General features: G+C 72.5%; 90 protein-coding genes and 5 pseudogenes (2 of these 95 cut by a window edge). 67 read left to right on the forward strand and 28 right to left on the reverse strand.

The window, feature by feature from the left end; all coding sequences use genetic code 11:
- The 16 genes and pseudogenes from ACIBBD_RS24660 to ACIBBD_RS24735 all read left to right on the forward strand — a co-directional run.
- Positions 1-35: the 3' end of an SDR family oxidoreductase gene (locus tag ACIBBD_RS24660; RefSeq protein WP_399421675.1), read on the forward strand. It extends 790 nt beyond the left edge of the window; 35 of the gene's 825 nt are visible here — the last part of the coding sequence; its start codon lies off the left edge, out of view; its stop codon occupies positions 33-35.
- A 26-nt stretch (positions 36-61) separates the two neighbouring features.
- Positions 62-148: pseudogene (locus ACIBBD_RS24665) on the forward strand (sugar phosphate nucleotidyltransferase); the annotation flags it as partial.
- Positions 149-210: 62 nt separating this feature from the next.
- A complete protein-coding gene (locus ACIBBD_RS24670; RefSeq protein WP_399421676.1) occupies positions 211-699 on the forward strand; it encodes a flavin reductase family protein in 489 nt (162 codons plus the stop codon).
- Positions 700-753: 54 nt separating this feature from the next.
- Entirely contained in the window at positions 754-1584 is an 831-nt protein-coding gene (locus tag ACIBBD_RS24675) for an SDR family oxidoreductase (protein ID WP_399421677.1), read from the forward strand.
- Between the two features lie 390 nt (positions 1585-1974).
- A complete protein-coding gene (locus ACIBBD_RS24680; RefSeq protein ID WP_399421678.1) occupies positions 1975-3495 on the forward strand; it encodes an FAD-dependent monooxygenase in 1521 nt (506 codons plus the stop codon).
- Between the two features lie 86 nt (positions 3496-3581).
- Positions 3582-4679 carry a methyltransferase gene (locus ACIBBD_RS24685; protein WP_399421679.1) on the forward strand — a complete coding sequence of 366 codons (1098 nt, stop codon included), beginning with the start codon at positions 3582-3584 and terminating at the stop codon, positions 4677-4679.
- Between the two features lie 459 nt (positions 4680-5138).
- The gene (locus ACIBBD_RS24690; protein WP_399421680.1) at positions 5139-6527 is read left to right on the forward strand and encodes an FAD-binding oxidoreductase; all 1389 of its coding nucleotides are present in this window, start codon (positions 5139-5141) and stop codon (positions 6525-6527) included.
- Positions 6528-6851: 324 nt separating this feature from the next.
- Positions 6852-8090: an acyltransferase family protein gene (locus tag ACIBBD_RS24695; protein WP_399421681.1), complete on the forward strand. Its 1239-nt coding sequence runs from the start codon at positions 6852-6854 to the stop codon at positions 8088-8090.
- Between the two features lie 220 nt (positions 8091-8310).
- Positions 8311-9378: a glucose-1-phosphate thymidylyltransferase gene (locus ACIBBD_RS24700; RefSeq protein ID WP_399421682.1), complete on the forward strand. Its 1068-nt coding sequence runs from the start codon at positions 8311-8313 to the stop codon at positions 9376-9378.
- Positions 9375-10358: a dTDP-glucose 4,6-dehydratase gene (gene rfbB, locus ACIBBD_RS24705; protein ID WP_399421683.1), complete on the forward strand. Its 984-nt coding sequence runs from the start codon at positions 9375-9377 to the stop codon at positions 10356-10358. The genes ACIBBD_RS24700 and rfbB overlap by 4 nt, the downstream gene beginning before the upstream one ends.
- Complete coding sequence (locus tag ACIBBD_RS24710; RefSeq protein WP_399421684.1) at positions 10348-11385, forward strand: NAD-dependent epimerase/dehydratase family protein; 1038 nt, start codon at positions 10348-10350, stop codon at positions 11383-11385. The genes rfbB and ACIBBD_RS24710 overlap by 11 nt, the downstream gene beginning before the upstream one ends.
- Complete coding sequence (rfbH, locus tag ACIBBD_RS24715; RefSeq protein ID WP_399421685.1) at positions 11382-12686, forward strand: lipopolysaccharide biosynthesis protein RfbH; 1305 nt, start codon at positions 11382-11384, stop codon at positions 12684-12686. Before ACIBBD_RS24710 ends, rfbH begins: the two co-directional genes overlap by 4 nt.
- Positions 12687-12937: 251 nt before the next feature.
- Positions 12938-14347 carry an NDP-hexose 2,3-dehydratase family protein gene (locus tag ACIBBD_RS24720; RefSeq protein WP_399421686.1) on the forward strand — a complete coding sequence of 470 codons (1410 nt, stop codon included), beginning with the start codon at positions 12938-12940 and terminating at the stop codon, positions 14345-14347.
- Positions 14344-15303 (forward strand): Gfo/Idh/MocA family protein, encoded by a 960-nt coding sequence (locus ACIBBD_RS24725; protein WP_399421687.1) that lies wholly within the window; start codon positions 14344-14346, stop codon positions 15301-15303. The genes ACIBBD_RS24720 and ACIBBD_RS24725 overlap by 4 nt, the downstream gene beginning before the upstream one ends.
- On the forward strand, positions 15300-16121 hold the full coding sequence (locus ACIBBD_RS24730; protein ID WP_399421688.1) for a 4'-phosphopantetheinyl transferase family protein: 822 nt from the start codon (positions 15300-15302) through the stop codon (positions 16119-16121). The genes ACIBBD_RS24725 and ACIBBD_RS24730 overlap by 4 nt, the downstream gene beginning before the upstream one ends.
- Positions 16118-17710, forward strand: coding sequence for an acyl-CoA carboxylase subunit beta (locus tag ACIBBD_RS24735; protein WP_399421690.1), 1593 nt, complete (start codon positions 16118-16120; stop codon positions 17708-17710). The genes ACIBBD_RS24730 and ACIBBD_RS24735 overlap by 4 nt, the downstream gene beginning before the upstream one ends.
- 421 nt (positions 17711-18131) lie before the next feature.
- Here the strand turns inward: ACIBBD_RS24735 and ACIBBD_RS24740 are convergent, their stop codons facing one another.
- Positions 18132-18896 carry a response regulator transcription factor gene (locus ACIBBD_RS24740; protein WP_399421691.1) on the reverse strand — a complete coding sequence of 255 codons (765 nt, stop codon included), beginning with the start codon at positions 18894-18896 and terminating at the stop codon, positions 18132-18134.
- A gap of 821 nt (positions 18897-19717) precedes the next feature.
- On the opposite strand from ACIBBD_RS24740, the gene ACIBBD_RS24745 reads away from it, so the two are divergent.
- Positions 19718-20632: a HipA family kinase gene (locus tag ACIBBD_RS24745; RefSeq protein WP_399421692.1), complete on the forward strand. Its 915-nt coding sequence runs from the start codon at positions 19718-19720 to the stop codon at positions 20630-20632.
- Entirely contained in the window at positions 20629-20910 is a 282-nt protein-coding gene (locus ACIBBD_RS24750; protein ID WP_399421693.1) for a SelT/SelW/SelH family protein, read from the forward strand. The genes ACIBBD_RS24745 and ACIBBD_RS24750 overlap by 4 nt, the downstream gene beginning before the upstream one ends.
- A 3-nt stretch (positions 20911-20913) precedes the next feature.
- Here ACIBBD_RS24750 and aceB read toward each other — a convergent pair whose 3' ends face one another.
- Positions 20914-22539, reverse strand: a complete 1626-nt coding sequence (gene aceB, locus ACIBBD_RS24755) for a malate synthase A (RefSeq protein WP_399421694.1) — start codon at positions 22537-22539, stop codon at positions 20914-20916.
- Between the two features lie 196 nt (positions 22540-22735).
- Positions 22736-23335: an NTP transferase domain-containing protein gene (locus ACIBBD_RS24760; RefSeq protein WP_399421695.1), complete on the reverse strand. Its 600-nt coding sequence runs from the start codon at positions 23333-23335 to the stop codon at positions 22736-22738.
- A gap of 187 nt (positions 23336-23522) precedes the next feature.
- Here ACIBBD_RS24760 and ACIBBD_RS24765 point away from each other — a divergent pair, with 187 nt between their 5' ends.
- The gene (locus ACIBBD_RS24765; protein ID WP_399421696.1) at positions 23523-23837 is read left to right on the forward strand and encodes a DUF5955 family protein; all 315 of its coding nucleotides are present in this window, start codon (positions 23523-23525) and stop codon (positions 23835-23837) included.
- Between the two features lie 140 nt (positions 23838-23977).
- Here ACIBBD_RS24765 and ACIBBD_RS24770 read toward each other — a convergent pair whose 3' ends face one another.
- On the reverse strand, positions 23978-24778 hold the full coding sequence (locus ACIBBD_RS24770) for an IclR family transcriptional regulator (RefSeq protein WP_399421698.1): 801 nt from the start codon (positions 24776-24778) through the stop codon (positions 23978-23980).
- Between the two features lie 283 nt (positions 24779-25061).
- On the opposite strand from ACIBBD_RS24770, the gene allB reads away from it, so the two are divergent.
- Both allB and alc read left to right on the forward strand, forming a co-directional pair.
- Entirely contained in the window at positions 25062-26399 is a 1338-nt protein-coding gene (gene allB / locus ACIBBD_RS24775) for an allantoinase AllB (RefSeq protein WP_399421699.1), read from the forward strand.
- A gap of 47 nt (positions 26400-26446) precedes the next feature.
- Positions 26447-27562: an allantoicase gene (alc, locus tag ACIBBD_RS24780; protein ID WP_399421700.1), complete on the forward strand. Its 1116-nt coding sequence runs from the start codon at positions 26447-26449 to the stop codon at positions 27560-27562.
- Positions 27563-27743: 181 nt separating this feature from the next.
- On the opposite strand, the gene ACIBBD_RS24785 is transcribed toward alc, so the two are convergent.
- Positions 27744-28490, reverse strand: coding sequence for an SDR family oxidoreductase (locus tag ACIBBD_RS24785; RefSeq protein WP_399421702.1), 747 nt, complete (start codon positions 28488-28490; stop codon positions 27744-27746).
- Between the two features lie 177 nt (positions 28491-28667).
- Between ACIBBD_RS24785 and ACIBBD_RS24790 the strand changes: the two genes are divergently transcribed.
- Both ACIBBD_RS24790 and ACIBBD_RS24795 read left to right on the forward strand, forming a co-directional pair.
- Positions 28668-29297: a dihydrofolate reductase family protein gene (locus tag ACIBBD_RS24790; protein ID WP_399421703.1), complete on the forward strand. Its 630-nt coding sequence runs from the start codon at positions 28668-28670 to the stop codon at positions 29295-29297.
- A 96-nt stretch (positions 29298-29393) separates the two neighbouring features.
- Positions 29394-29789: a ribonuclease domain-containing protein gene (locus ACIBBD_RS24795; RefSeq protein WP_399421704.1), complete on the forward strand. Its 396-nt coding sequence runs from the start codon at positions 29394-29396 to the stop codon at positions 29787-29789.
- A 62-nt stretch (positions 29790-29851) separates the two neighbouring features.
- Here ACIBBD_RS24795 and ACIBBD_RS24800 read toward each other — a convergent pair whose 3' ends face one another.
- Complete coding sequence (locus ACIBBD_RS24800) at positions 29852-30052, reverse strand: hypothetical protein (protein ID WP_399421705.1); 201 nt, start codon at positions 30050-30052, stop codon at positions 29852-29854.
- A 266-nt stretch (positions 30053-30318) separates the two neighbouring features.
- On the opposite strand from ACIBBD_RS24800, the gene ACIBBD_RS24805 reads away from it, so the two are divergent.
- The 3 genes from ACIBBD_RS24805 (at position 30319) to ACIBBD_RS24815 (ending at position 33675) form a co-directional block, all read left to right on the forward strand.
- Entirely contained in the window at positions 30319-31581 is a 1263-nt protein-coding gene (locus tag ACIBBD_RS24805) for a sensor histidine kinase (protein WP_399421706.1), read from the forward strand.
- Positions 31582-31665: 84 nt separating this feature from the next.
- A complete protein-coding gene (locus ACIBBD_RS24810) occupies positions 31666-32412 on the forward strand; it encodes a response regulator (protein ID WP_399421707.1) in 747 nt (248 codons plus the stop codon).
- Positions 32413-32490: 78 nt separating this feature from the next.
- Positions 32491-33675 (forward strand): cytochrome P450, encoded by a 1185-nt coding sequence (locus ACIBBD_RS24815; protein WP_399421708.1) that lies wholly within the window; start codon positions 32491-32493, stop codon positions 33673-33675.
- Positions 33676-33964: 289 nt separating this feature from the next.
- Here the strand turns inward: ACIBBD_RS24815 and ACIBBD_RS24820 are convergent.
- A pseudogene (locus ACIBBD_RS24820) lies at positions 33965-34975 on the reverse strand (Gfo/Idh/MocA family oxidoreductase); the annotation flags it as partial.
- A 130-nt stretch (positions 34976-35105) separates the two neighbouring features.
- Here ACIBBD_RS24820 and ACIBBD_RS24825 point away from each other — a divergent pair.
- From ACIBBD_RS24825 to ACIBBD_RS24860, 8 genes are all read left to right on the forward strand, one after another.
- Positions 35106-35843 (forward strand): GntR family transcriptional regulator, encoded by a 738-nt coding sequence (locus ACIBBD_RS24825; RefSeq protein WP_399421773.1) that lies wholly within the window; start codon positions 35106-35108, stop codon positions 35841-35843.
- A gap of 212 nt (positions 35844-36055) precedes the next feature.
- Positions 36056-37060, forward strand: coding sequence for a sugar ABC transporter substrate-binding protein (locus ACIBBD_RS24830; RefSeq protein WP_399421709.1), 1005 nt, complete (start codon positions 36056-36058; stop codon positions 37058-37060).
- Entirely contained in the window at positions 37057-38142 is a 1086-nt protein-coding gene (locus ACIBBD_RS24835; protein ID WP_399421710.1) for an ABC transporter permease, read from the forward strand. Before ACIBBD_RS24830 ends, ACIBBD_RS24835 begins: the two co-directional genes overlap by 4 nt.
- Positions 38139-38960, forward strand: a complete 822-nt coding sequence (locus tag ACIBBD_RS24840; protein ID WP_399421711.1) for an ATP-binding cassette domain-containing protein — start codon at positions 38139-38141, stop codon at positions 38958-38960. The genes ACIBBD_RS24835 and ACIBBD_RS24840 overlap by 4 nt, the downstream gene beginning before the upstream one ends.
- Before the next feature lie 83 nt (positions 38961-39043).
- Complete coding sequence (locus tag ACIBBD_RS24845; RefSeq protein WP_399421774.1) at positions 39044-40192, forward strand: ROK family glucokinase; 1149 nt, start codon at positions 39044-39046, stop codon at positions 40190-40192.
- The gene (locus ACIBBD_RS24850) at positions 40189-40782 is read left to right on the forward strand and encodes a sugar kinase (RefSeq protein ID WP_399421712.1); all 594 of its coding nucleotides are present in this window, start codon (positions 40189-40191) and stop codon (positions 40780-40782) included. Before ACIBBD_RS24845 ends, ACIBBD_RS24850 begins: the two co-directional genes overlap by 4 nt.
- A 138-nt stretch (positions 40783-40920) precedes the next feature.
- Positions 40921-43752, forward strand: coding sequence for an SNF2-related protein (locus tag ACIBBD_RS24855; protein ID WP_399421713.1), 2832 nt, complete (start codon positions 40921-40923; stop codon positions 43750-43752).
- A complete protein-coding gene (locus ACIBBD_RS24860) occupies positions 43752-46220 on the forward strand; it encodes an SWIM zinc finger family protein (RefSeq protein ID WP_399421714.1) in 2469 nt (822 codons plus the stop codon). Before ACIBBD_RS24855 ends, ACIBBD_RS24860 begins: the two co-directional genes overlap by 1 nt.
- A 73-nt stretch (positions 46221-46293) precedes the next feature.
- Here ACIBBD_RS24860 and ACIBBD_RS24865 read toward each other — a convergent pair whose 3' ends face one another.
- From ACIBBD_RS24865 to ACIBBD_RS24910, 10 genes are all read right to left on the reverse strand, one after another.
- On the reverse strand, positions 46294-46944 hold the full coding sequence (locus ACIBBD_RS24865) for a CoA transferase subunit B (RefSeq protein WP_399421775.1): 651 nt from the start codon (positions 46942-46944) through the stop codon (positions 46294-46296).
- A 5-nt stretch (positions 46945-46949) separates the two neighbouring features.
- Positions 46950-47705, reverse strand: a complete 756-nt coding sequence (locus ACIBBD_RS24870; protein WP_399421715.1) for a CoA transferase subunit A — start codon at positions 47703-47705, stop codon at positions 46950-46952.
- A gap of 14 nt (positions 47706-47719) precedes the next feature.
- The gene (locus tag ACIBBD_RS24875; protein WP_399421716.1) at positions 47720-48499 is read right to left on the reverse strand and encodes an SDR family NAD(P)-dependent oxidoreductase; all 780 of its coding nucleotides are present in this window, start codon (positions 48497-48499) and stop codon (positions 47720-47722) included.
- On the reverse strand, positions 48496-49251 hold the full coding sequence (locus ACIBBD_RS24880; protein WP_399421717.1) for an SDR family NAD(P)-dependent oxidoreductase: 756 nt from the start codon (positions 49249-49251) through the stop codon (positions 48496-48498). The genes ACIBBD_RS24875 and ACIBBD_RS24880 overlap by 4 nt, the downstream gene beginning before the upstream one ends.
- A complete protein-coding gene (locus ACIBBD_RS24885) occupies positions 49248-50219 on the reverse strand; it encodes a fumarylacetoacetate hydrolase family protein (RefSeq protein ID WP_399421718.1) in 972 nt (323 codons plus the stop codon). Before ACIBBD_RS24885 ends, ACIBBD_RS24880 begins: the two co-directional genes overlap by 4 nt.
- A 188-nt stretch (positions 50220-50407) precedes the next feature.
- Positions 50408-51346: a VOC family protein gene (locus tag ACIBBD_RS24890; RefSeq protein WP_399421719.1), complete on the reverse strand. Its 939-nt coding sequence runs from the start codon at positions 51344-51346 to the stop codon at positions 50408-50410.
- Between the two features lie 11 nt (positions 51347-51357).
- On the reverse strand, positions 51358-52413 hold the full coding sequence (locus tag ACIBBD_RS24895; RefSeq protein WP_399421720.1) for an amidohydrolase family protein: 1056 nt from the start codon (positions 52411-52413) through the stop codon (positions 51358-51360).
- Entirely contained in the window at positions 52410-53540 is a 1131-nt protein-coding gene (locus ACIBBD_RS24900; RefSeq protein WP_399421721.1) for an FAD-dependent oxidoreductase, read from the reverse strand. The genes ACIBBD_RS24895 and ACIBBD_RS24900 overlap by 4 nt, the downstream gene beginning before the upstream one ends.
- Positions 53541-53564: 24 nt before the next feature.
- Positions 53565-54527: a cyclase family protein gene (locus ACIBBD_RS24905; RefSeq protein WP_399421722.1), complete on the reverse strand. Its 963-nt coding sequence runs from the start codon at positions 54525-54527 to the stop codon at positions 53565-53567.
- Positions 54524-55522 carry a fumarylacetoacetate hydrolase family protein gene (locus ACIBBD_RS24910; protein WP_399421724.1) on the reverse strand — a complete coding sequence of 333 codons (999 nt, stop codon included), beginning with the start codon at positions 55520-55522 and terminating at the stop codon, positions 54524-54526. Before ACIBBD_RS24910 ends, ACIBBD_RS24905 begins: the two co-directional genes overlap by 4 nt.
- A 127-nt stretch (positions 55523-55649) precedes the next feature.
- Between ACIBBD_RS24910 and ACIBBD_RS24915 the strand changes: the two genes are divergently transcribed.
- Positions 55650-56579 (forward strand): LysR family transcriptional regulator, encoded by a 930-nt coding sequence (locus ACIBBD_RS24915; RefSeq protein ID WP_399421725.1) that lies wholly within the window; start codon positions 55650-55652, stop codon positions 56577-56579.
- Positions 56580-56916: 337 nt separating this feature from the next.
- On the opposite strand, the gene ACIBBD_RS24920 is transcribed toward ACIBBD_RS24915, so the two are convergent.
- Entirely contained in the window at positions 56917-57966 is a 1050-nt protein-coding gene (locus ACIBBD_RS24920; protein WP_399421726.1) for a LacI family DNA-binding transcriptional regulator, read from the reverse strand.
- 256 nt (positions 57967-58222) lie between these two features.
- Between ACIBBD_RS24920 and ACIBBD_RS24925 the strand changes: the two genes are divergently transcribed.
- The 8 genes from ACIBBD_RS24925 to ACIBBD_RS24960 all read left to right on the forward strand — a co-directional run bounded on the left by ACIBBD_RS24925 (position 58223) and on the right by ACIBBD_RS24960 (position 69667).
- Positions 58223-59539, forward strand: a complete 1317-nt coding sequence (locus ACIBBD_RS24925) for an ABC transporter substrate-binding protein (protein ID WP_399421727.1) — start codon at positions 58223-58225, stop codon at positions 59537-59539.
- A gap of 99 nt (positions 59540-59638) precedes the next feature.
- Positions 59639-60523, forward strand: coding sequence for a carbohydrate ABC transporter permease (locus ACIBBD_RS24930; RefSeq protein ID WP_399421728.1), 885 nt, complete (start codon positions 59639-59641; stop codon positions 60521-60523).
- Between the two features lie 6 nt (positions 60524-60529).
- The gene (locus ACIBBD_RS24935; RefSeq protein WP_399421729.1) at positions 60530-61441 is read left to right on the forward strand and encodes a carbohydrate ABC transporter permease; all 912 of its coding nucleotides are present in this window, start codon (positions 60530-60532) and stop codon (positions 61439-61441) included.
- Positions 61442-61511: 70 nt separating this feature from the next.
- Entirely contained in the window at positions 61512-64082 is a 2571-nt protein-coding gene (locus ACIBBD_RS24940; protein WP_399421730.1) for a family 78 glycoside hydrolase catalytic domain, read from the forward strand.
- 165 nt (positions 64083-64247) lie between these two features.
- Complete coding sequence (locus ACIBBD_RS24945) at positions 64248-66725, forward strand: glycoside hydrolase family 3 protein (protein WP_399421731.1); 2478 nt, start codon at positions 64248-64250, stop codon at positions 66723-66725.
- Between the two features lie 128 nt (positions 66726-66853).
- The gene (gene pcaC / locus ACIBBD_RS24950; protein WP_399421732.1) at positions 66854-68173 is read left to right on the forward strand and encodes a 4-carboxymuconolactone decarboxylase; all 1320 of its coding nucleotides are present in this window, start codon (positions 66854-66856) and stop codon (positions 68171-68173) included.
- A gap of 40 nt (positions 68174-68213) precedes the next feature.
- Positions 68214-68849 (forward strand): MBL fold metallo-hydrolase, encoded by a 636-nt coding sequence (locus ACIBBD_RS24955; protein WP_399421776.1) that lies wholly within the window; start codon positions 68214-68216, stop codon positions 68847-68849.
- 38 nt (positions 68850-68887) lie between these two features.
- Positions 68888-69667 (forward strand): exodeoxyribonuclease III, encoded by a 780-nt coding sequence (locus ACIBBD_RS24960; protein WP_399421733.1) that lies wholly within the window; start codon positions 68888-68890, stop codon positions 69665-69667.
- Positions 69668-70013: 346 nt separating this feature from the next.
- Here ACIBBD_RS24960 and ACIBBD_RS24965 read toward each other — a convergent pair.
- A pseudogene (locus ACIBBD_RS24965) lies at positions 70014-70211 on the reverse strand (hypothetical protein); the annotation flags it as partial.
- 58 nt (positions 70212-70269) lie between these two features.
- On the opposite strand from ACIBBD_RS24965, the gene ACIBBD_RS24970 reads away from it, so the two are divergent.
- Positions 70270-70710, forward strand: a complete 441-nt coding sequence (locus tag ACIBBD_RS24970; protein WP_399421734.1) for a DUF6278 family protein — start codon at positions 70270-70272, stop codon at positions 70708-70710.
- Positions 70711-71066: 356 nt separating this feature from the next.
- Here ACIBBD_RS24970 and ACIBBD_RS24975 read toward each other — a convergent pair whose 3' ends face one another.
- The gene (locus ACIBBD_RS24975) at positions 71067-71828 is read right to left on the reverse strand and encodes a hypothetical protein (RefSeq protein ID WP_399421735.1); all 762 of its coding nucleotides are present in this window, start codon (positions 71826-71828) and stop codon (positions 71067-71069) included.
- A gap of 143 nt (positions 71829-71971) precedes the next feature.
- On the opposite strand from ACIBBD_RS24975, the gene ggt reads away from it, so the two are divergent.
- Positions 71972-73771 carry a gamma-glutamyltransferase gene (ggt, locus tag ACIBBD_RS24980; RefSeq protein WP_399421736.1) on the forward strand — a complete coding sequence of 600 codons (1800 nt, stop codon included), beginning with the start codon at positions 71972-71974 and terminating at the stop codon, positions 73769-73771.
- Here the strand turns inward: ggt and ACIBBD_RS24985 are convergent.
- Both ACIBBD_RS24985 and ACIBBD_RS24990 read right to left on the reverse strand, forming a co-directional pair.
- The gene (locus ACIBBD_RS24985) at positions 73766-76309 is read right to left on the reverse strand and encodes an ATP-dependent Clp protease ATP-binding subunit (RefSeq protein ID WP_399421737.1); all 2544 of its coding nucleotides are present in this window, start codon (positions 76307-76309) and stop codon (positions 73766-73768) included. The two genes, ggt and ACIBBD_RS24985, sit on opposite strands and share 6 nt — an antisense overlap.
- 211 nt (positions 76310-76520) lie before the next feature.
- Positions 76521-76924, reverse strand: a pseudogene (locus ACIBBD_RS24990) (M24 family metallopeptidase); the annotation flags it as partial.
- 35 nt (positions 76925-76959) lie between these two features.
- On the opposite strand from ACIBBD_RS24990, the pseudogene ACIBBD_RS24995 reads away from it, so the two are divergent.
- From ACIBBD_RS24995 to ACIBBD_RS25035, 9 genes and pseudogenes are all read left to right on the forward strand, one after another.
- Positions 76960-77201, forward strand: a pseudogene (locus ACIBBD_RS24995) (helix-turn-helix domain-containing protein).
- A 98-nt stretch (positions 77202-77299) separates the two neighbouring features.
- Positions 77300-78856 carry a hypothetical protein gene (locus tag ACIBBD_RS25000; RefSeq protein WP_399421738.1) on the forward strand — a complete coding sequence of 519 codons (1557 nt, stop codon included), beginning with the start codon at positions 77300-77302 and terminating at the stop codon, positions 78854-78856.
- Positions 78857-79026: 170 nt separating this feature from the next.
- Positions 79027-79869 carry a nitrilase-related carbon-nitrogen hydrolase gene (locus tag ACIBBD_RS25005; protein ID WP_399421739.1) on the forward strand — a complete coding sequence of 281 codons (843 nt, stop codon included), beginning with the start codon at positions 79027-79029 and terminating at the stop codon, positions 79867-79869.
- Entirely contained in the window at positions 79866-81152 is a 1287-nt protein-coding gene (locus ACIBBD_RS25010) for an aspartate aminotransferase family protein (protein WP_399421740.1), read from the forward strand. Before ACIBBD_RS25005 ends, ACIBBD_RS25010 begins: the two co-directional genes overlap by 4 nt.
- A 27-nt stretch (positions 81153-81179) precedes the next feature.
- Positions 81180-82763, forward strand: coding sequence for a PucR family transcriptional regulator (locus tag ACIBBD_RS25015; RefSeq protein ID WP_399421741.1), 1584 nt, complete (start codon positions 81180-81182; stop codon positions 82761-82763).
- A 180-nt stretch (positions 82764-82943) separates the two neighbouring features.
- Positions 82944-83786 carry a nitrilase-related carbon-nitrogen hydrolase gene (locus tag ACIBBD_RS25020; protein ID WP_399421742.1) on the forward strand — a complete coding sequence of 281 codons (843 nt, stop codon included), beginning with the start codon at positions 82944-82946 and terminating at the stop codon, positions 83784-83786.
- 115 nt (positions 83787-83901) lie between these two features.
- Positions 83902-85305 (forward strand): dihydropyrimidinase, encoded by a 1404-nt coding sequence (gene hydA, locus ACIBBD_RS25025; RefSeq protein ID WP_399421743.1) that lies wholly within the window; start codon positions 83902-83904, stop codon positions 85303-85305.
- An 11-nt stretch (positions 85306-85316) separates the two neighbouring features.
- Positions 85317-86336, forward strand: coding sequence for a TIGR03842 family LLM class F420-dependent oxidoreductase (locus ACIBBD_RS25030; protein ID WP_399421744.1), 1020 nt, complete (start codon positions 85317-85319; stop codon positions 86334-86336).
- 121 nt (positions 86337-86457) lie between these two features.
- Positions 86458-87984, forward strand: a complete 1527-nt coding sequence (locus ACIBBD_RS25035; protein ID WP_399421745.1) for an NCS1 family nucleobase:cation symporter-1 — start codon at positions 86458-86460, stop codon at positions 87982-87984.
- 82 nt (positions 87985-88066) lie between these two features.
- Here the strand turns inward: ACIBBD_RS25035 and ACIBBD_RS25040 are convergent, their stop codons facing one another.
- Positions 88067-88732, reverse strand: coding sequence for a hypothetical protein (locus ACIBBD_RS25040; protein ID WP_399421746.1), 666 nt, complete (start codon positions 88730-88732; stop codon positions 88067-88069).
- Between the two features lie 586 nt (positions 88733-89318).
- Here ACIBBD_RS25040 and ACIBBD_RS25045 point away from each other — a divergent pair.
- The 9 genes from ACIBBD_RS25045 to chvE all read left to right on the forward strand — a co-directional run bounded on the left by ACIBBD_RS25045 (position 89319) and on the right by chvE (position 106830).
- The gene (locus ACIBBD_RS25045; RefSeq protein WP_399421777.1) at positions 89319-91106 is read left to right on the forward strand and encodes a gamma-glutamyltransferase family protein; all 1788 of its coding nucleotides are present in this window, start codon (positions 89319-89321) and stop codon (positions 91104-91106) included.
- A 200-nt stretch (positions 91107-91306) separates the two neighbouring features.
- On the forward strand, positions 91307-92155 hold the full coding sequence (locus ACIBBD_RS25050) for an inositol monophosphatase family protein (protein WP_399421747.1): 849 nt from the start codon (positions 91307-91309) through the stop codon (positions 92153-92155).
- Between the two features lie 206 nt (positions 92156-92361).
- A complete protein-coding gene (locus tag ACIBBD_RS25055; protein ID WP_399421778.1) occupies positions 92362-93774 on the forward strand; it encodes a phytoene desaturase family protein in 1413 nt (470 codons plus the stop codon).
- An 83-nt stretch (positions 93775-93857) separates the two neighbouring features.
- Positions 93858-94376, forward strand: coding sequence for an O-acetyl-ADP-ribose deacetylase (locus tag ACIBBD_RS25060; protein WP_399421748.1), 519 nt, complete (start codon positions 93858-93860; stop codon positions 94374-94376).
- Between the two features lie 394 nt (positions 94377-94770).
- Positions 94771-98880: a molybdopterin-dependent oxidoreductase gene (locus ACIBBD_RS25065; protein ID WP_399421779.1), complete on the forward strand. Its 4110-nt coding sequence runs from the start codon at positions 94771-94773 to the stop codon at positions 98878-98880.
- Between the two features lie 167 nt (positions 98881-99047).
- Positions 99048-102953, forward strand: a complete 3906-nt coding sequence (locus ACIBBD_RS25070; protein WP_399421749.1) for a glycoside hydrolase family 2 TIM barrel-domain containing protein — start codon at positions 99048-99050, stop codon at positions 102951-102953.
- 192 nt (positions 102954-103145) lie between these two features.
- Complete coding sequence (gene lpdA / locus ACIBBD_RS25075; protein ID WP_399421750.1) at positions 103146-104558, forward strand: dihydrolipoyl dehydrogenase; 1413 nt, start codon at positions 103146-103148, stop codon at positions 104556-104558.
- Between the two features lie 185 nt (positions 104559-104743).
- Positions 104744-105217, forward strand: coding sequence for a hypothetical protein (locus tag ACIBBD_RS25080; RefSeq protein ID WP_399421751.1), 474 nt, complete (start codon positions 104744-104746; stop codon positions 105215-105217).
- A gap of 521 nt (positions 105218-105738) precedes the next feature.
- A complete protein-coding gene (gene chvE / locus ACIBBD_RS25085) occupies positions 105739-106830 on the forward strand; it encodes a multiple monosaccharide ABC transporter substrate-binding protein (RefSeq protein ID WP_399421752.1) in 1092 nt (363 codons plus the stop codon).
- Between the two features lie 303 nt (positions 106831-107133).
- On the opposite strand, the gene ACIBBD_RS25090 is transcribed toward chvE, so the two are convergent.
- Both ACIBBD_RS25090 and ACIBBD_RS25095 read right to left on the reverse strand, forming a co-directional pair.
- Entirely contained in the window at positions 107134-108282 is a 1149-nt protein-coding gene (locus ACIBBD_RS25090) for an MFS transporter (RefSeq protein WP_399421780.1), read from the reverse strand.
- 25 nt (positions 108283-108307) lie between these two features.
- Entirely contained in the window at positions 108308-108664 is a 357-nt protein-coding gene (locus ACIBBD_RS25095) for an ArsR/SmtB family transcription factor (protein WP_399421753.1), read from the reverse strand.
- A gap of 35 nt (positions 108665-108699) precedes the next feature.
- On the opposite strand from ACIBBD_RS25095, the gene ACIBBD_RS25100 reads away from it, so the two are divergent.
- The 3 genes from ACIBBD_RS25100 to ACIBBD_RS25110 all read left to right on the forward strand — a co-directional run bounded on the left by ACIBBD_RS25100 (position 108700) and on the right by ACIBBD_RS25110 (position 112849).
- A complete protein-coding gene (locus tag ACIBBD_RS25100; protein ID WP_399421754.1) occupies positions 108700-110718 on the forward strand; it encodes a heavy metal translocating P-type ATPase in 2019 nt (672 codons plus the stop codon).
- Positions 110719-110797: 79 nt separating this feature from the next.
- Positions 110798-112306, forward strand: a complete 1509-nt coding sequence (locus ACIBBD_RS25105) for an AlkA N-terminal domain-containing protein (protein WP_399421755.1) — start codon at positions 110798-110800, stop codon at positions 112304-112306.
- A gap of 9 nt (positions 112307-112315) precedes the next feature.
- Entirely contained in the window at positions 112316-112849 is a 534-nt protein-coding gene (locus ACIBBD_RS25110) for a methylated-DNA--[protein]-cysteine S-methyltransferase (RefSeq protein WP_399421757.1), read from the forward strand.
- Between the two features lie 88 nt (positions 112850-112937).
- On the opposite strand, the gene ACIBBD_RS25115 is transcribed toward ACIBBD_RS25110, so the two are convergent.
- Positions 112938-113672, reverse strand: coding sequence for an SIR2 family NAD-dependent protein deacylase (locus ACIBBD_RS25115; RefSeq protein WP_399421758.1), 735 nt, complete (start codon positions 113670-113672; stop codon positions 112938-112940).
- A gap of 78 nt (positions 113673-113750) precedes the next feature.
- On the opposite strand from ACIBBD_RS25115, the gene ACIBBD_RS25120 reads away from it, so the two are divergent.
- The gene (locus ACIBBD_RS25120) at positions 113751-113951 is read left to right on the forward strand and encodes a type II toxin-antitoxin system VapB family antitoxin (RefSeq protein ID WP_399421759.1); all 201 of its coding nucleotides are present in this window, start codon (positions 113751-113753) and stop codon (positions 113949-113951) included.
- A 62-nt stretch (positions 113952-114013) separates the two neighbouring features.
- On the opposite strand, the gene ACIBBD_RS25125 is transcribed toward ACIBBD_RS25120, so the two are convergent.
- Both ACIBBD_RS25125 and ACIBBD_RS25130 read right to left on the reverse strand, forming a co-directional pair.
- Positions 114014-114511: an NUDIX domain-containing protein gene (locus ACIBBD_RS25125; RefSeq protein ID WP_399421760.1), complete on the reverse strand. Its 498-nt coding sequence runs from the start codon at positions 114509-114511 to the stop codon at positions 114014-114016.
- A 77-nt stretch (positions 114512-114588) separates the two neighbouring features.
- Positions 114589-115343, reverse strand: partial view of an ADP-ribosylglycohydrolase family protein gene (locus tag ACIBBD_RS25130; RefSeq protein ID WP_399421761.1) — the 3' portion only. The gene runs 322 nt beyond the window's last position; only the last 755 of its 1077 coding nucleotides appear in the window; the start codon falls outside the window, past its right edge; its stop codon occupies positions 114589-114591.

Here is a 115343-nt window from a genome sequence, read left to right on the forward strand (position 1 = left end):
AATGGGCACGCGACAACGCCGGCCTGTTCCGCTGACACCTCGGACAAGGGAAGGGACGCACGTGAAGGCTTGGGTCCTGGCCGGGGCAGCCGGAAGTCGGCTACGGCCGATCACGCACACCTCGGCCCAGCAGGTGGTGCCCGTGGCGGGGGCGACCGAGACCGTCCGTCGGTACGCCGGGCCCGCCACCGGGTGGCAGGGGGCGCGACAGTGCTGACCCAGCGCGGTTTCCGCGACGTACTGGGATGTTTCAGCACCGGAGTGGTGCTGGTGACCGCGGAGTCGGACGGCGGGCCGGTCGGCATGGCGGTGAACTCCTTCACCTCCGTGTCACTGGATCCGCCTCTGATCGCGTTCTGCGCGGCGCTGACCTCGACCACGTGGCCGGCCGTCCGGGCCACGGGCGGTTTCGCCGTGTCGATCCTCAGCGATGCGCAGGAAGAGGTCTGCCGGACCTTCTCGACGCGCGACGCCGAGCGGTTCGCCGGCGGGGACTGGGCCCGGACCGCCGCCGGGCACCCGGTGGCGGCGGACGGACTCGGCTGGCTGGACTGCCGGATCAGGACGGTCCAGGTCGAAGGCGACCACGAATTGGTGATCGCCGAAGCCGTGGACTGGTCCATCGGGGCCGACGCGAGACCGTTGATCTTCCATTCCGGCCGCTACGCCGGCCTCATGGAGCGATCACGTGCGGAATGACGCTACCGAGCACGATCAAGAGGGATCGGCGATGTGGAGGGGTCTGTGTTTCTGGTGACCGGAGCGACCGGGAATGTCGGTCGTCATGTCGTTGATCAACTGCTCGCCGCGGGCGAGACCGTACGCGCGCTGACCCGCAGTCCTGCGGGAGCCCGCCTGCCGGCGGAGGCCGAGGTGGTCGGCGGCGACCTCACCCGGCCGGAGACGGTGGAGCCCGCACTCGAGGGCGTCTCCGCGCTGTTCCTGTTCCCCTCGCCGGGTACGGCGGGACCGGTCCTGCGGGCGGCGCGGGAGCGTGGGGTACGCCGGGTCGTCCTGCTCTCCTCGTCGGCCGTCGAGTTCAGCACCGAAGGCTCCGACAACGCGATCGTGGCCTACCACAAGGAGATCGAGCGCGAGGTCGAGGAGTCCGGGCTCGAGTGGACCTTCGTCCGGCCCGGCGCGTTCGCCGTCAACACCCTGCAGTGGGCACCGCAGATCCGCGCGGACGGCGTGGTGCGCGGGCCCTACGCCGAGGCCGAGATGGCGCTCATCCACGAGCGTGACATCGCGGACGTCGCCACCCGCGTGTTGCTGACGGACGGGCACGCGGGCGCGAAGTACATGCTGACCGGCCCGGAGTCCCTCACCCAGGCCGAGCAGGCCCGGCGGATCGGCGAGGCCGTCGGACGCCCGGTGCGGTACGAGGAGCTGGCGCCGGACGTCGCGCGTGAGCAGATGATCCAGAACCAGGTCCCGGCCGAGTTCGCGGACATGCTCCTCAGCTTCCAGGCGGGTCTCGTCGGTGTCCCGGCGGAGATCTCGGCGACGGTCGAGGAGGTCACCGGCCGCCCGGCACGCACGCTCGACCAGTGGGCCGCCGATCACGTGGCCGACTTCCGGTAGGGACTGGCGGGAGCCGTCGCCGGCCGGCGGCTCCCGCGTGCACTCGCACACCCAGGAGCCAGGCCCCGCTTCGGCAACGAGCAGCGCCGGCGGCCGGCGCGTGCCCGGGGCCTCGCCCCGGCCCGCTGTCGACGGTCGGGCCGAGAAGGCGACGGCGGACAGCAGGCGCCCGGCGCCTTCGCGCACGGCGACCGTCCGCGGACGTTCCCCACGACGGCGAGGACGCGGCGGCCCGCCGTTGCGAAAGCCGAAGACGTGTGCGGATCAGGAACTCCCGACCGCTGCGCGACAAGCATTTCCCGCCGGCCCGTACAGAACATGAGCGGCCCGTACAGAACACAAGCGAACCGCTTGCATGCATTTCTGCGGCGGAATGAGAGAGGTGGCCTCATGGCAGATGTGATAATCGCCGGCAGCGGCCCGACCGGGCTGATGCTCGCCTGCGAGCTGCGGCTCGCCGGAGTGGACGTGCTGGTGCTGGAGCGGCTCGCGGAGCGAAACGACAAGTCACGGGCCGGCGGCCTCCACGCTCGGAGCGTGGAACTGCTCGACCAGCGCGGGATCGTGGACCGGTTCCTCGCGGTCGGCAAGGCCATGCCGCTCGCGCATTTCGCTTTCATGCACCTGGACATCGACGACTTCCCGACGAGGCATCCCTACGCGCTCGCCATGCACCAGACCCGGATCGAGCAACTCCTGGAGGAGCGTGCGATCGAGCTGGGTGTACGGCTGCGCCGGTCCGCCGAGGTCACCGGACTGCGCCAGGACGAGACCGGGGTCGAGGTGCAGATCGCCGGGGATCAGGGCACCGAGCGGCTGCGAGCCGGCTATCTGGTGGGCTGCGACGGCGGCCGCAGCGTCGTACGCAAGCTGACCGGCATCAAGTTCCCCGGCACGCCGGCCACGCTGACCGCGCTGCTGGGCGACGTCGAGCTCACCGACCCACCTTCCGAGGTCATCTTCGGCCCCGAGGGCCGACGGGAGAACGGGTACTTCATGGTCTTCCACTCGGAGTACCCCGGCATGTACCGGGTGATCACCGTGGAGTTCGACAAGGTCACGGACCGAGACGCCCCAGTGACCCTGGAGACGCTCCGCGAGGCATGCGCCAAGATCGCCGGTACGGACTTCGGCATGCACAGCCCGTACCGGCTCGACAGGTTCAGCGACGCCTGCCGGCTGGTCGACACGTACCGCGCTGGACGGGTCCTGCTGGCCGGGGACGCCGCCCACGTCCATTTCCCCTCCAGTGGACAGGGGCTCAACCTGGGGCTCCAGGACGCCGTCAACCTGGGCTGGAAGCTCGCCGCGGTCGTGCGCGGGCAGGCCCCCGAGGACCTGCTGGACAGTTACGACGCCGAACGGCGCCAGGCCACCGAGCGCGTGCTCAACAACGTCCGCGCCCAGACCGCCATCTGGCGCGCGAGCACGCAGGCCGACGCGCTGCGCGAGGTGTTCAGCGACCTCATCGAGTTCGACGACGGCAATCGGTATCTGGGCGGCGTCATCAGCCAGCTCGACACCTACTACCCGGTGGGCGACGGTCATCCGGCCCTGGGACGCCGGATGACCGACCTCGACATCAAGTCGCCCTCCGGGCAGCTGCGCGTCTACGAGCTGCTGCACGCCGCACGACCTGTACTGCTCGACTTCACCGGCCGACCCGATCTGCGTGCCGCCCTCGACGGCTGGACGGACCGGGTGGACCTCGTCGAGGCAGAGCCCCAGGAGGATCACTGGGCGTTCCCGGTGATCGGTGACGTCCCGGCCCCCGCCGCCGTGCTGATCCGCCCCGACGGCCATGTCGCCTGGGCCGCGCCCGTCGCCCCCGGCTCGGCCCTTCCGAAGACCGCCACCGCGGACCTCAGGTCCGCGCTCACCAGGTGGTTCGGCCCCGCCGGCGTCCGCTGAGGACGGATTCCGTCCGGGAGCGGTTCTCACCCTCTGCGCAGATCTCAGTCCATCACCGACCGTGCTTCACGAAAAAGGAGAATCGCTTGTCCACGGACGAACCGACGACCGGCCTGGCGGGGACGCCAGAAGACAGCGGTTCCGGCAGTCCCACCGCCATCGCCGACGCCTCCTCGGGGTTCGCCGCACTGCTGCGGCTCGGTGACCTGGTGACCCCCATGGCGCTGAGGGTGGCCGCGAGCCTGCGGCTGGTCGACCACATGCGGGACGGCGTGCACGACGTCGCATCGCTCGCGAAGGCGACAGACGCGCATGAGGACGCGCTGAGGAGGCTGATCCGGCATTTGGTCGCCGTCGACGTGCTGGCCGAGTCCGCACCGGACCACTACGTGCCCACCGCCATCGGCGCATTGCTGGCCCACGGTCACCCCGCGACCCAGGTGGGGTGGCTGGACCCGGCTCACATGGTCGGGCGGGCGGACCTCGCGCTCGTCCACCTCTTCGAAGCCGTCCGCGACGGAGGCGCCGTCTACCGGCTGCGGTACGGCAAGGACTTCTGGGACGAGGTCTCGGACGATCCGTCCCTCGGCGCCACCTTCTACGACACGATGGCGCACGGCCAGCGGACCGTCTTCCACCAGGTGGCGGAAGAGCACGACTGGACCGGCGTGCGTCACATCCTCGACGTGGGCGGCGCCGACGGCGATCTGCTCACCACCGTGCTGGCGAAGGAGCACGGCATCAGCGCCACCCTGCTGGAGCTCCCCGGCCCGGCGGCCAGGGCGCGGGCGAAGTTCGAGGGCACCGCACTGGCCGGCAGGGTCGGCGTGGTCGACGGCAGCTTCTTCGATCCGCTCCCGGTGAAGGCCGACACGATCACCCTGTCGTTCGTTCTGCACAACTGGTCGGACGAGGACGCCCTGCGGATCCTGCGCCACTGCGCGGACGCCCTCGAACCGGGCGGCTCCGTGCTGCTCATCGAGTGCGCCGACCAGTCACCTTCCGCGCCGGATCCGGCCTTCACCAGCGCCGACCTGCGGATGCTGGCCTTCTTCGGAGGGCGCGAGCGCACCCAGGACCAGTGGCAGGAGCTCGCGGCCGCCGCGGGCATGGGCATCTCCTCGGTGTCCCCTGCCCTCGCCTACGGCGCGCGGGTGATCACCCTCGTGAAGTCGCCCGCCTGACGGACCGTCGGAAGGACGCGGGGCGAGCCCGGTGGCCCGAGGGGCGGATCCCCCCCACGGCAGACATCCCTCGGGCCACCCTTCCCCCGCCGGTTTCGGCGGGAAAGGGTTCCCCCGATCCGTACCGCCTCGAGGCCCGGAAACTTTTCCCGGGCGCCATCCGCGTGTCCGGGAAAACACCAGCGTGAATGTGGGCGGGCGTCCGGTGCAGGAGGGCAATCCGGTCGTCCGAAAGCCGCGCACGAACAGGAGGTAAGCGTCCACATGTCGGCACGCCTAACTCGAAGCCCTGGCCGAATTCGATCGAAAATTCCATCCCGAAGTTGACAGGAAAAAGGCTCGGATGACACGGTCCGAGCGCCTACGAGATCGGGACGACTTCACTCGGCGATCGGTCCCCGGAGCCGCCAGGCGCACTGGCGAACACATTAAGCCGCGTTAATTTTAAGGAGTCACTCTGTGACAGCACCTCACGGCCGCGCCCCCCTACCGATCGGGGAGCTCACCGATGAGCAGTACGGGCAGGTCATCAGGCCTGATGATGCCGAGTACGAAGCAGCGCGCACCGTGTACGCGGGTGACATCGACCGCAGGCCCGCCGTCATCCTGCGGCCCCGGAATGCCCAGCAGGTGGCGCGCGTCGTGGCGCTGGCACAGGAGACCGGGCTCGAGCTGGCCGTCCGCAGCGGTGGACACAGCGGGGCCGGGCACGGTGTCTGTGAAGGCGGCATCGTCCTGGACCTGGCCAACATGCGAGCGCTGGAGATCGACGTCGAGGCCCGTACGGCCTGGGCCGAGACCGGCATTTCCGCCGGGGAGTACACCCAAGCCGCTGCGGAGCACGGGCTCGCGACCGGATTCGGCGACAGCAGCCAGGTCGGGGTCGGGGGCATCACCCTGGGGGGCGGCATCGGTTTCCTGTCCCGCAAGCACGGAATGACCATCGACGATCTGCTGGCCGCGGAGATCGTCACGGCCGACGGCGAACTGCTGTCGGTGGACGAGCACCACCACCCCGACCTGTTCTGGGCCATCCGCGGCGGTGGCGGTAACTTCGGGGTGGCGACCCGCTTCAAGTTGAGGCTGCACGAGGTCGACGGTGTGTACGGCGGAATGCTGGTGCTCCCGGTGACCCCCGAGATCCTCGAGGCCTTCATCGCCGAGGCCGAGGCCGCCCCCGAGGAGCTTTCCACGATCGTGAACGTGTGGACGGCGCCTCCCTTCCCGTTCGTGCCCGCGGAGTACCACGGCAAGCCGATCATTCTCGCGGTGATGTGCTACGCCGGCCCCTCCGAGGCGGGCGAGGAGGTCATCGGCCGGTTCCGGGCGATCGCCCCGCCGCTCGCCGACATGGTGCGGGCCATCCCTTACCCCGGGATGTTCCCCCCGGCGGACCCCACGCAGCGCCCCATCTCCGTGGCGCGCAACATGTTCATCGACCGGGTCGACCGCGCGACCGCCGAGACCATCCTGGAGCGCGTCACCGCCTCGACCGCGATGGTCGCCGGGGCGCAGCTGCGGGTACTGGGCGGGGCCATAGCGCGGGTCCCGTCCGACGCCACGGCCTTCGCCCACCGACAGAGCAAGATCATGGCGCACCTCTCCGCCGTCTACGCCGACCAGGCCGAGGCCGGCCTGCACGCGACCTGGGCCGACGAGTTCATGGCCGCCATCCAGCAGTCCGACTCGGGCTCCTACGCCAACTTCATCGTGGACGCGGGACAGGAGCGGATCCGGGAGGCCGTCTACCCCGGGGCCACCGGTGAGCGACTCGCCCAGATCAAGGCGAAGTACGACCCGACCAACCTGTTCCGCTCCAATCACAACATCCTGCCCGCGACGTCGTGAGAATCCACCGGCTGCGCTCCGGCAGCCGGTCATGACCGGGGGGCCGTCAACCCCCCGGACCCGGTGCTCATCTGCTCGCAGGTGACGTCCCGGGGCGATGCTCCTGGTCTCTGTGAAGGGGACGCCGTTTTCCGGCGTCCCCTTCCTGCGTTCCAGGGTCAGCAGAGCCGACCGGGACCGAAGAGCACGGTCCGGCCCGCGACGCTCGACCGCCGCACGGCGGACCGGCGCCGGCCGAACCCGGCCGCCGACCCTGACGCCCGCCCGCGACACAACCGACCCGCGCGCCGACGGCCGCGGACCGTACTCGCTTGGAGGAAGTCCGTGACACAGGGAATCGACGGCCGTGACGGTCGTGATGTGGAGGACCGAGCGGTGACCGCCCTCGCCGCAGTGGAGACCCGCAAGCGGGCGGCAGCCCCCCGGGAGGGGGCGCCGCCCGCCGGCGTCGGCCCTGCCAGGCTCGACTCGCTGACCGGACTGCGCTTCTTCGCGGCGCTCGCGGTCTTCGTATGCCACTCCTCCTTTCTCCTGATAGGTTCCGCGAGCCTGGTCCTCCCCACCTTCGCCGACCAGGGCGCCAACACTGCCTTCGCGGACGCCACCGGCCAACTGGGCGCCCTGGGAGTGGGCTTCTTCTTCGTCCTCAGCGGCTTCGTCCTCACCTGGTCCGCACGTGCCACCGACCGCATCGGCAGCTTCTACCGCCGCCGGTTCGTCAAGATCCTGCCGCTGTACTACGTGGCCGGCATCGCGGCGACGGTGCTGCTGTGGGACCTGGGTGTCCGGTGGCGGGACCTGCTCGCCTACGCGGGCCTCGTCCAGGTGTGGGTGCCGAACCCGGAGGTCAACTTCAGTGTCCTCACGCCGGGCTGGTCGCTCGCCGTGGAGGCCGCGTTCTACCTGGTCTTCCCCCTCGTCATCCGCTGGTTCCGCGGCCTGGGCACCCGCGCGGCCTGGACGGGCCTGGCCCTCTGCGTCGCCGCGGCCTTCCTCATACCGATCCTCGCGTACGTCCTGCCCGCCGGGACCGGCGAGCTTGTGGGCGCGCCGAACGAAACCGGCTTCGAGACGTGGTTCGCCTACGTCCTCCCGCTCGGCCGCCTCTGCGACTTCTTCGCCGGAGTGTTCGCCGCGCTCCTGGTGACCTCCGGCCGCTTCCCCAGGGTGAGCATGCCGTGGGTGCTGCTCTCGTTCGTGCCCTGCTACGTCGTGGCGATCAACAGCCCATGGCTGTTCGGCCAGCGCGCACCCCTGCTGATCTCCTGCGTGCTGCTCATCGTCGCCGCCGCGCAGCGGGACATCGCACGGCGCCCCACGTTCCTGTCGTCGAGCACGATGGTGCTGCTCGGCAACGTGTCGTTCGCTTTCTACCTCTGCCACCACCTGGTGCTCTACACGCTCAACGTCAAGGTGATGCACGGCCCGTTCGACTCGGTGGCCATGGTGATCGCCTACATGGCATCGGCCCTCGTCGTCTCCGTCGCCCTGGCATGGCTGCTGCACCGGTACGTGGAGATGCCGATCGTCCGGCGCTTCAGTACGGCCAGGAAACGGCGATGACCCCGAAGCGGCCCCGGAGCGCCGGCCACCTGGCCGGCTGCGCCGGTGGGCGCGCTCCACGATCCGCGTGGCCGCCGGACGGCGGGGCGTGCGCACGAACAGCGGCGCCCGCAGCTCGCGCTCAGGGCCCGGTGGCCGGCCCACACAGCAGCGAGGTTGAACGCCGAGCTCAGACCGCTCGAACAGCCGGCATGAACACACGAACCGAGAGGACCTGTCGATGAAGGCTCTGGTGCTTGCAGGCGGATCCGGTACCCGCCTGCGGCCTTTCAGTTACTCGATGCCCAAGCAACTCATCCCCATCGCGAACACGCCCGTCCTGGTGCACGTACTGCAGGGCGTCCGGGAGTTGGGGGTGACCGAGGTCGGCGTCGTCGTCGGCAACCGCGGCCCCGAGATCGAGGCCGTACTCGGAGACGGCTCCCGGTTCGGCCTGCGGATCACCTACATCGCCCAGGACGCGCCACGCGGACTGGCCCACACCGTGTCCATCGCCCGCGACTTCCTCGGCGACGACGACTTCGTGATGTACCTGGGCGACAACATGCTGCCCGACGGCGTCACCGGCATCGCCGAGGAATTCACCACGCACCGCCCGGCCGCCCAGGTCGTCGTCCACAAGGTGTCCGACCCTCGCTCCTTCGGGGTCGCCGAACTCGGACCCGACGGCGAGGTGCTGCGCCTGGTGGAGAAGCCGCCGGAGCCGCGCAGCGACCTGGCGCTGATCGGCGTGTACTTCTTCACGCCCGCCATCCACGAGGCGGTGCGGGCCATCGAGCCCAGCGCCCGCGGCGAGCTGGAGATAACCGACGCCGTCCAGTGGCTGGTCTCCTGCGGGGCTGACGTCCGCGCCAGCCGGTACGACGGCTACTGGAAGGACACCGGCAGGGTCGAGGACGTCCTGGAGTGCAACAGCCATCTCCTCGACGGCCTGAGCCGGCGCGTCGACGGGTACGTCGACGCCCACAGTGTCCTTGTCGGCGAGGTCGTGGTCGAGGTGGGGGCGCGCATCCTGCGGTCCCGGGTCGAGGGCCCGGCGATCATCGGCACCGGCACCGTCGTGGAGGGGAGCCATGTGGGCCCGTACACCTCGATCGGACGCAACTGCCTGGTGACCGACAGCCGGCTGGAGAGCTCCATAGCCCTCGACGAGGCATCGGTCACCGGTGTCCACGGCCTGCGCGACTCGCTGATCGGGCGCGCCGCCTCCGTCGGCACCACCGGCCGGGGCACGGACCATCACTGCCTGGTCGTCGGAGACCACACCCGAGTGGAGGTCGCGGCATGAGGATCCTGGTCACCGGAGCAGCCGGTTTCATCGGCTCCAACTTCGTCCGCAAACTGCTGGACGACGCGTACACCGGCTGGGCGGGCGCCCAGGTCACCGCCCTGGACAAGCTGACCTACGCGGGCAACCGGGACAACCTGCCCGCGTCGCACGAGCGGCTGGTGTTCGTCCGCGGCGACGTCTGCGACCGCGACCTGATGCGCGAACTGGTTCCCGGCCACGACGCCGTGGTCCACTTCGCGGCCGAGTCCCACGTCGACCGCTCCCTGGTGGGGGCACGCGAGTTCTTCCACACGAACGTCATGGGCACCCAGACCCTGCTGGACGCCGTGCTGGAGAGCGGTGTGGAACGGGTCGTGCACATCTCCACGGACGAGGTGTACGGCTCGATGGAGGAGGGCTCCTGGACCGAGGAGTGGCCGCTGGCGCCCAACACGCCCTACGCCGCCTCGAAAGCCGGCTCCGACCTGGTCGCCCAGACGTACTGGCGCACACACGGCGTGGACCTGTCCATCACGCGCTGCTCCAACAACTACGGCCCGTACCAGCACCCCGAGAAGGTCATCCCCCTGTTCGTCACCAACCTGCTGGAGGGCCGCCAGGTCCCGCTGTACGGCGACGGGCGCAACGTCCGCGAATGGCTGCACGTGGACGACCACTGCCGAGGCATCCACCTGGTGCTCAACCACGGGCGGCCCGGCGAGATCTACAACATCGGCGGCGGCAACGAGTACACGAACCTCGCCCTGACCGAGAAGCTGCTCGAACTGACCGGCACGGGCGAGGAGATGATCCGCCGGGTCCCGGACCGCAAGGCGCACGACCTGCGGTACTCGATCGACGAGTCCAAGATCCGTGAGCAGCTCGGCTACGCGCCGCTGACCGGCTTCGAGGAGGGCCTGGCCGAGACGGTCGCCTGGTACCGGGACAACCCCGACTGGTGGAAGGCCGTCAAGTACGAGGCGCACCGTGCGGGCTGACGCCCGTCCGGCCGCCGGGCTCTCGGTCGTCGTCCTGGGCGGCACCGGATTCCTCGGCCGCCACATCGTCGAGGCCTTCGCCGTGCTCGGCGCCCGGGTCCACCCGGTGTCCCGCACCAGTGGGTACGACCCCGCGCGGGGTCGCTCACCCGTACGCCTGGACCTGCTCGCGGCGGCGCCGGAGGAGATCGCCGGGCTGCTCGACTCGACCGGCGCCGACGTGGTGATCAACGCGGCCGGCCGGGCCTGGCGGGCGGACGAGGAACAGATGGCCGCGGGCAACGCCGACCTGGTCGAGCGCCTCGTCGCGGCGCTCGCCGAGCTGTCCGGTCCGCCGGTACGGCTCGTCCAGCTGGGCAGCGTCCACGAGTACGGGGCCGGCGTCCCGGACGCCGCCACCGGCGAGGAACACGAGCCCGCCCCGGTCACCGCGTACGGCCGCACCAAACTCCTGGGCACGCGGGCCGTCCTGCGCGCCGCGTCCGAACGGGGCGTCGACGGCGTGGTGCTCCGGCTCGCCAATGTGATCGGTGCCGGAATGCCTCAGGGCAGTCTCTTCGGCGGGGTCGCGGCCCGTCTCGGCGAGGCAGCGCGCGCCGACGCGCGCGGCGAGAAGGCCCCCGAGCTGCGGCTCCCGCCGCTGCGCGCGGCCCGCGACCTGGTGGACGTGGGCGACGCCGCCGCCGCAGTGCTGGCCGCGGCCACGGCACCGGGCGCGGCCGTCACGGGCCGGGTGATCAATGTGGGCCGCGGCGAGGCGGTCCCGATGCGCGGGCTGATCCACCGGATGGTCTCCCTCAGCGGCCTGGAGGTCCCCGTCGTGGAGGCCCCCGAGGTCCCGCCCTCGCGCACCGACGTCGCGCGGCAGCAGCTGGACATCGCGCGCGCCGAGCGGCTGCTGGGCTGGCGGCCGCGCCGGTGCCTCGACGACTCCCTGCGCGATCTGCTCGCGCCTGTACTGCCGCCGGCGCACCCACCGCTCGGCGTCACGGCCAACGCACCGGACTTGGAAGAGGAATCATCGTGAGCGACCGCAAGGAACTGGTACTAGAAGAGGTCCGCAAGTACCACCAGGAGGTCTCCCCGCAACGCGAGTTCGTCCCCGGTACGACGGAGATCTGGCCGTCCGGCGCGGTGCTGGACGAGGCCGACCGGACGGCCCTGGTGGAGGCCGCGCTGGAGATGCGCATCGCCGCCGGACGCAGCTCCCGCAAGTTCGAGTCGGCCTTCGCCCGACGACTGGGGCTGCGCAAGGCCCACCTCACCAACTCCGGCTCGTCGGCGAACCTGCTGGCCGTCTCGGCGCTCACCTCGCACGTCCTGGAGGACAGGCGGCTGCAGCCGGGCGACGAGGTGATCACCGTCGCGGCGGGCTTCCCGACCACCGTCAACCCGATCCTGCAGAACGGCCTCGTCCCGGTCTTCGTGGACGTGGACCTCACCACCTACAACGCGACAGCCGACCGGGTGGCGGCCGCGATCGGCCCCAGGACACGGGCCATCATCATCGCGCACGCGCTGGGCAACCCGTTCCCCGTCACCGAGATCGCCCAACTCGCCGAGCAGCACGACCTGTTCCTGATCGAGGACAACTGCGACGCGGTCGGTTCGCTGTACGACGGGAAGCTCACCGGCTCCTTCGGCGACATGACCACCGTCAGCTTCTATCCGGCGCACCACCTCACCATGGGTGAGGGCGGCTGCGTACTGACCTCGAACCTGGGCCTCGCCCGGATCGTGGAGTCGCTGCGGGACTGGGGCCGGGACTGCTGGTGCGAGCCCGGCGAGAACGACAAGTGCCTCAAGCGCTTCAAGTACCAGATGGGCACCCTGCCCGCCGGGTACGACCACAAGTACATCTTCTCGCACGTCGGTTACAACCTGAAGGCGACCGACATCCAGGCGGCCCTCGGGCTGACCCAGCTGGCCAAGCTGGACGACTTCATCGACGCCAGGAAGCGCAACTGGCGGCGGCTGCGGGACGGCCTGGACGGCGTACCGGGTCTGCTGCTCCCGGAGGCCACCCCCCGCTCCGACCCGAGCTGGTTCGGCTTCGTGCTCACGGTGGACCCCGAGGCGCCGTTCAGCCGTGCCGAGCTGGTGGCCTTCCTGGAGGACCGGAAGATCGGCACCCGCCGGCTGTTCGGCGGCAACCTGACCCGGCACCCGGCCTACATCGACCAGCCGCACCGTGTCGTGGGCGAGCTGACGAACAGCGACATCATCACCGACCACACCTTCTGGATCGGGGTCTATCCGGCGCTCACCGACGAGATGCTGGACTACGTCACCGCCTCGATCAAGGAGTTCGTGGCCGCGCGCGGCTGAGCCCGCGGGCCACTGTGCTCCCGAGACCGGGACGACGACGTATGGACAGTGCGGGAACCGCTTTCCCCCGCTTTCCCGGCGCGGAAGCCCCGCCCGCCGGCCGGCCGGCCGGCGGGCGGACACCGCGGCCGCGCGGCGGCGTCACCGACCGGTTGCCCGCCCTCGGCCCCCGGGCCCGCTCCGCACACCGGGCCGCCGGTGGTCACCCACCCCATCCCCGCTCCGGCGCACCAGACCCAAGGAGTCCTCTGATGCCTTCGCCGCTCCTTCATACCCCGCTCCAGGCACGTGCGGACGTGCGTGCGCCGTCCCGCATCGCGCTCTCCGCGGCGGCCGCCGAAGGCGTCCAGCTGGACACCGAAGACTTCGCCACCTGGCTGGCCGAGCGCGGCCGGGCCAACGAGTTCCGCGTGGACCGCATACCGTTCGCGGAGCTGGACGGCTGGTCCTTCGACGGCCGCACCGGCAACCTCGCGCACCGCAGCGGCCGCTTCTTCACCGTCGAGGGGCTGCACGTCACGGAGGAGGACGGCCCCTACGGGGACGGTCCGTACGCCGACTGGCACCAGCCCATCATCAAGCAGCCCGAGGTGGGCATCCTGGGCATTCTCGTCAAGGAGTTCGACGGGGTGCTGCACTTTCTGATGCAGGCGAAGATGGAGCCGGGCAACCCGAACCTGCTCCAGCTCTCGCCGACGGTCCAGGCCACCCGCAGCAACTACACGAAGGTCCACAAGGGCGCGGACGTGAAGTACATCGAGTACTTCGCCGGCCCGCGCCGCGGGCGGGTCGTCGCCGATGTGCTGCAGTCCGAACACGGCTCTTGGTTCTACCGGAAGTCCAACCGCAACATGATCGTGGAAGCGACCGGTGACGTGCCGCTCCTCGACGACTTCTGCTGGCTCACCCTCGGCCAGATCAGCGAACTGCTGCACCGGGACAACGTCGTCAACATGGACTCGCGCACCGTGCTGTCCTGCCTGCCGCACCCGGACGCCGCAGCGGGAGCGCTGCTGAGCGACATCGAGCTGTTGTCCTGGATCACCGGGGAACGCGCCCGCCACGCGGTGCGGGCCGAGCGTGTCCCGCTCGCGGGCATTCCCCGGTGGAAGCGCGGCGAGAGCGCCATCGAGCACGAGGACGGCCGCTACTTCCGGGTGGTGGCAGTGTCCGTACGGGCGGGCAACCGCGAGGTCACCGGGTGGACCCAGCCCCTCTTCGAACCGGTGGGCCAGGGTGTCACCGCCTTCCTCATCCGCGAGTTCGACGGCGTGCCCCACGTCCTGGTCCACGCCCGTGTGGAGGGCGGCTTCCTCGACACCATCGAGTTGGGTCCCACCGTGCAGTACACCCCCGAGAACTACGCCCACCTCGACGCGCGGGACCGGCCGCCCTTCCTCGACACGGTGCTGCGCGCCCGCGAGGACCGCGTCCGCTACGAGGCCGTCCACTCGGAGGAGGGCGGGCGCTTCCTCAACGCCGACAGCCGCTACCTGATCGTCGACGCGGATGAGGCCGACGCACCCCAGGACCCGCCACCCGGCTACGCCTGGGTCACCCCGGCACAGCTCACTTCCCTGGTCCGGCACGGCCACTACCTCAACGTCCAGGGGCGCACCCTGCTGGCGTGCCTCAACGCGACGGCAGTGACCGCCCGATGAGCGAACCGGTGCGCGTCGGGGTGATCGGCTGCGCCGACATCGCGGTGCGCCGGATGCTCCCCGGCTTCGCGGCCGACGCGGACGTCGAGATCGTCGCGATCGCCAGCCGCTCCCTGGAGAAGGCGGAACGGGTCGCGGAGCGCTTCGGGGGCCGCGCGGTGCGGGGCTACGCCGAGCTGCTGGACCTCGAGGAGGTGGATGCCGTCTACGTACCGCTGCCCGCTGCGCTGCACGACCGGTGGGCCGAGGCCGCTCTCGACGTCGGCAAGCATGTGCTCGCGGAGAAGCCCCTGACGACGAACGCCACCCGCACCGGGCAACTCCTCGACCTGGCCCGGGACCGCGGGCTGGCGCTGATGGAGAACGTGATGTTCGTCCACCACCCGCGGCACGAAGCGGTACGGCGCATGGTGGCCGACGGCGCGATCGGCGAACTCCGGGCGCTGCACGCGGCCTTCACCGTCCCCACGCTGCCGGACACGGACATCCGCCACCGGCCCGAGCTCGGCGGCGGCGCGCTGGCGGACGTCGGCCTGTACCCGCTGCGCGCGGCCCTGCACTTCCTCGGCCCCGATCTGGAGGTCGTCGGGGCTGAGCTCACCCGGGGGCGCGGCCGTGAGGTCGAGACCTCGGGCGCCGTCCTCCTGCGCACAGGTGAGGGGGGTACGGCACAGATCACCTTCGGTATGGAGCACCAGTACCTCTCCCGGTACGAACTGTGGGGCAGTGCGGGCCGCATCACGGTGGACCGTGCGTTCACCCCGCCGGCGGACTTCGTCCCCGTGATCGAACTCGACGGGGGCGGGGGCCGTGAGGAGATCCGGCTGGCCCCCCACGACCAGGTGGCCGCCACGATCGCCGCCTTCGTCGCCTCGGTGCGCGCCGGTGCCGCTCCGGCCGAGGAGACGCTGCGCCAGGCCTGTCTGCTCGACGACGTACGCAAGTGGGCGGTATGACCGCCTCGTGGTCCCAGCTCGGGGCCGAGCCGCGGCTGCGGCGGGGGCGGCTCGACCTCTGGCTGCTGCCCGCCCCCGAGACGGCCGGCCTGCACGGTCCGCTGGCGGTGCACGAACTGGACGAGGCGGAGCGCGTTCGCGCGGACGCGTTCCGGCGGCCCGCCGACCGTGAGCGGTACGTGGTCGCCCACATCGCGCTGCGGCGCCTGCTGGCCGCGTACCTGGGGACGACGCCGCAGGACATCGCCTTCGCGCGGGCGGACTGTCCTCGGTGCGGTTCTCCGCACGGGCGCCCGGTGCTGGTCGACTCCAGCGCGCACTTCTCGCTGTCGCACAGCCCGGGCGCCGTCCTCGTCGGCGTGGCCTGCTCACCGGTCGGCGTCGACGTGGAGCGGCTCCCGCGACCGGAGCGTGTCGAGGTGTGCGCACCGGCCCTCCACCCGAGCGAGCGGCGCGAGCTGGAGGAACATACGGCCGGCGACCGCCCCGCTGTGTTCGCCCGGCTGTGGACCCGCAAGGAGGCGTACCTGAAGGGGACCGGCATCGGCGTCGGCGGCTGGATGTCGGACGTGTACCTCGGGGACGAAGGGGCGCACTCCCCGTCGCGGCCCGCCGGCTGGACCGTCGTGGACGTCCCCTGCGGCAGCGGCCACGCCGCCGCGGCCGCGATCCAAGGACCCGCGCCCCGGCAGGCCGTGCGCCGGCTGCCGCCCCAGGCGGTGCTCGCCGAGGGACGCGGCCGGGCGCTGCCGAAACAGGCACGACCCAAGAGCCCGGGCCCGACGGCCCGGCACAGTGGTGAGGAGGAGGACCGATGACGGTCTTGGACGACCGCCCGGGGGAGAAGCAGCAACTCCACGAGGCGCGCGGACGGGTGGCCGAGCTGCACGAGATCCGTGCGCAGGCGCTGGCGGGCCCGAGTGAGAAGGCGACCCAGGCGCAGCACGCCAAGGGCAAGCTGACCGCCCGGGAGCGCATCGAGCTGCTCCTGGACCCGGGGTCCTTCCAGGAGGTCGAGCAGCTGCGCCGGCACCGGGCGACCGGGTTCGGCCTGGAGGCCAAGAAGCCGTACACCGACGGTGTCGTCACCGGCTGGGGCACGGTGGAGGGCCGTACGGTCTTCGTCTACGCCCATGACTTCCGCATCTTCGGCGGCGCGCTGGGCGAGGCCCACGCCACGAAGATCCACAAGATCATGGACATGGCCATCGCGGCGGGTGCCCCGCTGGTCTCCCTCAACGACGGCGCCGGCGCCCGGATCCAGGAGGGCGTCTCCGCCCTCGCCGGCTACGGCGGCATCTTCCAGCGCAACACCAGGGCCTCGGGCGTCATCCCCCAGATCTCCGTGATGCTCGGCCCGTGCGCGGGCGGCGCGGCCTACAGCCCCGCCCTGACCGACTTCGTCTTCATGGTCCGCGAGACCTCGCAGATGTTCATCACCGGCCCCGACGTGGTCAAGGCCGTCACCGGTGAGGAGATCACGCAGAACGGGCTGGGCGGCGCCGACGTGCACGCCGAGACGAGCGGCGTGGCCCACTTCGCTTACGACGACGAGGAGACCTGCATCGCCGAAGTGCGCTACCTCCTGTCGATGCTCCCGCAGAACAACCGGGAACTGCCTCCGACGGCCGTCTCGGACGACTCGGCCCACCGCCGGAGCACCGCGCTCCTGGACCTGGTGCCGGCGGACGGCAACCGCCCCTACGACATGGCCAAGGTGATCGAGGAGCTCGTCGACGACGGCGAGTACCTGGAGGTCCACGAGCGCTGGGCGCGCAACATCCTCTGCGCGCTGGCCCGCCTGGGGGGTGAGGTGGTCGGCATCATCGCCAACCAGCCGCAGACCCTTGCGGGAGTCCTGGACATCGAGGCCTCCGAGAAGGCCGCGCGTTTCGTGCAGATGTGTGACGCCTTCAACGTCCCGATCGTCACCATCCTGGACGTCCCTGGCTTCCTGCCCGGCGTCGACCAGGAGCACGGTGGGATCATCCGCCACGGCGCGAAGCTCCTCTACGCCTACTGCAACGCGACCGTGCCCCGGATCTCCCTGATCCTGCGCAAGGCGTACGGAGGTGCCTACATCGTCATGGACAGCCAGTCCATCGGTGCGGATCTCACCTACGCCTGGCCGACGAACGAGATCGCCGTCATGGGCGCCGAAGGCGCCGCCAACGTCATCTTCCGCCGGCAGATCGCCGAGGCCGAGGACCCCGAGGCCATGCGGGCCCGCATGGTCAAGGAGTACAAGTCCGAGCTGATGCACCCGTACTACGCGGCCGAGCGCGGTCTGGTCGACGACGTCATCGACCCGGCCGAGACCCGCGAGGTCCTCATCAGGTCCCTGGCGATGCTCCGCACCAAGCACGCCGACCTGCCCTCCCGCAAGCACGGCAACCCGCCCATGTGACCGCCGGGGTGGACGGAGTCGGGTGGCGGGACAGCGCGTACGCCCGATGGGACAGCTCGCGCGGGCGCTTCCTGGTCAGCGGCCGTGCCTGGCCGGCTGTACCGCCCCGCTTCGGTGTCCGGAAGTCCACGCCCCTTGCCGGCTTCGGTTTGCTCCGGAGCCGGGAGGTGCGGCCGATGGGTGGGCAGCAGCCCAGGCGCCGGCCTCGTATGCGACCGGGAAAGGTCGTCCTGGAGGTGGTGGCATTCATGGAACCGCTTGTGCCGAACCGAAAGCCGATCGCCATTGACCGACGGTTCATGATTCCTCTGTCCCAGAATCAGGAATATGCTGGGATTACCCGGGGATACCCCGGGAAGGAGTTCCTGGCGAGGTATGGAGAGGTTGGGGCAAAAAGTCGTGCGGCTGCCGCCGGAAAAGATCAGCGAGGTGCGAAACGGAAACCGACACCGCGGACCGTGGTGATCCATCGACTGCAGCCGAGTTTACTGCGCAGACTGCTGACGTGTGTATCTATGGTCCGGCCGGGTTGTCCTTTGGGGTCTCTCCAGACCTGGGTCATGATCTGTCTACGCGAAAAAACGCTGCCCGGCCGTGAGGCGAGTAGATAGAGGAGATCGAATTCCTTTCGGGTCACCTCTATGTGCCGGCCGTCGAGGCGGATCTCCCGGGTACGGTGATCGATGCGCAGCGGGCCGACCGCGATGACGTCCTCGGGGACGAAGGGCTGTAGCCGGAACCTGCGCATCACGGCTTCCACTCGTGCAGTCAATTCGGTCAAACTGCACGGCTTGACGGCATAGTCGTCCGCTCCCGCGCGCAGAGTGAGGACCCTGTCGAGTTCCGTGTCGCGGGCGGTGACGACGATGATGGCGACGTCACAGACGGCCCGAATGCTGCGGCACAGTTCCACACCGTCCAGGTCCGGCAGGTCCAGGTCGACGAGGAGCAGGTCGGCCTCACGGTACTGCTCGAGCGCCTCGGCGCCGGTCCGGACCTGCTCCGTCTGGTACCCGTGCCGGCGCAGTCCCAGTACGAGCAGGTCGGCGTCCGGGGAGTCGTTCTCCACGACGAGTACACGTACAACCTTGCGATCCGTCCGCTCCTGCGGCCGAGTGGACGCCGCTTCTCCGGATGATTGGGGAGGGATGCGCGCCGCGACCGTTTTCGTGGACTGGTGTTCCATACCGAGATTGTCTCCACTTTTGTCCGATTGATCGGAGTGCGAGCAGGCATCTCCCCGCACGCACAGCGCGCACGTCGACGTTCTCGGCTGAAGTCCGATGCATGGCAAAAAAGGCCAAGAAAAAATGAATCCGGTATTGCATCGGCATGAGGCAGAAAAGTCGATGTGCGCCGGGGCCGTTGGGCAACTGGCCTACGCGTATCAACTTGTCATGGAAAATACCTCGGTCACGCTGTCCCCCGTTCTTTGTTGGTCGGCCAGTGGCGTCATGACATCGACCATGAAAGCTTCCCCGTCTCATGCAAGTCAAACGTGCACTATCATACCTTCATTTTTTCACAACGCAAACAGTGTACACACAGGGTAGGTACCTTGCCCAGGGGTTTCTGGTTCATCGACCGGAGGTCGGGGGAGAGGTGGTGCAGCCCGTGTAGGGGACATGTGCGTATTCCCGCATCCACCAATCTTTTTCGGCCAGATGGGTGGGAGGCGCTTATCGAGCGGGTGGAAAATGGGTAATCGCGGACGGTTCGCACGTTCCGCAAGCCGGCACGGGGGCTGTCCCCCGCGCCCCCGGACCTGCGACGCTGGCTACTATGCTCACTTCGTGCCGCAGGCCGGAAGCCAGGGGCGCACCGTCCTCGACGGACTGCCGGGGAGACAGGGAGGCGAGCATGCCGGTCGACACTCCTCAGATCCTCACTCCCAGGGCTGATCGGGGAGACCGCCGCCGACTGCACAGGGTGGGAGACCTCCCGCGACGGCACCGGGTGAGAACCGGCCATGGAACGTAAGACGAACGACCGGTGGGGTCAGGGAAGATGTTGAGAGAGGTCGCGGCGACCCGTTATGTCGAGCCCCTGCGCTCCGGCGGCTCCGTCCCCGGCGTGGTCGAGGCCGACGACCTGGGCACGTACGTCGTGAAGTTCACCGGCTCCGCGCAGGGCCACAAGGCGCTGGTCGCCGAGGTGATCGTGGGCGAGCTGGCGCGGGCCCTGGGCCTGCGCTTCCCCGAACTGGTCCTGGTGCACTTCGATCCGGCGATCGCCGACGGCGAGCCCCACCAGGAGGTGCGCGAACTGCACGGCGCCAGCGCGGGCCTCAACCTCGGCATGGACTACCTGCCGGGCGCGAAGGACTTCACCCCGCAGGCGGCCAGGACGTTCCCGGTGGACCCCCTGGAGGCGGGCCGGATCATCTGGCTCGACGCCCTCACGGTGAATGTCGACCGCACGGTGCACAGCTCCAACCTCATGATCTGGCCCACCCTCGGCACGGTCCCGCCGCGCCTGTGGCTCATCGACCACGGCGCCGCCCTCGTCTTCCACCACCGCTGGGACGCCTCCGACCCCGCCAAGGCCTACGACTTCCGCCACCACGCCCTCGGCCACTACGCGCCCGACGTGCGGGCGGCCGACGCCGAGCTGGCGCCGAAGGTGACACGGGAGCTGCTGCGGGACATCGCGGCCGAGGTCCCGGACGCCTGGCTGGCCGGCGAGGAGGGCTTCGCCACGCCGGAGGACATCCGGACGGCGTACGTGGACTACCTCCACGCGCGGGTGGCGGCCTCCGCGGCCTGGCTCCCCACCGACTTCCCCTCGCGGGAGGAACTGGCCGCCGAGGAGGCCCTCCGGGCGGCACGTACCCAGCAGGGCCGTCCGGACTGGCTCAAGCGGGTCCCCGACCTGCACGGCAAGCCGGCGGCGGAACAGGATTGGTCGGTGCACCTGGGATGACGGACACGCAGCGGGTCGAGATCGAGTACTGCACGCAGTGCCGCTGGCTGCCGCGCGCCGCCTGGCTGGCCCAGGAGCTGCTCACGACGTTCGAGGCGGAGCTGACGGAGCTGTCCCTGAAGCCGGGCCGGGGCGGTGTCTTCGTCGTCCGGGTGAACGGCGAGGTCGTCTGGGACCGGCGCGAGCAGGGCTTCCCCGAGCCGACGGCCGTGAAGCGGCTCGTACGCGACCGAGTGGCCCCGGGGAAGTCCCTGGGCCACTCGGACGCGTCCGCGTGAGCGTCAGCCCTTGAGCTGCTCGTACGCCGGCAGGGTGAGGAAGTCCGCGTAGTCCTCGTCGAGGGCGACCTGGAGCAGCAGGTCGTGCGCCTGCTGCCAGTGCCCGTTCGCGAAGGCCTCCTCGCCGATCTCGGCGCGGAGGGTCGCCAGTTCCTGGGCGGCGATCCTGCGGGCGAGTTCGGGCGTGGCCTTCTCGCCGTTCTCGAACTCGACGCCGGCGTTGATCCACTGCCAGATCTGCGAGCGGGAGATCTCGGCGGTGGCCGCGTCCTCCATCAGGTTGAAGATGGCGACCGCGCCGAGCCCGCGCAGCCAGGCCTCGATGTACCGGATGCCGACCTGGACGGCGTTGACGAGACCGTCGTACGTCGGCCTGGCGTCCAGCGAGTCGATCGCGATCAGGTCGGCCGCCTCGACGTGGACGTCCTCGCGCAGCCGGTCCTTCTGGTTCGGCTTGTCGCCGAGGACCTTGTCGAAGGACTCCATGGCGATCGGCACCAGGTCGGGGTGGGCGACCCAGGAGCCGTCGAAGCCGTCGGCCGCCTCACGGTCCTTGTCCGCGCGGACCTTCTCGAAGGCGACCTTGTTGACCTCGGGGTCCCTGCGGGACGGGATGAAGGCCGCCATGCCGCCGATGGCGTGCGCGCCGCGCTTGTGGCAGGTGCGGACGAGGAGTTCGGTGTACGCCCGCATGAACGGGGCGGTCATCGTCACCGCGTTGCGGTCCGGCAGGACGAACCGGGCGCCGCCGTCGCGGAAGTTCTTGACGATGGAGAAGAGGTAGTCCCAGCGGCCCGCGTTCAGCCCGGAGGCGTGGTCGCGGAGTTCGTAGAGGATCTCCTCCATCTCGTACGCCGCCGTGATCGTCTCGATCAGGACGGTGGCGCGGACGGTGCCCTGCGGGATGCCGACGTGGTCCTGCGCGAAGACGAACACGTCGTTCCACAGGCGGGCCTCGAGGTGCGACTCGGTCTTCGGGAGGTAGAAGTACGGGCCCTTGCCGAGGTCGAGGAGGCGCTGGGCGTTGTGGAAGAAGTACAGCCCGAAGTCGACGAGGGCGCCGGGAACCGCACGGCCGTCACCGTCGACGAGGTGCCGCTCGTCGAGGTGCCAGCCGCGCGGCCGCATCACCACGGTGGCGAGTTCCCCGTCCGGGCGCAGGGCGTACGACTTGCCGGACGCCGGGTCGGTGAAGTCGATGTTCCGGGTGTAGGCGTCGATCAGGTTGAGCTGGCCGAGGACCACGTTCTCCCAGGTCGGCGCGGAGGCGTCCTCGAAGTCCGCGAGCCAGACCCGGGCGCCGGAGTTGAGGGCGTTGACGGTCATCTTGCGGTCGGTGGGGCCGGTGATCTCGACCCGGCGGTCCTCGAGGGCCGCGGGGCAGGGGGCCACCCTCCAGGAGTCGTCGGCGCGGACGGCGGCCGTCTCCGGGAGGAAGTCGAGCGTCGAGGTGCGGGCGATCTCGGCGCGGCGCTCCGCGCGGCGGGCGAGGAGTTCGTCACGGCGCGGTGTGAACCGGCGGTGCAGCTCGGCCACGAAGGCGAGGGCCGCGTCGGTGAGGACCTCCTCCTGCCGGGGCAGGGGCTCGGCGTCGACGATGGCCAGCGGGGACGGCGCTGGTGCGGACATGAGCTGTCACTTCCTTCAGCGAGCGTGGCACCGGGTGCCGGAAGACCCGGGGTGGGGCGGAGCCACCCGGAAGCGGCTGAGGGCTGCCGGGTGCTTCTGAGCTGTGGATACTAGTTTCCTCATCGTGGAAGTTCAATGGTTTGTTGATGTCGAGATTCTCCGGGTCGAGGAAAGGTGGCTCTGCGTGCCACCCCGTTCACTCCAGGTGGGTCAGGTCCTCGGCCGTGTCGATGTCGTAGGGCTCGGCCACGTCCCCGCACTCGACGAGCGCGATCGCCTTCTCGTGCGCCTTCAGATAGGCGCGTGCCCCCCGGTCACCGGTGGCAGTCGCCGCGACGCCGGCCCAGTGCGCGGCGCCGAAGAGGACCGGGTGCCCGCGCACCCCGTCGTAGGCGGCGGACGCCAGCGACGAATCGTCCCGGTACGCGGCGAGCACCCGTGCCGCCGCCCGCGCTCCGATGCCCGGCTGGTCGACGAGGCAGACCAGCGCCGCCCGCGCCCCCGTCCCGGCGAGCGAGTCGAGCCCGGCCCGCAGCGAGGAGCCCATTCCGCCCTCCCACTCCGGGTTGGTGACGAGCACGCACCCCTCCAGCCGCGCCCGCTCCCGTACGGCGTCGGCGGCGGCCCCCAGGACCACGTGCACGCGCGCGCACCCGGCCGCGCGCAGCACCTCCACCGCGTACTCCACGAGCGGCCGTCCCCGGTGCGTCAACAGCGCCTTGGGGCGCCCGCCGAGGCGCCGCCCCCCGCCCGCCGCGAGAAGCAGCCCCGCCACCTCGTCTTCCGTCTGCGTCATACGTTCTGCATACCTGACGCGGCGGCGGCCGGGCGGTTTGCCGGGGGCTGAAATTCGGTCCGTGCGGTGGCGCACCGGGCGGCGGTGGCGTTTACTGACCCGCGCGTCCTCCGGCGCCCGACCGACGCCGCGGGGGCCGGGTGGGGGCGAGGTGCTTGCGCACAAGGACGTGCCAGGGGGGAGAGCTGTGTTGCGGAGTTTGGGGCAGAGGCCTGTGACCGGCGGCGGCGAGGATCAGAGGGTGGTGGAACTGCGGACCGCGGTGTCCAGGCTGCGCCGCGAACTCGCCGCGCTCCCGGCGGAGTTCCCCGACCGGGTCATCGCCGAGGACGAACTCGCCGCCCTCGCCGCGATGGCGGCCCACGACGTCCCGGAGATCCCCCGGTTGCGCCGCTCCCTGCTGCTGATCGCCGGCGCGATCGGCTCGGTGAGCGCGCTGAGCCGGGGGTTGTCGGACGTGCGGAGCGCGGTGGAACTGTTCGGGGAGCCGCCGCGGGCTTGACGCCCGGAGGGCGGGGCCGGTCAGGGGGCTGATCGGGCCGCCGTCCCCGCCCGAGCCGGTCGGGCCGCCGTCCCCGCCCGGGCCGGTCGGGCCGCCGTCCCCGCCCGGGCCGGTCGGGCCGCCGTGTCGGCCCGGGCCGGTCAGGCCGCCGTGCCGCCCGAGTTGGTCAGGGCCTCGGACAGCTCCACCGCGACCTGCTGGAGCACCGGCACGATCCTCTCCGTGGCCGTCTCCGTGACGCGGCCCGCCGGGCCGGAGATCGAGATGGCCGCGGCGGTGGGGGAGTCGGGGACCGGGACCGCGAGACAGCGGACGCCGATCTCCTGCTCGTTGTCGTCGATCGCGTAGCCCTGGCTGCGCACGTCATCGAGGGCCGCCAGGAAGCCGTCCGGGGTGGTGATCGTCTTCTCGGTGGCGGCGGGCATGCCCGTGCGGTGCAGCAGGGCACGCACCTCGTCGTCGGGGAAGCCGGCGAGCAGGGCCTTGCCGACACCCGTGGAGTGCGGCAGGACGCGACGGCCGACCTCGGTGAACATGCGCATCGAGTGCTTCGACGGCACCTGAGCCACGTACACGATCTCGTCGCCGTCGAGCAGCGCCATGTTCGCCGTCTCGCCGGTCTCCTCGACCAGGCGGGCCAGGTAGGGGCGGGCCCAGGTGCCCAGCAGCCGGGAGGCGGACTCGCCGAGGCGGATCAGGCGCGGGCCGAGCGCGTACCGGCGGTTGGGCTGCTGGCGTACGTAACCGCAGGCCACCAGGGTGCGCATCAGGCGATGAATGGTCGGAAGGGGGAGCCCGCTGCTCGCCGACAGCTCGCTCAGGCCGACCTCGCCGCCCGCGTCCGCCATCCGCTCGAGCAGGTCGAAGGCGCGCTCGAGGGACTGGACCCCTCCGCCGGCGGACTTGGTGGAGTCGGTGGTGCTGGCGCTGGACGTCGGCACGGCGCGTTCCTTTCGAAACTGGCGGGAGGAGCTGAAGCCTACCCGGCGGTCGGTTGACTCCCCGCTGGTGCGTAGCTACGTTCTGCCAGTCGGAATTATAATTCCGCTTTGTGGAAATGTCCAGACCGGTGCCGGTGGGTGCACTGTGGAGAGGCGGGCCCTTGACGGCGGCGCGGCCGGGAGTGAAGACTCCTTCAACAGAACGTTGAATTCCGTTCCGTGGAAGTGACGCGGGTGTGAAGCCCGTTTCCCGGAAGGGGGACGGCGACAGAGAGGGGTCCGGGTGTCCGACGCTGAACTGGTGCTGCGCTCGACGCGCGTCATCACTCCGGAAGGGACGCGCGCCGCCTCGGTCACGGTCGCCGACGGAACGATCACCGCCGTCCTGCCCTACGACACGGCCGTCCCCGAGGGGGCCCGCCTGGAGGACCTCGGCGACGACGTCCTGCTGCCCGGTCTGGTCGACACCCACGTGCACGTCAACGACCCCGGCCGCACCGAGTGGGAGGGCTTCTGGACCGCCACGCGCGCGGCCGCGGCCGGCGGCATCACCACCCTCGTCGACATGCCGCTCAACTCCCTCCCGCCGACCACCACGGTCGGCCACCTCCGCACCAAGCAGCGGGTGGCCGCCGACAAGGCGCACATCGACGTCGGCTTCTGGGGCGGCGCCCTGCCCGACAACGTCAAGGACCTGCGCCCGCTGCACGACGCCGGCGTCTTCGGCTTCAAGGCCTTCCTCTCGCCGTCGGGCGTCGACGAGTTCCCGCACCTGGACCAGGAAGGGCTGGCCCGGTCCCTCGCCGAGATCGCCGGCTTCGACGGCCTGCTGATCGTGCACGCCGAGGACCCGCACCACCTCGACGCCGCCCCGCAGCAGGGCGGCCCCCGGTACGCCGACTTCCTCGCCAGCCGCCCCCGCGACGCCGAGGACACCGCCATCGCGCACCTGATCGCGCAGGCGAAGCGCCTCCACGCGCGCGTGCACGTCCTGCACCTGTCCTCCAGCGACGCGCTCCCGCTGATCGCCGCCGCCAAGGCGGAGGGCGTGCGCATCACGGTCGAGACCTGTCCGCACTACCTCACCCTCACCGCCGAGGAGGTCCCGGACGGCGCCAGCGAGTTCAAGTGCTGCCCGCCCATCCGCGAGGCCGCCAACCAGGACCTGCTCTGGCAGGCGCTGGCCGACGGCACGATCGACTGCGTGGTCACCGACCACTCCCCGTCCACGGCCGACCTCAAGACCGGCGACTTCGCCACCGCCTGGGGCGGCATCTCGGGCCTGCAACTGAGCCTGTCCGCCGTCTGGACGCAGGCGCGCACGCGCGGCCACGGCCTGGAGGACGTGGTCCGCTGGATGTCGACGCGCACGGCGGCGCTCGTCGGTCTCGACCGCAAGGGCGCCATCGAGGCCGGCCGCGACGCCGACTTCGCCGTCCTCGCGCCCGACGAGACCTTCACCGTGGACCCGGCGGCCCTCCAGCACCGCAACCGGGTCACGGCGTACGCGGGCCGGACCCTGTACGGCGTCGTGAAGTCCACCTGGCTGCGCGGCGAACGCATCGTCGCGGGCGGTGAGTTCACCGAGCCGAAGGGCCGACTGCTCACCCGCGCCCACTGACTGCCCCTCCCGCACCCGCAGCGGCCGACTCCCGAAAGGCACATCCCGTGACGGCGATACCCAGCTTCACCGGCGACGCGAACCCGTACGGCGGCGGCGACCCCTACGCGGACTACCGCACCGCCGCGTTCCCCTTCACCCAGTACGCCAACCTCGCCGACCGGCACCTCGGCGCAGCCGTCATCGCCGCCAACGACGAGTTCTTCGCCCAGCGGGAGAACCTGCTCCTCCCGGGTCCCGCCGCGTTCGACCCCGAGCACTTCGGGCACAAGGGCAAGGTCATGGACGGCTGGGAGACCCGCCGCCGCCGCGGCGCCGCCGCGGACAACCCCTGGCCCGCGGCCGACGACCACGACTGGGCGCTGGTCCGCCTGGGCGCGCCGGGCGTGATCCGGGGCGTCGTCGTCGACACCGCCCACTTCCGCGGCAACTACCCGCAGGCGGTCTCGGTCGAGGGCACATCGGTCGAGGGCTCCCCGTCCCCCGAGGAACTCCTCGCCGACGACGTGAAGTGGACGACGCTCGTCCCCCGCACCCCGGTCGGCGGCCACGCGGCGAACGGTTTCCCCGTGGCGGCGGAGCAGCGCTTCACGCACCTGCGCGTCAACCAGCACCCCGACGGCGGCATCGCCCGCCTGCGCGTGTACGGCGAGGTCGTCCCCGACCCCGCCTGGCTGGCGGTCCTCGGCACCTTCGACGTCGTGGCCCTGGAGAACGGCGGCCGCGCCGAGGACGCCTCCAACCTCTTCTACTCGCCCGCGAGCAACACCATCCAGCCGGGCCGCTCCCGGAAGATGGACGACGGCTGGGAGACCCGCCGCCGCCGCGACCGGGGCCACGACTGGATCCGCTACCGCCTGGCCGCGCAGGCGCAGATCCGCGCCCTGGAGATCGACACCGCCTACCTGAAGGGCAACAGCGCCGGGTGGGCGTCGGTGTCGGTCAAGGACGGCGAGAGCGGCGAGTGGACGCAGATCCTCCCGCGCACCCGCCTCCAGCCCGACACCAACCACCGCTTCGTCCTGCCGGCCCCGGCGGTGGGCACGCACGCGCGCGTGGACATCTTCCCCGACGGCGGCATCTCCCGGCTCCGCCTGTTCGGCTCGCTGACGGAAGAGGGCGCGAGCCGTCTCGCGGCGCGGCACCAGGAACTGGGCGGCTGACGCCGCGGGGGCCCTCGCCCCCGCCGTCCCTTCCCCCGCGGGGGGGGCCTCGTCCCCGCCGCCCCTTCCACTCCTTCCGCCCCTTCAGGGCCGCGGCGGGCGTGCGGGGGCGGCGGCCCCGGAGACGGGACGGCCAGGGGCGGCGGGGCGATGGGGGCGGCGTGGGGACACCCTCACGGCGTCACGCCGCGTGCCCCCCGTCCACCGCGAACTCGGCACCCGTCACGTACGCGGCGCCCGCCAGATGTGCCACCGTCGCCGCCACCTCCTCGGCCGTCCCGAAACGCCCCACCGCGGTCATCGCCGCCTGTCCGGCCGCGTACGGCCCGTCCGCCGGGTTCATGTCCGTGTCGATCGGCCCCGGATGGACGATGTTCGCCGTGATCCCGCGCGGCCCGAGCTCCCGCGCCAGCGCCTTGGTCAGCCCGACCAGCGCCGACTTGCTCATCGCGTAGAGCGTCCCGCCCGGCCCCGGCACCCGCTGGGTCATGCAGGTGCCGATCGTGACGATCCGGCCCCCGTCCCGCAGGTGCCCGGCCGCGGCCTGCGAGGCCAGGAACACCCCGCGCACGTTCACCGCGAGGACCCGGTCCACCTCGGCGAGCGACAGCTCCGGCAGGGGCCCGAGCACTCCGACGCCCACGTTGTTCACCAGGACGTCGAGCCCGCCCAGCGCCTGTGCCGCGCGTTCCACCGCACCCGCCGCCTCCCCGGCGTCCGCCGAGTCCGCGCGCAGGGCCACCGCCCGCCGCCCGAGGGCCTCCACGGCCCGTACGACCTCCTCGGCCGCCTCCTTGCCGTTCACGTACGTCAGAGCCACGTCCGCGCCCTCCCGTGCCAGCCGTACGGCCGTCGCCGCGCCGATGCCGCGGCTGCCGCCGGTCACGAGGGCCGCCTTGCCGTCGAGGGTTCCGTAAGTCGTCGTCATGGGTCCATCCCAGCGTCCGCGTGCCCGGGGCGCTGGCGGCGAACGGACGCCGATGTCACCGGCCGGAACGTCGGCCTCCGCCCGGTGAGGGAAACGCGCCGATGAGTTGCGGGCGCGGGCCGGGTCTGCCCTGATGACAGTGGACCCACCCCGTCACCAGCAAGGAGGGCACCCGCCATGGGCAAGCTCGTCCTCACCGGTTTCGTCACCCTCGACGGCGTCCACCAGGCGCCCGGCGGTCCCCGCGAGGACACCAGGGACGGCTTCGAGCAGGGCGGCTGGAGCGTTCCGTACGGCGACGACGACTTCGGCCGGTTCGTCACCGAGGTCTTCGACGGCGTCGGCGCCTTCCTCCTCGGCCGCCGCACCTACGAGATCTTCGCCTCCTACTGGCCGAAGGTGACCGACCCGGCCGATCCCATCGCCTCCCGGCTGAACTCGATGCCGAAGTACGTGGTCACCTCGACCGCCCTGACCGACCCCGTCTGGTCCGGCGCCACGGCCATCCACGGCGACCTCGCCGCGGAGGTCACCGCCCTCAAGGAACGGACCGACGGCGAGCTCCAGGTCCACGGCAGCGGCGCCCTGGCCCGCGGCCTCCTCGCGCTGGACCTGGTCGACACCGTTCACCTGCTGACGTTCCCGGTCGTCCTGGGCGCCGGCCGCCGGCTGTTCGCCGAGGGCACCCTGCCGACCGCGTTCCGGCACGTCGGCGGCCGCGTCACCGCCGCGGGCGTCTCCATCCAGACGTACGACCTCGACGGCCGCCCACGCTACGGTTCCTACGAACTTCCGGACGACGTCTAGCCGCAGGTTAACTTCCCGAAAACTCACCGGACTTGACGGGAAAATCCTCGAAGTTGTCATTGACATGCCATCGTCTACGCGCGTCATCATGAGGGCATGAGATTCCCCCCACGCATCACCCGCATCGGCGGCGCGGCCGCCCTCCTGTCCGCCCTCCTCGTCGGCGGAACCGTCTCGACCGGACCGGCGAACGCCGCGGCGACGGCGGTCGGCAGCATCTGCTACAGCGACCTGCCCTCCCAGGCGTACGACACGCTGGAGCTGATCGAGCAGGGCGGCCCGTACCCGTACTCGCAGGACGGCTCGGTCTTCCAGAACCGGGAAGGCATCCTCCCGCAGCAGTCCACCGGCTACTACCACGAGTACACGGTCAGGACGCCGGGCTCCTCCACGCGCGGCGCGCGTCGCATCGTCACCGGTCAGCAGTACGAGGAGGACTACTACACCGCTGACCACTACGCGAGCTTCGACCTGGTCGACCACGACTGCTGAGCCGTCCCCCTCCGGCTCCGGTCACCGATAACGGTGCCACCGGCCGGCGGCCCGGCGAGCGCTCAGCCGGGCTTCCGGCTCTCCGCGGCGGCGAACAGGGCGAACGCGAGCACCAGGAGCGCGATGCTCGCGTACACCTCGTAGCCGTCGAGGAGACCGAGCCGTTGTACGAGTCCCCAGTCCCAGTCGGTGAACTCGTGCACCAGGCCGGCGACGCCCTGCACCAGGGCGATGAATCCGAGTACCTCCAGCAGTTGCTTCATGCCCCAGACCCTCGCCCCGCGGATCCCCCACACGCATCGGCCGCGGGGCGAGGCACGTCCGACGGAAGGCTCGTCCGCGCCCGGCCGTCCGCGCCGCAAGTCCGCGCCGGGTCCGGCACTCGGCAGGCCCCGCCCCCTCCTTCGGCGGTCCCCACGCCGACTTCGGTAGGTCCCGCGCCGACTTACGTAGGCAGTCGTCCCGCTTCGGTCGTCGATTACGTCGGAGGGGAGGTGGCGAAGGGGTCGCCTGCGTAGATTCGTCGACCATGAGGGGTGACGACCAGGCGGTGCCGACGGCGCCGGCCTTCCCGGAACGCCGGTGGCTGCTGCCGTCCGCCGTGGCCGCCGAGCCGGACCCGGACGCCGAGCGGTCCGGGCTCCGGCCGCGCCGCACCGTACGCGACTGGATCGTCGACTTCTCCTGCTTCCTCCTGGCCGTCGCCATCGGCCTGATCGTGGCGGACACGCTCCCCGGCGACCAGGACCTGCCGCACGCCGTCCTCGTCGCCGACCAGCTGCTGGGCGCCCTCTCCTGCGCCGCGGTCTGGCTGCGCCGCCGCCGGCCCCTCGCCCTGGCCGCCGTGACGGTCCCGCTCGGCTTCCTCTCGACCACCTCGGCCGGCGCCGGCACGGTCGCCCTCTTCACCCTCGCCGTGCACCGGCCCTTCCGGTACGTCGCCTGGGTCGGCGGCATCCAGCTCGCGCTGATCCCGGCGCTGGTGTGGGTGCGCCCGGACCCCGACCTGGAGTACGGGCCGGCGGTGGTGTTGACCGTGCTGGTCACCGTCACCGTCATCGGCTGGGGCATGTTCGTCCGCTCCAAGCGGCAGCTCATGCTCAGCCTGCGCGACCGGGCCCGGCGCGCGGAGAGGGAGGCGCGGCTGCGGGCCGAGCAGGCGCAGCGGCTGGCCCGCGAGGCCATCGCCCGCGAGATGCACGACGTGCTCGCCCACCGGCTGACCCTGCTCAGCGTGCACGCGGGCGCGCTGGAGTTCCGCCCGGACGCGCCCCGTGCGCAGATCGCGCGGGCGGCCGGCGTCATTCGGGAGAGCGCCCACGAGGCCCTCCAGGACCTGCGGGAGATCATCGGCGTGCTGAGGGCCGGGCAACCCGACGACCCGGGCCGCCCGCAGCCGACCCTGGCCGCCCTCGACGCGCTGGCCGCCGAGTCCCGCGAGGCCGGCATGAAGGTCACCCTGGACCAGCGCGTCACCGACCCGGCCGCGGTCCCCGCCTCCGTCGGCCGCACGGCGTACCGCATCACCCAGGAGTGCCTCACCAACGCCCGCAAGCACGCCCCGGGGACGGAGGTCGCGGTCACCGTCACCGGCGGTCCCGGCGACGGCCTCACCGTGACCGTCCGCAACCCCGCCCCGGAGGTCGACGTACCGCCCGTCCCCGGCTCGGGGCAGGGCCTGATCGGTCTCACCGAACGCGCGACCCTGACCGGCGGCCGCCTGGAGCACGGGCCGCGGGAGGACGGCGGCTTCGAGGTGCGGGCGTGGCTGCCGTGGCCGGCCCGGGCGTAGGCGCGCGATCCGTTCCACTCGGGGCAGCCGGTCCTGCCGCCGCTCCGTCAACTCACCGTCCGTACCCGTGATTACGTAAGGCCCATGACTGCGATCAGACTTCTCCTCGTCGACGACGATCCGCTGGTGCGGGCCGGGTTGTCCTTCATGATGGGCGGCGCCGACGACATCGAGATCGTCGGTGAGGCCGCCGACGGCGGCGAGGTCGGGGCACTCGTCGACCGCACCCGCCCGGACGTGGTCCTGATGGACATCCGGATGCCGTCGGTGGACGGCCTGACCGCCACCGAGCGGCTGCGCGCCCGCGAGGACGCCCCGCAGGTCGTGGTCCTCACCACCTTCCACGCCGACGAACAGGTGCTGCGGGCCCTGCGCGCGGGCGCCGCCGGGTTCGTCCTCAAGGACACCCCGCCCGCCGAGATCCTCGACGCGGTGCGCCGGGTCGCGGCCGGCGACCCCGTCCTGTCGCCCGCCGTCACCCGCCAGCTGATGGACCACGCGGCCGGCTCCGCCGCCGACGTCCGGCGCGCCCGCGCGCGGGCGCGGATCGCCGGCCTGGGCGAGCGGGAACGCGAGGTCGCCGTCGGCGTGGGCCGCGGCCTGTCCAACGCCGAGATCGCCGCCGGCCTGTACATGAGCGTCGCCACCGTCAAGACCCACGTCTCCCGGATCCTGGCCAGGCTCGGCCTCAACAACCGCGTGCAGATCGCGCTGCTGGCGTACGACGCGGGACTGGTCGACGAGAACACGGAGGACGCGCAACAGCGGGGGACGGGCGCTGGCGGAGGATGGGGACCGGTGGGGGACCGGCACCAGCGGGGGACGAGCTAGCAGGTAACGGGCATTGGCGGGGGGCGGGCACTGGCGGGGGCGCTCGTACGTTGTGGCAGTGACGGGAGGGGGAACAAGATGACCGATGTGATCGACCTGGAGGCGTTCGGCGACGCGTTCCGGAGGGACCCGCACGCGGTGTACGCACGGCTGCGCGAGCGCGGCCCGGTGCACCGGGTGCATCCGCCCGGAAGCGACGCGACCTACGCGACCTGGCTCGTGGTCGGATACGAGGAGGCGCGCGCCGCGCTCGCCGACCCACGGCTGGTCAAGGACGGTGAGCGGATCGGAGCGGCCTTCCTCGACGAGCAGGTGATCGGCAAGCACATGCTGGTCACCGACCCGCCGCAGCACACCCGGCTGCGTGGCCTGGTCTCGCGCGCGTTCACCATGCGCCGGGTGGAGGAGCTGCGCCCGCGCGTGCGGCGGATCACCGACGACCTGCTCGACGCGATGCTGCCGCACGGCCGCGCCGACCTGGTGGAGTCGTTCGCCTACCCGCTGCCCATCACCGTCATCTGCGAGCTGCTCGGCGTCCCCGAGATGGACCGCGCGGCGTTCCGCGAGATGTCGACCGAGGTGGTCGCCCCCACCAGCGAGGAGAGCGGCTACGAGGCGTTCGTGCGGCTCGGCGCCTACCTCACCGAGCTGATCGAGGACAAGCGCTGCGCCGGGCCGGGCGGCGATCTGCTCAGCGACCTCATCCGCACCACCGCCGAGGACGGCGACCGGCTCTCCCCGGAGGAGCTGCGCGGCATGGCGTTCCTCCTGCTCATTGCCGGCCACGAGACCACGGTCAACCTCATCACCAACGCCGTCCACGCCCTGCTCACCCACCCCGACCAGCTCGCGGCCCTGCGCGCCGACCCCGACCTCGTCGACGGCGTGATCGAGGAGACCCTGCGCTGGGAGGGGCCGGTGGAGAACGCGACGTACCGGTTCGCCGTCGAGCCCCTGGAGATCGGGGGCGTGGCGATCGAGAAGGGCGACCCGGTGCTGATCGGCCTCGCGTCCGCCGACCGTGACGCGCTGCGCTACGACGACCCCGACGACTACGACGTCCGGCGCGACCCGCGCGGCCACCTGGCCTTCGGCCACGGCATCCACTACTGCCTGGGCGCCCCGCTGGCCCGTCTGGAAGCCCGCACCGCCCTGCGCTCCCTGCTGGAACGGGCTCCCGCCCTGGCCCTGGACGGCCCGCCCGGAGAGTGGCTGCCGGGAATGCTGATACGAGGGGTGCGCAGCCTTCCGGTGCGCTGGTAGGCGTCCTGCCGGGAAGGCGGGGGCGGACTCATCCGGAGGGCGGGACTCCGTACGGCCCCGGAGACGGCTCGGGCACGCCGGGCACGCCGGAGGTGCCCGGCACGCCCGCCGCACCTGCCGTGCCCGGCACGCCCGCCGTGCTCGCCGCACCCGGCGACCCCACCGTCCCCGGCAGGTCCGACGCACCCGGTGACCCCGCCGTATCCGGCATCCCGGACGCACGCGGTGCACCCGGCGTCACCGGCGCAGCCGGTGCACCCGGTGTCCCCGTCGCTCCGGGGCCTCCGGATGCTTCCTGCGCCCCCGGTATCTCCGCCAGCGCCACCGCCCGCCGCTCCCGCCGGGACACCTCGCAGGCCTCCGCGATGCGCAGCGCCTGGAGGGCCTCGCGTCCGTCGCAGGGGTTGGGCAGGCCTCCCCGGACGACCTCCACGAACGTGTTGAGCTCCGCCTCGTACGCGGGAGCGAAGCGTTCCAGGAAGCCGGTCCACGGCTTGTCCGCGGCCGGCGGGCCGGTGGGCTCGGTGGAGGCGATCGGGGTGCGGTCGTCCAGACCCACGACGATCTGGTCGAGCTCGCCGGCCAGTTCCATGCGGACGTCGTAGCCCGCGCCGTTCAGCCGGGTCGCCGTGGCCGTGGCGAGGGTGCCGTCGTCGAGGGTGAGGACGGCGGCCCCGGTGTCCACGTCCCCGGCCGCGCGGAACATCGCGGGCCCGGCGTCCGACCCGGCGGCGTACACCTCGACCACCTCGCGCCCGGTCACCCAGCGCAGCACGTCGAAGTCGTGGATCAGCGCGTCCCGGAACAGCCCCCCGGACACCGGCAGCCACGCGGCCGGGGGCGGCGACCGGTCGGAGGTCACCGCCCGTACGGTGTGCAGCCGCCCCAGCCGGCCCGAGCGCACCGCTTCCCGCGCGCCCGTGTAGCCCGTGTCGAAGCGGCGCTGGAACCCCATCTGAAGGATCGTTCCGGCGGCCTCGACCTCGGCGATCGCCGCCAGCGTTCCCGCCAGGTCCAGGGCGATGGGCTTCTCGCAGAACACCGGCAGCCCGGAGCGGGCGGCACGACCGATCAGTTCGGCGTGGGCCGAGGTCGCCGTGGTGATCACGACGGCGTCCACGCCCCAGCGGAAGATCTCGTCGACCCCGGGGGCGGCCGTCTCGCCGAGCCGGAGCGCCAGTTCCTGCGCCCGCGCGGGCTCCGCGTCCGTCAGGATGAGGGATCCGACCTCGCGGTGACGGCTGAGTGTGTTGGCATGCATGGTGCCGATGCGGCCCGTCCCGATGACCCCGATGCGCATGTGTTCACGGTGGCGTCGGAGCCCTCACCCTGTCAATGCATTTGTCCGGACAACCGGACTACACGACTTCCCGTCAACCGGCCGCGGAGCTACGCTCAGGCCCGTGCCGAAACCAGAAGTGGACCCGACCGTGCAGCTGGAACTCCGTGTGGACCGAAGTTCTCCGGTGCCGTTGTACTTCCAGCTGTCCCAGCAGCTCGAGGCCGCCATCGAGCACGGATCGCTCACCCCCGGCAGCCTGCTCGGCAACGAGATCGAGCTCGCCGCCCGGCTCGGCCTGTCCCGCCCGACCGTGCGCCAGGCGATCCAGTCCCTCGTCGACAAGGGCCTGCTGGTACGGCGCCGGGGCGTCGGTACCCAGGTCGTGCACAGCCAGGTCAAGCGCCCGCTGGAGCTCAGCAGCCTCTACGACGATCTGGAGGCGGCCGGACAGCGCCCCGCGACCGCGGTCCTGGTCAACACCGTCGTCCCGGCCACCGCCGAGGTCGCGGCCGCGCTCGGCGTCGCCGAGGGCAGCGACGTGCAGCGGGTGGAGCGGCTGCGTCTCGCGCACGGCGAGCCGATGGCGTACCTCTGCAACCACCTGCCCCCCAACCTGCTCGACCTGGACACGGCGCAGCTGGAGGCCACGGGCCTGTACCGCCTGATGCGCGCGGCCGGGATCACCCTGCACAGCGCCCGCCAGTCCATCGGTGCCCGCGCCGCCACCGCCGCGGAGGCCGAGCGGCTCGCCGAGGAGGAGGGCGCCCCGCTGCTGACCATGCAGCGCACGACCTTCGACGACACCGGCCGCGCGGTCGAGTTCGGCGACCACATCTACCGCCCGACCCGCTACTCCTTCGAGTTCCAGCTGCTCGTGCGGCCCTGAGCGGGACGGGTCGCCGACCCGCGTTGGTCGCATTGTCCGGACAAAGCGGCCCTCGCCCGACAGGACGACCGCATGTCCGGACAAGGCGGCCGGCTCGCGGTGCCCGGCCGTGAGACGCCTGACCCCTGTGTTCGATAATGGGGCGTTTGCGTCCGGTGAGTGATCACCGGAGGCGTGCGTACGACAGAACACGGCAAGAAGGGCACGGCCTCGTGGCACGGTTTCGGACCTGGGCAGGGATCGCGTTGGCGGGGGTGCTCTGCGCATCCCTCGCCGGGTGCAGCAGCACCGGGGGCAAGCGCGCCGAGGACGCCCGCGAGGCCGCGGCGGCCCAGGGGAGGGCGGCGGTGAACACCCCCCGCTGGACCTTCGCGATGATCACCCACTCGGGAGACGGCGACACCTTCTGGGACATCGTCCAGAGCGGCGCCGAGCAGGCCGCCGTCAAGGACAACATCACCTTCCTCTACTCCCACGACGACGAGGCCCAGCAGCAGGCCCAGCTCGTCGACGCGGCGGTCGACAAGAAGGTCGACGGCATCATCGTCACGCTGGCCAAGCCGGACGCGCTGAAGGCCGCGGTCGCCCGGGCCGTCGCGGCGGGCATCCCCGTGATCACGGTGAACTCCGGATCGGCCGAGTCCGAGGCGTTCGGCGCGCTCGCGCACATCGGCCAGGACGAGACGATCGCCGGCCAGGCCGTCGGCGAGGAGCTGAACGAGCGCGACAGGAAGAAGGCCGTCTGCGTCCTGCACGAGCAGGGCAACGTCGGCCACGAGCAGCGCTGCGACGGCCTCGCGTCCACCTTCACCGGCGAGGTCGACAACCTCTACGTCAACGGCACCAACATGCCCGACGTCCAGTCCGCGATCGAGGCGAAGCTCCAGGCCGACCCGTCGATCGACTCCGTCGTCACCCTCGGCGCCCCGTACGCCGACACCGCCGTGAAGGCCCGGCAGGGGGCCGGCAGCAAGGCCGAGATCGACACCTTCGACCTCAACGCCAAGGTCGCCGCGGGTCTGGAGAACGGCACCCTCGGCTTCGCCGTCGACCAGCAGCCCTACCTCCAGGGCTACCAGGCCGTCGACCTGCTGTGGCTGTACCGGTACAACGGCGACGTCCTCGGCGGCGGCAGGCCGGTGCTGACCGGCCCGCAGATCATCACCGAGGAGCGGGCGGCCGAGCTCGCGCAGTACACCGAGCGGGGCACCCGATGAGCGCGCCGGACACGACCACCGACGTCGCGCCGGACACGACCAGGGAAGCCGCGCCGGGCGCGATCGCCGAAGAAAGGTTTCTGCGGATCTCGCCCCTGCGGAAGCTGCTCGGCCGCCCGGAGCTCGGCTCGGTCGTCGGCGCCGCCGCGGTCTTCCTCTTCTTCGCCCTCGCCGCCGACAGCTTCCTGCGGGCGAGCAGCCTCAGCACGGTCCTGTACGCGTCCTCGACGATCGGCATCATGGCCGTCCCGGTCGCGCTGCTGATGATCGGCGGCGAGTTCGACCTCTCGGCCGGCGTCCTGGTCACGTCCTCGGCGCTGATCTCGTCGATGTTCAGCTACCAGATGACGGCCAACGTGTGGGTCGGCGTCGGCGTCTCACTCCTGGTCACCCTCGCCATCGGCGCCTTCAACGGCTTCCTGCTCACCCGCACCGGCCTGCCCAGCTTCATCATCACGCTGGGCACCTTCCTCATGCTGTCCGGCATGAACCTCGGCTTCACCAAGCTGATCGACGGCACGGTCTCGACCAAGACCATCGCCGACATGGAGGGCTTCCCCACGGCCCACGACGTCTTCGCCTCGACCCTGACGATCGGCGGCATCGACGTCAAGATCACCATCCTGTGGTGGCTCGCCCTGGTCGCGGTGGCCTCCTGGATCCTCCTGCGCACCCGCGCCGGCAACTGGATTTTCGCGGTGGGCGGCAACAAGGACGCGGCCCGCGCGGTCGGCGTCCCCGTGAACCGGACCCGGATCGGCCTCTACACGGGCGTGGCGTTCGGTGCCTGGATCTCCGGCCAGCACCTGCTGTTCAGCTACGACGTCGTCCAGTCCGGCGAAGGCGTCGGCAACGAGCTGACCTACATCATCGCGGCCGTCATCGGCGGCTGCCTGATCACCGGCGGCTACGGCAGCGCCATCGGCTCGGCGGTCGGCGCGTTCCTCTTCGGCATGACGAGCAAGGGCATCGTCTTCGCCGAGTGGAACCCCGACTGGTTCACCTTCTTCCTCGGAGCGATGCTGCTCCTCGCGACTCTGCTCAACGCCTGGGTCCGCAAGCGAGCGGAGGCCACCAAGTGACGGACACGGCAGAACGCACGGCGCTCGTCGAGCTGTCCGGCGTCAGCAAGCGCTACGGCACCGTCCGCGCCCTCGAAGGGGTCTGTCTGGAGGTCCACGCGGGCGAGATCACCTGCGTCCTCGGCGACAACGGCGCGGGCAAGTCGACCCTGATCAAGATCGTCGCGGGACTGCACCGGCACGACGGCGGTGCCCTGCGCCTCGACGGCGAGGAGACGACGCTGTCCTCCCCGCGCGAGGCCCTGGACCGCGGCATCGCCACCGTCCACCAGGACCTGGCCGTCGTCCCGCTGATGCCGGTCTGGCGCAACTTCTTCCTCGGCTCCGAACCCCGCAAGGGCTTCGGCCCCTTCCGGCGCATGGACGTCGACTTCATGCGCCGCACCACCCACGCCGAACTGCTGCGCATGGGCATCGACCTGCGGGACGTGGACCAGCCCATCGGCACCCTGTCGGGCGGCGAACGCCAGTGCGTGGCCATCGCGCGGGCGGTGTACTTCGGCGCGAAGGTCCTGATCCTGGACGAGCCCACGGCCGCACTGGGCGTGAAGCAGTCGGGCATGGTCCTGAAGTACGTGGCCGCGGCACGGGACCGGGGACTGGGTGTCGTTCTGATCACCCACAACCCGCATCACGCGTACCTGGTGGGGGACAGGTTCGTGCTCCTGAAGCGCGGCACGATGGTGGGCAGCCACCCGCGGGACGGGATCACGCTGGAGGAGCTGACACGCCAGATGGCGGGCGGGAACGACCTGGACGACCTGCGACACGAGCTGGAACGCGCCACGGGGCGCGGGGACCTGCGCGACCAGCCATGACACCCGCACCGGCGACGCTCCCGCGGCCCGCTTCGCGCCCCCGTACGGCACCCGGCGTGAGCGTGCGGCAGAATCTGGCGGTGATGAGCACCTACGGCAACTTCACCGCCCCCATCGGCTCCCGCCGTGCCCCAGCGCTCCGCACCGTGGGCACCCGGGAGCGCCGCTCGCACCTGACGGCGCCCCGCGTGCCGACGGTCGGCATCGACATCGGCGGCACCAAGGTGATGGCGGGCGTGGTCGACGCCGACGGCAACATCCTGGAGAAGGTCCGCACCGAGACCCCGGACAAGTCCAAGAGCCCGAAGGTCGTCGAGGACACGATCGTCGAGCTGGTCCTGGACCTGTCCGACCGGCACGACGTGCACGCGGTCGGCATCGGCGCGGCCGGCTGGGTCGACGCCGACCGCAACCGCGTCCTGTTCGCCCCGCACCTGTCCTGGCGCAACGAGCCGCTGCGCGACCGCATCGCCGGCCGCCTCGCGGTGCCCGTCCTCGTCGACAACGACGCCAACACCGCCGCCTGGGCCGAGTGGCGCTTCGGCGCGGGCCGCGGCGAGGACCACCTCGTCATGATCACCCTCGGTACCGGCATCGGCGGCGCGATCCTCGAGGACGGCCAGGTCAAGCGCGGCAAGTACGGCGTGGCCGGCGAGTTCGGGCACATGCAGGTCGTGCCCGGCGGCCACCGCTGCCCGTGCGGCAACCGCGGCTGCTGGGAGCAGTACAGCTCCGGCAACGCCCTGGTCAGGGAGGCCAAGGAGCTGGCCGCCGCCGACTCGCCGGTGGCCTACGGGATCATCGAGCACGTCAAGGGGCAGATCGGTGACATCACCGGCCCGATGATCACCGAGCTGGCCCGTGAGGGCGACGCGATGTGCATCGAGCTGCTCCAGGACATCGGCCAATGGCTCGGCGTCGGCATCGCCAACCTGGCCGCCGCCCTCGACCCGTCCTGCTTCGTGATCGGCGGCGGGGTCTCGGCCGCCGACGACCTGCTGATCGGGCCCGCCCGGGACGCGTTCAAGCGCCACCTGACCGGCCGCGGCTACCGCCCCGAGGCCCGGATCGTGCGCGCCCAGCTCGGCCCCGAGGCCGGCATGGTCGGCGCCGCCGACCTGGCCCGTCTGGTCGCCCGCCGCTTCCGGCGCGCCAATCGCCGCCGCGTGGAGCGCTACGAGCGCTACGAGCGGTTCGCGGAGGCCGCCCGCCGCGCCCGGGACACCGCATGACGGCACCGCCGCCCCCTCGGGGCGCCGCACCGGAAGAGCCGTCCCGTCCGCCGGAGACCCGGGGGCACGTGATCCGCCGCCGGGCGCTGACCCTGCTCATCATCGTGCTGCTCATCGGCGTCCCGGCCGGCTACCTGGTGATCTCCGCGAACCAGAGCCGCGACAGCGGCAAGGACAAGGAGGCCAAGTACGCGGCGACCGGTCTCACCGAGGCCTGGCCGTCGAAGGTCCAGCAGCGCCTGTACCAGGTGCCGATCCCGCACCCGGCCAACCAGGTCGCCTACTACGAGACGAACAACTGGAAGACCAGCCGTCTCTACGTGCAGTTCCAGACCACGCAAGCCGGCCTGGACGCCTTCCTCGCGGAGCTCGGCCTCACCCGGGCCGCCCTGAAGAAGGACAGGATCACCATCAGCGGACGCGACCGGAACGTCACCGGCTGGAAGTTCTCCGGATCCGGCTCCCGCCCCGGCGACGACTTCGGCTTCGTCCGCGCGCAGAAGAACCCCAAGCCGACCCTGGACGTCGTGGTGAACACCGGAAACCCGGTGTACCCCATGGTGTACGTCGTCTCCCGCACCGTTCCCTGACCGTACGGCGGCCGCGCATCAGGCCCGGAGGCGGCCGGGCATCCGGCCCCGGGCCGGCCGCCGGGGCCGATTGTCAGACCCCGCCCGTAGAGTCGAAGACGACTGATCCGACATGCGGGCGGGAGGTGGACACCGCGTATGACCGACACGACCGTGCTCGCCGAGCACACGGCGCGGGAGCTCGGCGTGCGCCTGCCCGCCGTCTTCCTGCCCGCCCCCCTGCCGCGCGACGGCCGGATCGCCTTCTGGGACCCGGACGACGGCCCCCTGCCCGCCCCGGCGGACGCCGACCGCACGGACCTGACGGTCGTACGACGCCATGGCGCCACCGTCCGCCGCCACCAGGCCCCCGCGCTGTCGCTGCCGCTCGACAGGGCGCTCCCGCTCCTGGTGCGCGCCCGCCGCGACCCCGCCGCCCACCCCGCGACGGCCTGCTGGGGCGCCGTCGCGCTGCACGCGCTGCGGCTCGCCGCCCGCGGCCGCCTGCTGCCCGGCCTGACCCCCAGCGGCCACGACGCCTGGCGCGCGGGGCCGCTGGACCCGGAGGACATCGCCCACCTGCGCGCGATCGCCGCGGCCCTGCCGTACGAGGGGCATGCCGTCCCACTGTCCGGGCCCGGCCCGCTCCGCCTGCCCCGGCCGGAAGCCCTGATGCGGTCCTTCCTCGACGCCGTCGCGGACACCCTGCCCCGCACCCCCGCCGCGCCGTACGCGTCCGGGAGGCCCTTCGCGGACCGCCGGCCGCAGCGCCTGCCCGCCGCCCACGACTGGGCGGCGGAGGTCGCCGCCGGGATGGACGCGGGCGTGCGGATCTCCCTTCGGCTGGACCTGTCGGCGTACGACCTGTTCGACGACGGCGAGGGGGCGCGCCGCGCGGGCGTCGCCGTCGTCCAGGTGCACAGCCTCGCCGACCCGACCCTCGTGACCGACGCGGCGGCCCTGTGGGCGGGCGACGCGGACGACGCCTTCGGTCCCCGCGCCCGCGTCGACGCCGCCCTCGCCGTGCGGCGCGCCGCACGCGTCTGGCCGCCGCTCGCCCGGCTCGCCGACCAGGACGCGCCGGACGTCCTCGCCCTGTCCGAGGACGAGCTGAGCGACCTGCTGGGCGTCGCCGCGACCCGCCTCGCCGCGGCCGGGGTCGCCGTGCACTGGCCGAGGGACCTCGCCCAGGACCTCAGCGCCGCCGCCGTCGTACGGCCCGCCCCCGGCTCCGCGACCGACGGCACCGGCTTCTTCGAGAGCGAGGAGCTGCTGCAGTTCCGCTGGCAGCTGGCGCTCGGCGGCGACCCGCTCAGCGAGGCCGAGATGGACGCGCTCGCCGAGGCCCACCGGCCGGTCGTCCGGCTGCGGGACCAGTGGGTCCTCGTCGACCCCGCCCTCGTCCGCAAGGCCCGCAAGCGGGAACTGGGCCTGCTGGACCCGGTGGACGCGCTGTCCGTCGCCCTCACCGGCACCGCCGAGGTCGACGGCGAGACCGTCGAGGCGGTCCCCGTCGGCGCGCTGGCCGCCCTGCGCGACCGCCTCACCACCGGCGTACATCCCGCCGATCCGCCCCCCGGCCTGCACGCCACCCTGCGCGACTACCAGCTGCGGGGTCTGGCCTGGCTCGACCTCATGACCTCCCTCGGTCTCGGCGGCTGCCTCGCCGACGACATGGGCCTCGGCAAGACGATCACCGTCATCGCCCTCCACCTGCAGCGGGCCCGCACCGAAGCCACCCTGGTGGTCTGCCCGGCCTCCCTGCTCGGCAACTGGCAGCGCGAGATCACCCGCTTCGCCCCCGGCGTCCCGGTCCGCCGCTTCCACGGCCCCGACCGCACCCTGGACGACCTGCACGGCGGCTTCGTCCTGACCACGTACGGCACCATGCGCTCGGCGGCCCCGACGCTGGCCGCTCAGCCCTGGGGCATGGTCGTCGCGGACGAGGCCCAGCACGTCAAGAACCCCTACTCGGCGACCGCGAAGGCCCTGCGCACCATCCCGTCCCCCGCACGCGTCGCGCTCACCGGCACCCCCGTCGAGAACAACCTCTCCGAGCTGTGGGCCCTCCTGGACTGGACGACCCCCGGCCTCCTCGGCCCCCTGAAGTCCTTCCGCGCCCGGCACGCGCGCGCGGTGGAGACCGGCGAGGACGAGGAGGCGGTGGAGCGCCTCGCCCGGCTGGTCCGCCCGTTCCTGCTGCGCCGCAAGAAGTCCGACCCCGGCATCGTCCCGGAGCTGCCGCCCAAGACCGAGACCGACCACCCCGTCCCGCTGACCCGCGAACAGGCCGCACTGTACGAGGCGGTGGTGCGCGAGTCGATGCTCGCCATCGAGACGGCGGACGGCATCGCCCGCCGCGGCCTGGTGCTGAAGCTCCTGGGCGCCCTCAAACAGATCTGCGACCACCCCGCGCTGTACCTGAAGGAGGACACCCCCGCCACCGGCGACGCCCTCGCCGCCCGCTCCGGCAAACTCGCCCTGCTGGACGAGCTGCTCGACACCCTGCTGGCCGAGGACGGCTCGGCGCTCGTCTTCACCCAGTACGTGGGCATGGCCCGCCTGATCACCGCCCATCTGGCCGGCCGCGCGGTCCCGGTGGACCTCCTCCACGGCGGCACGGCCGTCCCCGAGCGCGAGCGCATGGTGGACCGTTTCCAGAGCGGCGCGACACCCGTCCTGGTCCTCTCCCTGAAGGCGGCCGGCACGGGCCTCAACCTCACCCGCGCGGGTCACGTCGTCCACTTCGACCGCTGGTGGAACCCGGCCGTGGAGGAACAGGCCACCGACCGCGCCTACCGCATCGGCCAGACCCAGCCCGTCCAGGTCCACCGCCTCATCACCGAGGGCACGGTCGAGGACCGCATCGCCGAGATGCTGGAGTCCAAGCGCGCCCTCGCCGACGCGATCCTCGGCTCCGGCGAGTCGGCCCTCACGGAACTGACCGACCGGGAGCTGTCCGACCTGGTCCGGCTGCGGAGGGAGGCGTGATGGCGGAGAAGGACACCCGCCCGGCCGACGTGGCGCGCCGTGCGCTGCGGGCCGCGCGGGAACAGCGGGCGGAGCATCCCTCGCGGGAGCCGGCGGAGGACCGGCCCGCCGGCGGTCCCCCGAGGCCCGGTGACGCCGCCCGCGCGGCCCTGCGGCGCGCGACGGACGCGGCGGGGGCGGACGCGGGGTCCGAGTCCTCCCGGACGGACGCGGGCGCCTCGACGGACGTGGCGGGGGCGGACGCGGGATCGGACTCCTCCAGGACGGACACGGGCGCCTCGCCGCACGGCCTGACGGGTGCCTCGCCGCACGGCCAGGCGGGGGCCTGGACGGACGCCTCGGCAAAGGTCCCTCCGGTGGCCGACGGGCCGCGCGAGGCGCGCACCGCGACCGGATCGCGTCCCGGCGACATCGCCCGTGAGGCGCTGCGAGCGGCCCGGGCCGAGGCACGCCGCGCCTCGGACGGTCCCGGGGAACCGGAGGACGGGACCGCCCGCCGGCCCCTCCGCCCCGGCGGCGCACGCCCCTCTGCCGCCCGGCGCCCCGGCCGTCCCACCGACGACCGCGCCCGTCACCTGCGGAACTTCCTCGCGGGCGCCTTCCCCATGCCGCCGGAGGAGACGACCGAGCCCGAGGAGACCGAACGGGACGACCCGGCCGCGGATCAGGTCACTTCCCGCGCGCCGACCGCCGACGCCGGCCCGGCGGCGCCTCAGGGGACTCCACCCGCGCCGGCCGCCGGCTCCGGATCCCGCTCCGGGTCCGGCTCCGGCTATGGCTCCGGCTCCGGGTCGGCGGGCGCGCCCGGGCACGCGGGCATCCCTGGACGCCCTGCCTCGTCCGAGCCCACCGTCACGCCCGCGGCCACGGCGTCCGCGGACCTTGCGGCTGCCTCCCGGCCTGCGGCCGGCTCGGGTTTCCCGGTCGCGTCCGGGCCTGCGGTCACCTCTGGACCCGCGGCCGACTCGGGTTTCCCGGCCATGCCCGGTCCTTCGGCGATGACGGGCGCTGAGGGCACTCCCGAGTCCGGGTCTGCTGTCACCTCTGGGTCTGCGGCCGGTTCGGGTTTCCCGGTCGCGTCCGGGCATCCGGTCGTGGAGGGCGCTGAGGGCACTCCCGCGTCCGGGTCCGCGACCGCCCCCGGGTTCCCGGTCACCTCCGCGACCGCGGCCACTCCCGCCCGTGCCCCCCGCTCCATGGCCGCTCCCTCCCGCGACGGTGAGCACCGGCGTACCTTCCCGGCTTTTCCGGCCCGGTCTGCCGGTGAGGGGGGTGGGTTCGCCGCGACGTGGTGGGGCAATGCGTGGGTCGGCGCGCTGGAGGAGGGGGCGCTGGACGCCAAGCGGCTGCTGCGTGGCCGTGGGTACGCCGAGCAGGGGAACGTCGACGCGATCACCGTCACGCCGGGGCTCGTCCTGGCGTACGTGCAGGGCAGCCGTCCCCGTCCGTACCGCGTCCAGGTGCGGCTGCGCACCCTCGGCGACGACGACTGGGAGCGCTTCCTGGACGCGGCCGTCGAGCGCCCCGGGCACATCGCCGCGCTGCTCGACAAGGAGATGCCCGAGTCGCTCGCCGAGTGCGGGGTCCCGTTGCTCCCCGGCCCCGGCGACCTGGAGCCGCACTGCAGTTGCCCCGACCGGGGCCACCCCTGCAAGCACGCCGCCGCGCTCTGCTACCAGACCGCGCGACTGCTCGACGCCGACCCGTTCGTGCTGCTCCTGCTGCGCGGGCGGGGTGAGCGTGAGCTGCTGGACGCGCTGTCCCGTCGTAACGCCACCCGGGCGGCCCGCGCCGCCCAGGAGCAGGGGCCGGAGCCCCTTCCCGGTGTCCGGGCCACGGAGGTCCTCGACCCCGCGCGCCTGCTCCCGCCCCTCCCCGCCCCGCTGCCCGCGCCCCCGCACCCGGGGCAGCCGCCGGCATACCCCGCCGTCCCGGACGGTCCCGACTCGTTCGCACTCGACCAGCTCGCGACCGACGCGGCCGCCCGCGCCCACGTCCTGCTGACCACCGGCCATGACGGGATCGGTGAACTGACCCTCTGGCAGGACGCCGTACGCATCGCCGCCTCTCGTCCCGGCTCCGGCCTCACCGCCGGTACCCGCGCCCTCTACGCCTCGCTCGCCTCGGCGGCCGGCCGCACCCCGGCCGAGCTGGCGCGCGCGGTCGCGGCCTGGCGCCAGGGCGGCCCGGAGGGGCTGGCCGTCCTGGAGGAGCCGTGGGACCCGCCGGCCGGTCGTTTCGACCGGGCCCGTCCCCTCCTCCTCGCCGCCGACCTCCCCGCTTTCCGCCCCTGGCGCAACCAGCTCACGCACCCCCGCGGCCACGTCCAGCTCCGCCTGGGCCGCGACGGACTGTGGTACGCGTACGAGTCTGAGCCGGGCCACGACGACTGGTGGCCGCGCGGCACCCCCGACCCCGACCCGGTCGGCGCGCTCACGGGCCTGGTCGGCCCCGGCGACGACCTCTGACCCCCCTGCCCCCACCCCCCTGCCCCCACCCCGCTGCCCCCGCGTGTCCGCCCGGTGCGGCCGCGCTTCCTCGTCAGCAGGCGGCGGTGAAGTCGTCCAGGCGCAGAGGGGCGTCGGTGCGGGCGGTGATGTCCTCGACGTTGACGCCCGGGGCGGTCTCGACGAGGGCGAGGCCGTCGTCGGTGACGTCGAGGACGCCGAGGTCGGTGATGATCCGGTGCACGCACCGCTCGCCGGTGAGCGGCAGGGTGCACTCCGTGCGGATCTTCGGGGTGCCGTCCTTGGCGGTGTGCTCCATCAGGACGATGACGTGGCGGGCCCCGTGGACGAGGTCCATCGCGCCCCCCATGCCCTTGACCATCTTGCCGGGGATCATCCAGTTCGCCAGGTCGCCGCGCTCCGACACCTGCATGGCGCCGAGGACGGCGGTGTCGATGTGCCCGCCGCGGATCATGCCGAAGGAGAGCGCGGAGTCGAAGAAGCTCGCCCCGGGCAGGACGGTGACCGTCTCCTTCCCGGCGTTGATCAGGTCCGGGTCGACCTCGGCCTCGGTGGGGTACGGGCCGGTGCCGAGGATGCCGTTCTCGGAGTGCAGGACCACGTGGACGCCGGGCGGCAGGTGGCCGGGGATGAGGGTGGGCAGTCCGATGCCCAGGTTGACGTAGGAGCCGTCGGTGAGTTCGGCCGCGGCCCGGGCGGCCATCTGGTCGCGGTTCCAGCCCATGGTGCTCATGCGCGTACGGTCCTCTTCTCGATCTGCTTGTCGGCGGCCTGCTCGGGGGTCAGCACCACGATCCGCTGCACGTAGACGCCGGGCAGGTGCACCTCGTCGGGGCGCAGGTCGCCGGGTTCGACGAGTTCCTCGACCTCGGCGACGGTGACGCGTCCGGCCATGGCGGCCAGCGGGTTGAAGTTGGCGGCGGCACGGCGGAAGACGAGGTTGCCGTGCCGGTCGCCGCGCCAGGCCCGTACGAGGGCGAAATCGGTGGTGATGCCGTGCTCCAGGACGTACGGGCGTCCCGCGAACTCCCGGGTCTCCTTGGCCGGGGAGGCGACGGCGACCGTCCCGTCGGGCGCGTACCGCCAGGGCAGTCCGCCCCGGGCCACCTGGGTGCCGACGCCGGCCGGCGTGTAGAAGGCGGGGATGCCCGCGCCGCCCGCGCGCAGCCGCTCGGCGAGTGTGCCCTGCGGGGTCAGCTCCACCTCCAGCTCGCCGCTGAGGTACTGGCGGGCGAACTCCTTGTTCTCGCCGACGTAGGAGCCGGTGACGCGGGCGATACGACCGGCGGCGAGGAGGACGCCGAGACCGCGGCCGTCCACGCCGCAGTTGTTGGAGACGACGTCCAGGCCGGTCGCGCCCTGCGCGTACACGGCGCCGATGAGCACCTCCGGTATCCCGCTGAGGCCGAAGCCACCGACCGCGAGCGAGGCGCCGTCGGGGATGTCGGCGACCGCCTCGGCGGCGCCGGCGCGGACTTTGTTCACGTGCGGGGTTCCTTTCAGGTGGGGGTGCCGGGCAGGACGGTGGACCAGCCGCCGTCGACGACGAGGTTGGCACCGGTGACGTACGCGGCCTCGTCGGAGGCGAGGAAGACGGCCGCGTCGACCACGTCGTCGGGGGAGCCCACCCGGCCCAGGGGGATGAGGCGGGCGATGTCCCGCATCGGGTGGTCGTCCGCGAGGAGGTTGGCGCGGGAGCCGTCGGTGTCGATCAGCCCGGGGCTGACGCAGTTGGCGCGGATCCCGTGCGGGGCGCCCTCGGCGGCGAGCTGACGGGTCAGCGCGATGACCGCGCCCTTGGACGCCGAGTGCGCGGTGCGCCGATTGGTCAGGGAGCCGGTCAGTCCGGCGGTCGAGCCGACGGTGAGGACACAGCCGCGGCTGCGCACCAGGTGCGGCCAGGCCAGGTGGACGGTCAGCCACACCGAGTCCAGCTCGGCACGCATCGTGAAGGCGAAGTCCTCGTAGGGCTGGCTGTCGATCGCCCCGAAACGGACGGCACCGGCGTTGGCGTAGACGATGTCGACGCCGCCGAACGCGTCGACGGCCTCCTCGATCCAGGACCGCACGGAGTTCTCGTCGGTGACGTCCAGCGGGCCGGGGGTGAGGGCGGTGCCGCCGTCGCGGGCGATGAGCCGCTGCGTCTCGACGGCCTCCTCGTGGCGCAGGTCACCGCCGACGACCAGCGCGCCCTCGGCCGCGAACCGCAGCGCGGCGGCCCGGCCCTGCCCGCGGGCGGTGCCGGAGATCAGGGCCACTCTGCCCTCGAGCCGTCTCATCGCGCCGCCCCGGAGAGCAGGGCGTCGGAGACGGACTTGACACCGCCGTGCGCGGTCAGGCCGCCGTCCACGGGGATCTCGGCACCGGTGATGAACGACGACTCGTCCGACAGCAGGAAGACGACCAGTGGGGCGACCTCGCCGACGGTCCCGGTGCGGCCGAGCGGGGTCTCGCGGATGTTGGCCTCGCGGAAGGCCGGCGCCGCGGAGGCGGTCATCCCGGTCTCGATGTAGCCGGGGTGGATCGTGTTGACCCGGACACCGCGCGGGCCGAGTTCCAGGGCGGCGGTCTTCGACAGGCCGCGCAGCGCCCACTTGCTCGTCGTGTAGGCGACCGGGTAGTGGGCCGTGAGGGCCGCCGAGGAGCCGACGTTGACGACGGAGGAGCCCGGCGGCATCAACGGGGCGAGGTGCTGGATGCCGAGCAGCGGGCCCGTGACGTTGACCGCGTGCACGCGCGCCATGTCCTCGGGACGGACCTCGCCGACGCGGGCGCGCCAGGTGACGCCCGCGTTGTTCACCAGGCCGTGCACCTCGCCGTACGCCTCCCGCAGCTCGGCGGCCAGGTCGGCCCAGTCCCGCTCGCTGCTGACGTCGAGCCGGCGGCAGCCGGGCGCGTCCGTGACGTCGGTGGCGATGACACGGGCACCCTCCCGGGTGAGGGCCTCGGCCTCGGCGGCGCCCTGGCCGCGGGCCGCTCCCGTGACGACGACGACCTTGCCGAGCAGCCTCTTGGGGTACAGGTCGCTCACAGCCGCTCCCTGCGGCGGCGCCGGCCGGCCGGCAGCGGCACGGGCGGCACACCGGGGACGACGGTGTTGGTCAGGGTGCCGATGCCCTCGACGGTGAGGCTGACGGTGTCGCCGGGCCGCAGCGGCGGCGGCGTCTGCTCGCCGCGCACGCCCCACAGCTCGGCGAGACAGCCGCCGTTCCCGCAGGTCCCGGAGCCGAGGACGTCCCCCGGCACGACACGGGTGCCGCGCGAGGCGTAGGCGGTCATCTCCTCGAAGGTCCAGCTCATGTTGGACAGCAGGTCCTTGCCGACCACCTGCCCGTTGACCTCGGCGGTCAGCGCCAGCCGCAGGAAGCCGTCGGTGTCGCGGTACGGCTCCAGCTCGTCGGCGGTGACCAGGCAGGGGCCGAGGGTGGTGGCGGTGTCCTTGCCCTTGCAGGGGCCCAGGCCCACCTTCATCTCCGCCGACTGCAGATCGCGCGCGGACCAGTCGTTGAACACGGTGTAGCCGACGATGTGCGCGCTGGCCCGCTCGGGCGTGAGGTCACGGCCCTCCCGGCCGATCACCGCGCCCACCTCGAGTTCGAAGTCGAGCACGGCCGAGCCGGGCGGCACCGGGATCTCGTCGTGCGGGCCGTAGACCGCGTGCGGGTTGGTGAAGTAGAAGGTCGGCGCCGCGTACCACTGCTCGGGTACGCCCGCGACGCCGTCGACGGCGCGGCGGACGCCCTCGACGTGCTCCTCGAAGGTCACGAAGTCGCGCACGGACGACGGCCGCAGGGGAGGCAGCAGCCGCACCTGGGAGACGTGCGGACCGGGTGGCACATCGAGGGCGGTCGCGCCCGCGGCGAGCAGCCCCGGCAGCCCGTCGGTCTCCCTCAGCAGAGCGGTGAGCGAGGTGACACCGGGCAACGGCAGGAGCGTGCCGTCGTCCTCCACGACGGCTACGCGGCGGCGGTGCTGATGCTCGTACGCGGCGAAACGCATGTGCGGCTCCTGGGGGCGGGAGGGGCGGTGGAGGGGAAGGCGAACCGGGTGGGGACGGCCGGGGGCGGCGTCATGGACGCGGGAGCCGTACGGGTGCCGGGCGGTTCTTCGGCGGGCTCCGGGGACACGGCGGAGGGGGACAGGGCGCGGCCACGACCGCCGAGTCCCCGGGGCCGGGGGCCAGTCGCTCAGACCGGCGGGGCGACGAAGCAGCCGCGGTCGGGGTCGTTGAAGGACTCCTTGGCGACCATCTCGTTCATGGGGTTGGCGGTGCCCCACTGGTCGGTGACCTCGGGCTGGGAGAAGTCGTAGACGTGGGGGTGCCAGGTGTCCTCGTCGAGGAGTTCCAGCTCGGTGGTGTACTCGACGGTGTTGCCGTGCGGGTCCAGGAAGTACGTGAAGGTGTTGTCCCCGGCCATGTGCCGGCCCGGACCCCACAGCTTGCGGAAGCCGGCGCGGATGACCCGCCCGGAGCCGCGCATGTACTCGTCGATGCCGCGCATCTCGAAGGAGATGTGGTGCAGAGCGGTGTGCGGGCCCTTGGCCAGCGCCATGGAGTGGTGCTGGTTGGAGATCCGCATGAAGTGCATGACCTCGCCCATGTGCGGCGAGCTGAGCGTGTCGGAGAGCCGGAAGCCGAGGTGGCGCTCGTACCACGCGCGGGTCCGGTCGAGGTCCGGCGAGTTGAGCACGACGTGCGACAGCTTGACCGGGATCGACTCCTTCTCCTCGATCTTGCGGTGCTGTCGGACCTCGACGTCGGCCGAGACCTCGATGGTGCGGCCGTCGACGTCGAAGAAGCGGAAGCCGTAGCCGCCGCCGGGGGTGTCGACCTTGCCCGGCCGGGAGATCAGCCGCACCCCGCCCGCGAGGAGCCGCTCGGCGAGCGTGTCGACGTCGGCCGGGCTCGCGGCGCCGTAGGAGACGAGGTCGAGGCGCTTCTCCTCGGCCTTGCGCAACCGGACGACGTACTGCTCCGGGGAGCCCTCGGCGGCCAGGAACGAGATGCCCGAGTCCTCGGCGACCTTGGTCAGGCCCCAGACGCCGGCGTAGAAGTCGAGCTGCTTGTCGTAGTCGGGCACGGCGAGGTCGACGTGCCGCAGGTGGGTGAGCAGACGTGCGCTCATGGGGTTCCTCCTCAGGCGAGTGGGAGTCGGAGCAGGGCGGCGGCGTTCCGGCCGCGTACGGCGTCGAGGTCGGCCTCGGGCAGCCGTGCGGCGCGCAGGGCGCCGACCGGGTCCTCGGTGCCCATGTCGAAGGGGAAGTCCGAGCCGAGCAGCACCCGGTCGGCCCCCGCGACGCGGACCAGCTCCCGCAGGACGTGCGGGTCGTGGACCAGGGAGTCGAAGTACAGCCGCTTCAGGTAGCTGCTGGGCAGGTGCGCGCAGCCCGCGCCCGCGTCCGGGCGGGCCGACCAGGCGTGGTCGGAGCGGCCGATGTGGGTGGGCAGGTAACCGCCGCCGTGCGCCGCGACCAGCTTCAGTCCGGGGTGCCGGTCCAGCACGCCGGAGAAGATCAGGTGCGAGAGGGCGACGGCGTTCTCGGTGGGCTGGCCGACGGTGTTGGACAGGTACCACCGGTCCAGCCGCTCGTCGAGGGTGCATCCGAAGGGATGCAGGAAGACGATCGCGCCCGTCTCCTCGGCGCGGGCCCAGAACGGCTCGTACGCCGGGTCGGACAGTTCCCGTCCCGGGGCGTGGCTGGAGATCTCCACACCGGCCAGGCCCTGCTCCAGGGCGTGGCCGAGGGCGCGCACGGTGTGCCGCGGGTGCTGGAGGGGGACGAGTCCGAGCCCGCGCAACCGGTCGGGGGCGGCCGAGCAGTGCGCAGCGGTGGCCTCGTTGGCCAGCCGGTACACCTTCTCGGCCGTCTCCTCGTCGGCCCAGTAGTGGTAGTGCGAGGGCGAGGGACTGACCAGCTGGACGTCCACGCCCTGCGCGTCCATCGCGGCCAGGCGTACGGTCGCGTCGGTCAGCCGCGGGAGGCGTTCACGGACCATGGGGCCGTTGACGGCGAGCGCGTCGGGGCCGTTGCGCCGGGCGTCCAGGGCCTTGGCCTCCGCCAGTCCCCGCAGGCCGGCCACGAGGGCCTCGACCTCGGGCAGCAGGACGTGCGCGTGCACGTCGACGGTGGGGGAGGGGCGCGGGCCGGCGCTCGACGAGGGGCGGTGGCCGGGTGACGGGCGGGCGGTCACGGCAGGTCCCGGAGCATCGTCATGGTGCGGCCCATCAGCCCGGGCACGTCGGCGTCCCGGACCCCGTCGAGCTGCCACTGCCCGATCTGCACGGACGCCTCCACCACCGGCCGCACGCGCCGCACGCGCCGCTCGTAGTACTCCTGGAAGAGCGCGTCGTCCCAGGTGTCGGCATCGGTGAGCAGCTGTGCGAGCACCCAGGCGTCCTCCATGGACAGGGCGGCGCCCTGGGCGAGGGTGGGCGGGCAGCAGTGGGCGGCGTCGCCGATCAGGACCACGCGGCCGCGGTGCCAGGAGCCCTCGACCAGCATCCGGTCGAACCAGGTGTAGTTGACCTTGGCCGGGTCGGTGATGTGCTCGGTGATCTCCGGCCAGAAGCCCCCGTAGGCGGAGGCCAGGCGCCGCATCTCGTCCGCGTAGGACTCCGGCGGGATCGACGCGCGGTCCCGGTTGGCCTCCACGACGTACGCGTACAGGGTGGTGTCGCTGGTCGGGCAGTATCCGGCGATGTAGGCCGGGCCGCCGTAGGCGAGGTCGGTGCGGGTCACCCCGGCCGGGCGCGGGGCGGCCACGCGCCAGATGGCCATGCCGGTCGGCTCGGGCTTGGCGGTGACGCCGATCGCGGCGCGGGTGGTGGAGCCGAGGCCGTCGGCGGCGATCACCAGGTCGTAGCGGCCCGCGGTGCCGTCGCTGAGGCGCACGGTGACGCCGTCGCCGTCCTGGTCCAGGGACGTGGCCCGCACGCCCAGGCGTACGGTGGCTCCGCTCGCGCGAACGGCGTCGATCAGGATGCGCTGGAGCTGCGGGCGCTGCATGCCGACGGTGGCGGGCAGGTCGTCGCCTCCGGTGCGCAGGTCGCGCTGGACGTGCAGGACGGTGCCGTCGGGGGCGGTGATGCCACAGGAGCCGAAACCGAAGCCGGACGCCTCGACCTGCTCCCAGACACCCAGTTCGCGCAGCACCCGCAGGGCGTTGCCCTGAAGGGTGATGCCGGAGCCCGCGGTGGCGTTCCAGTCGTCCTTCGCCTCGATCAGGTCCACGGCCACACCGGCCCGGCGCAGCAGGACGGTGACGGCGTTGCCGGCCGCGCCACCGCCGATCACCAGGACCGTACGGGCTTTGCTCATGGGGGAACTCCCTCGTTCCGCTGGTTACTTGACGGCGACCGGGTTGACCGGCGAGCCGACGGCTCCGGTGATGGGCAGGGGCGCGGCGGTGAGCCAGAACGCGTACACGCCGTCGCTCGCGCAGTCCTCGGCGAGGGCCTCCAGGTCCCACATCTCGCCGATCAGCAGCCCGATGTGGGGGATGGCGACCTGGTGCAGCGGCTGGAAGGCGTGCTCGAACTCGTTCGGGCGGACCTCGAAGCCCCAGGTGTCGGTGGCGATCGCGGCGATCTCGGTGCCGTGCAGCCAGCCGGCGGTGGTGAAGGACAGCCCCGGCGCGGGTCCGCCCGCGTAGTCGCCCCAGCCGTCGCGGCGTACCCGGGCGAGCTGTCCGGTGCGGACGAGCACGATGTCCCCGCGGCCGACGGTCACCCCGTGCGCCTCGGCGGTCGTGGTCAGGTGCTCCTCGGTGATGGCGAACCCGTCGGGCAGCTCTCCGTCGGTGCCGACGGCCCGGCCCACGTCGAGCAGCACGCCGCGGCCCGCGACGTGGGGCGCCATGTGCTCGATGCCGGTGACGAGGTCGCCGTCGGAGGTGACGACCTTCGCGGCGTCGCGCCCGTTCCACGCCCTGCCGTGGTCGAAGATGTGTCCGAGCCCGTCCCACTGGGTGGAGCACTGCAACGGCATCGCGATCACGTCGTCGGCGCCGCCGATGCCGTGCGGGAAGCCCTGGTTGCCGAGGGCCGCGTCGGTGCCGGTGTCGAGCATGGTGTGCACGGGGTTGGTCCGTCGCCGCCAGCCCTTCTGCGGGCCGTTCATGTCGAACCGCTGCGAGAGGGAGAAGCTGACCCCGCGCCGGATCAGGGCCGCGCCTTCGCGGCGCTTGGCCTCGTCCAGGAAGTTGACGGTCCCGAGCACGTCGTCGGCGCCCCAGCGCCCCCAGTTGGAGCACGCCTTCGCGGCCCGGGCGACCGCCCCCTCGGGGTCGGTACGGTCGAGCGTCACGACGCCTCCGCCACACAGCGGGTGCGCTGGACGCCGAGGCCGGTGACCGAGCCCTCCATCACGTCGCCGTCGCGCAGCAGCCGGCCCCAGTGCATGCCGTTGCCGGCCGGGCTGCCGGTCAGCACGAGGTCGCCGGGGAGCAGGTGTGCGGTCCGGGAGGCGTACGCCACCATGCGGGCGACGTCGAAGATCATGTCCTTGGTGGACTCGTCCTGCATGGTCTCGCCGTTCAGCTTCAGCGTCACCCGCAGGTCGTCCGGGTCGGCGATCGACTCGGCGGGCACGATCCACGGACCGAGCGGCGTGAAGCCGGGCGCGTTCTTGCTGCGCAGCCAGTCCGTGCCGATCTGCGGCATGTCCCGGCGGAAGACCGTGGCACGGTCGGTCAGGTCGTTGGCGATCGTGTAGCCGGCGATGTACTCGGGCGCCTCCTCCACCGAGATCCGGTGGGCGGGCCGGCCGATCACGGCCACCAGCTCCAGTTCCCAGTCGGGCTTCTCGGCCCAGGCGGGCAGGACGACGTCGTCGTAGGGGCCGGTGATCGCGCTCGGCAGACCGATGAACACGTACGGCAGGTCCTCGGCCGCCCGCCGGTCCATGATCTCCGCCGCCTCGGCGCGCCGCTCCTCGTCGGGGCGGTCGTCGTCCGGGGCCCGGTGCGCGACGTGCAGGTCGATCACGTGCTGCCGGTAGTTCGCCCCCGACTGGAACACCTGGCGCGGTTCGACGGGCGCGTGCACGCGGAAGCCGGCCAGCGGCTTGCGGTCCGGGCCGTCGTCGCCGGCGAGCGCCCGCAGCCGGGGCAGGGCCGTCTCCCAGCTCTCCAGCAGCGTCCGGTTGGTCAGCCGCTCGTCGCCGAAGGCGGCTCGCAGGTCGAGCACCTGGGCGTCGGCGGTGACCAGGGCGGGGAAGGCCGGCCCGTCCGGGGCCGAGAGCGTGGCGAGGGCGAACGGTCCCGCGAAGAGCGCGGACACGGGTTCAGGTTTCACGGACATGTCCTCCTGATTGCGGTGGCACTAATCTGGACCCGCCACCAGCGATCAGGGAAATAGATTGTGTGGATGAGCTGCATCCACCTGGTCAATTTTTCCTGGTCGGCGTCGTACAGCAAGGGGAAGCCCCGTGAACCTGGCCCGCCTGGACCTCAACCTCGTCGTCGCCCTGCGCGCCCTGCTGGAGGAGCGCAACGTCACCCGGGCCGGGCAGCGCGTCGGGCTCAGCCAGCCCGCCATGAGCGCCGCCCTGGCCCGGCTGCGCCGCCACTTCGACGACGAGCTGCTCGCCCGTGTCGGCGGCCACTACGAGCTCACGGCCCTCGGTCAGGTCCTGCTCGACCGCACCTCCACCGCCTATGACGTCCTCGAGCGCCTCTTCGCCAGCCAGGCCGACTTCGACCCGGCCACCGAGAGCCGTGAGTTCAAGCTGGTCGCCTCCGACTACGCCGTCGCCGTCTTCGGCGCCGAACTGGCCCGGGTCGTGCACGAGGAGGCCCCCGGCATCCGCCTGCGCTTCGCGCAGACCCCGCCCACGGTCGTCGACGACACCGGCACCCTGCTCAGCGCCACCGACGGACTGCTCATGCCGCACGGGGTCATCAGCGACTTCCCGGCCACCCACCTCTACGAGGACCGCTGGGTCTTCCTCGTCGCGGAGGACCACCCGAGCGTCGACGACCGGCTCACCCGGCACGACTTGGCCCGGCTGCCCTGGGTCACCTACCAGCGCACCTACGACGCCCCGGCGGTACGCCAGCTCGGCATGCTGGGCATCGAGCCGCGCGCGGAGGTCTCCGTCGACAGCTTCCAGCTCCTGCCGCTGCTGGTGGCGGGCACCCGGCGCATCGCCCTGATCCAGGCCCGCCTCGCCGGCCTCCTCGAACCCCTCGCCGCCGTACGCGTGGTGGAGCCGCCGTACGAGGCCGTGCCGCTGCGGGAGGCGATGTGGTGGCACCCCGTGCACACGCACGACGCGGCCCACATCTGGCTGCGGGAGACGGCCGCACGGGTCGGCCGGCGCATGGCCGGCACGCCCGCGCCTCCCGTCCCGTCCTGACCCTGCGTCCTGCGGCGCGCCCCGCGGCGTGCACCGTTCTCCGCGCCACGCTTCCTGGGGGTATCCACGCGCTGGATCGACGGGATCCACACTTCGGATCGCGGCGGGGGTGGGCAGGCGGACGCCCGCAAGGCATGGTCGAGGCGCGTCCCGCGTCCGTGCGGCGACGTCCCCTCACCGGCGGGAGCCGTCGCCGACGTCCCCTCACCGGCGGGCGCGTCGCCGATGCCCTCTCACCTGGGGGCGCGTCCGTCACGCGGCGCCCTCCCTCCCGCTCGCGCCCCGGAGTCCCGCCATGCCCGCCGCCGTCCTCCCCGCACCAGGCGGCGTCCGTGGGTCAGCGGCCCCGCGGGGCCGTGGTGCTGCCGCGCTCCACCAGGCGCGGTGTCATCGTCGTCTGCATTGCTCTGTCCCGCCGGCCTTCCACGCGCTCGATGAGCATGCGGGCGGCGGCCGAGCCCATGGTGTGGCCGGCCTGGTCGACGCTGGTGAGCTGGACGGGGGCCAGGGCCGCGAGGGCGGTGTTGTTGTAACCGACCAGCGAGAGGTCGTCCGGGATGCGCAGACCGAGTTCGTGGGCCGCCCGGTAGATGCCCAGGGCCGCCACGTCCGCGCCGGTCATGACGGCGGTCGGCGGTCGCTCGGCCGTCAGCAGGGTCATCCCCGCCTTGAAGCCGCCCTCGTCGGAGTACGCGGCATGGTGCACCCGCGCGTGCTCGGCCAGGCCGTGGCGTTCCATGGCGCGCAGGTAGCCGTCGCTCAGCACGATCTCGGGGGTGCGCTTCCACCGGTTGGCCTTGGTGCCGGGGGCGGAGACCAGGGCGATGTCGCGGTGGCCGAGCGCCACCAGGTGGTCGACGACCAGGCCGGCCCCGACGTCGTCGGCGTCGACGACCGAGTCGTGGGTGTCGGCGAGGTCGTGATGGCCGATGACGACGGTCGGTGTCGACGCGGCCGTGGTCAGGACCTCGTCCCGCGGGGTGCCCGGCGCGATGAGGATCAGGCCGTCCATCTGGCGGTCGACCAGGGCGCGGATCGTCCTCGCCTGTTCCTCGGGCTCGAAGCCGGCCGCGCCGATCAGCACGGTGTACTCGCTCTGGCGGAGTTCGTCCTGGACGCCGTCGAGGATGTCGGCGAAGAAGGCGTTGCGGACGTTGTCCAGCAGCACACCGATGGTGTAGGTCCGGCCGCGCATGCCGCGTGCCGCCGCGTGCGGACGGTAGCCGAGCTCGGCGATGGCGGCGGTGACCTTCTCCCGCATGGCCGGGCTCACGCCGTAGGCGTTGCGGAGGACCTTGGACACGGCGGCGATGGACACACCGGCATGCCGGGCGACATCGGTGATGGTCGCGCGTCTGTTCTGCCTGGGTGCCGCGTCCCGGTCCATCGTCAGCGCTCCGGTTCTCGTAGTCGTGAGTATAACGGTCTACAGGGAGACCCCCCGGGGTCGTCAAGACTCCGGTCAGGTGACGCCAACGTTACACGGCTGTGTCTTGACGGGACGGGGCCCCCGGTGCAGGGTGTTGCCCACTCGCCGTAGAGAACGTTTTACACACTCTCCGCGTCCGCTCGCCGGGCCTGCTCGTCGCCCCTGGCACCGCACCCACTCCGCGCCTCCGCTCCACGATCCCTGGGAGTCCTTTGTGTCCGTACGTATGCCCCGAGCCCGCCGTGCGCGCCTGAGCCTGTTCACCGCCGGCACCGCTTCCCTCGCGCTGCTCGCCACCGCCTGCGGCGGCAGCGGGAGCGGCTCCTCGTCCGCGCCGGAGGACTTCAGCTACCTGAGCGTCACCGAGAACACCACCGTCAGAACCGCACTGACCACCCTGTCCAAGGGCGCGTGCGGCACGGCGAACGACGCCCTGCCGCTGAAGGTGGAGACCGTCCCGCAGGCGAGCCTGGACCAGAAGCTCCAGCTGCTGGCCGGCCAGAACGCCCTGCCGGTGCAGTTCGCGGCGGGCAACGCGCCGGCGCTGACCCAGCAGCTGGCGACGTCGGGCCAGGTCGCCGACCTGGAGAAGAAGCTCCGGGAGCTCGGCGTCCTCGACCAGCTGGAGCCGGCCGCCATCTCCACGATCAAGGCCCTGTACGGCGGCAAGCTGGAGGTGCTGCCGTACGAGTACAACATCGAGGGGATCTTCTACAACGAGAAGGTCTTCGCGGAGAACGGCCTGAAGGTGCCGGGCACCTGGGACGAACTGGTGTCGGCCGCGGCGAAGCTGGAAGCGGAGGGCGTCCAGCCGTTCTCCGCCTCCGGTCAGCAGGGCTGGCCGCTGACCCGCCTGATCAGCGGCTACCTGTACCGCAGCCTCGGCCCCGACGCGCTGCAGAAGGTCGCCGACGGCAAGGCGAAGCTGACCGACCCCGCGTACGTGAAGGCCGCCGAGGAGGTCGCCGCGCTCGGCGAGAAGGGCTACTTCGGCAAGGGCGTCGGCTCCATCGACTACGACACCGCCATGAACCAGTTCCTCACCGGCAAGGCCGCCATGCTCTACATGGGCAGCTGGGCGCTGGCGAACATCTCCGACGACCAGCAGAACAAGGTCGGCGCGGAGAACATCGGCTTCATGCCCTTCCCGGCCGTCTCCGGCGGCAAGGGCTCGGTCGACCAGTACCCCTCCAACGTCGGCCTCGGCATCACCCTGGGCGCGCGGTCGTTCGACGAGAAGACCGGCGACTGGGTCTCCTGCATCGCCAGGAACTACGGCAGCACCGCGCTGAAGGACCACGGCTCGATCTCCGGCTTCAAGGTCAACACCGAGGTGAAGGACGCCAACGAGGTCACGACCCAGGTCCGCGACACCATCAGCACATCGAAGCAGAACGTCCTGTGGTTCGAGGCCCTGTTCGGCACCAAGGCCACCACCGTCAGCCAGACCAACGCGGCGAGCCTGGTCAACGGCAGCATGAGCCCCCAGCAGTTCATGCGGACCGTTCAGGACGCGCTGGCCGCCCAGTGACGGGCCGGGGCGGCTCACGACCTGTTCCGTGCCTCCCCGTGAGCCGCCCCCGCCACCGTCAGGCAGGTCTTCCCAACGGAAACGAAGTGGACACCACCCATGCACCGCGTACTCGGTGACCGCAGGGCCATCGCGATCCTGCTAGGCCCCGCCCTCCTCGCCTACTCCCTGATCATGCTCGTCCCGATGGTGTGGTCACTCGGGTACTCCCTCACCAAGGGCAACACCATCGAGGGCTTCACCGGCAACGGCGTCGCCAACTTCTCCCGCCTGTTCGACGATCCGGCCGTCCACGACGCCCTGTGGTTCACCCTCGAGTACGCCGTGGTCGTCACCGTCGGCCAGGTGGTCGCCGGCTACCTCCTGGCCCTGCTGTACGTCTTCTTCCTCAAGCGCGCCTCGGCACTGATCCGCACGCTGGTGTTCTTCCCCGTCGTGCTGCCGACGGTCGCGGTGGGCCTGCTGTTCCAGAAGTTCTTCCAGGTCGCCCCCCAGACCGGGCCGGTCAACTCCCTGCTCGACGCGGTCGGTCTGGACCCGGTCGACTTCTTCGGCAGCGCCGGGAGCTCCTTCTGGGTGCTGATCGTGATGGACATCTGGCGTTCCATGGGCTTCTACGCCGTCCTGCTCTTCGCCGGCCTGGTGGACATCCCCGACGAGGTCCTGGAGTCGGCCCGCCTGGACGGGGCGACGGGACTGAGGCTGGTCCGTCACATCGTGCTGCCGCTGTCCCTGCCGGTGCTGATGTCGTCACTGATCTTCAGCATCAACGGCACGCTGAAGGTCTTCGACTCCGTCGCGGCGCTGACCAACGGCGGTCCCGGCAACGGCACCACCCCCCTGACCCTGTACATGTTCCAGACGTCGTTCACCTACAGCGACTACGGCTACGGCAGCACCGTCGCGCTGCTGCTGACCGTGGTGTGCCTGCTGGTGAGCCTGGTCGTCTACCGCGTCTCGCGGCGCGACCTCACGGAGGGCTGAGAACCCATGGCCACCATCGACACACCTGTGAAGAGCTCCGTGGGCCGCCGGGACCGCGGGACACCCGGCGCCGCCGCCGGGACCCGAGGACGCCGCACGGGGAGCCGGCTGTGGGTGAAGGCCGTCGTCGGCCTGCTGCTCGTCGTCGAGATCTACCCGCTGGTCTGGATGTTCCTCACCTCGCTGAAGTCCAACGACGACTACCTGAACAACTCGACCTGGAGCCTGCCCACGACCTGGGAGTGGGGCAACTACGCCGAGGCGTGGACCACCGGCAACATCGGCCTGTACCTCCAGAACAGCCTGCTCGCCGTCGTCCCGGCCCTGGCCCTGATCCTGCTGCTGGGCACGGCCGCCGGGTTCGCCCTGCAGGTCATGGTCTGGAAGGGCCGCAGCCTCACCCTGCTGGTCTTCCTCGCGGGCATGATGGTGCCGCCCCAGATGATCCTGCTGCCGCTGTTCACCGTGTACTTCCAGACCGGGCTGTCCGGCACCCTGTGGCCGCTGATCCTCACGTACACCGGAACCGGCCTGCCGCTGACCGTCTTCATGATGGCCACCTACTACCGCACCGTGCCCCGGGAGCTGTTCGAGGCGGCCACCATCGACGGCGCCGGCATCCTGCGCGCCTTCTGGACCATCAGCGTGCCCATGGTCCGCAACGCCCTGCTCACCGTCGGCCTGGTGCAGTTCTTCTTCATCTGGAACGACCTGCTGATCGCGCTGACCTTCACCAACGACCAGGACCTGCGCACCATCCAGGTCGGCCTGCTCAACTTCACCGGTGACTTCGGCGCCACCCGGTACGGGCCCCTGTTCGCCGCCATCTGCATCAACGTCTTCGGCACCCTCCTGATCTACCTCTTCCTCAACCAGAAGGTCATGAAGGGACTCACCTCGGGAGCGGTCAAGGGCTGATCACCGGCCCCACCGCACCGCCCCGGCACGTGACGAAAGGTTTCCGTTGCTCCCCCCTCAGCCCTCCCCGGTGTCCTTCGAACACCTTCCCGACGGACTCGGCACCGGAGTAGCCGCCCCCCGCCTCACCTGGACCCTGCCACCCGGCGCCGGCCGCCAGCAGGCGTACGAGCTGGAAGTGGACCGCTCCGGCACGCTCCACCGCACCGGACGCGTCGCCGGTGCCGATCAGGTACTGGTCCCCTGGCCCGGCGAGCCGCTGGCCTCCCGGGAACGCGCGACCGTCCGCGTCCGCGTCTGGACCCCGGGCGCCGGCGGGCCGTCGGCGTGGAGCGAACCGAGCGCCGTCGAGGCCGGACTCCTCGCCCCCACCGACTGGCAGGCCGTCCCCGTGGGCGCCGGCTGGGACGAGGACCCCGAAGCCGAACGCCGCCCGGCCCGCGTGCGCAGGGACTTCCTCCTCGACCGGCCCGTCGCGCGGGCCCGCCTCTACGTCACCGCCCACGGCCTGTACGAGGTGGAGATCAACGGCCGCCGCGTCGGCGACGAGGCCCTGGCCCCGGGCTGGACGGTCTATCCGCGCCGCCTGCGCTACCGCACCCACGACGTCACGGGACACCTCACCACCGGCGCCAACACCATCGGCGCCTGGCTCGGCGACGGCTGGTACCGCGGCAGGTACGGCTTCGACGGCGGCACCCGCAACATCTACGGCACCGACCAGTCCCTGATCGCCCAGCTGGAGGTGACGTACGACGACGGCACCACCCTCGTCGTCGCCACGGACGGAACCTGGAGCGCCGCACCCGGCCCGATCCTGACCAGCGGCCTGTACGAGGGCGAGACCTTCGACGCCCGGCTGCACGATCCCGACTGGTGCACACCGTCGCGCTCCGCCTCCGGCGCGTGGACGACCGTACGGACCGGCCACCGCGACCCCGGCACCCTCGTCGCACCCCACGGACCGGCCGTGCGCTGCACACAGGAGGTGGCCCCCGTCTCCGTCACCCGCACCGAGGACGGCCGCCACCTCCTCGACTTCGGCCAGAACCTCGTCGGACGCCTGCGCGTCACCGTCGACGGCCCCGCCGGCAGGGCCGTCACCCTCCGCCACGCCGAAGTCCTGGAGGACGGCGAACTGGCCACCCGCCCCCTGCGCGAGGCGTACGCCACCGACACCCTGATCCTCTCCGGGCGGGGCCCGCTCACCTGGGAACCCCGCTTCACCCTCCACGGCTTCCGCTACACCGAGGTCACCGGCTGGCCGGGAGAGCTGACGGCCGACAGGGTGAGCGCCCGCGTCTACCACACGGACATGCGCCGCACCGGCTGGTTCGAGTGCAGCGACCCCCTGGTCAACCGGTTGCACGAGAACGTCGTGTGGAGCATGCGCGGCAACTTCGTCGACCTCCCCACCGACTGCCCCCAGCGCGACGAGCGCCTCGGCTGGACCGGCGACATCCAGGTCTTCGCGCCCACCGCGAGCTTCCTCTACGACTGCGCCGGCATGCTCGACTCCTGGCTCACCGACGTCGGACTGGAACAGCTGCCGGACGGCACCGTCCCCTGGTACGTCCCCGTCATCCCGGGCGGACCGATGTGGACGCCGATCCAGCCCGGAGCCGCCTGGGGGGACGTCGCCACGCTCACCCCCTGGACGCTCTACCAGCGCTTCGGCGACCTCGACCTCCTGCGCCGGCACTACCCCACGGCCCGGGCGTGGGTCGACCTCATGGAGCGTCTCGCGGGTCCCGGCCGTCTGTGGGACACCGGCTTCCAGCTGGGGGACTGGCTCGACCCCGCCGCGCCGCCGGACGACCCGGCCGCCGGCCGTACCGACCGCTACCTCGTCGCCACCGCCTACTTTGCCCACTCCGCCCGCCACCTCGCGCTCACGGCCGCCGAGCTGGGCGACCGGGCGGACGCCGAGCGGTACACCGCGCTGGCCGACGAGGTGGCCGACGCCTTCCGCCGCCGGTACGTCCTGCCCGGCGGCCGTATGACCAGCGACAGCCCCACCGCGTACGCCCTGGGCGTCGCCTTCGGGCTGCTCACCCCCCAGCAGCGGCGGATCGCGGGCGACCGTCTCGCCGAACTCGTCCTCGCGGACGAGGCCCGCATCGCCACCGGGTTCGTCGGCACCCCGCTGATCTGCGACGCCCTCACCGACACCGGCCATCTGGACGTCGCCTACCGCCTGTTGCTCCAGACCCAGTGCCCCTCGTGGCTGTACCCCGTCACCATGGGCGCCACGACCGTCTGGGAACGCTGGGACAGTCTGCGCCCCGACGGCAGCCTGAACCCCGGCGGCATGACCTCCTTCAACCACTACGCCCTGGGCGCCGTCGCCGACTGGCTGCACCGGGTCGTCGGCGGGGTCACCGCCACCGCCCCCGGCTACCGGGAGATCGCCTTTCGACCGCGACCGGGAGGGGGCATCACCTGGGCCCGCACCCGCCACGAGACGCCCTACGGCACGGCCTCCCTGTCCTGGGAGCGGACCGACGCCGGTCTGACGGCCCGCATCGTCGTACCCGAAGGCTGCCGGGGCACCGCCGACCTGCCCGGCCGTGCTCCGGTCGTCCTGGGACCCGGTGAACACGTCCTGGACACCCCCGAACCGGCCGGGAAAGCCGCCTGAGAGAGATCGGCCGACGGCTGCGGCCGTCCACTCCGGGGAGGCCGCCGGCGCGGGACACGCCGGTGACCGTCTCGCACGAAGCGCACCACCCGACCCTCGCGGTCGGCCCCGTTCCCCCCGAAGCGGCCTGCTGACCGGCCGCCCCACCGAACCGGGAGAGCCGTAATGAACAGACGAGCATTCCTCGCCGCCGCCACCCTCACCGCTGTGGCCATGAGCATGACCCCGGTGGTGAGCGAGCAGGCGTCCGCCGCGTCCGGCCCCACCCCGCGGGAGCGCGCCGACGCCCTGCTCGCCCGCATGACGGCGGCGGAGAAGGAAGCCCTCGTACGGTGCGACTTCGCCGCCGTCGCCCACCTCGGGATACCGGCCCTGACCATGGTCGACGCCTCCGCCGGCCTGCGGGGCGAGCGGGGCGTGACGGCCTTCCCGGTTCCCGTCGCCCAGGCGGCGACGTTCGACGAGGACCTGGCGGGCCGTATCGGCGGTGCCATCGGCGCGGAGGGCCGCGCGAAGGGCTACAACAACCTCCTCGGCCCCACCGTCGACCTGACCCGGACCTGGCACTTCGGCCGGCAGTCCGAGGGCATGGGGGAGGACCCGCTGCTCGCGGGGAGGCTGGGGGCGGCCGTCACCGTCGGCATGCAGAGCCGGAACGTGGCGGCCACCGTCAAGCACTTCGCCGCCTACACCCAGGAGACCAACCGCTTCTTCACCGACACCAGGGTCTCCGACCGCGCCCTGCACGAGATCTACCAGGCACCCTTCCGCCGCGTGGTCGCGGCCGCCCCGGCCACCTCGGTGATGATGGCCTACCCGAAGATCAACGGCACGTTCGCGACGCAGAGCCCGGCCCTGTTCGACGACCTGAAGAAGGGCATCGGCCTGCAGGGCTACACCGTGCCCGACTTCTGGGCCGGCGACGACCAGGTCGCCGCCGCCCGGGCCGGCATGGACCTCGCCGGACTCGGCCCCGGCGCCGTGAAGATCCCCGCCGGAGCCCTCACGGGCGGCGCGATCCCGGGCACGCGACTGGACGACGCGGCTCGCCGCATCCTCGTCACGATGTTCGGCAACGGCCTGTTCGACCACCCCGTCCCCGCCCCGGCCGACCACGTCAGCACACCCGAGCACCGGAGCCTCGCCCACGAGGCCGCGGTCGCCTCCACGGTCCTGCTGGCCAACCGCTCCTCGGCCCTGCCGCTGCCCGCGTCACTGAAGTCGCTGGCCGTCATCGGCCCCGCCGGCGCCGACGCCTTCACCGGCGTGGCCGGCTCCACCTACGTCGACCCCGGCACCTGGACGACCCCCCTCGAGGCGATCCGCGCCCGGGCGGGCACCTCCGTCGAGGTCACCCACGCCCAGGGCACCACGGGCGACCGTCCCCTGACCACGGTCCCGTCGACCGTACTGCGCGACAGCACCGGCGCAGCCGGCCTGACCGCCGCCTACCACGCGGGTGCCGACGCCACCGGTACCCCGGTCGTGACCCGGACCGAGGCGACCGTCGACTTCACCACCGCGCCCGTGGAGGGCCTGCCCGCCGTCTGGTCGGCGAGATGGACCGGCACCCTCGTGCCGACCACCACCGGCCTGCACCGCTTCTCCCTGCTGCCGGCCGGCACGGCCACGCTGAAGATCGACGGCACGACGGTCGTCTCCGGCACCCGGCACAGCCGCCGCTTCTTCCTGGGCCCCTACGACTACCCGCTCCAGGGCACCGCCCGGCTGACCGCGGGCCGCTCGGTCAGGGTCGAGCTCACCTACACCAACGCCACCGCCCAGACCGGCACCTGCGGCCTGACCCTCGGCTGGCAGCCCGAGTCCCTCATCCCCGCCGCCGTGACGACGGCCAGGGCGGCGGACGCCGCGGTCGTGTTCGTCAACCGGGTCGCCGGCGAGGACATGGACCACGGCCACCTCGACCTGCCGGGCGACCAGAACCAGCTCATCACCGCCGTGGCCGCCGCGAACCCGCGCACGATCGTCGTCCTCAACACCGACGGTCCCGTGGCCACCCCCTGGCTCGACGACGTGGAAGCCGTCGTCCAGGCCTGGTACGGGGGCCGCGGCATGGGCACCGCCCTCGCCGCCGTCCTCTTCGGCGACAGCGACCCCTCCGGCCGCCTCCCGGTCACCTTCCCCGCCGACGCCACCCAGGGACCGGCCACCACTCCCACCGCCTACCCCGGGACGAACGGCACCGTCTCCCACGACGAGGGGACCGCCGTCGGCTACCGCTTCTACGACGCCACCGGACAGGAGCCCCGCTTCCCCTTCGGGCACGGCCTGTCCTACACGTCCTTCAGCCACGGATCCCTGGAAGCCGCCTACGACGCGGCCACCAGGAACGTCACCCTCTCCGTCACCGTCACCAACACGGGACGGCGCCGGGGCACCGAAGTGGTCCAGGTCTACGCCGCCCTGCCCGGTGCGGCGGCGGCGGAGCCACGCCGCCTGGTCGCCTTCCGCAAGACCACGCTGCCCGCCGGGGGTTCGCGGCGGCTGACCTTCTCCGTCCCCGCGCAGGACCTGACCGTGTGGCAGGCGGGAGGCTGGACCCTCGTACCCGGCTCGTACACCTTCTCGACCGCGCGGTCGTCCCGGGTCCTGACGGCTCGACGAAGCCTGACCCTCGGCTGACCAGCGCCGGTGCCCCACCCCGAGCCGGTTCCCCGCGCCGAGCCGCACGTGGACGAGACGCGTCCGGCGGCACGAGCGCGGGGAGGCTCGGCGGGCGTCCCTGCCCCCGTCGGCGAGAACGGGGGGAGATGTGGGAGCGTGAGCGGGTGAGTACGACGACGACTGAAACCCTGCAGTACCGCTTTGACGGGCCAGAAGACGCTCCGGTCCTGATCCTGGGCCCTTCGCTCGGCACCACCTGGCACATGTGGGACCGTCAGGTCCCCGAGCTCGCCCAGCAGTGGCGGGTCTTCCGCTTCGACCTGCCGGGCCACGGCGGGGCCCCCGCCCACCCGGCGGGTTCCGTCGCCGACCTCGCGGCCCGGCTGCTCACCACGCTCGACGCGCTCGGCGTGCAGCGCTTCGGCTACGCGGGCTGCGCGTTCGGCGGCGCGATCGGCATCGAACTGGCCCTGCGCCACCCCGAACGCATGGCCTCGCTCGCGCTGATCGCGGCCTCGCCGCGCTTCGGCACGGCGGACGAGTTCCGGCAGAGAGGTGTGATCGTCCGCACCAACGGCCTCGACCCCATCGCCCGCAGCTCACCCGACCGCTGGTTCACCAGCGGCTTCGCGGCCGCGCAGCCCGCGATCACCGACTGGGCCGTGCAGATGGTGCGCACCACCGACCCCGGCTGCTACATCGCGGCCTGCGAGGCGCTCGCCGGGTTCGACGTGCGCGCCGAACTCGGCCACGTCGGCGTGCCGACGCTGGTCCTCGTCGGCTCGGACGACCAGGTCACCGGCCCCGCGGAGGCGCGGACGCTGGTCGCCGGCATCCCGGACTCCCGCCTCGCCGTCGTCCCCGGCGCCTCCCACCTGGTGCCGGTGGAGCAGCCCGCCGCCGTCACCGACCTGCTGGTCCGGCACTTCTCCACCGCCTGGCAGCCCGCCTACGACCACAGCACGGGCCAGACCGCCGTCCCCGGGGTCGCCCTCAAGCCCGTCGTGAGCGCGCCCGCGCACTCCGCGCCCATCGCCGCGATCGCGCCCGCCGCCCCGGTCGTCCCGCCGCAGGCCACGGGCCGCCCCGACCCGTACGACGCCGGGCTGAAGGTACGCCGCGAAGTGCTCGGCGACGCCCATGTGGACCGCGCGCTGGCGCAGGCCGACGACTTCTCGGGCGACTTCCAGGAGTTCGTCACCCGCTACGCCTGGGGCGAGATCTGGGACCGCCCCGGCCTCGACCGGCGCTCGCGCTCCTGCGTCACGCTCACCGCGCTGGTCGCCGGCGGCCACCTGGAGGAGCTCGCCTTCCACACCCGCGCCGCCCTGCGCAACGGCCTCACCCCGGACGAGATCAAGGAGGTGCTGCTCCAGGCGGCGGTCTACTGCGGCGTACCGGCGGCGAACAGCGCCTTCCGGGTGGCGCAGCAGGTCATCCGCGAGGAGACGACACCCACCGAATGAGCCCGGCTCCCGGCGGGGGCAGGATGGGGCCATGACGGTCATGAAGCTGACGAAGAAGTCGCACGCCTGCGTCCGCCTGGAGAAGGAAGGGCGCACGCTCGTCCTCGACCCCGGCGGATTCACCGAGGAGGACGCCGCGCTCGGCGCGGACGCCCTCCTCGTCACGCACGAGCACCCCGACCACTTCGACGAGGCACGGCTGCGGGCGGCCATGGGGGCCAACCCGGCCGCAGAGATCTGGACCCTGAAGTCCGTCGCCGAGAAGATCTCGGCCGCCTTCCCGGGCCGCGTCCACACCGTCGGTCACGGTGACACGTTCACCGCGGCCGGCTTCGACGTCCAGGTCCACGGCGAGCTGCACGCCGTGATCCACCCGGACCTCCCGCGCGTCACCAACGTCGGCTACCTCATCGACGACGGCCGCGTCTTCCACCCCGGCGACGCCCTCACCGTCCCCGACCACCCGGTGCAGACCCTGCTGGCCCCGGTGCAGGCCCCGTGGAGCAAGATCAGCGAGGTGATCGAGTACGTGCGGGAGGTCCAGCCCCAGCGGGTCTACGACATCCACGACGCCCTCCTCACCGACCTCGCCCGCCCCATCTACGACACCCACCTGGGCAACCTGGGCGGCGCGGAGCACGGCCGGCTGGCGTCGGGCGCGGGCGCGGAGGTCTGACGGAACCGTTGTCGGAGGAGCCGGGTAGGTTGTGAGACATGCGCATCGCGACCTGGAACGTCAACTCGATCACCGCCCGCCTGCCGAGGCTCCTGGCCTGGCTGGAGAGCAGCGGCACCGACGTGCTCTGCCTCCAGGAGGCCAAGGTCGCCGAGGAGCAGTTCCCGTTCGACCAGTTGCGTGAGCTGGGCTACGAGGCGGCGGTCCACGCGACCGGCCGGTGGAACGGCGTGGCGGTGCTCTCCCGCGTCGGCATCGGGGACGTGGTCAAGGGCCTGCCCGGCGACCCCGGCTACGACGGCGCCCCCGAGCCGCGCGCGATCTCCGCGACCTGCGGCCCGGTCCGGGTCTGGTCGGTGTACGTGCCGAACGGCCGCGAGGTGGACCACCCCCACTACGCCTACAAGCTCCAGTGGTTCGAGGCCCTGAAGGCCGCCGTCGCCGGGGACGCGGCGGGCAGCCGCCCCTTCGCCGTGATGGGCGACTACAACGTGGCGCCGACGGACGACGACGTCTTCGACCCGGCCGCGTTCGAGGGCTCCACCCATGTCACGCCCGCAGAGCGCGCCGCCCTCGCCTCCCTGCGCGAGGCCGGCCTGTCCGACGTGGTGCCGCGCCCCCTGAAGTACGAGCACCCCTTCACGTACTGGGACTACCGCCAGCTCTGCTTCCCCAAGAACCGCGGCATGCGCATCGACCTGGTGTACGGCAACGCGCCCTTCGCGAAGGCCGTGAAGGACTCCTACGTCGACCGCGAGGAGCGCAAGGGCAAGGGCGCCTCGGACCACGCCCCGGTCGTCGTCGACCTGGACGTGTGACCCCGGCTCGGGGCTTCCCCGCTCCCGGTGCCGGGCCGCCCGGCACCCGTTCTCCCCGGCACTGAGCCGCCCGGCTGCCGGGCTCGGGCTTGCGGCTCTCCAGCCACCCGTGAACTGGCGCCGGGTGCCAGGGGTCCCGGTGTGAGGGGTTCCCGTGTGAGGGGTGCCGTGTGGGACGGATGGCGGGTGCGAGGGGGCGGGGGCAGTGGCGTGCCCCCGCCCCCTGGCCGGAGCCAGCTCCGTCCGGTCGGCGGAGGTCCGACGGGTCGCCGCGCCTGCGCGGTTCGGGGGAGGGGGCAGGCGCATCTCCAGGGCGGGTACCACCCAGGCGAAACTCGTCGAATCCCATCGACGTCAGTGGCCGGATCTGCAGGACGTGGCGCATGAGCGCCAGGCCGGCGAGGTGTCCCGGGGCCAGGGCGGCGCGTGTGGGCGCGGAGGGCGCCGCGACGTGATCTTCCGGCGGCGCATCCGGGACGCGGACGACTCCGACGCCATGCGCCGGCAGCTGGTCAAGGCTCCGGCGCGCCCGGGGCCCGGCGATCGCGCGCGGGCCCGCGCGCCTGTGGTGCGCACAGCGGTACGAATGTCAGGCTGGACCCATGGAGATCCCCTTTCTGGACAAGTGGCGCAAGCGGCGAGACTCCGCCGACGGTGTCGCGGTGTTCCCCGAGGGGGACGACGGCCCGGCCGGCTACGCCGAACTCCTCGCGGAATGCGAGCTGCTGCGCTCCCTGGCGCAGCGGGAGGGGTTCCCGCTCGACGACACCGCCGCCACGCTGGAGGCGCTCGACCAACTGGTGCCGCGCTGGCGCGACGACGAGGAACTGCTGCCCTGGCTCGGCAACGACGCGGGGCTGTACCTCGGCACCGTCATCGTGCGCACCGTGCCCGGCGCCGTCTGGCGCATCCTGTCCGACGGCCGCCCGGTGGTCCGGCTGGCCTCCGGCCGCGAGATCGACGTCGTCGCCGACGGCCAGGCCTGGGCCGCCAGCGGAGTCCCCGAGCTGTCCCAGGTGTACGCCGAGGTCGCGGAGGCCTGACACCCCGGGTGCTCGGGGCCCGGGAGCGCGACGCCCTCGCCCTCGCCGGAGATGACCGACGAGGCCCCACGGACCGTGCGGCGGCCCCCCCTCCCCGACGTCCGTGGAGCCGGTGGAATCCCGCCCACGATGCCGCCCGCAGCGGACGTCGACTACGATGTGCCGTTCGTCCGGGCCGTGGTGACGGCAGTTCGCAGAGCCCCACCCGCCCGGCCACGGCCGGAGATCACTGCTCGCGCGGCGGAACCGACTCGTACGACGGGTCGTCCGCCGGTGAGGAGAAGGTCAGCCGTGCGCCGGACGGGTTGTGCTCGCGGATCAGGGCGGTGCCCCCGCCGGGGCCGGACGGGCCGGCCTCAGGACGCGCGGTGCGAGGTACGGGGAGCGGTCGCCTGGGCCGGCAGCGGCGCCCGGGCCGCCCGCGTCACGTCGGCGACCAGCTCGACCACGTCGGGGCCGTACGCCTGCGAGTTGACGACCTTCAGCAGCAGCACGAAGGAGTCGCCGCCGTACTTGCGGGACAACCGCTCGTGGTTGCGGGCGAGATAACGGGTGGCGGCCTGGTTGGTGATCGCCCGCTGCCCGCAGAACAGGAACACCGGCCGGCTTGGCCGGGGTTCGCCCACCGTGAGCCGGGCCAGCAGGACGTACTCGGTGACACCCGCGTCCATGCGGTAGCGCTCGCCCCCGATCTGGAACGCGCCCCGGTCCGGCCCCGGTTCGGGATCGACGTTGACCCGCACCCCGGGCAGCATGGCCGCCATGTGGGCCGTCATGCGCCGGTTCGACCCCGGCCCGCCCACGCAGAACTCCGTGCGCTCACCGAAGCCCTGATGGACCGCGTCCTGCGTGACCACCTGGAAACGGGCGCCGCACTCCTTGATCAGCGCGGACAGCTCCAGCAGCGCGAACACGTCGAAGCGGTGCACCGCCGGTTCCGCGGCGGCCGGGTCGCGGTTGACGACGAGGAGCGACTCCGAGTTCTCCGGCAGGCCGAAGAAGGCCTGCTTGCGCCGCAGCCTGCGCTTCCACAGGTAGGTGCGGGTCACCCAGCCGATCGCGGCACTGATACCGGCCGCGACCACACCCAGGACGATGTTGCGCACGTCGTCGTTCATGGGCGCGCATGCTAGCGGTCGAACACGACCGGGACGTACCCGTGTTCGATGTGTGCCAGTCGTATGACAGTGCCCGGAAGGGGGCTGTCGGGCCCCTCGCGATGTGGTTACGCTGCGCGGACGGTCCCGGACTGGAGGTATGGATGCGTCGCCCTGTCGCGCGGAAACTGTCGGTCCTGGCGGTCTCGGCCGCCGTGGTCTCGGTGGGGGCCGCGGCGCCACCCGCCCCCGGGAGCACGCAAGTCGAGAAGGTCCCCGTCGCCGTCGGCCACGGCGGTGCCGTCGCCAGCGTCGACGCGGACGCCTCCGCGGCCGGCATCGAGGTGCTGCGCAAGGGCGGCAACGCGGTCGACGCGGCCGTCGCCACCGCCGCCGCCCTCGGCGTCACCGAGCCCTACTCCTCCGGCATCGGCGGAGGCGGCTACTTCGTCTACTACGACGCCAAGTCCCGCACGGTGCGCACGATCGACGGCCGCGAGACCGCCCCGCTGACCGCCGACGCCGGTCTCTTCGTCGAGAACGGCAAGCCCCTCGCCTTCGCCGACGCCGTCAGCAGCGGCCTCGCCGTCGGCACCCCGGGCACGCCCGCCACCTGGGCGACGGCGCTCGACAAGTGGGGCAGCAGAAAGCTCGGCACGGTGCTGAAGCCCGCCGAGCGCCTCGCCCGCGACGGCTTCACCGTCGACGCCACCTTCCGCAGCCAGACCGCCGCCAACGAGACCCGCTTCCGCTACTTCCCGGACACCGCCGAGCTGTTCCTGCCCGGCGGACGGCTGCCGGTGGTGGGCTCCACCTTCAAGAACCCCGACCTGGCCCGTACCTACGCGGAGTTGGCGAAGAAGGGCGTCGGCGCGCTCTACCACGGGGACATCGGCGACGACATCGTCGACACGGTCAACGACCCGCCCGTGGACCCCGCCTCGGGCTGGAACGCCCGCCCCGGCGAACTCTCGGAGAAGGACCTCGCGGCCTACCGCGCCAAGCTCCAGGCGCCCACCAGGACGTCGTACCGCGGCCTCGGCGTCTACTCCATCGCGCCCTCCTCCTCCGGTGGCACCACCGTCGGCGAGGCGCTCAACATCCTGGAGCGGACGAACCTGTCGAAGGCGAGCGAGGTCCGGTACCTGCACCGCTTCATCGAGGCCAGCCGCATCGCCTTCGCCGACCGCGGGCGCTGGGTCGGCGACCCCGCCTTCGAGGACGTACCGACGAGGGAACTGCTCTCGCAGCGGTACGCCGACTCGCGGGCCTGCCTGATCAAGGACGACGCCGTGCTCACCAGCCCGGTGGCGCCCGGTGACCCGCGCGACCCGGCGGCCTGCGCCACGGGAGGCACGGCGGCGCCGACGACCTACGAGGGTGAGAACACCACGCATCTGACGGTGGCCGACAAGTGGGGGAACGTCGTTTCCTACACGCTCACCATCGAGCAGACCGGCGGCAGTGGCATCACCGTCCCCGGGCGCGGCTTCATCCTCAACAACGAGCTGACGGACTTCTCCTTCGCCCCGGCCAACCCGGCCGTCCACGACCCGAACCTGCCGGGCCCGGGCAAGCGGCCGCGGTCGTCGATCTCGCCGACGATCGTGCTGGACCGGCACGACAAGCCGGTGGTGGCGCTCGGTTCGCCCGGCGGCGCGACCATCATCACCACCGTCCTGCAGATCCTCACCGGCTTCCTCGACCGGGGCCTGCCGCTCGTCGACGCCATCGCCGCGCCCCGCGCCAGCCAGCGCAACGCCGCCCAGACCGAGCTCGAACCGGGCCTCCACGGCAGCGAGGTGGCGAGGCGACTCGAGGCCATCGGGCACTCGTTCCGGCTGAACCCCGAGATCGGCGCGGCCACCGGCGTGCAGCGGCTGCCGGACGGCAGGTGGCTCGCGGCCGCCGAGACCGTACGGCGGGGCGGCGGATCGGCGAAGGTGGTGTACCCGGCCTCATAGCTCCGGGGCGGGGACGGGCGGCTGCGTGTGGAAGGCGAGCCGCCCGTCCTCCACGTCCACCGTCACCCGGTCGCCCTCCTTCACCCGGCCGTCGAGCAGAAGCCTCGACATCCGGTTGTCGACCTCGCGCTGGATGGTGCGCCGCAGCGGCCGGGCGCCGTACTCGGGCTCGTAGCCGCGCTCGGCGAGCCAGTCGACGGCCGCACCGGTGAACTCGACCGCGATGCCCTGGGAGTGCACCAGGCGGCGGGTCTTCTCCAGCAACAGATCGGTGATCTGCCGCAGTTGCGCGCCGGTGAGCTGACGGAACACGACGATCTCGTCGATGCGGTTGAGGAACTCCGGCCGGAAGTGCTCGCGCAGCGGCCGCAGGATCTGCTCCCGCCGCGCCTCCTCGTCGGCGTCGGCGCCGCCCGGCCCGAAGCCGATGCCGGCGCCGCGCCGGGCGATCGCCTCCGAGCCCAGGTTGCTGGTCATCACGATGACCGTGTTGGTGAAGTCCACCGTGCGGCCCTGCGCGTCGGTCAGCCGCCCGTCGTCGAGCACCTGCAGCAGGATGTTGAAGACGTCCGGGTGCGCCTTCTCGACCTCGTCGAGCAGGAGCAGCGAGTACGGGTGCCGGCGCACCACCTCGGTGAGCTGACCGGCCTCCTCGTGGCCGACGTAGCCGGGCGGGGCGCCGACCAGGCGGCTGACGGTGTGCCGCTCCTGGTACTCGCTCATGTCGAGGCGGACCATCCGCTCCTCGCTGCCGAACAGCGCCTCGGCGAGCGCACGGGCCAGTTCCGTCTTGCCGACACCGGTCGGGCCGAGGAAGAGGAAGCTGCCGATGGGCCGGTCGGGGCTCGCCAGGCCCGCGCGCGAGCGCAGCACCGCGTCCGCCACCACCCGTACGGCCTCGTCCTGGCCGACGACCCGCTCGTGCAGATGAGCCTCCAGGCCGAGCAGCCGGTCCTTCTCCTCCTGGGTGAGGCTCGCGACGGGGATGCCGGTCTGCCGGGACACCACCTCCGCGATGGCCTCGGCGGTGACCTCCAGATGCTGCCCCTCGTCGGCCTCGTCGTTGCGCGCCGCGGCCGCGATCCGCTCCTTCAGCTCGACGATGCGGTCCCGCAGCCGGGTGGCCTGCTCGTACTGCTCGTCCGCGACCGCCTGGTCCTTGTCGCGGGCGAGCTGCTCCACCTCGCGTTCCATGGCCCGCACGTCCGTGCCCTTGGTGCGGGCGCCGAGACGCACCCGGGCGCCGGCCTGGTCGATGAGGTCGATGGCCTTGTCCGGCAGCCGCCGGTCGGTGAGATACCGGTCGGACAGCTCCACGGCCGCCACCAGCGCCTCGTCGGTGTAGCGGACCTGGTGGTGGGCCTCGTAGCGGTCGCGCAGCCCGCGCAGGATCTCGAGCGCGTCCGCCACGGACGGTTCGGGCACCAGGATCGGCTGGAAACGGCGGGCCAGCGCCGCGTCCTTCTCGATCCGCCGGAACTCCTCCAGCGTCGTCGCGCCCACGATGTGCAGTTCGCCGCGGGCCAGCGGCGGCTTGAGGATGTTGCCCGCGTCCATCGAGCCGCCCTCGCCGCCCCCGCCGGCGCCGACGACGGTGTGCAGCTCGTCGATGAAGACGATCAGCCGGTCGGAGTGGGTGCGGATCTCGTCGACGATGTTGTTCATGCGTTCCTCGAAGTCACCCCGGTAGCGGGTGCCGGCGACCACGCCGGTCAGGTCCAGCGCGACGACCCGCCGCCCGGCCAGGACGTCCGGCACGTCGCCGTCCGCGATGCGCTGCGCGAGTCCTTCCACGATGGCGGTCTTGCCGACACCCGCGTCGCCGATCAGCACCGGGTTGTTCTTGCCGCGCCGGGAGAGCACCTCGATGGTCTGCTCGATCTCGTCGTCGCGGCCGATGACCGGGTCGATACGGCCCTGGCGGGCCAGGTCGGTCAGATCACGGCTGTACTTGTCCAGTGTGGGCGTGGCGGCGGGCCAGGGCCGCTCAGGGCGGGCCTGCGTGGTGTCCGGGGTCTCGGCCGGGCCGGCGGAGGGCGCGAACCGGGCCGCGTTGAGGATGTGGCCGGCCGCGGAGTCCGGGTTCGACGCGAGGGCGCTCAGCACGTGCTCCGGGCCGATGTAGCCCGCGCCCCGCGACCGGGCCAGGTCGTGCGCGTCCAGCAGGGCCCGCTTCGCGGCCGGCGTGAGGGACAGCGAGGTGGGCGGCGGCGTCTGGCCCGGCGGATGCTGGACCGGGCCCGAGCGCTCGTCGATCTCCGTCGCGAGGGAGTCGGGGTCCGCGCCGGCGCGGCTGAGCAGGCTCCGGGTCGGCTCGGCCGAGAGGGCCGCGCGCAGCAGATGCTCGGTGTCCAGGTCACGGCTGCCGTGCTCGGCGGCGTACTGGGCCGCGCCGCGCACTAGGTCCCGGGCCGGCTGGCTGAGGAGCTGGCCGATGTTGATCTGCCGGGGGCCGGGGCGGGGCCCGCCGAAGAAGCGGGCCAGGAATTCACCGAAGGGGTCGTTGTAGCCCTCCGGGCTGGTGAAGCCGCTGGTCATGGCGTTCCGTTCCATCGACTGCACTGCCGGTGACGACGGGTGCCCCTGCCCTGCGGCGCTTACACCTGTGGGTCGGGCAGGGCACCGTTGTCCACCCTGTCACGGTCGTGGATGAGCGGCATGTCGTGGGTCGGCAGGTGATCCGGCGGGTGCGGGTCGTGGCCGGTTGCCCGCGCAGTTCCCCGCGCCCCTGAGGCCGGCTGTCCCGACGCCTCTCGGTCAGGATCCGCGGTCCGCTGTCCGTGATGGCCACCGTGTGCTCCACGTGCGCCGCCCTCGAACCGTCGTTCCGTCTTCAGGGTCCAGCCGTCGGGAGCCGCGTGGTAGTCGTCGCCGCCGGCGACCAGCATCGGCTCGATGGCCGGGACCATGCCGTGGCGCATGGGGGAGGCCCCGGCCGGGGCGGCCCTCGTTGGGGACCCCCGGGTCCTCGTGCATGCGGCGGCCGATGCCGTGGCCGCCGAAGCCGTTGGGGATCCCGTAGCCGGCCGCCCGGTGGACCGTGCCGATGGCGTGGGCGATGTCACCGACGCGGTCGCCCACGACGGCCGCCTCGATGCCGGCCGCGAGAGCCCGCTCGGCGGTCTCGATCAGGCGCAGGTCCGCCGGGCGCGGCCGAAGAACGCGAACGCGGCGAGCGGCTCGGCGGACTGCTCCGTGAGGCCCGTGGCGGCCGGAGCGCGACCGAGGTCGCGGCGAGCGCGGGAATCTCCGCCGAGACCCTCCGCAAGATCGAGACCGGCCGTGCCCCGACCCCGGCCTTCTTACGATCGCCGCCCTCGCCGGCGCCCTCGGACTGTCCATGGACGAGCTGGCGGGCGGGTGTGTCCTCACGGGCGTGCAGGGCGGGGACCGGCCGGACCGCCGCTCAGTGGGGGAGGTCGCGCGATGAGCCCGCCGCGCCCCCTTGGAAAAGTCCCCGTAGCCCCGCTGTAACACGACTGGTGTTTTCTACGGACCGGAGTGTTCCGGTCGGGCGGGAGTTGGGCGATGACTCTGGATCAACTCCCGGACCAGATCCGGGAGTTCGCGGACTACCTGGACGGCCTCGTGGCGCGCCTGGACCAGGGGACCGGCTGGTGCGCGGTGTTCTGGCAGCGCGACCCTGACGGGATGCGGGCCTGCCTCGACGGGCGTGAGGTGCCGCCCTGGGACGTGGTGGAGGCACTGCTCCAGGATCTCGCCGCGGAGCACGGCACCCCGGTCGCCGCCCGGGAGGCGGAACGGGCCCGGCCCCTGCACCTCGCCGCCCTCGTCGCCCACGACGACCGGCCCGGCGGCCGCGACGCCCTCGGGGACCGCCTCGACGTGATGCTCCGCGAACAGCGCTACGCCGTCGAGCGCCAGGCCGAACTGGGCCGTCTGCTCGCCGCCGCGACCACCCGGGAGGAGGCCGACGCCCTCCGCCTCGACCTCGCCTGGGCCCGCGACGACCATGAGCGGGCCACCGCCCGGTGCGCCGAACTGCGCTACCGCATAGCCGAGTCGGACCGGCGTACGGGGAACGGGCAGGTGTGGCCCGCCCAGGTGATCCGGCGGCCCGGCGGCGCCGTCGCCGGCGCCACGGCCGCCGTGTACGACGACGCCCCGACGGACCAGGCCTCCCCGTACGACGCCCGAACCTCCGCCGCCGGCGGCGGTCCCGGGGCCGAGCACGCCTCGCGAAGCCCTCGGCAGGGGAACGCCCCGGAACCCGGCCCTCGAGACGGCTACCTCCCGCAGCCGCCCGCCCCGGCCGGACAACCCGCCCCCGCGCGGCCCACCGGCCCCACTCCCGGGCCGGCCGCCGGCGCCCCCGCCCCCACCGCCAAGCAGCGCAAGCGCCGCAGGGGTGGCGCCCGCTTCGCCGGCCTGGCCGAGGAGGAGACCGCCGCCCCCGTCGTCGTACCGCCCGCCGCCCAGCCCGGGCCGCCCGCGGCCGCGTCCACCGCGCGCCGCACCCCGCGGGGCGCGCGCTTCGCGGGGGCCGCCGAGGCCGTGGAGGCGCGGCCGCAGCCGCAGGCCGAGCCGTTGGACGCGGCGGCGCGGCGGGAGACCGTCGAGGCGGTGTCGCGACTGGTGCGGCTGCGCGGCGAGGGACGCGGCGGCGAGGCGCACGCGCTGCTCGCGGAACTCGCCCACCTGCCCGCCCCCCGCCTCCCGCTGCTCGCCGTCGAGCTCCAGCGCGCGGGGCTCACCGCCGACTGGACGACCCTGCTCTGGGAGGCCGCCTCGCTGCCCGCCGACCGGCTCGTGCCCGCCGCCGACGCCCTGGCCGGAGCCGGACGCACGGCCGACGGGGAACAGATCCTGCGCCAGGGTGTCGTGCGGCCGGCCGAGGAGATCGGGAAGGCCGTCCGCGATCTGGCGGCGCAGGGCCGCCACCGCGAGGTGCGGGCGCTGCTCGACGCCTACGTCCGGGCCCGCACCCCCGAGGAGGCGGCCGGCAGCGCCGCCCCGGACCCGCGGACCCTCGCCCCGCTGCTGCTGGAAGCCGCCCGAGGGGTCTCGGACGAGCGCCACCGGGACCTGGCGCACGCGCTGCGCGTCGCCGGCCTCACGGCCTGAGCCGTACGCCGTACGCCCGCGACTCACCCACAGGAGTGTGAAACGCGATCGACTCCGCGCCTTGACGACGATGGTCTTGGCAAGCCCGTCCCGGAGGCTTACGTTCGTGCCTCTACGGCCCTCTTCTACGGGTGTAGAGGCTCTGACGTTTCCCGTCGAAGGAGCAGCTCATGGCCAACGTCGTACGTGCCGCTCTGGTCCAGGCCACCTGGACCGGCGACACCGAGTCCATGGTGGCGAAACACGAGGAGCACGCCCGTGCGGCCGCCCGGCAGGGCGCGAAGATCATCGGGTTCCAGGAGGTCTTCAACGCTCCGTACTTCTGTCAGGTCCAGGAGCCGGAGCACTACCGCTGGGCCGAGCCGGTCCCCGACGGGCCGACCGTGCGCCGGATGCGGCAGCTCGCGCTCGAGACGGGCATGGTGGTCGTCGTCCCGGTCTTCGAGATCGAGCAGTCCGGCTTCTACTACAACACCGCGGCCGTGATCGACGCCGACGGCACCTATCTCGGCAAGTACCGCAAGCACCACATCCCGCAGGTCAAGGGCTTCTGGGAGAAGTACTACTTCAAGCCCGGAAACCTCGGCTGGCCGGTCTTCGACACGGCCGTCGGCAAGGTCGGCGTCTACATCTGCTACGACCGCCACTTCCCCGAGGGCTGGCGGCAACTCGGCCTGAACGGGGCCCAGCTGGTCTACAACCCGTCCGCCACCCACCGCGGCCTCTCCGCCCACCTGTGGCAGCTGGAACAGCCGGCCGCCGCCGTCGCCAACGAGTACTTCGTCGCCGCCATCAACCGGGTCGGCGTCGAGGAGTACGGCGACAACGACTTCTACGGCACGTCCTACTTCGTCGACCCGCGCGGACAGCTCGTCGGCGAGGTCGCCAGCGACAGGGACGAGGAACTCCTCGTCCGTGACCTCGACTTCGACCTGGTCGAACAGGTGCGGCAGACATGGGCCTTCTACCGCGACCGACGGCCCGACGCCTACGAAGGGCTGGTGCGGCCGTGAGCGGCGAACTCCACGCCCGCCACCAGAACGTCCTGCCGGACTGGCTCGCCCTCTACTACGAGAACCCGCTGGAGATCACCCACGGCGAGGGCCGCCACGTCTGGGACGCCGACGGCAACAGGTACCTCGACTTCTTCGGCGGCATCCTCACGACGATGACCGCGCACGCGCTGCCCGAGGTGACCAAGGCGGTGAGCGAGCAGGCCGGGCGCATCGTCCACTCGTCCACCCTCTACCTCAACCGGCCGATGGTCGAACTCGCCGAGCGCGTCGCCCGGCTCAGCGGCATCCCCGACGCCCGGGTCTTCTTCACCACCTCCGGCACCGAGGCCAACGACACGGCCCTGCTGCTGGCGACGGCGTACCGGCGCAGCAACACCGTCCTGGCGATGCGCAACAGCTACCACGGCCGCTCCTTCAGCGCGGTCGGCATCACCGGCAACCGCGGCTGGTCCCCGACCTCCCTGTCCCCGCTGCAGACCCTGTACGTCCACGGGGGCGTGCGCACCCGCGGCCCGTACGCCTCGCTCGACGACGCCGCATTCATCGCGGCCTGCGTCGAGGACCTCGAGGACCTCCTCGGCCACACCCGGCCGCCCGCCGCGCTGATCGCCGAGCCCGTCCAGGGCGTCGGCGGCTTCACCTCCCCGCCCGACGGGCTGTACGCGGCATTCCGTGAGGTGCTGAACGCCCGCGGGATCCTGTGGATCGCCGACGAGGTGCAGACCGGCTGGGGCCGCACCGGCGACCACTTCTGGGGCTGGCAGGCGCACGGCGACAACGGCCCGCCGGACATCGTCACCTTCGCCAAGGGCATCGGCAACGGCATGTCCATCGGCGGTGTCGTCGCCCGCGCCGAGATCATGAACTGCCTGGACGCCAACAGCATCTCGACCTTCGGCGGCACCCAGATCACCATGGCCGCCGGCCTCGCCAACCTCGCCTACCTGCTGGAGCACGACCTCCAGGGCAACGCCCGGCGGGTCGGCGGAGTCCTCATCGAGCGGCTGCGGGCCGTCGCCGCCCGGGATCCCGGCGTACGGGAGGTGCGCGGGCGCGGACTGATGATCGGCGTCGAACTCACCCGGCCCGGCACCGACCAGGCCGACCCGGACCGGGCCGCCGCCGTCCTGGAGGCGGCCCGCGCGGACGGCCTGCTGATCGGCAAGGGCGGCGGACACAGCACCAGCGCCCTGCGCATCGCCCCGCCGCTCTCCCTGACCGTCGCGGAGGCCGAGGAGGGCGCCGCGATCCTCGAGAGCGCCCTGAGGAGCACGCGGTAGCACCCCTGTGAACAAGGGAAGAACGCCATGACCACCACCTCGGAGTACCGGGGGCCCCTGGAGCCCCTGGAACCCGCCCTGTCGGTCCGTCAGGTCCTGACGCTGGAACGCGTGCTGGCCGGGGAGCCCGAGGTGGTGGCCGGCGCCGCCCAGCTCGACCGGCCCGTGCGCTGGGTGCACGTCGCCGAGGCCGCCGACGTCGGGGTGATGCTCAGCGGCGGCGAGATGGTCCTCACCACCGGGGTGCTGCTCGCCGGCGACGAGGGCAAGCAGGCCGAGTACATCCAGTCCCTGTACCGCGCGGAGGCCGCCGCCGTCGTCCTGGGTCTCGGGCGGGCCTTCCCCGCGCCGCCGGACGTGATGCGGCGCGCGGCCGAGCGGTGCGGGCTGCCCATGATCGTCCTGCACCGGCCCTTCCCCTTCGCCGAGCTCACCGAGGAGGTCCAGTCCCGGCTCGTACGGCGCAAGTTCGCCGCCGTCAGCCTGTCGGAGGCGGTACGGACCGCGCTCACCGGGCTCATCACCGCCGGCGCCCCCCTGCAGCGGCTGCTCGACGAGGTCGCCCACCACACCGGCTGCCCGGTCGTCGTCACCAACCTCGCCCACCGGGTGCTGGCCACGGCGGGGGAGCGGTCGGCGGTCGACGACGTGCTGCGCGACTGGGAGCGCATCGCCCGCCAGGCCGGCGGCAGCGGGGGCGACGGCTGGATCCGCGCCGAGCTGGGCGGACGCGGCGAACGCTGGGGGCAGATCATGCTGTGCGGCTACCGCGGCGACACCGCGGGCGGGCGACTGCTCGCCGACCGGGCCGCCGAGGCCCTCGTCCTGCACCGCATGCTCGGCGGCACGGCCGCCCACTCCTGGGAGGAGCAGTCCGCGCAGGGCCTGCTCACCGACCTGGTCTCCGGCGTCGTACCGGCCCGGCAGCTGCTGCCGCGGGCCCGGGCCGCCGGACTGCCGGTCAACCGGCGCACCTTCGTCCCCCTCGTCGTCCGCGACATCGAGGCCGCCCAGCTCGACCGCGTGCTGCGTCTGCTGGGGCTGCCCGGCCTGGTCGCCGAGCTCGCCGACGGGACCACCGCCGTGCTGCTCAGCCTCGCCCGTGACCAGGACGCCGAGGCGCTCACCGCGCACTTCGCGGCCCGGCTGCGCGCCGAGTCCGGCGAGACCCGTACCGTCGTCGCCGCGGCCGGTGGCCGCACCGCCTGGGACGACCTGCCCGCCGGGCTGCGCGAGGCGCAGCACGTCGCGGACGCCGTCGCCGACTCCTCGGCCGCCCTCGACCTCCCGGCCGTCGTCCGCCTCAAGGACGTCCACCTGCGCGGCCTGATCCGGCTGCTCCGGGACGATCCGCACGTGCAGTCCTTCGCCGAACGGGAGCTGGACGGGCTGCTGTGCCCGGCCGGCGACGACCTGCTCGCCGTCCTGCGCACCTACCTCGCCACCGGCCGCAACAAGTCCCGCACCGCTCAGCTCCACCACGTCTCCCGGCCCGCGCTCTACCGCCGGCTGGAGGCGATACAGACGCGGCTCGGGGTGGACCTCGACGACTTCGAACAGGCTGCCTCGGTCCACATCGCGCTGCTCGCGCACGACGCGCAACAAGGCTGACCCGCACGCTGTGCAACAGGGGAGAAACATGGGACGACCTGCGAAAACGACGGTGAAACATGGGCCCACGAGCACGTGACAGCGTGGCACGCCGCACACCCGCAGACGTGACACCGTGCCACTCAAAGCCCGCTCGCGGACTTCCTAGCCTTCTCGCACACCGAGCGACCGGAGGTCCCGATGAGCAGAGTGATCCGTGCCGCCGTCTTCCAGACCGCGTGGACCGGCGACAAGGAGTCGATGATCCAGGTACACGAGCGGGCGGTGCGCGACGCGGCCGCCCAGGGCGCTCACGTGATGTGCTTCCAGGAGCTCTTCTACGGACCGTACTTCTGCCAGGTCCAGGACCCGGCGTTCTACGAGTACGCCGAGCGGATCCCCGACGGTCCGATCGTCCAGCGCTTCCAGGCCCTCGCCCTGGAGCTGGGCATCGTCCTCGTCCTGCCGATGTACGAGGAGGAGCAGCCGGGCGTCCTCTACAACACCGCGGCCGTGATCGACGCCGACGGCTCGTACCTCGGCAAGTACCGCAAGCACCACATCCCGCAGGTCAAGGGCTTCTGGGAGAAGTTCTACTTCCGCCCCGGCAACGCCGGCTGGCCCGTCTTCGACACCGCTGTCGGCAGGATCGGCGTCTACATCTGCTACGACCGCCACTTCCCGGAGGGCTGGCGCGCCCTCGGCCTGGGAGGCGCCGAGATCGTCTTCAACCCGTCGGCGACCTCGCGCGGCCTGTCCGCCTACCTCTGGCAGCTGGAGCAGCCGGCGGCGGCCGTCGCCAACGAGTACTTCGTCGGCGCGATCAACCGGGTCGGCGTCGAGGAGCTGGGCGACAACGACTTCTACGGGACCTCCTACTTCGTGGACCCGGAGGGCCAGTTCGTGGGCGAGGTGGCCGGCGACAAGGAGACCGAACTCGTCGTCCGCGACCTCGACATGGCCAAGCTGCGCGAGGTCCGCGACCGCTGGCAGTTCTACCGGGACCGCCGCCCGGACGCGTACGGCCCGCTGACCGCACCGTAGTCAGGGGGCGGGGGCCCCGCACCCCCGAGGGGCGCGGGGAACCGCGCGACCAGCCAGAGGCAACCCGCACGCAGCGGACCGCCGAACCAGCGGAGCGCACCGTAGGAGAGGGAGCATGAGCAGCCGTACCGTCATCCGGAATGGCCTCGTCATCACCGCGTCCGACGAGATCCACGCCGACGTCCTGATCGAGGACGGCCGTATCGCCGCCCTCGCCGCCTCCGGCACCCCGGCCGCCGAGGCCTGGACCGCCGAGCGGACCATCGACGCGACCGGGAAGTACGTGATCCCCGGCGGCGTCGACGCCCACACCCACATGGAGCTGCCGTTCGGCGGCACCTTCGCCTCCGACACGTTCGAGACCGGCACCCGGGCCGCCGCCTGGGGCGGTACGACCACGATCGTCGACTTCGCCGTGCAGAGCGTCGGCCACACCCTGCGCGAGGGCCTGGACGCCTGGCACGCCAAGGCCGAGGGCAACTGCGCGATCGACTACGCCTTCCACATGATCGTCTCCGATGTGAACGAGGAGACGCTCAAGGAGATGGACCTGCTGGTGGAGGAGGGCGTGACCTCCTTCAAGCAGTTCATGGCCTACCCCGGCGTCTTCTACAGCGACGACGGCCAGATCCTGCGCGCCATGCAGCGCTCCGCCGAGAACGGCGGCCTGATCATGATGCACGCCGAGAACGGCATCGCGATCGACGTGCTGGTGGAGCAGGCGCTGGCCCGCGGGGAGACGGACCCCCGCTACCACGGCGAGGTCCGCAAGGCGCTCCTGGAGGCCGAGGCCACCCACCGCGCCATCAAGCTCGCCCAGGTCGCCGGCGCGCCCCTGTACGTCGTGCACGTCTCGGCGATGGAGGCGGTCACCGAGCTGGCCAGGGCGCGCGACGAGGGGCTGAACGTCTTCGGCGAGACCTGCCCGCAGTACCTGTTCCTGTCCACCGACAACCTCGCCGAGCCCGGCTTCGAGGGCGCCAAGTACGTGTGCAGCACCCCGCTCAGGCCGAAGGAGCACCAGGCCGCGCTGTGGCGGGGCCTGCGCACCAACGACCTCCAGGTCGTCTCCACCGACCACTGCCCCTTCTGCTTCGTGGGCCAGAAAGAGCTCGGCCGGGGCGACTTCTCCAAGATCCCCAACGGACTGCCGGGCGTCGAGAACCGCATGGACCTGCTCCACCAGGCCGTCGTCGACGGGCACCTCTCGCGCCGCCGCTGGATCGAGATCGCCTGCGCCACCCCGGCCCGTATGTTCGGCATGTACCCGAAGAAGGGCACCATCGCCCCCGGCGCCGACGCGGACGTCGTCATCTACGACCCGCACGCCGAGCAGACCGTCTCCGCCGAGACCCACCACATGAACGTCGACTACTCGGCGTACGAGGGCAGGCGGATCACCGGCCGGGTCGAGACGGTCCTGTCACGTGGCGAACTCGTCATCACCGAGCGGGAGTACACCGGGCACGCCGGTCACGGCGCCTACACCCCGCGCTCCACCTGTCAGTACCTCACCTAGGGAGTGGCGCCATGGACTTCGGACTCGTCCTGCAGACCGACCCGCCGGCCTCGCGGGTCGTCAGCCTCATGAAGCGCGCCGAGCGCAACGGCTTCACCCACGGCTGGACCTTCGACTCCGCCGTGCTCTGGCAGGAGCCGTTCGTGATCTACAGCCAGATCCTGGCGAACACCAGCAGACTGAAGGTCGGTCCGATGGTCACCAACCCGGGCACCCGCACCTGGGAGGTCACCGCCTCCACCTTCGCCACCCTCAACGACATGTTCGGCAACCGCACGGTGTGCGGCATCGGCCGCGGCGACTCCGCCATGCGCGTCGCGGGCCGCAGACCCAACACGCTGGCCCGCATCAGTGAGGCCATGAAGGTCATCCGCGCCCTCGGCAGCGGCGACGAGGCCGACCTCGGCGGCACGGTGATCAGGTTCCCCTGGATCAGGCCGGGCGCCGAACTCCCCGTGTGGATGGCCGCCTACGGCCCGAAGGCACTGAAGATGACCGGCGAGGAGGCCGACGGCTTCATCCTCCAGCTCGCCGACCTCTACCTCACCGAGTACATGGTCAAGGCCGTGAAGGACGCCGCAGTCGCCGTCGGCCGTGACCCGTCCGAGGTGACGATCTGCGTCGCCGCCCCCGCCTACGTCACCGACGACGACTCGCCCGAGGCCCTGGCGCACGCGCGCGAGCAGTGCCGCTGGTTCGGCGGGATGGTCGGCAACCACGTCGCCGACCTCGTCTCCAAGTACGGCGAGCACTCCGCCGCCGTACCCGACGAACTCACCGACTACATCAAGGCGCGCGAGGGCTACGACTACTCCCACCACGGGCGCGCCGACAACCCCGACACGGCGTTCGTGCCCGACGAGATCGTCGACCGGTTCTGCCTCGTCGGGCCGGTCGAGAAGCACATCGAGAAGCTGAACGCCCTGCGGGAGCTGGGCGTCGACCAGTTCGCCGTCTACGACATGCACGACGCGCAGGAGAAGGTCATCGACGCGTACGGCGCCCAGGTGATCCCGGCCGTCAACGGCTGACCCGCACCCTTCGCCACCCTTCCACCCCCCACTCCCGTTCTCCCCTCCCCACCGCCTTGGGGAGGGGGCCGGAGACCCGCACGGCCTTTCCGGAACCGCCCCTCGTTTGATTGGCCTGCCCATGACCGACACCGCTCCCACAGCGATACCGCCGACCTCCCACGTCACCCTCGCCGACGGCCGGGTGGAGATCGCTCCTGGCTCGCCGCAGCCCAGCGGCCCCTACGCCAACGAGGACCTGCTGCCGGTCCCCGTCGAGAAGCGCACCTGGACCACGTACAACTTCTCCGCGCTGTGGGTCGGCATGGCCCACAACACGGCCTCGTGGACGCTCGCTTCCGGTCTGATCGCCGTCGGCATGGACTGGAAGCAGGCGGTGTTCACCATCGCGCTGGCCAATGTGATCGTGCTGATCCCGATGCTGCTCACCGGGCACGCGGGACCGAAGTACGGCATCCCCTTCCCGGTCTTCGCCCGCGCCTCCTTCGGTGTCCGCGGCGCCAACCTCCCCGCCGTCGTCCGGGCGTTGGTGGCGTGCGGCTGGTTCGGCATCCAGACCTGGATCGGCGGTGAGGCGATCTACTTCCTCGCCGGGAAGCTGATCGGCGACGGCTGGACCGACGCCGGGAGGATCGGCGGCTACGCCTGGACGATGTGGCTGTCGTTCGCGATCTTCTGGGCGATCCAGGTCGCGATCATCTACCGGGGCATGGAGACGATCCGCCGGTTCGAGAACTGGGCGGCGCCCTTCGTGCTCGTCGGCGCGTTCGTGATGCTGATCTGGATGAGCGACAAGGCGGGCGGCTTCGGCCCGCTGCTCGACCAGCCCTCCGAGCTCGGCTGGGGCGGCGACTTCTGGAAGCTGTTCTGGCCGTCCCTCATGGGCATGATCGGCTTCTGGTCCACCCTGTCCCTGAACATCCCGGACTTCACGCGGTACGGCAGGAGCCAGAAGGCGCAGACATGGGGTCAGGCGCTCGGCCTGCCGACCACCATGACCCTCTTCGCGCTGCTGTCGGTCATGGTCACCTCCGGTTCGCAGGCGGTCTACGGCGAGACGATCTGGGACCCGGTCCAGCTCGCCGCGAAGACCGACAACGTCGTGGGCCTGCTGTTCGCGCTGGTGACCGTGCTGGTGGCGACCCTGTCGGTGAACATCGCGGCCAACCTGGTCTCCCCGGCCTTCGACTTCTCCAACATCGCGCCGCGGCGCATCGGTTTCCGCGCCGGCGCGCTCGCGACCTGCGTCCTCGGCGTGCTCATCTGCCCCTGGAAGCTGTACTCCGACCCGCAGGGCTACATCTTCACCTGGCTCGGTCTGGTCGGCGGCCTGCTCGGTACGGTCGCCGGCATCCTCATCGCCGACTACTGGATCCTGCGCCGCGCCCGGCTCGACCTGACCGACCTGTACCGCGCCGGCGGCCGCTACTGGTACCGGGGCGGCTGGAACTGGAGGGCCGTCGTCGCCTTCGTCGTCGGCGGTGTCCTCGCCATCGGCGGCGCCAGCTTCAAGCCGCTGATCGACGGACGGCCCGTCCCGGCGCTGGAGCCGCTGGCCGACTACGGCTGGGCGGTGGGCCTCGGCACCTCGATGGTGCTGTACCTGACGCTGATGCTGCTCAGGGGGCGCGACAGGGCCACCGTGTGAGGCCGAGGGACGACGGGGCGGCCGGAGGGGAGTTGCTGCGGCCGCCCCGGCCGGTCGCGGCCCTCGCCCCGCCGGCCCGGGCTCAGTTCACCGAGGCCTTGAGCGAGGCGACCGCTTCCTTCGCCGCCTTGATCGCGCCCTTGTTGATCTCGTCCGTGCCGGGCGCCTTCTTCGTCTCGAAGTCGCTGCCGTTGTAGGTGACGACCACCAGCGCGTTGGAGACCCGGGCCATCACCACGCCCTCACGGGTCTGCTGCTTGTCCTCGGTGGAGAGGTTGACCACGGAGTAGCCCTCGTCACCGAGCCCCGGGACCGGCCCGCCGCCGCTCTTCTCCGCGATCCGCTCCTGGTACGAACTCCGCGCCGCGTCGTCCGAGTCCATGAGTTCGAAGGAGACGTCGAGCCAGCGGTACTCGTAGCCCTTGAGCGCGTTCCAGGAGCAGGTGCGGCGCAGCGTGGTGTCCGTCGAGGGGATCTCCTTGCCCGCCGTCTTGGCGCCCGGCACCAGTGAGGAGACCGTCTTCGTGGCCACGCTCGTGCAGGGCGCGGGGGCGGCGGCGAACGTCTTCGGCACGGCGGTGGAGGAGGGCGCGGCCGTCGACTGCGACTGGGTCTTCGGCGTGTCCTTGGCCGCGGTGTCCTGCGCGGAGGTGAGCGGCCCGGAGGTCAGTGCCCAGCCCGCGCAGGCGAGTACGGCCACCGGGGACAGACGCGCGGTGAGGGTGAGCGGCAGTGGGAGAGAGCGCACGGCGCACTTTCGTGGGGGACGGTGCGGACGGGGTCCACGATGCGGACAGGGACGCCAGTTTCACACGACTCCTTGTGGGGCGGAAGGGTGAACTCGCTCCGTGGTGGCGCGGTGACAGCGGCGGCCTGTCACCCGCCCGAACGCCGCCTCGCCGTTGGGAACTGCTCCGGCGCCGTGGACCGCTCCCCCTCAGCCGCTCGCCCGAGGTGACGTCTATCCCGGCTGAGGAGCGGATCGCCGACCGCCGGGAGGTCACCGCTGACGGGCCGTTCGGTGGGGCCCGGTGGAGACGGACACCACCGCCTCCAGCGGGTTCCGGGCCCGCAGCAGCGGCTCGACGACGGAGTCGCCCGGGTGCACGCCGCCGCAGCTGCTCAGCAGGCCGTGAGAGTGCTGTGAGGCGCAGTGCATCCTCCGGACGCCCGCTGCCCGGATCGATAGCCTGCTGGCTGATCAGCTCGACCGGAGCCACGGTCCGCACCCCCCGGTCGGCGTCCCAGGGCGCCGACCGGTTCGACGACCGGCACGAACAGCGAGGTGACAGGTGCAGTTCACCACCCGACCCACCCTCCAGGGCACCTTCGGCATGGTGTCCTCCACCCACTGGCTTGCCTCCCAGTCGGCGATGGCCGTCCTCGAGGACGGCGGCAACGCCTACGACGCCGCCGTCGCCGGCGCGTTCGTGCTGCACGTGGTCGAACCCCACCTCAACGGACCCGCCGGCGAGGTACCGGTCCTGCTCGCCCCGGCGGGCGGCGAGGTACGCGTCCTGTGCGGGCAGGGCGTCGCCCCGGCCGGCGCCACCGTCGCCCACTACCGAGGACTCGGCCTGGACCTGGTTCCCGGCACGGGCCCGCTGGCCGCCGCCGTCCCCGGAGCCTTCGACGCCTGGATGCTCCTGCTGCGCGACCACGGCACCAAAGACCTCGCGGACGTCCTGAAGTACGCCATCGGGTACGCCGAACACGGGCACGCCCCCGTGGAGAACGTCGGCGCGACCGTCGAAACGGTACGGGAGCTCTTCGAGACGGAGTGGACCTCGTCGGCGGAGGTGTACCTGCCGGACGGCGAGGCACCCCGCCCCGGCCGGCTGCTGCGCAACCCCGCCCTCGCCGCCACCTGGAAGCGGCTGCTGGCCGAGACCGCCGGGGCGGGGGACAGGGAGGCGCGGATCGAGGCCGCGCGGGAGGTGTGGCGGACCGGGTTCATCGCCGAGGCGCTGGTCCGGCAGGCCGGCCGGCCCACCCTGGACACCAGTGGCGCGCACCACACCGGCACCCTCACGGCCGCCGACCTCGCCGGCTGGTCCGCGACCTACGAGACGCCGACGACGTACGACTGGAACGGCTGGACCGTGTGCAAGGCCGGCCCCTGGAGCCAGGGCCCGGCCCTCCTCCAGCAGCTCGCCCTGCTCCCGTCCGAACTGCCCTCGTACGGCTCCGCCGACTACGTCCACCTGCTGATCGAGGGCTGCAAGCTCGCCATGGCCGACCGCGAGGCCTGGTACGGGGACGCGGCCGAGGTGCCCCTCGAAGAACTGCTCTCGGCGCGGTACAACGCCGAGCGGCGCCGGCTGGTAGGGGAGAAGGCGTCCTACGAGCTGCGGCCGGGCAGCCCCGGCGGTCGTGTCCCCCGGCTGTGCGCGCACGCGCGCGTGGTGGCCACGGACGCGCCCGGCTTCAGCCCGATGGGCGCCGGTGAACCGACGGTCGCCAAGGCACCCACCTCGCCGGTCCCGGGGGAGCCCGAGGTCACCGCCGAGGGGGACACCCGCGGCGACACCTGCCACCTCGACGTCGTCGACCGCTGGGGCAACATGGTCGCGGCCACGCCCAGCGGCGGCTGGCTCCAGTCCAACCCGGTCGTGCCCGAGCTGGGCTTCCCGCTCGGCACCCGGCTCCAGATGACCTGGCTGGAGGAGGGCCTGCCGAACACGCTGACGCCCGGCCGCCGCCCCCGCACCACCCTCACGCCGTCGATCGCGCTGCGCGACAGTGTCCCGGTGCTGGCGTTCGGCACGCCCGGCGGCGACCAGCAGGACCAGTGGCAACTGCACTTCTTCCTGGCCGTCGCGCTCCACGCGCGCGTGCGCGGCGGACTCGACCTCCAGGGCGCCATCGACGCCCCGAACTGGCACAACGACGCCTTCCCCGGCTCCTTCTACCCCCGCGGCATGCGACCGGGCAGCGTGACCGTGGAGTCCCGCATGCCGGCCCGCGTCATCGAGGAACTGCGCCGCCGCGGCCACGACGTGACCGTCGGCTCCCCCTGGTCCGAGGGGCGGCTGTGCGCGGTCGCCCGCGACCCCGAGCACGGCATCCTGTCGGCGGCGGCGAACCCCAGGGGCATGCAGGGGTACGCGGTGGGGCGCTGAGGGCGGAGGGAGGCGGCGGCGAGGTACACGGCGGGCGCCGAGGCGGGGAGCACACGGCGGGGCGCTGAGACGGGGGGAGGTACACGGCGGGGCGCCTAGGCGCGGGTGAGCCGGGGGAGCGCTCCCGTTGTTCATCCCGATTCCATCCCCGACGTACCGGCGGGGCGGGGTTTGTCAGTGGGGCGTGCTCTCATGGAGACATGATCGACGACACGGAAACCATCGACGAGTTTCTCGCCCGCCACTCGGCCGACGTGGAGGAGACGGTCCGCAAGGCCGCCGAGGCCGAGATCATGCCCCGCTTCCGCCGGCTCGCCGCCCACGAGGTCGACCAGAAGAGCGGCCCGCACGACCTGGTGACGGACGCCGACCGCAACGCCGAGCTGTACCTCACCGACGCCCTCGGCGCCCTGCTGCCCGGCTCGGTCGTCGTCGGCGAGGAGGCGGTGCACGCCAATCCGGTCACGTACGAGGCGATCAAGGGCGACGCCCCGGTCTGGATCGTCGACCCGGTCGACGGGACCCGCCAGTTCGTGCACGGCGACGACGGCTTCTGCACCCTCGTCGCACTCGCCCGGCACGGTGTCGTGCTCGCCTCCTGGACGTACGCACCGGCCCGCGCCCAGCTCGCCACGGCGGTACGCGGGCGAGGCGCCTTCCTGGACGGCGAGCGGCTGTTCGCCGGGCCGCCCACGCCCGGCCGCGACCTGACGGTGGCCACCTCCCACCCCGACTACACCACCGAGGAGCAGAAGCACGCCCTGCTCGGCCTGTGGAGGGACGGCGTCGCACCGCGCGCCTGCGGATCGGCGGGCCTGGAGTACCTGAAGGTCGCCCGGGGCGACCTGGACGCCACGGCCTTCTCCTGGGAGGCGGCCTGGGACCACGCGGCCGGCCTGCTGCTGGTCGAGGAGGCCGGCGGCGCCCACCTGACCCTCACCGGTGAACCGTTCCGGATCACCGGCGGCAACAGCCTGCCGTTCACGGCGGCCCGGGACGCGGCGACGGCACGGCGGGTGGCGGACCTGCTGTCGGGGAGGCGCCCCTGACGGCCCGGCGCGCCGACTTCCTTGGCCCGCACGGCCGTTACCATCCCTACGGCCCTCCAGGCCCCCGGCGCCGGCAATCGCGGCACCCCCGGCACCCGGCGCCCGTCGCCGCCCGTGCCTTCGGCCCCCGCGCCGCAGGCGCCGTCGGACCCCCGGCATATCCTGATCCCGGAGGCCACCGGCTGACGAAGGGGTCCGACGTGCCGATGCTTGACGTGGTCGTGGTGGGAGCGGGGCCGAACGGCCTGACCGCTGCCGTGGAGCTGGCCCGGCGCGGCTTCTCCGTGGCCCTCTTCGAGGCCCGGGACACCGTGGGCGGGGGAGCACGCACCGAGGAGCTCACTCTCCCAGGGTTCCGCCACGACCCCTGTTCCGCCGCGCACCCCCTGGGCGTCAACTCGCCCGCGTTCCGCGCCCTTCCCCTGGAGCGCTACGGACTGCAGTGGCTGCACTCCGAGCTGGCCATGGCGCACCCCTTCCCCGACGGCAGCGCCGCCGTGCTGTCCCGCTCGGTGGCCGAGACGGCCGCCTCCTTCGGGCCGCGCGACGCGGGCGCGTACCGCAGACTCGTCGAGCCCTTCCTGCCCAGGTGGGACACCCTGGCCCGGGACTTCATGTCCCTGCCTCTGACCGCGCTGCCCCGCGACCCGCTGACCCTGGCCCGCTTCGGTCTCGCCGGCCTGCCCCCGTCCACCTGGCTCACCCGCCGCTTCCACGACGAACCCGCCAAGACCCTCTTCGCCGGTCTCGTCGCCCATGTCATGGCCCCCCTCGGCGGCCTCGCCACCGGAGCCGTCGGCCTGGTCTTCGCCCTCGCCGCGCACGCCCGCGGCTGGCCGGTGGCCCGTGGCGGCTCCCAGGCCATCTCCGACGCCCTCGCCGGCTACCTGAAGGACCTCGGCGGCGCCATCCACACCGACTACGAGGTCAAGCGCCTCGACGACCTGCCCCCCGCCCGCGCCTACGTCTTCGACACCTCGCCCACCGCCCTCGCCCGCATCGCCGGCCTCGGCCGCTTCTACGCGCGCTACCGGTACGGCGCCGGCGTCTTCAAGATCGACTACGCGCTCGACGGGCCCGTTCCCTGGACCGCCGAGGAGGCGCGCAAGGCCACCACCGTCCAGATCGGCGCGGACAGCTCGGAGATCGGCGCAGCCCTGCGCGCCGCCTCCCGGGAGGGCCGCGCACCCGAGCGCCCCTTCCTGATCACGGTGCAGCCGGGCGTCGTCGACCCCACCCGCGCCCCGGCCGGCCGGCACGTCTTCTGGGCGTACGGCCACGTCCCCAACGGCTGGACCGGTGACCTCACCGACGTCATGGAACGCCAGCTGGAGCGCTTCGCCCCGGGCTTCCGCGACCGCGTCCTCGCCCGCGCCGTCGCCGGCCCCGCCGAACTCGCCGCCCGCAACGCCAACTACGTCGGCGGCGACATCGGCTCCGGCGCGGCCTCCGGCCTCCAGCTGATGCTCCGTCCCAGGCTCTCCCTGTCCCCGTACACCACTCCGCACCCGGCCGTCTTCATCTGCTCCTCGGCCACCCCGCCGGGCCCGGGCGTCCACGGCATGTCCGGCCACAACGCGGCGAAGGCCGTCTGGCGCCGGCTGCGACAGCCGGCTTAACCACCCCGGCCGCTGGGCCGCCCGGCCACCCCGGCCGCCCGGCCGCGGGCCGTGCGCCGTACACCGACAGAGAGGAGCCCGACATGCCCACCATCACCCTCGTCCGGGGCGACATCACCGACCAGTCCGTGGACGCCGTCGTCAACGCCGCCAACTCCTCGCTGCTCGGCGGCGGAGGCGTCGACGGCGCCATCCACCGCCGCGGCGGCCCCGCCGTCCTCGAAGAGTGCCGCAAGCTCCGCGCCTCCCGGTACGGCCGAGGTCTCCCCACCGGGAAGGCGGTCGCCACCACCGCCGGCGCCCTGGACGCGCGCTGGGTGATCCACACCGTCGGCCCCGTGTACAGCGCGACCGAGGACCGGTCCGCCCTGCTGGCCTCCTGCTACCGGGAGTCCCTCCGCGTCGCCGACGAGCTCGGCGCCCGCACCGTCGCGTTCCCCGCCGTCTCCGCCGGCATCTACGGCTGGCCGATGGACGACGCGGCCCGCATCGCGATCGAGACCGTCCGCACGACGCCGACGGCGGTGGAGGAGGCCCGGTTCGTCCTCTTCGACGAGCGGGCGTACACGGCGTTCACGGAGCGACTGAACTCCGGCACCTGACCTTTCCCGGCCGCCGACATCGCGGGCACCGTGCGCGCCGGGCCCAGCGTCCCGCGCCAGCCCCAGGGGCTCCCGCTCACGCCCGCACCGCCCCGGACGGCCCACGCCCGCCCCCGCCCCGCGGATCACGCCGCCCTCCGCTCCCCGTCCGCCCCCGCGGATCACGCCCCCGCCCCTCCCGCTCACACCCACCCACCCCCCGCTGTGCGCCGGGCTTAACCCTTGGTGGCCGGTCCGGGAGACACCTGCGTAATGCACACTTCGTACCGTCACAGTGGCTCTCACCAGGCCGATCGTCGAAACGAAGGGGGCGCCCGTGGCCGTGCCGGACCCGCGGACCGACAGCGTGACGAAGGTGCGCTCGGTCTGCTCGTACTGCGGTGTCGGCTGCGGCATGGTGCTCGACGTCGGCCGCGGACCGGACGGACGCCGTACGGTCCTGAAGGCGTCCGGAGACAAGGAGCACCCCGCCAACTTCGGCCGGCTGTGCACCAAGGGCGCGACCACCGCCGACATGCTCGCCGCGCCGGGACGGCTGACCACCGCCCTCGTCCGCTCGGACCGCGGGGAGGAACCGGAGCCCGCCCCCGTGGACGCGGCGGTCGCCGAGACCGCCCGGCGGCTGCGGGCGATCGTCGACGAGCACGGGCCCGACGCGGTCGCCCTCTACGTCTCCGGCCAGATGAGCCTGGAGGCGCAGTACCTGGCGAACAAGCTGGCCAAGGGCTACCTGCGCACCAACCAGATCGAGTCGAACTCCCGGCTGTGCATGGCCAGCGCCGGCACCGGCTACAAACTCTCCCTCGGCGCCGACGGCCCGCCCGGCTCGTACGAGGACCTCGACAAGGCGGACGTCTTCCTCGTCATCGGCTCCAACATGGCCGACTGCCACCCCATCCTCTTCCTGCGGCTGATGGACCGGGTGAAGGCGGGCGCCAAGCTGATCGTCGTCGACCCGCGCCGTACCGCCACCGCCGCGAAGGCCGACCTGTTCCTCCAGGTCAAGCCGGGCACCGACCTGGCCCTCCTCAACGGGCTGCTGCACCTGCTGCACGAGAACGGGCACACCGACCCCGACTTCGTCGCCGCGTACACCGAGGGATGGGAGGCGATGCCCGCCTTCCTCGCCGACTACCCGCCGGCGACGGTCGCCGACATCACCGGCATCCCCGAGGCCGACCTGCGCGAGGCGGCCCGGCTGATCGGCGAGGCGGGGGAGTGGACCAGCTGCTGGACGATGGGCCTCAACCAGTCCACGCACGGCACCTGGAACACCAACGCCCTGGTCAACCTGCACCTCGCCACCGGAAAGATCTGCCGCCCGGGCAGCGGCCCCTTCTCCCTCACCGGCCAGCCCAACGCCATGGGCGGACGCGAGATGGGTTACATGGGCCCCGGACTGCCCGGACAGCGGTCCGTGCTCGTCGACGCCGACCGCGCCTTCGTCGAGGACCTGTGGGGGCTGGAGCCCGGCACGATCCGGGCCGACGGCGTCGGCAAGGGCACCGTCGAGATGTTCCGCAAGATGGCCGACGGCGACATCAAGGCCTGCTGGATCATCTGCACCAACCCGGTCGCCTCCGTGGCGAACCGCAGGACCGTCATCGAGGGCCTGGAGGCCGCCGAGTTCGTCGTCGCCCAGGACGTCTTCGCCGACACCGAGACCAACGCCTACGCCGACGTCGTCCTGCCCGGCGCGCTGTGGACCGAGACCGAGGGCGTCCTCATCAACAGCGAGCGCAACCTCACCCTCGCCCGGCCCGCCGCCGACCCGCCCGGCGAGGCCACCGCCGACTGGCGCCTGATCGCCGCCGTGGCCCGCGCGATGGGATACGAGGACGGCTTCTCCTACGACAGCGCCGAGGAGATCTTCGAGGAGATCAAGCGCGCCCACAACCCGCAGACCGGCTACGACCTGCGCGGAGTGACCTACGACCGGCTGCGCGCCACCCCCGTGCAGTGGCCGGCCGCCACCCCCGACGGCCCCGCCCGCAACCCCGTCCGGTACGTCGCCGACGACGGCTCGCTCACCTTCCCCACCCCGAGCGGCCGTGCCGTCTTCCACGCCCGCCCGCACGTCCCGCCGGCCGAGATGCCCGACGACGACTACCCGTTCGTCCTGAACACCGGCCGGCTCCAGCACCAGTGGCACACCCTCACCAAGACCGCCAAGGTGGCCAAGCTCAACAAGCTCGACCCCGGCCCCTTCGTGGAACTGCATCCCGAGGACGCCGCCGGGCTCGGCATCACCGACGGCGACTCGGTCGAGGTCGCCTCACGGCGAGGCCGCGCCGTGCTGCCCGCCGTCGTCACCGACCGCGTCCTGCCCGGCTCCTGCTTCGCGCCGTTCCACTGGAACGACCTGTTCGGCGAGTACCTCAGCGTCAACGCGGTCACCAGCGACGCCGTCGACCCGCTCTCCTTCCAGCCCGAGCTGAAGGTGTGCGCGGTGTCGCTGACGAGGGTGTCCACGCCGGTGAGCGTGCAGGTTCCCGCCGCCGCGAGTGCCCTCGCACCGGCGCGGGGCCCGGTGCTCACCCCCACGGCCGTCCACCCCTCCGCCGCCTCCGTCTTCGGCCTGGAACCCGCCCCGCCGCCCGTCCTGACCGAACGCGAACGGCAGTACCTGGTCGGCTTCCTCGCCGGCGTCCCGGCCGGCGCCCCCGGCGTGCCGGTCCTGCCGCCGGACGCCCCCTTCAGCCCCGAGCACGCCCTGTGGGTCAACGGCACCCTCGCCGGCATGTACTCCCGCACCGCCACCGCGCCCCAGCGGCCCGAGAGCCGCCGGGTGGTGATCCTGTGGGCCTCGCAGACCGGCAACGCCGAGGAGTTCGCCGCCACCACCGCCGAGCGGCTCAGCGCGGGCGGTCACACCGCGTCCCTCGTCGCCATGGACGAGGCCGACCCCGCTGCCCTGCCCTCCGACGCCGACCTGCTGCTGATCACCAGCACCTTCGGCGACGGCGACGCCCCCGACAACGGCGCCGGTTTCTGGGCCGGCCTGGCCGCGCCCGACGCCGACCGCCTGGAGGGCCGGCGCTACGCCGTCCTCGCCCTCGGGGACTCCTCCTACGACGACTTCTGCGGCCACGGACGCCGGCTGGACCACCGTATGGACGAGCTCGGCGCCGTACGGCTGGCGCCGCGCACGGACTGCGAGCCGGACTACGAGCCGCAGGCGCAGGCCTGGCTCGAACAGGTGCTCATCGCGCTCAAGGAGGCCGAGGAGGCCGAGGAGAAGTCCCACGGGACCGGCCGCGGCACCCCGCGGGCGACCGGGCAGCCGGCCACGCAGACGGGCGTCCGGGAGACCGCGCGGACCGACGCCGGCGCGGCACCGGCTGCCGCGACCCTGGCGCCCGCCGCCCCGGCCCGCTCCCGGCGGCCCGCCCCCGTCACCGCCCGGCTCGTCGGCAACCGGCTGCTGAGCCTGCCGGGGTCCGGCAAGGAGGTGCGCCGCTTCACCTTCGACACCCGCGACAGCGAGACCCCGCTCGTCTACGAGGCCGGGGACGCCCTCGGCGTACGCCCCCTCAACTCCCCCGGTCTCGTCGCCGAGTGGCTGGCCGTCACCGGACTCGACCCGCACGCGCGCGTGCGGGTGAACGGTGTCGGCGAGGTCCCCCTCGACGAAGCACTGCTGCGCCACCTCGACATCACCCGGATCACCCCCGCCCTGCTGCGGTTCACCGCCGACCGCACCCGCGACCCGCGCGAGCTGCGCAAACTGCTGCGCCCGGACAACAAGGGCGAGCTGGCGAAATGGTCCTGGGGCCGCCAGGCCGTCGACGTCGCCGCCGAGTTCGGTGTCCGGGCCGGCCCGCAGGAGTGGGCCGAGGTGCTGGGGCGCCTCCAGCCGCGCCTGTACTCGATCTCGTCCAGCCCGCTGACCGACCCCCACCTCGTCTCGCTCACCGTCTCCGTGGTGCGCTACGAGAACCTGGCCGGCCGGCCCCGCCAGGGCGTCTGCTCGCCGTTCCTCGCCGACGCCGGGCCGGACACCCCGGTGCCGGTGCACGTGCAGCGCTCCCCGCACTTCCGGCCGCCCGCCGACCCGGCCACCCCGATGGTGATGGTGGGCCCCGGCACCGGCGTGGCACCCTTCGTCGGCTTCCTCGAGGAACGGCGGGCCCGCGGGCACCGGGCCCGGAACTGGCTGTTCTTCGGCGAACAGCACCGGGCGACCGACTTCTACTACGAGGAGGAGCTGACCGCCCTCCTCGCCGACGGCACGCTCGCCCGCCTGGACACCGCCTTCTCCCGTGACCAGCGTGCCAAGGTGTACGTGCAGGACCGGATGCGCGAGCACGGCTCCCAGCTGTGGTCCTGGCTCCAGGACGGCGCCCACTTCTACGTCTGCGGCGACGCCTCCCGCATGGCCAAGGACGTCGACCGGGCCCTGCACGACATCGCCGTCGTCCACGGCGGCCTGGACGAGGAGGAGGCCACGGCGTACGTCAAGCAGCTCGCCTCCGGGAAACGGTACGTGCGCGACGTCTACTGACGACACCGTCGGGGCCGTCACGGTGAGCCAAGTGACCTTGCGCCGAAGTGAGTTGAAATCCGGCCATCACGGCGCGCCACTGTTCGGTTTATCAACACTATCCGACAAGATCTGACGCACCCTCCGTCCGTGCAGCCGCACGGTGCGCCCCGAGGAAGGTCATGGTCATGTCGCACCCGCACGTGTCGTCCATGGACCGGCCGGACCACCCCCAGCGGGTGGTCGTCAGCCGTCGTCGTCTGCTCGAGGGATCGGCCGCCGTCCTCGGCGCGCTCGCCCTGTCCGCACCGTCCGCCGCCCACCGGGCCACCGCCGCCGACGGCACCCCCGAGTGGAACGGCCACATCGACGTCTTCCGCCTCGGCACCGAACCCCCGCACACCACACTCATGCCGTACGCGACGCTGCCCCAGGCCCTCGCCGCCGACCGCACCCGCTCCCCGTACCGGCTGAGCCTCGACGGCACGTGGAAGTTCGCGTACGCCGACCGCCCCGACGACCGGGACACCGACTTCCACCGCACCGACCTCGACGACAGCGACTGGGACACCATCCCCGTCCCCTCCGCCTGGCAGCTGCACGGCTACGACCGCCCCATCTACATCAACATCACCTACCCGTGGTGGGGCCCCAACGGCCTGGGCGAGGAGGCGCAGCCACCGGCCGCCCCCACCCGCCACAACCCCGTCGGCCAGTACCGCCGCACCTTCAGGATCCCGGAGGGCTGGGCGGGACGACGGACGTTCCTGCACTTCGAAGGGGTCAAGTCCGCCCACTACGTATGGATCAACGGAGAGCTGGTCGGCTACCACGAGGACTCCTACGACCCCGCCGAGTACGACATCACCGAGCACCTCCGGCCGGGCACCAACCAGATCGCGGTGGAGGTCTACCGCTACTCCGACGGCGACTGGCTCGAGGACCAGGACATGATCCGGCTGAGCGGCATCTTCCGCTCGGTCCACCTGTACTCGACACCCGCCGTGCACCTGCGCGACTTCCGGCTCGACACCCCGCTGAGCGACGACTACCGGGCGGCCGAGCTGTCGGTCACCGCCAGCGTGCGGGACTACGGCGGAGACGGCGGCGGCCGGTACACCGTCGAGACCCAGCTGTACGACGCGAGCGGACACCCCGTCTGGTCCAGACCCCTGCAGCAGCCCGTCACGCTCGGCGCCGGCGACGAGAGGACCGTACAGGCCGCGAAGGCCGTGCCCGGGCCGCGCCTGTGGTCGGCCGAACACCCCTACCTCTACACCGCCGTGCTCCGCCTGCGCGACCCCGCGGGCCAGGTGATCGAGACCCTCTCCCACCGGGTCGGACTGCGCGAGTTCGCGCTCAGGGACGGGCTGATGCGCATCAACGGCAAGCCGGTCTCGTTCCGGGGCACCAACCGCCACGAGATGCACCCGGTCCGCGGCTCCGCCCTCACCCGCGCGGACATGGTGGGGGACATCGAGATCATCAAACGGCTCAACATCAACAGCGTCCGCACCTCCCACTACCCCAACAACCCGCTGTGGCTGGATCTCGCCGACGAGTACGGCCTGTACCTCGTGGACGAGACCAACCTGGAGACCCACGGCATCCGCGGCGAGTACCCCGGCGACCACGCCGAATGGACCGCCGCGTGCGTGGCCCGCGCCCAGAACATGGTCCACCGCGACAAGAACCACGCCTCGGTCGTCATCTGGTCACTCGGCAACGAGGCGGGCGGCGGCAGCACCTTCAACGCCATGTACGACTGGATCCGCTCCTACGACCCCACCCGCGTCATCCAGTACGAGGGCGACGACCGCCCCGGGATCAGCGACATCCGCTCCGAGATGTACGACAGCCCCTCCCGCGTCGAGGCGCGCGCGAAGGACACGAACGACACCCGGCCCTACGTGATGATCGAGTACTCCCACGGCATGGGGAACTCCAACGGCAACTTCAAGAAGTACTGGGACCTCGTCCGCCGCCACGACGTCCTGCAGGGCGGCTGGATCTGGGACTTCGCCGACCAGGCCCTCGACTGGCCCACGCCGACGCGCAAACTGTTCACCGAGGCCGGGCCCGCCGCGCTCCGCGGCGAGATCCTCGCCCCCGCCGGCACCTTCACCCGCGACAAGGGCGTCTTCGGCGGCACCGTCTTCGCCCGCGACCCGAACCTCGACCTCACCGGTTCCCTCACCCTGGAGGCCTGGGTCACCCCGCACGTCACCGGCTACCACCAGCCCATCCTCGCCAAGGGCGACACCCAGTACGCCCTGAAGCAGACGAACCGCACCCTGGAGTTCTTCATCCACGGCGGCGGCCAGTGGATCACCGCGAGCTGGGCGCTGCCGGCCGACTGGACCGGCGGCGAACACCATGTCGCGGGTGTCTTCGACGCCGAGGCCGGCACCCTGACCCTCTACGTCGACGGCTCGGCGCGGGCCACCCGGACCACCACCCGCCGGCCGAGCAACAACACCGCCTCCCTGGCCCTGGCCACCGACGTCGACAACCCGACCCGGGAGTTCAGCGGCACCATCCGCCGGGCCCGGGTCTACGCCCGCGCGCTGACCGCCGGCGAACTCGCCTCCGACAGCCGTGGCCCCGGCGACGACGGCGTACGGTTCTGGTTCGACGCGGCCACCGTCGGCTTCACCGAGAAGCGGCCCCGCGCGAAGACGTTCCAGGCCTACGGCGGCGACTGGGGCGACAACCCCAACGACGGGGCCTTCTCCGGCGACGGCATCGTCACCGCCGACCGCGGACCCACCGGCAAGTCCGCCGAGGTCAAGAGGATCTACCAGGCCGTCCAGGCGGCACCCGCCTCCGGTGGGACGCTGACGCCCGGAGCGGCGGTCACCCTCACCAACGAGTACCTCTTCACCCACCTCCGGGAGTTCGACGGACGGTGGGAACTCGTCGGCGACGGGAAGGCGGTGCAGCGCGGAAGGCTGAGCCGTGCCCAGCTCGACGTGGCGCCGCTGTCGAGCAAGGACATCACCGTGCCCTTCAGACTGCCGGACGACCCCGCGCCGGGCGCCGAGTACTTCCTCACCCTGTCCTTCACCACCCGCGAGACCACGAAGTGGGCGAAGGCCGGCTTCGAGGTCGCCCGTCAGCAACTCCCCGTCGACGCCGGCAGCCCGGCCGTCACCCCCGTGTCACCGGCCGGCGTCCCGGCCCTCGCCCACCGGGACGGCGACCGGTCGGTCACCGTCACGGGCGAGGACTTCTCGGTCACCGTCGACAAGGCGACCGGCGTCATCACCTCGTACGAGGCCGGCGGCGCCCGGCTGATCTCCTCCGGGCCGGTCCCGAACTTCTGGCGGGCCCCCACCGACAACGACCGGGGCAACGGCCAGCACACCCGCAACCAGACCTGGCGCGACGCCGGCGCCCACCGCACGGTGACGGGCGTCGCCGTCCGCGCCCTGGGGGACAAGGCCGTCGAGATCAAGGTCGCCGGCACGCTGCCCACGACCACCGAGTCGGCGTACACCACCACCTACACCGTCTTCGGCAACGGCGAGATCAAGGTCGACAACACCCTGCACCCGGGCGCGGCCTCCCTGCCGTACATCCCGGAGGTCGGCACGCTGCTCTTCCTGCCCGGCCGCCTGGAGCAGCTGCACTACTACGGCCGCGGCCCCGAGGAGAACCACTGGGACCGCAACAACGCCACCGACGTCGGCCTGTACTCCGGCACCGTCACCGGACAGTGGACCCCCTACCTGCGCCCGCAGGAGAACGGCAACAAGACCGACGTCCGCTGGGTCGCCCTCACCGGCCGCGACGGCACCGGCCTGCTCGTCTCCGGCGAACCGCTCCTGGAGGTCAACGCCTCTCACTTCACCCCGGAGGACCTGTCCGTCGGCGTCCGCCACGCCTACCAGCTCACCCCGCGCCCCGAGGTCGTACTCCGGCTGAACCACCGGCAGATGGGTGTCGGCGGGGACAACAGCTGGGGCGCGCACACCCACGACGAGTACAAGCTGTTCGCCGACCGCGACTACGCCTACACCTACCGGCTGCGCCCCCTGCGGGACGTCGACGAGGCGATGGCCGCCTCACGCCGGCCGACGGCAACCCCGTAGTAGCCGTTTCCCCGCGTGCGGACGGGCGCGGCCACCGCTCGGTGGCCGGGCCCGTCCGCACGGCCGTTCCACCCGACGGTTCATTTCGTCACACAGTGTTCGATCACTCGCGCATTCTCCCCGGCGACGCGAAAGAATCGGAACGGCAGCACGCATCACCCGTCACGCACTCCACGGAAAAGGAACCCCACCATGGTCGAGCAGGACGAACGCTTCGACGTCGTGGTCCTCGGCGCCGGACCCGGCGGCTACGTCGCCGCCGTACGCGCCGCCCAACTGGGCAAACGTGTCGCCGTCGTCGAGGAGAAGTACTGGGGCGGCGTCTGCCTCAACGTGGGCTGCATCCCCACCAAGGCCCTGCTGCGCAACGCCGAGCTCGCGCACATCGTCACCCGCGAGGCGAAGACGTTCGGCATCAAGGTGGACGGGCAGATCTCCTTCGACTACGGCGAGGCGTTCCGCCGCAGCCGCAAGGTCGCGGACGGCCGCGTCAAGGGTGTCCACTACCTGATGAAGAAGAACAAGATCACCGAGTACGACGGCCGCGGCACCTTCCTCGACCCGCACACCCTCCAGGTCGCCGACTACGAGGGCAACACCCGCACCATCGGCTTCGACCACTGCGTCATCGCCACCGGCGCCACCCCCAGGCTGCTGCCCGGCACCCGCCGTACCTCCCGCGTGGTCACCTACGAGGAGCAGATCCTCGCCGACGACCTCCCGCAGTCCATGATCATCGCCGGTGCCGGCGCCATCGGCATCGAGTTCGCCTACGTCCTGCACAACTACGGCGTGAAGATCACCATCGTCGAGTTCCTCGACCGGGTCGCCCCCCTGGAGGACGCCGAGGTCTCCGCCGAACTCGCCCGCCAGTACCGCAGGCTCGGCATCGACGTCCTCACCTCCACCCGCGTCGAGTCCATCGACGAGTCCGGCCGGCAGGTCCGTGTCACCGTCACCGGCAAGGACGGCGCCCAGCAGGTCCTGGAGGCCGACAAGGTCCTCCAGGCCATCGGCTTCGCCCCGAACGTCACCGGCTACGGCCTGGAGAACACCGGCGTCACGGTCACCGAACGCGGCGCCATCGACGTCGACGGCCGCTGCCGCACCTCCGTCCCGCACATCTACGCCATCGGCGACGTCACCGCGAAACTCATGCTCGCGCACGCCGCCGAGGCCATGGGCGTGATCGCCGCCGAGACCATCGCCGACGCCGAGACCATGGAACTCGACTACGCGATGATCCCCCGCGCCACCTACTGCCAGCCCCAGATCGCCAGCTTCGGCTACACCGAGGCCCAGGCCCGCGACCTCGGCTACGACGTGAAGGTGGCCAAGTTCCCCTTCAGCGCCAACGGCAAGTCGCACGGCCTCGGCGACACCACCGGCTTCGTCAAGCTGATCAGCGACGCCAGGTACGGCGAGCTGATCGGCGGCCACCTCATCGGCCCCGACGTCACCGAGCTGCTGCCCGAGCTCACCCTCGCCCAGCAGTGGGACCTCACCGTCCACGAGGTCGCCCGCAACGTCCACGCCCACCCCACCCTGGGCGAGGCCGTCAAGGAGGCCGTCCACGGTCTGGCCGGCCACATGATCAACATGTGAGGTCCGTGGCGGGGCGTGTGACGGGGCCTGCGGCTGGGTGCTCAGGCGGGCCTGCGGCCGGGCGCTGCCCCGGGCCCGGCGGGGTGGCCCGGGCCGGGGCCGCTCACCCGAACGGCCCCGCCACGCTCGCCCCCGCCGTTCACCCGGGATGTGCTGCAACGGAGCCCACAGAAGGGACGCCGTCGATGACCTCCCGTCCGGACCCCTCCGCCGGCACCCCGCGGGGCGAGATCGGCACCGCCTGGTCCGCCCCGCCCGGCGGCCCCCGCGAACCCTCCCCGCGCGACTCCCGGATCCCCGGCGGCGTCGTCCTCGCCGGCGTCCTGATGCTGTGCAGCGGTGTTCTCGCCGTCCTCCAGGGCGTCGCCGCCCTCGCCGGGGACGACGTCTACGCCCGCGTCGGCTCCTACGTCTACGGACTCGGCCTCACCGGCTGGGGCACCGTCCACCTCGTCCTCGGCCTCCTCGCCACCGCCACCGGCGCGGGCCTGCTCGCGGGCGCCGCCCGGGCCCGCCTCCCCGGCCTCCTCCTCGCCTCGCTCAGCCTGGTCGCCCAGTTCCTGTTCCTGCCCTACGAACCGCTCCGGTCGGTCGTGGTGATGGCGCTCGACGTCTTCGTCATCCGGGAGCTGACGTGGCGTCAGGAGGGTTCCGGCTGAGCCGCCTTCGGCTCGGCGAACGGTTTCTGGAACCGTTTCTGTCGGCCACGGCGGCGATCTCCGACGCCTTTATGTAACCGTTCCTGTTCATCCCGTTGACACCTCGCGTCCCCGCTCTTAGCGTCTCGCCAACATTACGACCATGGGTCGATATATCGAACGGTTGAAAGGCAGTGCCCTGCGCATCCCCGGTATCAGCACCCACGTGGCGCCGACGCCGTGGCGCAGTCCGACGCACGGACAGGTGCGCACCGCGACCGGCGGCTCCGTGCGGACCTACCAGGTCGCCGGGCCGGGCCGCCGCGGCACGCCGCTGCGCCGCAGGTCCGGGCTGTTCGAGGCAGGCGGGATCCGCCCCTGCGGCACCCCTCCGCGGCACCTGATCCCGGACACCGCCCAGGAGCGGGTACGGGCGTCCGACCTGCTCCCGGCCTGCTCACCGCTGCCCGGCCCGCTCCACTGCCTCCCCGTCCGACATGCCCTCACCCCCTCAACGACGAGAAGTACGAGGAACGATCACCATGCACACCCGAAGAGCCGCCCTCGCCGTGCTTGCCGGAGCCGCCTCCCTGGCCCTCACCCTGTCCGCCTGTGGTGAGGACACCGGGGGCAGCAGCTCCGAGGGTGGCGGCACCATCGGCATCGCCCTGCCGACCCGGGCCTCCGAACGCTGGATCACGGAGGGCAAGAGCGTCGTCTCGGACCTGAAGGCCAAGGGGTACCAGTCGAAGCTGGTCTACGGCGAGGACAAGCCGCAGACCCAGGTCTCACAGATCGCGGGCCTCATCGAGCAGGGCGTCGACGCGCTGATCATCGCGGCCATCGACAACAAGTCGCTCAACGACGTGCTGCAACAGGCCGCCGACGCGGACATCCCGGTGATCTCCTACGACCGGCTCATCCTCGGCACCGAGAACGTCGACTACTACGTCTCCTTCGACAACGAGCAGGTCGGCCGGCTCCAGGCCCGCTACATCATCGACAAGCTCGGCCTGGAGGACGGCAAGGGCCCGTTCGACATCGAGCTGTTCGCCGGGTCCCCCGACGACAACAACACCAAGTACTTCTTCGACGGCGCGATGGCGCTCCTGCAGCCGTTCCTGGACAGCAAGCAGCTGGTCGTCCGGTCCGGCCAGACCGAGCTCAGCCAGGTCACCACCCTGCGCTGGGACGGGCCCACCGCGCAGAAGCGCATGGACGGCATCCTCGCCGAGTCGTACGGGAGCAGGACGGTCGACGCGGTCCTGTCGCCGTACGACGGCATCTCCCTCGGTGTCCTGGCCGCGCTGAAGTCGGACGGCTACGGCTCCGGCGGCAAGCCCCTCCCGGTCGTCACCGGTCAGGACGCCGAACTGGCCTCGGTGAAGTCGATCATCGCGGGTGAGCAGTCGCAGACGATCTACAAGGACGTCCGTCTGCTCGCCGAGGTCGCCGCGGACATGGCCGACGACATACTCAACGACAAGACGCCGAGGATCAACAGCAGAAGGGCCTACAACAACGGCGTGAAGTCCGTGCCCGCCTACCTGTTGCAGCCGACGAGCGTCGACAGAACCAACTACGACCTGGTCCTGGTCGCGGGCGGCTACTACACCGCCGCCGAGCTCGAGTAGCCGCACGCCACGGTTGCCTCGGCGGCGGACCGCGCCGTCCTGGGGAAACTCGCCCGCACCGGCAAAACCGTACGAGAAGAGCGCCGGCCACGCGGCGGCACCCACCTTCGTCGGAAGCCACGACGGCCCCGGAACCACGCCCGCCCCGGGCGCGGAACAGGCGGGCCGTCCGCAGGGATCGCCGCCGCTCACCGGCCTTGTCGCCGCTGCCGCCCCGCACCACCCCAGCCGCCGCAGCCCGTCCCGGCACCGCCGCCCACCCGACCGCCTGACGGGCGGGCACGGAACCCGGCCTTCGGCGAGCTACGGCCTCGGGGAGACCGTGCGCCGCCCGGCGACCAGCACCGCCAGCGCCGGCCCGCACACCAGCAACACCGCCAGCACTCCGTACCCGTACGTCAACGTGGCCGCCGCCGCGACCCCCGCCACGATCAACGGGCCGCCGGCGTCCCCGAGTTCACGCCCCAGTTCGGCCGCCCCCATCGTCTGCCCCAACCGCTCCCTCGGAGTCGACGAGGCGAGGGCCGCGAACCCCAGCGGAGTGATCAGCCCCGTACCGGCACCGATCAGCGCCGCGGCGAGCAGCACACCCGCGAGGCCCGGCAGCATCGCGCACGCCAGCCCGGCCGCCGCGACGACCGTCCCGCACGCCAGTCCCGCCCGCGTGGACAGCCGCCCCGCGTCCAACGCGCGCCCCGCACGCGGCTGTACGACCGCCGCACAGGCGGCCAGCACCGACACCGCGGCCCCCGTCGCCACCGTCCCGAGATCCGCCCGCGCGCCGGACACCGGCAGGAAACCCACGCCGACCGACAGCGCCGCGGTCGCCCCCGCCAGCGCCGCCGTGGGCACCAGGAACACCGGATCGGCCAGCCGCCGCGCCAGATCCACGACCGTCTGCCGGGACCGCGGCAACGGCGGTACGACCGGCACGGCGACCGCCGCCCACACCGCGACGCCGGCACCCAGCACCGCGAGCACACCGAACAGCAGCCGCAGTCCACCCGCCCACACCAGCACCCCGCCCAGCAGCGGGCCCAGCGTGTAGCCGACGGACTTCCAGAAACCGTAACTCCCGAACGCCCGCCCGTGCCCGGCCGCCGGACTGAGCCGCGCCACCAGTGCCGACGCCGCCGGGGAGAACGCCGAGGCCGCCGCGCCCTGGCCCAGCCGGGCCGCCCACAGCCAGCCGACGCTGCCGACGGCGACGTACAGCGCGGAGGCGGCGGCGAACGCGACGAGACCGCCGAGGAGGACGGGGCGCGCCCCGACCCGGTCGGCGATCGTGCCGAACACCGGCTTCAGCAGCACCTCGGCGCCGTCGTAGAGCGCGAGCAGTCCGCCGAGGACGAGCAGGGAGGTGACGGCGTCGTCGGCGTCCCCGCCGAGGTTCGCGGCGATGCCGTGCGCGCCGAACGCGGTGGTGAACCCGGCCGCGTACAGCGGCCACAGCTGCCCGCGGCGAGTGCCGTCCGTCTCACTCGGCGGTGTCACTGATGCCCAGGCGCAGATGCTCCACGTGGTAGACGGCCTGGTCGAGGAGTTCGGCGACGTGGTGATCGTGCAGCGCGTAGACGACCGACCGGCCGCGCCGCTCGCCGACCACCAGTCCCAGGTTGCGCAGCAGCCGCAACTGGTGCGAGCAGGCCGACTGCTCCATGCCCACCTCGGCGGCCAACTCCGTCGCCGGCAGCGGCCCTTCCCGCAGCCGCGCGAGGATCAGCAGCCGGGAGGGGGTGGACAGGGCCTGGAGGGTGGTGGCCACCTTGGCCACGTTGCCCGCGTCCAGGCGTACCCGCTCGGTGGCTGTGGTGGTGACGGCTCCATGACCCATGCGGGCCATCTTACCCACCGCATATGAACGGATGAATGAGTCTTCATGTGTTCCTGTATGGTGGCCGGGTGTCCACCACTCTCGCTTCCCACGCGACCGCCGCGCCCGTTTCCACGGCACCGCGCCGTCGCACCCGTGTCCTGGCTCTCCCCGAGGCCCGCTGGGCCCTGGCCGCCACCGTCGCCTTCCTGTCGGGCCTCGGACTGGATCTCGGCGGCGCACCGTCGTGGACGTACGGAACCCTGTACGCGGTCGCCTATGTGACCGGCGGCTGGGAACCCGCCCTCGAAGGCCTGCGCGCACTGCGCGAGAAGACACTCGACGTCGACCTGCTGATGATCGTCGCCGCGCTCGGCGCCGCAGCGATCGGCCAGGTCTTCGACGGCGCCCTCCTCATCGTCATCTTCGCCACCTCCGGTGCCCTGGAAGCCCTGGCCACCGCCCGCACCGCCGACTCCGTGCGCGGCCTGCTCGACCTCGCCCCCGACACCGCCACCCGCCTCACCGACGACGGCGAGGAGACCGTCCCCGCCACCGAACTCGCCGTCGGCGACCTGCTGCTGATCCGGCCCGGCGAACGCATCGGTGCCGACGGCCGCGTCGTCGACGGCGTCAGCGAGGCCGACCAGGCGACCATCACCGGCGAACCCCTGCCCGTCGTCAAACGCCCCGGCGACGAGGTCTTCGCCGGCACCCTCAACGGCACCGGCTCCCTGCGCGTCCGCGTCGAACGCGACCCCGCCGACTCGGTCATCGCCCGCATCGTCACCCTCGTCGAGGAGGCCTCCCGCACCAAGGCGCCCACCCAGCTGTTCATCGAGAAGATCGAACAGCGCTACGCCGTCGCCGTCGTGGCCGCCACCCTCGCCGTCTTCGGCGTACCGCTCGCCTTCGGCGCCGACCTCACCGACGCCCTGCTGCGCGCCATGACCTTCATGATCGTCGCCTCCCCGTGCGCGGTCGTCCTGGCCACCATGCCGCCCCTGCTGTCCGCCATCGCCACCGCCGGCCGCCACGGCGTCCTGGTCAAGTCGGCGGTCGCCATGGAACGCCTCGGCGAGATCGACACCGTGGCCCTCGACAAGACCGGCACGCTCACCGAGGGCAGCCCGGAGGTCACGGACGTCACCCCGCTGCCCGGCTCCGGCCTCGACGAGAACGCCCTCCTCGCCCTGGCCGCGGCGGCCGAACACCCCAGCGAGCACCCGCTGGCCCGCGCGATCGTGAGGGCGGCGCGGGAGCGGGGGCTGCGGATCGCCCCCGCCGAGGACTTCACGGCGACGCCCGGGCGCGGGGTGACGGCCGTGGTCGACGGGCGTGCGGTGGGCGTCGGCCGTAGGGAGGACGGGGCCGGCCGTGTGCCTCGGGCCGACGGTGTGCGGGAGCCGGCCGACCGCCTGCCCCAGGTCGACGGCCTGCGGAACCCCGATGCCAGGACCCCCCACCCCGGCACCCCCGTCCTCGTCACCCGCGACGACACCCCCGTGGGCGTCCTCACCCTCACCGACCGCCTCCGCCCCGCCGCCCCCGAGGCCAGTGCCGCCCTCACCGCCCTCACCGGCACCACCCCCGTCCTCCTCACCGGCGACAACGCGCGCGCCGCCGCCCGCGTCGCCGACGCCACCGGCATCACGGACGTCCGCGCGGACCTGCTCCCGCAGGACAAGGTGGACGCCGTTCGGGCGCTTCACCTCGCGGGCCGCAAGGTGCTGTTCGTGGGGGACGGCGTGAACGACGCGCCGGCGCTCGCCGCCGCCCACTCCGGTCTGGCGATGGGCAGGGCGGGATCCGACCTGGCCCTGGAGACGGCGGACGCCGTCGTGGTCCGTGACGACCTGACCGCGATCCCCGCGGTCGTACGGCTCTCGCGGACCGCCCGCCGGCTGGTGGTGCAGAACCTCGTGATCGCGGGGACGTTCATCACCGGCCTCGTCCTGTGGGACCTCGTCGGTCACCTGCCCCTTCCGCTCGGCGTGGCCGGGCACGAGGGGTCGACCGTGCTGGTCGGGCTCAACGGGCTGCGGCTGCTGCGGGAGCGGGCCTGGCAGGGGTGATCCGCGGCGGCGCTGGACGGGCGAGGTCGATGTCGGATTCTCGCCAGCGCCGCACCGGGCGGTGGCCGATGCTGGACGCATGCAGAACGGGATGTACACCGACCGGGAGCGCTGTCTGCGCGCCGTGCAGTCCAAGGACGCGCGGTTCGACGGCTGGTTCTTCACGGCCGTCCTGACCACCGGGATCTACTGCCGGCCCAGCTGCCCGGTCGTGCCACCCAGACCCGGGAACATGGTCTTCCACCCGAGCGCCGCCGCCTGCCAGCAGGCCGGTTTCCGGGCCTGCAAGCGGTGCCGGCCCGACACGAGCCCGGGCTCCCCGGAGTGGAACCAGCGCGCCGACCTCGTCGCGCGTGCCATGCGGCTCATCGCCGACGGGGTCGTCGACCGCGAGGGGGTGCCCGGCCTCGCCGCCCGCCTCGGCTACAGCACCCGCCAGGTCGAGCGCCAGCTCCTCGCCGAACTCGGCGCGGGCCCGCTCGCCCTGGCCCGCGCCCAGCGCGCCCAGACCGCCCGCCTGCTCATCGAGACGAGTCAACTTCCCATGGCGGACGTGGCGTTCGCCGCCGGCTTCGCCTCGGTCCGCACCTTCAACGACACCGTGCGCGAGGTCTTCGCGCTCTCCCCGAGCGAACTGCGCGCCCGCGTCCCGCGGAAGAACGGCTCTCCTGCGACGGCGGACGCCGTCACCCCGGCGGCCCCGGCCACCCTCCACCTCCGGTTGCCGTTCCGCGCCCCGCTCAACCCCGACAACCTCTTCGGCCACCTCGCCGCGACCGGCGTGCCCGGGGTGGAGGAATGGCGCGACGGTGCCTTCCGGCGCACGCTGCGACTGCCGTACGGGCACGGCATCGTGGCGCTCACCCCGCGCCCCGACCACATCGGCTGCCGCCTCACCCTCAGCGACCTGCGCGACCTCACCGTCGCCATCAGCCGCTGCCGGCGCATGCTCGACCTGGACGCCGACCCGGTCGCCGTCGACGACCGACTCCGCACGGACCCGCAGCTCGCGCCGCTGGTGGACAAGGCCCCCGGCCGTCGCGTCCCGCGCACGGTGGACGAGGCCGAGTTCGCCGTGCGGGCGGTCCTCGGCCAGCAGGTCTCCACGGCGGCCGCCCGCACCCACGCGGCCCGCCTGGTCACCGCGTACGGCGACCCGGTCGACGATCCGGACGGCGGCCTCACCCACCTCTTCCCGACCTCCGAGGCCCTCGCCGCGCTCGACCCCGAGTCCCTGGCGATGCCCCGCACCCGCCGCACCACCTTCACCACCCTCGTCGCGCAACTCGCCGACGGAAGCCTGCACCTGGGTGTGGAGAGCGACTGGGCGCAGGCGCGAGCCCGCCTCCTCGCCCTCCCCGGCTTCGGTCCCTGGACGGTCGACGTCATCGCGATGCGCGCCCTGGGAGACCCCGACGCCTTCCTCCCCACCGACCTCGGGATCCGGCGTGCCGCCCAGGAGCTGGGCCTGCCGTCCACCCCGGCAGCGCTCACCGCCCGCGCGGCGGCCTGGCGACCCTGGCGGGCGTACGCGGTGCAGTACCTGTGGGCGACCGACAGCCACCCCATCAACTTCCTGCCCGTGTGAGGAACCCTCATGACGATCACCACCACCACGAAGACGGTCACGGAGAACATGACGAAGCGGCACACGGTCATCGACAGCCCCTACGGCCCCCTCACCCTCGTCGCCGACGACGGCGTCCTGTGCGGCCTCTACATGACCGAACAGCGCCACCGTCCACCGGAGGAGAGCTTCGGCCCCCGCGACGACACGCTCTTCGCTGCGGCCGAGGAGCAGCTGGAGGCCTACTTCGCGGGGGAGTCGAAGGAGTTCACGGTCCCCCTGCGCCTGCGGGGCACCCCGTTCCAGCGCGCCGTCTGGGCCGAGCTGCGGAAGATCCCCTACGGCGAGACCCGCACCTACGGCGAACTCGCCGCAGCCCTCGGCAGCCCGACCGCCTCCCGCGCGGTGGGCCTCGCCAACGGCAGGAACCCCGTCGGCATCATCGTCCCCTGCCACCGCGTCGTCGGTGCCAACGGCAGCCTCACCGGCTACGGCGGCGGCCTGCACCGCAAGCAGCGCCTCCTGGACTTCGAGAGCGGAGCGTCCCTCTTCCGGACGGACTGATGGTCCATGCCGTCCGGCAGAAGGAGGCGGCGGCGAACGGGAGCGGGGTGAGAGGCACGCGTGTCACCAATGTGCCGGGACAGCACACCTAGTCGCTGTCGGTGCTCAGCCGGCGGAGCAGTGCGGGCAGCGCGGTGCCGATGGGTTCGCGGATCACCTCGTCGGCGATCTCGTCGTACGGTGTCGGCTCGGCGTTGACGATGATCAGGCGGGCGCCGTGGTCGGCGGCGACGCCCGCGAGTCCTGCCGCCGGCTGCACCTGGAGGCTGGTGCCGACGGCGATGAAGACGTGACAGGCCTTGGTGATGGCGACGGCCTCGCCGAGGACGACCGGGTCGAGTCGCTCGCCGAACATCACGGTCGCGGTCTTGAGGATCCCGCCGCACTCCAGGCAGGGCGGGTCGTCCTCGCCGGCCTCGACCCGGGCGAGGGCGTCCTCCATCGAGCCGCGTGTGTGGCACTTGGTGCAGACGACCTCGCGTGCGGTGCCGTGCAGTTCGAGCACCTTGCGGGCCGGCAGTCCGGCGAGCTGGTGGAGCCCGTCGACGTTCTGGGTGATGACCCGCACCGGCACGCCGGACCGCTCCAGCTCGACGACGGCCCGGTGCGCCGCGTTCGGTTCCGCCCGGAGGGCGCGGTTCTCGCGCCGCATCTGCCAGGACCGCCGCCGGATCTCCGGATCACCCATGTAGTACTCGTACGTCACGAGCTTCTCCGCCTCCGGATCCCGCCGCCAGAGCCCGTTCGGGCCGCGGTAGTCGGGGATCCCGGAATCGGTGGAGACACCGGCGCCACTGAGGAGGGCGACGAGGGGCTTGGTCATGTCACCGAGGGTAGGACGCGTGATCCGGGACCGGCGAACGGATATCGCACGGCCCCGAACCGGTGTTACGGTCCCGCCATGGCCAAGGTCACTGTCTCCCTCGACGCCGAACTCGTGGTCGAGGTCATGGTGCTCACCGGTGTGGGCAGCCCCCAGGACGCCGTCGAACTCGTCGTCCGCGACTACATCGAGCGCGGCCACCGTACGGAGGCCCGGACGGCCACGCGCGACGAGGCGCTGCGCGCGGTGGACGCCGAGCCCCGTGACACGCAGGGCTGACGTGCCGTAGCCGGCCGACGTCCCGTCCCCCCCGTGGGTCGGGCGTCCCGTATCCCCGCGGGTCACGCCACCCGGCGGCCGTTCTCCAGCTCGGCCGTCCCTGAGCCGTCCGCCAGCGCGTCGAGCGCGGCCAGCACACGCCGGCCCAGCGAGCCCAGCAGGTAGTCGGTGATCTCCTCGCGCGGGACCAGACGCCAGGACAGCAGCTCCTCCTCCTGGAGCCGGATGGCCTTGAAGTCCTCCTCGGGAAGGACCCCGCCGTCGTAGACGTACGCCACCAGCGGAGGCCGGTTCGTGCCGTGCACCCAGTCCACCGCGAGCAGCCGGCCCAGCTCGCGGTCGAGGCCGATCTCCTCGAGCGTCTCGCGGCGGGCCGCCTCGCGCGGGGTCTCACCGTCGTCGGACTCGATCGTCCCGCCCGGCAGCGCCCAGCCGTCACGGTAGTTGGGCTCGACCAGCAGGACCCGCCCCTCGGCGTCCCGGAACAGCGCGGCTGAACCGGCCAGGACGCGGGGCAGGGAGGCGATGTACGCGGCGAAGGCAGTCTCAGCAGTGGTCATCCAGGAAGGGTAACCAGGTCCCGCGTCCCTCCACCTGGCTCACCGCAGGGCGCGCAGAAGCGGGAGACCGGGCCCGGTCACGGCGCGTCCGCCCCCACCAGCCGCAGCGTCCGCTCCGCCAGTGCGCTGATCCGCACCCCGTCGAAACCGAACACCGCGCTGCGCACGGTGTCCTCCAGCGGCTGCGTCCACTGGCCGGGGATCGCCTCCGCTCCGGACAGGACGCCGGCGACCGAACCGGCCGTGGCGCCGTTGGAGTCGGTGTCCAGGCCGCCGCGGACGGTGAGCGCGATGGTGCGGGTGAAGTCGCCGCCGCCGTACAGCAGCCCGGCGGTGAGGACGGCGGCGTTCGGGACCGTGTGGATCCAGCCCAGGCCCGCCGTCTCCTCCGCCACCGTCGTCAGCGTGTCCTCCCAGCCCATGCGGGTCTCGTGGAGGGAGGCGACCCGGCGCACGGTGCGGGCGAGCCGGCTGCTCGCCGGGATCACGGTCAGCGCCTCGTCGACGGCGTGCCGTACGGTCGGCGCGGTGAACGCCGCCGAGATCAGCGCCGCCGCCCACATCGCGCCGTACACGCCGTTGCCGGTGTGCGACAGCACCGCGTCGCGGCGGGCCAGCGCGGCGGCCCGGCGCGGTGCGCCCGGGCAGGTCCAGCCGTAGATGTCGGCACGGATCAGCGCGCCGATCCACTCCTGGTAGGGGTTCTGGTACGTCGCTGTCAGCGGCGGCCTCAGCCCGTTGGCGAGGTTGCGGTACGCCGCCCGTTCCGCCGTGAACGTCTGCAGATACGGCAGCCGCAGCAGCCACAGGTCGCCGACCTGCTCGGTGGTGA

This window comes from Streptomyces sp. NPDC051315, assembly GCF_044455165.1.
In the GTDB taxonomy this organism is placed as follows: Bacteria; Actinomycetota; Actinomycetes; order Streptomycetales; family Streptomycetaceae; genus Streptomyces.

Coding starts and splice junctions, on each gene's coding strand:
- ACIBBD_RS24680 (WP_399421678.1), top strand. CDS start 1,975: ATGGCAGATGTGATAATCGCCGGCAGCGGCCCGACCGGGCTGATGCTC.
- ACIBBD_RS24700 (WP_399421682.1), top strand. CDS start 8,311: ATGAAGGCTCTGGTGCTTGCAGGCGGATCCGGTACCCGCCTGCGGCCT.
- rfbB (WP_399421683.1), top strand. CDS start 9,375: ATGAGGATCCTGGTCACCGGAGCAGCCGGTTTCATCGGCTCCAACTTC.
- ACIBBD_RS24720 (WP_399421686.1), top strand. CDS start 12,938: ATGCCTTCGCCGCTCCTTCATACCCCGCTCCAGGCACGTGCGGACGTG.
- ACIBBD_RS24725 (WP_399421687.1), top strand. CDS start 14,344: ATGAGCGAACCGGTGCGCGTCGGGGTGATCGGCTGCGCCGACATCGCG.
- ACIBBD_RS24730 (WP_399421688.1), top strand. CDS start 15,300: ATGACCGCCTCGTGGTCCCAGCTCGGGGCCGAGCCGCGGCTGCGGCGG.
- ACIBBD_RS24735 (WP_399421690.1), top strand. CDS start 16,118: ATGACGGTCTTGGACGACCGCCCGGGGGAGAAGCAGCAACTCCACGAG.
- ACIBBD_RS24740 (WP_399421691.1), bottom strand. CDS start 18,896: ATGGAACACCAGTCCACGAAAACGGTCGCGGCGCGCATCCCTCCCCAA.
- ACIBBD_RS24745 (WP_399421692.1), top strand. CDS start 19,718: ATGTTGAGAGAGGTCGCGGCGACCCGTTATGTCGAGCCCCTGCGCTCC.
- ACIBBD_RS24750 (WP_399421693.1), top strand. CDS start 20,629: ATGACGGACACGCAGCGGGTCGAGATCGAGTACTGCACGCAGTGCCGC.
- aceB (WP_399421694.1), bottom strand. CDS start 22,539: ATGTCCGCACCAGCGCCGTCCCCGCTGGCCATCGTCGACGCCGAGCCC.
- ACIBBD_RS24760 (WP_399421695.1), bottom strand. CDS start 23,335: ATGACGCAGACGGAAGACGAGGTGGCGGGGCTGCTTCTCGCGGCGGGC.
- ACIBBD_RS24785 (WP_399421702.1), bottom strand. CDS start 28,490: ATGACGACGACTTACGGAACCCTCGACGGCAAGGCGGCCCTCGTGACC.
- ACIBBD_RS24790 (WP_399421703.1), top strand. CDS start 28,668: ATGGGCAAGCTCGTCCTCACCGGTTTCGTCACCCTCGACGGCGTCCAC.
- ACIBBD_RS24795 (WP_399421704.1), top strand. CDS start 29,394: ATGAGATTCCCCCCACGCATCACCCGCATCGGCGGCGCGGCCGCCCTC.
- ACIBBD_RS24800 (WP_399421705.1), bottom strand. CDS start 30,052: ATGAAGCAACTGCTGGAGGTACTCGGATTCATCGCCCTGGTGCAGGGC.
- ACIBBD_RS24805 (WP_399421706.1), top strand. CDS start 30,319: ATGAGGGGTGACGACCAGGCGGTGCCGACGGCGCCGGCCTTCCCGGAA.
- ACIBBD_RS24810 (WP_399421707.1), top strand. CDS start 31,666: ATGACTGCGATCAGACTTCTCCTCGTCGACGACGATCCGCTGGTGCGG.
- ACIBBD_RS24815 (WP_399421708.1), top strand. CDS start 32,491: ATGACCGATGTGATCGACCTGGAGGCGTTCGGCGACGCGTTCCGGAGG.
- ACIBBD_RS24835 (WP_399421710.1), top strand. CDS start 37,057: ATGAGCGCGCCGGACACGACCACCGACGTCGCGCCGGACACGACCAGG.
- ACIBBD_RS24845 (WP_399421774.1), top strand. CDS start 39,044: ATGAGCACCTACGGCAACTTCACCGCCCCCATCGGCTCCCGCCGTGCC.
- ACIBBD_RS24850 (WP_399421712.1), top strand. CDS start 40,189: ATGACGGCACCGCCGCCCCCTCGGGGCGCCGCACCGGAAGAGCCGTCC.
- ACIBBD_RS24855 (WP_399421713.1), top strand. CDS start 40,921: ATGACCGACACGACCGTGCTCGCCGAGCACACGGCGCGGGAGCTCGGC.
- ACIBBD_RS24860 (WP_399421714.1), top strand. CDS start 43,752: ATGGCGGAGAAGGACACCCGCCCGGCCGACGTGGCGCGCCGTGCGCTG.
- ACIBBD_RS24865 (WP_399421775.1), bottom strand. CDS start 46,944: ATGGGCTGGAACCGCGACCAGATGGCCGCCCGGGCCGCGGCCGAACTC.
- ACIBBD_RS24875 (WP_399421716.1), bottom strand. CDS start 48,499: ATGAGACGGCTCGAGGGCAGAGTGGCCCTGATCTCCGGCACCGCCCGC.
- ACIBBD_RS24885 (WP_399421718.1), bottom strand. CDS start 50,219: ATGCGTTTCGCCGCGTACGAGCATCAGCACCGCCGCCGCGTAGCCGTC.
- ACIBBD_RS24890 (WP_399421719.1), bottom strand. CDS start 51,346: ATGAGCGCACGTCTGCTCACCCACCTGCGGCACGTCGACCTCGCCGTG.
- ACIBBD_RS24900 (WP_399421721.1), bottom strand. CDS start 53,540: ATGAGCAAAGCCCGTACGGTCCTGGTGATCGGCGGTGGCGCGGCCGGC.
- ACIBBD_RS24910 (WP_399421724.1), bottom strand. CDS start 55,522: ATGTCCGTGAAACCTGAACCCGTGTCCGCGCTCTTCGCGGGACCGTTC.
- ACIBBD_RS24920 (WP_399421726.1), bottom strand. CDS start 57,966: ATGGACCGGGACGCGGCACCCAGGCAGAACAGACGCGCGACCATCACC.
- ACIBBD_RS24930 (WP_399421728.1), top strand. CDS start 59,639: ATGCACCGCGTACTCGGTGACCGCAGGGCCATCGCGATCCTGCTAGGC.
- ACIBBD_RS24935 (WP_399421729.1), top strand. CDS start 60,530: ATGGCCACCATCGACACACCTGTGAAGAGCTCCGTGGGCCGCCGGGAC.
- ACIBBD_RS24945 (WP_399421731.1), top strand. CDS start 64,248: ATGAACAGACGAGCATTCCTCGCCGCCGCCACCCTCACCGCTGTGGCC.
- pcaC (WP_399421732.1), top strand. CDS start 66,854: ATGTGGGAGCGTGAGCGGGTGAGTACGACGACGACTGAAACCCTGCAG.
- ACIBBD_RS24955 (WP_399421776.1), top strand. CDS start 68,214: ATGAAGCTGACGAAGAAGTCGCACGCCTGCGTCCGCCTGGAGAAGGAA.
- ACIBBD_RS24960 (WP_399421733.1), top strand. CDS start 68,888: ATGCGCATCGCGACCTGGAACGTCAACTCGATCACCGCCCGCCTGCCG.
- ACIBBD_RS24970 (WP_399421734.1), top strand. CDS start 70,270: ATGGAGATCCCCTTTCTGGACAAGTGGCGCAAGCGGCGAGACTCCGCC.
- ACIBBD_RS24975 (WP_399421735.1), bottom strand. CDS start 71,828: ATGAACGACGACGTGCGCAACATCGTCCTGGGTGTGGTCGCGGCCGGT.
- ggt (WP_399421736.1), top strand. CDS start 71,972: ATGCGTCGCCCTGTCGCGCGGAAACTGTCGGTCCTGGCGGTCTCGGCC.
- ACIBBD_RS24985 (WP_399421737.1), bottom strand. CDS start 76,309: ATGACCAGCGGCTTCACCAGCCCGGAGGGCTACAACGACCCCTTCGGT.
- ACIBBD_RS25000 (WP_399421738.1), top strand. CDS start 77,300: ATGACTCTGGATCAACTCCCGGACCAGATCCGGGAGTTCGCGGACTAC.
- ACIBBD_RS25005 (WP_399421739.1), top strand. CDS start 79,027: ATGGCCAACGTCGTACGTGCCGCTCTGGTCCAGGCCACCTGGACCGGC.
- ACIBBD_RS25015 (WP_399421741.1), top strand. CDS start 81,180: ATGACCACCACCTCGGAGTACCGGGGGCCCCTGGAGCCCCTGGAACCC.
- ACIBBD_RS25020 (WP_399421742.1), top strand. CDS start 82,944: ATGAGCAGAGTGATCCGTGCCGCCGTCTTCCAGACCGCGTGGACCGGC.
- hydA (WP_399421743.1), top strand. CDS start 83,902: ATGAGCAGCCGTACCGTCATCCGGAATGGCCTCGTCATCACCGCGTCC.
- ACIBBD_RS25030 (WP_399421744.1), top strand. CDS start 85,317: ATGGACTTCGGACTCGTCCTGCAGACCGACCCGCCGGCCTCGCGGGTC.
- ACIBBD_RS25035 (WP_399421745.1), top strand. CDS start 86,458: ATGACCGACACCGCTCCCACAGCGATACCGCCGACCTCCCACGTCACC.
- ACIBBD_RS25045 (WP_399421777.1), top strand. CDS start 89,319: ATGGTGTCCTCCACCCACTGGCTTGCCTCCCAGTCGGCGATGGCCGTC.
- ACIBBD_RS25050 (WP_399421747.1), top strand. CDS start 91,307: ATGATCGACGACACGGAAACCATCGACGAGTTTCTCGCCCGCCACTCG.
- ACIBBD_RS25055 (WP_399421778.1), top strand. CDS start 92,362: ATGCTTGACGTGGTCGTGGTGGGAGCGGGGCCGAACGGCCTGACCGCT.
- ACIBBD_RS25060 (WP_399421748.1), top strand. CDS start 93,858: ATGCCCACCATCACCCTCGTCCGGGGCGACATCACCGACCAGTCCGTG.
- ACIBBD_RS25065 (WP_399421779.1), top strand. CDS start 94,771: ATGGTGCTCGACGTCGGCCGCGGACCGGACGGACGCCGTACGGTCCTG.
- ACIBBD_RS25070 (WP_399421749.1), top strand. CDS start 99,048: ATGTCGCACCCGCACGTGTCGTCCATGGACCGGCCGGACCACCCCCAG.
- lpdA (WP_399421750.1), top strand. CDS start 103,146: ATGGTCGAGCAGGACGAACGCTTCGACGTCGTGGTCCTCGGCGCCGGA.
- ACIBBD_RS25080 (WP_399421751.1), top strand. CDS start 104,744: ATGACCTCCCGTCCGGACCCCTCCGCCGGCACCCCGCGGGGCGAGATC.
- chvE (WP_399421752.1), top strand. CDS start 105,739: ATGCACACCCGAAGAGCCGCCCTCGCCGTGCTTGCCGGAGCCGCCTCC.
- ACIBBD_RS25095 (WP_399421753.1), bottom strand. CDS start 108,664: ATGGGTCATGGAGCCGTCACCACCACAGCCACCGAGCGGGTACGCCTG.
- ACIBBD_RS25100 (WP_399421754.1), top strand. CDS start 108,700: ATGAGTCTTCATGTGTTCCTGTATGGTGGCCGGGTGTCCACCACTCTC.
- ACIBBD_RS25105 (WP_399421755.1), top strand. CDS start 110,798: ATGCAGAACGGGATGTACACCGACCGGGAGCGCTGTCTGCGCGCCGTG.
- ACIBBD_RS25110 (WP_399421757.1), top strand. CDS start 112,316: ATGACGATCACCACCACCACGAAGACGGTCACGGAGAACATGACGAAG.
- ACIBBD_RS25115 (WP_399421758.1), bottom strand. CDS start 113,672: ATGACCAAGCCCCTCGTCGCCCTCCTCAGTGGCGCCGGTGTCTCCACC.
- ACIBBD_RS25120 (WP_399421759.1), top strand. CDS start 113,751: ATGGCCAAGGTCACTGTCTCCCTCGACGCCGAACTCGTGGTCGAGGTC.
- ACIBBD_RS25125 (WP_399421760.1), bottom strand. CDS start 114,511: ATGACCACTGCTGAGACTGCCTTCGCCGCGTACATCGCCTCCCTGCCC.